General features: G+C 74.0%; 97 protein-coding genes and 7 pseudogenes. 49 read left to right on the forward strand and 55 right to left on the reverse strand.

The annotated features are described in order from the left end of the window. Window positions 1-181: 181 nt before the first annotated feature. Window positions 182-1261 carry a glycoside hydrolase domain-containing protein gene (locus tag KCH_RS00460; RefSeq protein WP_341865325.1) on the reverse strand — a complete coding sequence of 360 codons (1080 nt, stop codon included), beginning with the start codon at window positions 1259-1261 and terminating at the stop codon, window positions 182-184. 236 nt (window positions 1262-1497) lie between these two features. Here KCH_RS00460 and KCH_RS00465 point away from each other — a divergent pair, with 236 nt between their 5' ends. Both KCH_RS00465 and KCH_RS00470 read left to right on the forward strand, forming a co-directional pair. After that, window positions 1498-1947 carry a BlaI/MecI/CopY family transcriptional regulator gene (locus KCH_RS00465; RefSeq protein WP_035858011.1) on the forward strand — a complete coding sequence of 150 codons (450 nt, stop codon included), beginning with the start codon at window positions 1498-1500 and terminating at the stop codon, window positions 1945-1947. A 3-nt stretch (window positions 1948-1950) separates the two neighbouring features. Beyond that, a complete protein-coding gene (locus KCH_RS00470) occupies window positions 1951-2883 on the forward strand; it encodes a M56 family metallopeptidase (RefSeq protein ID WP_035858014.1) in 933 nt (310 codons plus the stop codon). 118 nt (window positions 2884-3001) lie between these two features. Here KCH_RS00470 and KCH_RS00475 read toward each other — a convergent pair whose 3' ends face one another. Both KCH_RS00475 and KCH_RS00480 read right to left on the reverse strand, forming a co-directional pair. Beyond that, window positions 3002-4582, reverse strand: a complete 1581-nt coding sequence (locus KCH_RS00475; RefSeq protein ID WP_051652580.1) for an LCP family protein — start codon at window positions 4580-4582, stop codon at window positions 3002-3004. Continuing rightward, a complete protein-coding gene (locus KCH_RS00480; RefSeq protein ID WP_035858016.1) occupies window positions 4575-4937 on the reverse strand; it encodes a DUF6542 domain-containing protein in 363 nt (120 codons plus the stop codon). Before KCH_RS00480 ends, KCH_RS00475 begins: the two co-directional genes overlap by 8 nt. Window positions 4938-5696: 759 nt before the next feature. Here KCH_RS00480 and KCH_RS40690 point away from each other — a divergent pair. Further along, window positions 5697-6152, forward strand: a complete 456-nt coding sequence (locus KCH_RS40690) for a transglycosylase SLT domain-containing protein (protein WP_244305053.1) — start codon at window positions 5697-5699, stop codon at window positions 6150-6152. A gap of 535 nt (window positions 6153-6687) precedes the next feature. Here the strand turns inward: KCH_RS40690 and KCH_RS00495 are convergent. Further along, window positions 6688-7749 carry a protein kinase family protein gene (locus tag KCH_RS00495; RefSeq protein ID WP_035858020.1) on the reverse strand — a complete coding sequence of 354 codons (1062 nt, stop codon included), beginning with the start codon at window positions 7747-7749 and terminating at the stop codon, window positions 6688-6690. Between the two features lie 141 nt (window positions 7750-7890). Further along, window positions 7891-8349 carry a MarR family winged helix-turn-helix transcriptional regulator gene (locus tag KCH_RS00500; protein WP_035858022.1) on the reverse strand — a complete coding sequence of 153 codons (459 nt, stop codon included), beginning with the start codon at window positions 8347-8349 and terminating at the stop codon, window positions 7891-7893. A gap of 220 nt (window positions 8350-8569) precedes the next feature. On the opposite strand from KCH_RS00500, the gene KCH_RS00505 reads away from it, so the two are divergent. From KCH_RS00505 to KCH_RS00515, 3 genes are all read left to right on the forward strand, one after another. Continuing rightward, entirely contained in the window at window positions 8570-9148 is a 579-nt protein-coding gene (locus tag KCH_RS00505) for an EF-hand domain-containing protein (RefSeq protein WP_035858023.1), read from the forward strand. A 98-nt stretch (window positions 9149-9246) separates the two neighbouring features. Next, entirely contained in the window at window positions 9247-9876 is a 630-nt protein-coding gene (locus tag KCH_RS45760) for a Clp protease N-terminal domain-containing protein (protein WP_157031819.1), read from the forward strand. A 103-nt stretch (window positions 9877-9979) separates the two neighbouring features. Next, window positions 9980-10708 carry a VIT1/CCC1 transporter family protein gene (locus KCH_RS00515; RefSeq protein ID WP_035858027.1) on the forward strand — a complete coding sequence of 243 codons (729 nt, stop codon included), beginning with the start codon at window positions 9980-9982 and terminating at the stop codon, window positions 10706-10708. Window positions 10709-10799: 91 nt separating this feature from the next. Here the strand turns inward: KCH_RS00515 and KCH_RS00520 are convergent. Then, a pseudogene (locus tag KCH_RS00520) lies at window positions 10800-11896 on the reverse strand (baeRF3 domain-containing protein). Window positions 11897-12114: 218 nt separating this feature from the next. Next, window positions 12115-12564: a DUF2809 domain-containing protein gene (locus tag KCH_RS00525; protein ID WP_084223065.1), complete on the reverse strand. Its 450-nt coding sequence runs from the start codon at window positions 12562-12564 to the stop codon at window positions 12115-12117. Between the two features lie 62 nt (window positions 12565-12626). On the opposite strand from KCH_RS00525, the gene KCH_RS00530 reads away from it, so the two are divergent. Together KCH_RS00530 and KCH_RS00535 are read left to right on the forward strand one after the other, a co-directional pair. Next, entirely contained in the window at window positions 12627-13157 is a 531-nt protein-coding gene (locus KCH_RS00530) for a 2'-5' RNA ligase family protein (protein WP_035858029.1), read from the forward strand. Between the two features lie 129 nt (window positions 13158-13286). Then, window positions 13287-14063 (forward strand): methyltransferase domain-containing protein, encoded by a 777-nt coding sequence (locus tag KCH_RS00535; protein ID WP_035858031.1) that lies wholly within the window; start codon window positions 13287-13289, stop codon window positions 14061-14063. A 10-nt stretch (window positions 14064-14073) separates the two neighbouring features. On the opposite strand, the gene KCH_RS00540 is transcribed toward KCH_RS00535, so the two are convergent. Next, window positions 14074-14475 (reverse strand): pyridoxamine 5'-phosphate oxidase family protein, encoded by a 402-nt coding sequence (locus KCH_RS00540; protein WP_035858033.1) that lies wholly within the window; start codon window positions 14473-14475, stop codon window positions 14074-14076. Between the two features lie 111 nt (window positions 14476-14586). On the opposite strand from KCH_RS00540, the gene KCH_RS00545 reads away from it, so the two are divergent. The 7 genes from KCH_RS00545 to KCH_RS00575 all read left to right on the forward strand — a co-directional run bounded on the left by KCH_RS00545 (window position 14587) and on the right by KCH_RS00575 (window position 20104). After that, the gene (locus tag KCH_RS00545; protein WP_035858035.1) at window positions 14587-16095 is read left to right on the forward strand and encodes a DUF2252 domain-containing protein; all 1509 of its coding nucleotides are present in this window, start codon (window positions 14587-14589) and stop codon (window positions 16093-16095) included. A 178-nt stretch (window positions 16096-16273) separates the two neighbouring features. Further along, window positions 16274-16780, forward strand: a complete 507-nt coding sequence (locus tag KCH_RS00550; protein ID WP_035870350.1) for a GNAT family N-acetyltransferase — start codon at window positions 16274-16276, stop codon at window positions 16778-16780. A gap of 78 nt (window positions 16781-16858) precedes the next feature. Beyond that, on the forward strand, window positions 16859-17170 hold the full coding sequence (locus KCH_RS00555) for a hypothetical protein (RefSeq protein WP_035858037.1): 312 nt from the start codon (window positions 16859-16861) through the stop codon (window positions 17168-17170). A gap of 76 nt (window positions 17171-17246) precedes the next feature. Beyond that, window positions 17247-18047: an ATP-grasp domain-containing protein gene (locus KCH_RS00560; RefSeq protein WP_425268719.1), complete on the forward strand. Its 801-nt coding sequence runs from the start codon at window positions 17247-17249 to the stop codon at window positions 18045-18047. Window positions 18048-18102: 55 nt separating this feature from the next. Next, window positions 18103-18507, forward strand: a complete 405-nt coding sequence (locus tag KCH_RS00565) for a RidA family protein (RefSeq protein WP_035858041.1) — start codon at window positions 18103-18105, stop codon at window positions 18505-18507. Between the two features lie 155 nt (window positions 18508-18662). Next, complete coding sequence (locus KCH_RS00570; protein WP_035858043.1) at window positions 18663-19874, forward strand: cytochrome P450; 1212 nt, start codon at window positions 18663-18665, stop codon at window positions 19872-19874. Next, a complete protein-coding gene (locus KCH_RS00575) occupies window positions 19871-20104 on the forward strand; it encodes a ferredoxin (protein WP_244305055.1) in 234 nt (77 codons plus the stop codon). The genes KCH_RS00570 and KCH_RS00575 overlap by 4 nt, the downstream gene beginning before the upstream one ends. Window positions 20105-20214: 110 nt before the next feature. On the opposite strand, the gene KCH_RS00580 is transcribed toward KCH_RS00575, so the two are convergent. The 3 genes from KCH_RS00580 to KCH_RS40695 all read right to left on the reverse strand — a co-directional run bounded on the left by KCH_RS00580 (window position 20215) and on the right by KCH_RS40695 (window position 22594). Continuing rightward, window positions 20215-20847 carry an AAA family ATPase gene (locus tag KCH_RS00580; RefSeq protein WP_035858045.1) on the reverse strand — a complete coding sequence of 211 codons (633 nt, stop codon included), beginning with the start codon at window positions 20845-20847 and terminating at the stop codon, window positions 20215-20217. 74 nt (window positions 20848-20921) lie between these two features. After that, complete coding sequence (locus KCH_RS00585; RefSeq protein WP_084223067.1) at window positions 20922-22358, reverse strand: FAD-binding oxidoreductase; 1437 nt, start codon at window positions 22356-22358, stop codon at window positions 20922-20924. A 92-nt stretch (window positions 22359-22450) separates the two neighbouring features. Continuing rightward, window positions 22451-22594 (reverse strand): hypothetical protein, encoded by a 144-nt coding sequence (locus KCH_RS40695; protein ID WP_208865902.1) that lies wholly within the window; start codon window positions 22592-22594, stop codon window positions 22451-22453. 62 nt (window positions 22595-22656) lie between these two features. Here KCH_RS40695 and KCH_RS00590 point away from each other — a divergent pair, with 62 nt between their 5' ends. The 5 genes from KCH_RS00590 (at window position 22657) to KCH_RS00610 (ending at window position 27623) form a co-directional block, all read left to right on the forward strand. Next, the gene (locus tag KCH_RS00590; protein ID WP_035858047.1) at window positions 22657-23199 is read left to right on the forward strand and encodes a HEAT repeat domain-containing protein; all 543 of its coding nucleotides are present in this window, start codon (window positions 22657-22659) and stop codon (window positions 23197-23199) included. Window positions 23200-23258: 59 nt separating this feature from the next. Beyond that, window positions 23259-23729 (forward strand): DUF7878 domain-containing protein, encoded by a 471-nt coding sequence (locus KCH_RS00595; RefSeq protein ID WP_244305056.1) that lies wholly within the window; start codon window positions 23259-23261, stop codon window positions 23727-23729. After that, the gene (locus KCH_RS00600; protein ID WP_035858049.1) at window positions 23726-24142 is read left to right on the forward strand and encodes a hypothetical protein; all 417 of its coding nucleotides are present in this window, start codon (window positions 23726-23728) and stop codon (window positions 24140-24142) included. The genes KCH_RS00595 and KCH_RS00600 overlap by 4 nt, the downstream gene beginning before the upstream one ends. A gap of 215 nt (window positions 24143-24357) precedes the next feature. Further along, window positions 24358-25119 carry a leucine-rich repeat domain-containing protein gene (locus KCH_RS00605; protein WP_244305057.1) on the forward strand — a complete coding sequence of 254 codons (762 nt, stop codon included), beginning with the start codon at window positions 24358-24360 and terminating at the stop codon, window positions 25117-25119. A 209-nt stretch (window positions 25120-25328) separates the two neighbouring features. Beyond that, a complete protein-coding gene (locus tag KCH_RS00610; RefSeq protein ID WP_157032350.1) occupies window positions 25329-27623 on the forward strand; it encodes an FdhF/YdeP family oxidoreductase in 2295 nt (764 codons plus the stop codon). On the opposite strand, the gene KCH_RS38490 is transcribed toward KCH_RS00610, so the two are convergent. Beyond that, a complete protein-coding gene (locus KCH_RS38490; protein WP_035858050.1) occupies window positions 27598-27924 on the reverse strand; it encodes a hypothetical protein in 327 nt (108 codons plus the stop codon). The genes KCH_RS00610 and KCH_RS38490 overlap by 26 nt on opposite strands. Window positions 27925-28015: 91 nt before the next feature. Continuing rightward, window positions 28016-28669, reverse strand: coding sequence for a GNAT family N-acetyltransferase (locus KCH_RS00620; RefSeq protein ID WP_035858051.1), 654 nt, complete (start codon window positions 28667-28669; stop codon window positions 28016-28018). Window positions 28670-28944: 275 nt separating this feature from the next. Between KCH_RS00620 and KCH_RS00625 the strand changes: the two are divergent. Continuing rightward, window positions 28945-30003 (forward strand): annotated as a pseudogene (locus tag KCH_RS00625) (phytanoyl-CoA dioxygenase family protein); the annotation flags it as partial. 15 nt (window positions 30004-30018) lie between these two features. On the opposite strand, the gene KCH_RS46380 reads toward KCH_RS00625, so the two are convergent. Both KCH_RS46380 and KCH_RS46385 read right to left on the reverse strand, forming a co-directional pair. Next, window positions 30019-30267, reverse strand: a complete 249-nt coding sequence (locus tag KCH_RS46380; RefSeq protein WP_341865466.1) for an ArsR/SmtB family transcription factor — start codon at window positions 30265-30267, stop codon at window positions 30019-30021. Beyond that, window positions 30264-30695 (reverse strand): hypothetical protein, encoded by a 432-nt coding sequence (locus tag KCH_RS46385; RefSeq protein ID WP_341865502.1) that lies wholly within the window; start codon window positions 30693-30695, stop codon window positions 30264-30266. The genes KCH_RS46380 and KCH_RS46385 overlap by 4 nt, the downstream gene beginning before the upstream one ends. 418 nt (window positions 30696-31113) lie before the next feature. On the opposite strand from KCH_RS46385, the gene KCH_RS00635 reads away from it, so the two are divergent. Continuing rightward, window positions 31114-32346, forward strand: a complete 1233-nt coding sequence (locus KCH_RS00635) for an alpha/beta hydrolase (RefSeq protein ID WP_035858052.1) — start codon at window positions 31114-31116, stop codon at window positions 32344-32346. A gap of 462 nt (window positions 32347-32808) precedes the next feature. On the opposite strand, the pseudogene KCH_RS00640 reads toward KCH_RS00635, so the two are convergent. The 4 genes and pseudogenes from KCH_RS00640 to KCH_RS00655 form a co-directional block, all read right to left on the reverse strand. Further along, window positions 32809-33774, reverse strand: a pseudogene (locus KCH_RS00640) (LLM class flavin-dependent oxidoreductase); the annotation flags it as partial. A 124-nt stretch (window positions 33775-33898) separates the two neighbouring features. Beyond that, complete coding sequence (locus KCH_RS00645; RefSeq protein ID WP_035858053.1) at window positions 33899-35098, reverse strand: MFS transporter; 1200 nt, start codon at window positions 35096-35098, stop codon at window positions 33899-33901. 162 nt (window positions 35099-35260) lie between these two features. Further along, window positions 35261-36310 carry a hypothetical protein gene (locus KCH_RS00650; protein ID WP_035858054.1) on the reverse strand — a complete coding sequence of 350 codons (1050 nt, stop codon included), beginning with the start codon at window positions 36308-36310 and terminating at the stop codon, window positions 35261-35263. A 209-nt stretch (window positions 36311-36519) separates the two neighbouring features. Continuing rightward, the gene (locus KCH_RS00655; protein ID WP_035858055.1) at window positions 36520-37308 is read right to left on the reverse strand and encodes a maleylpyruvate isomerase family mycothiol-dependent enzyme; all 789 of its coding nucleotides are present in this window, start codon (window positions 37306-37308) and stop codon (window positions 36520-36522) included. Between the two features lie 254 nt (window positions 37309-37562). On the opposite strand from KCH_RS00655, the gene KCH_RS00660 reads away from it, so the two are divergent. The 3 genes from KCH_RS00660 (at window position 37563) to KCH_RS00670 (ending at window position 39262) form a co-directional block, all read left to right on the forward strand. Continuing rightward, window positions 37563-38006 carry a hypothetical protein gene (locus KCH_RS00660; protein WP_035858057.1) on the forward strand — a complete coding sequence of 148 codons (444 nt, stop codon included), beginning with the start codon at window positions 37563-37565 and terminating at the stop codon, window positions 38004-38006. 164 nt (window positions 38007-38170) lie between these two features. After that, window positions 38171-38608 (forward strand): hypothetical protein, encoded by a 438-nt coding sequence (locus KCH_RS00665; protein ID WP_051652584.1) that lies wholly within the window; start codon window positions 38171-38173, stop codon window positions 38606-38608. A gap of 357 nt (window positions 38609-38965) precedes the next feature. Further along, window positions 38966-39262 carry a DUF7489 domain-containing protein gene (locus KCH_RS00670; protein WP_035858059.1) on the forward strand — a complete coding sequence of 99 codons (297 nt, stop codon included), beginning with the start codon at window positions 38966-38968 and terminating at the stop codon, window positions 39260-39262. A 92-nt stretch (window positions 39263-39354) separates the two neighbouring features. Here the strand turns inward: KCH_RS00670 and KCH_RS00675 are convergent, their stop codons facing one another. After that, complete coding sequence (locus KCH_RS00675) at window positions 39355-39807, reverse strand: hypothetical protein (RefSeq protein ID WP_035858062.1); 453 nt, start codon at window positions 39805-39807, stop codon at window positions 39355-39357. A 231-nt stretch (window positions 39808-40038) separates the two neighbouring features. Here KCH_RS00675 and KCH_RS00680 point away from each other — a divergent pair, with 231 nt between their 5' ends. The 5 genes from KCH_RS00680 (at window position 40039) to KCH_RS00700 (ending at window position 44391) form a co-directional block, all read left to right on the forward strand. Next, window positions 40039-40566, forward strand: coding sequence for a SigE family RNA polymerase sigma factor (locus tag KCH_RS00680; protein ID WP_035858066.1), 528 nt, complete (start codon window positions 40039-40041; stop codon window positions 40564-40566). An 88-nt stretch (window positions 40567-40654) separates the two neighbouring features. Beyond that, entirely contained in the window at window positions 40655-41863 is a 1209-nt protein-coding gene (locus KCH_RS00685) for a hypothetical protein (protein ID WP_035858068.1), read from the forward strand. Window positions 41864-41962: 99 nt separating this feature from the next. Further along, the gene (locus KCH_RS00690) at window positions 41963-42526 is read left to right on the forward strand and encodes a DinB family protein (protein WP_084223071.1); all 564 of its coding nucleotides are present in this window, start codon (window positions 41963-41965) and stop codon (window positions 42524-42526) included. Window positions 42527-42720: 194 nt separating this feature from the next. Continuing rightward, window positions 42721-43983 carry an MFS transporter gene (locus KCH_RS00695; protein WP_051652585.1) on the forward strand — a complete coding sequence of 421 codons (1263 nt, stop codon included), beginning with the start codon at window positions 42721-42723 and terminating at the stop codon, window positions 43981-43983. A 138-nt stretch (window positions 43984-44121) separates the two neighbouring features. Next, window positions 44122-44391, forward strand: coding sequence for an acylphosphatase (locus tag KCH_RS00700; protein WP_208865903.1), 270 nt, complete (start codon window positions 44122-44124; stop codon window positions 44389-44391). 40 nt (window positions 44392-44431) lie between these two features. Here KCH_RS00700 and KCH_RS00705 read toward each other — a convergent pair whose 3' ends face one another. Next, entirely contained in the window at window positions 44432-44860 is a 429-nt protein-coding gene (locus KCH_RS00705; protein WP_035858073.1) for a cytidine deaminase, read from the reverse strand. Window positions 44861-44927: 67 nt separating this feature from the next. On the opposite strand from KCH_RS00705, the gene KCH_RS00710 reads away from it, so the two are divergent. Together KCH_RS00710 and KCH_RS40700 are read left to right on the forward strand one after the other, a co-directional pair. Next, window positions 44928-45542 carry a DinB family protein gene (locus KCH_RS00710; RefSeq protein WP_035858075.1) on the forward strand — a complete coding sequence of 205 codons (615 nt, stop codon included), beginning with the start codon at window positions 44928-44930 and terminating at the stop codon, window positions 45540-45542. Window positions 45543-45716: 174 nt separating this feature from the next. Continuing rightward, the gene (locus KCH_RS40700) at window positions 45717-46232 is read left to right on the forward strand and encodes a hypothetical protein (RefSeq protein WP_157031820.1); all 516 of its coding nucleotides are present in this window, start codon (window positions 45717-45719) and stop codon (window positions 46230-46232) included. Window positions 46233-46297: 65 nt separating this feature from the next. Here KCH_RS40700 and KCH_RS00725 read toward each other — a convergent pair whose 3' ends face one another. The 4 genes from KCH_RS00725 to KCH_RS00740 form a co-directional block, all read right to left on the reverse strand. Beyond that, on the reverse strand, window positions 46298-47689 hold the full coding sequence (locus KCH_RS00725; protein ID WP_035858081.1) for an NAD(P)/FAD-dependent oxidoreductase: 1392 nt from the start codon (window positions 47687-47689) through the stop codon (window positions 46298-46300). Between the two features lie 79 nt (window positions 47690-47768). Then, window positions 47769-48143, reverse strand: a complete 375-nt coding sequence (locus KCH_RS00730) for a cupin domain-containing protein (protein WP_035858083.1) — start codon at window positions 48141-48143, stop codon at window positions 47769-47771. Continuing rightward, a complete protein-coding gene (locus KCH_RS00735) occupies window positions 48140-49624 on the reverse strand; it encodes an APC family permease (RefSeq protein WP_167573939.1) in 1485 nt (494 codons plus the stop codon). Before KCH_RS00735 ends, KCH_RS00730 begins: the two co-directional genes overlap by 4 nt. A 232-nt stretch (window positions 49625-49856) precedes the next feature. Further along, window positions 49857-51335, reverse strand: a complete 1479-nt coding sequence (locus KCH_RS00740) for an extracellular catalytic domain type 1 short-chain-length polyhydroxyalkanoate depolymerase (protein WP_084223075.1) — start codon at window positions 51333-51335, stop codon at window positions 49857-49859. A 241-nt stretch (window positions 51336-51576) separates the two neighbouring features. On the opposite strand from KCH_RS00740, the gene KCH_RS00745 reads away from it, so the two are divergent. Both KCH_RS00745 and KCH_RS00750 read left to right on the forward strand, forming a co-directional pair. Next, complete coding sequence (locus tag KCH_RS00745) at window positions 51577-52704, forward strand: PP2C family protein-serine/threonine phosphatase (protein WP_035858086.1); 1128 nt, start codon at window positions 51577-51579, stop codon at window positions 52702-52704. A 76-nt stretch (window positions 52705-52780) separates the two neighbouring features. After that, window positions 52781-53809 (forward strand): 2-dehydropantoate 2-reductase, encoded by a 1029-nt coding sequence (locus KCH_RS00750; RefSeq protein ID WP_244305059.1) that lies wholly within the window; start codon window positions 52781-52783, stop codon window positions 53807-53809. Here the strand turns inward: KCH_RS00750 and KCH_RS00755 are convergent. The 4 genes and pseudogenes from KCH_RS00755 to KCH_RS00765 all read right to left on the reverse strand — a co-directional run bounded on the left by KCH_RS00755 (window position 53797) and on the right by KCH_RS00765 (window position 56109). Next, window positions 53797-54183: a hypothetical protein gene (locus KCH_RS00755; protein ID WP_051652587.1), complete on the reverse strand. Its 387-nt coding sequence runs from the start codon at window positions 54181-54183 to the stop codon at window positions 53797-53799. The two genes, KCH_RS00750 and KCH_RS00755, sit on opposite strands and share 13 nt — an antisense overlap. 313 nt (window positions 54184-54496) lie before the next feature. Further along, complete coding sequence (locus tag KCH_RS43680; RefSeq protein ID WP_244305060.1) at window positions 54497-54826, reverse strand: GNAT family N-acetyltransferase; 330 nt, start codon at window positions 54824-54826, stop codon at window positions 54497-54499. A 242-nt stretch (window positions 54827-55068) separates the two neighbouring features. Further along, window positions 55069-55161: pseudogene (locus KCH_RS43685) on the reverse strand (GNAT family N-acetyltransferase); the annotation flags it as partial. Between the two features lie 258 nt (window positions 55162-55419). Beyond that, the gene (locus KCH_RS00765; protein WP_244305062.1) at window positions 55420-56109 is read right to left on the reverse strand and encodes an HAD family hydrolase; all 690 of its coding nucleotides are present in this window, start codon (window positions 56107-56109) and stop codon (window positions 55420-55422) included. Window positions 56110-56214: 105 nt separating this feature from the next. Here KCH_RS00765 and KCH_RS00770 point away from each other — a divergent pair, with 105 nt between their 5' ends. Beyond that, window positions 56215-56505, forward strand: coding sequence for a hypothetical protein (locus KCH_RS00770; protein ID WP_035858088.1), 291 nt, complete (start codon window positions 56215-56217; stop codon window positions 56503-56505). A gap of 55 nt (window positions 56506-56560) precedes the next feature. Here KCH_RS00770 and KCH_RS00775 read toward each other — a convergent pair. Both KCH_RS00775 and KCH_RS00780 read right to left on the reverse strand, forming a co-directional pair. After that, window positions 56561-57231, reverse strand: a pseudogene (locus tag KCH_RS00775) (maleylpyruvate isomerase N-terminal domain-containing protein). Between the two features lie 35 nt (window positions 57232-57266). Beyond that, on the reverse strand, window positions 57267-57584 hold the full coding sequence (locus KCH_RS00780) for a hypothetical protein (protein ID WP_035858091.1): 318 nt from the start codon (window positions 57582-57584) through the stop codon (window positions 57267-57269). Between the two features lie 87 nt (window positions 57585-57671). Between KCH_RS00780 and KCH_RS00785 the strand changes: the two genes are divergently transcribed. Further along, the gene (locus tag KCH_RS00785) at window positions 57672-58085 is read left to right on the forward strand and encodes a hypothetical protein (protein WP_035858094.1); all 414 of its coding nucleotides are present in this window, start codon (window positions 57672-57674) and stop codon (window positions 58083-58085) included. A gap of 35 nt (window positions 58086-58120) precedes the next feature. Beyond that, on the forward strand, window positions 58121-58894 hold the full coding sequence (locus KCH_RS00790; RefSeq protein WP_035858096.1) for an alpha/beta fold hydrolase: 774 nt from the start codon (window positions 58121-58123) through the stop codon (window positions 58892-58894). Between the two features lie 61 nt (window positions 58895-58955). Here KCH_RS00790 and KCH_RS00795 read toward each other — a convergent pair whose 3' ends face one another. The 3 genes from KCH_RS00795 to KCH_RS00805 all read right to left on the reverse strand — a co-directional run bounded on the left by KCH_RS00795 (window position 58956) and on the right by KCH_RS00805 (window position 61248). Further along, window positions 58956-60164, reverse strand: coding sequence for an MFS transporter (locus KCH_RS00795; protein WP_167573941.1), 1209 nt, complete (start codon window positions 60162-60164; stop codon window positions 58956-58958). Between the two features lie 131 nt (window positions 60165-60295). Continuing rightward, window positions 60296-60619: a hypothetical protein gene (locus KCH_RS00800; RefSeq protein ID WP_035858100.1), complete on the reverse strand. Its 324-nt coding sequence runs from the start codon at window positions 60617-60619 to the stop codon at window positions 60296-60298. 95 nt (window positions 60620-60714) lie between these two features. After that, on the reverse strand, window positions 60715-61248 hold the full coding sequence (locus KCH_RS00805; protein ID WP_035870372.1) for a GNAT family N-acetyltransferase: 534 nt from the start codon (window positions 61246-61248) through the stop codon (window positions 60715-60717). 267 nt (window positions 61249-61515) lie between these two features. Here KCH_RS00805 and KCH_RS00810 point away from each other — a divergent pair, with 267 nt between their 5' ends. Next, on the forward strand, window positions 61516-62085 hold the full coding sequence (locus KCH_RS00810) for a DUF4240 domain-containing protein (RefSeq protein ID WP_035858101.1): 570 nt from the start codon (window positions 61516-61518) through the stop codon (window positions 62083-62085). A gap of 345 nt (window positions 62086-62430) precedes the next feature. Next, window positions 62431-62877, forward strand: a complete 447-nt coding sequence (locus KCH_RS00815) for a hypothetical protein (protein ID WP_244305064.1) — start codon at window positions 62431-62433, stop codon at window positions 62875-62877. A gap of 26 nt (window positions 62878-62903) precedes the next feature. On the opposite strand, the gene KCH_RS00820 is transcribed toward KCH_RS00815, so the two are convergent. Next, window positions 62904-63221, reverse strand: coding sequence for a hypothetical protein (locus KCH_RS00820; protein WP_035858106.1), 318 nt, complete (start codon window positions 63219-63221; stop codon window positions 62904-62906). Window positions 63222-63429: 208 nt separating this feature from the next. Here KCH_RS00820 and KCH_RS00825 point away from each other — a divergent pair, with 208 nt between their 5' ends. Beyond that, on the forward strand, window positions 63430-63840 hold the full coding sequence (locus KCH_RS00825) for a nuclear transport factor 2 family protein (RefSeq protein ID WP_035858108.1): 411 nt from the start codon (window positions 63430-63432) through the stop codon (window positions 63838-63840). Window positions 63841-63899: 59 nt separating this feature from the next. Here KCH_RS00825 and KCH_RS00830 read toward each other — a convergent pair whose 3' ends face one another. From KCH_RS00830 to KCH_RS00865, 8 genes and pseudogenes are all read right to left on the reverse strand, one after another. After that, window positions 63900-65354: an MFS transporter gene (locus KCH_RS00830; protein ID WP_035858110.1), complete on the reverse strand. Its 1455-nt coding sequence runs from the start codon at window positions 65352-65354 to the stop codon at window positions 63900-63902. 84 nt (window positions 65355-65438) lie between these two features. Then, complete coding sequence (locus KCH_RS00835) at window positions 65439-65894, reverse strand: MarR family transcriptional regulator (protein WP_035858111.1); 456 nt, start codon at window positions 65892-65894, stop codon at window positions 65439-65441. A gap of 115 nt (window positions 65895-66009) precedes the next feature. Then, a pseudogene (locus KCH_RS00840) lies at window positions 66010-67460 on the reverse strand (amidase). Between the two features lie 111 nt (window positions 67461-67571). Beyond that, window positions 67572-68162 carry a CYTH domain-containing protein gene (locus KCH_RS00845; protein ID WP_035858114.1) on the reverse strand — a complete coding sequence of 197 codons (591 nt, stop codon included), beginning with the start codon at window positions 68160-68162 and terminating at the stop codon, window positions 67572-67574. A gap of 179 nt (window positions 68163-68341) precedes the next feature. Then, window positions 68342-69106, reverse strand: a complete 765-nt coding sequence (locus KCH_RS00850; protein WP_035858116.1) for a bestrophin-like domain — start codon at window positions 69104-69106, stop codon at window positions 68342-68344. 77 nt (window positions 69107-69183) lie between these two features. Next, window positions 69184-69870 carry a hypothetical protein gene (locus KCH_RS43155; protein WP_208865904.1) on the reverse strand — a complete coding sequence of 229 codons (687 nt, stop codon included), beginning with the start codon at window positions 69868-69870 and terminating at the stop codon, window positions 69184-69186. A 389-nt stretch (window positions 69871-70259) separates the two neighbouring features. Further along, entirely contained in the window at window positions 70260-71666 is a 1407-nt protein-coding gene (locus KCH_RS00860; RefSeq protein WP_035858117.1) for a family 2B encapsulin nanocompartment shell protein, read from the reverse strand. 436 nt (window positions 71667-72102) lie between these two features. Continuing rightward, complete coding sequence (locus KCH_RS00865) at window positions 72103-73047, reverse strand: esterase/lipase family protein (protein WP_035858119.1); 945 nt, start codon at window positions 73045-73047, stop codon at window positions 72103-72105. A 345-nt stretch (window positions 73048-73392) separates the two neighbouring features. On the opposite strand from KCH_RS00865, the gene KCH_RS00870 reads away from it, so the two are divergent. Beyond that, window positions 73393-74622: a helix-turn-helix domain-containing protein gene (locus KCH_RS00870; protein ID WP_035858123.1), complete on the forward strand. Its 1230-nt coding sequence runs from the start codon at window positions 73393-73395 to the stop codon at window positions 74620-74622. A 124-nt stretch (window positions 74623-74746) separates the two neighbouring features. On the opposite strand, the gene KCH_RS00875 is transcribed toward KCH_RS00870, so the two are convergent. After that, on the reverse strand, window positions 74747-75724 hold the full coding sequence (locus KCH_RS00875; protein WP_244305067.1) for an endonuclease/exonuclease/phosphatase family protein: 978 nt from the start codon (window positions 75722-75724) through the stop codon (window positions 74747-74749). A gap of 221 nt (window positions 75725-75945) precedes the next feature. On the opposite strand from KCH_RS00875, the gene KCH_RS00880 reads away from it, so the two are divergent. Further along, on the forward strand, window positions 75946-77295 hold the full coding sequence (locus tag KCH_RS00880) for a serine hydrolase domain-containing protein (RefSeq protein ID WP_035858125.1): 1350 nt from the start codon (window positions 75946-75948) through the stop codon (window positions 77293-77295). Window positions 77296-77326: 31 nt separating this feature from the next. On the opposite strand, the gene KCH_RS00885 is transcribed toward KCH_RS00880, so the two are convergent. Continuing rightward, on the reverse strand, window positions 77327-77524 hold the full coding sequence (locus KCH_RS00885; protein WP_035858127.1) for a DUF1737 domain-containing protein: 198 nt from the start codon (window positions 77522-77524) through the stop codon (window positions 77327-77329). Beyond that, entirely contained in the window at window positions 77521-78738 is a 1218-nt protein-coding gene (locus KCH_RS00890; protein WP_051652589.1) for an FAD-dependent oxidoreductase, read from the reverse strand. The genes KCH_RS00885 and KCH_RS00890 overlap by 4 nt, the downstream gene beginning before the upstream one ends. Before the next feature lie 91 nt (window positions 78739-78829). Between KCH_RS00890 and KCH_RS00895 the strand changes: the two genes are divergently transcribed. The 3 genes from KCH_RS00895 (at window position 78830) to KCH_RS45765 (ending at window position 80642) form a co-directional block, all read left to right on the forward strand. Beyond that, window positions 78830-79567, forward strand: coding sequence for a TetR/AcrR family transcriptional regulator (locus tag KCH_RS00895; RefSeq protein WP_051652590.1), 738 nt, complete (start codon window positions 78830-78832; stop codon window positions 79565-79567). Between the two features lie 434 nt (window positions 79568-80001). Next, on the forward strand, window positions 80002-80439 hold the full coding sequence (locus KCH_RS00900) for a hypothetical protein (protein ID WP_035858129.1): 438 nt from the start codon (window positions 80002-80004) through the stop codon (window positions 80437-80439). 77 nt (window positions 80440-80516) lie between these two features. After that, window positions 80517-80642, forward strand: a complete 126-nt coding sequence (locus tag KCH_RS45765; protein ID WP_279635815.1) for a hypothetical protein — start codon at window positions 80517-80519, stop codon at window positions 80640-80642. Between the two features lie 80 nt (window positions 80643-80722). Here KCH_RS45765 and KCH_RS00905 read toward each other — a convergent pair whose 3' ends face one another. From KCH_RS00905 to KCH_RS00930, 6 genes are all read right to left on the reverse strand, one after another. Further along, window positions 80723-81721, reverse strand: a complete 999-nt coding sequence (locus KCH_RS00905; RefSeq protein ID WP_035858131.1) for a zinc metalloprotease — start codon at window positions 81719-81721, stop codon at window positions 80723-80725. 279 nt (window positions 81722-82000) lie between these two features. Continuing rightward, the gene (locus KCH_RS00910) at window positions 82001-82408 is read right to left on the reverse strand and encodes a MarR family winged helix-turn-helix transcriptional regulator (RefSeq protein WP_035858133.1); all 408 of its coding nucleotides are present in this window, start codon (window positions 82406-82408) and stop codon (window positions 82001-82003) included. A 55-nt stretch (window positions 82409-82463) separates the two neighbouring features. Then, on the reverse strand, window positions 82464-84221 hold the full coding sequence (locus tag KCH_RS00915) for an MFS transporter (protein ID WP_051652591.1): 1758 nt from the start codon (window positions 84219-84221) through the stop codon (window positions 82464-82466). 96 nt (window positions 84222-84317) lie between these two features. Further along, window positions 84318-85550 carry a cytochrome P450 family protein gene (locus tag KCH_RS00920; protein WP_035858136.1) on the reverse strand — a complete coding sequence of 411 codons (1233 nt, stop codon included), beginning with the start codon at window positions 85548-85550 and terminating at the stop codon, window positions 84318-84320. Window positions 85551-85689: 139 nt separating this feature from the next. Beyond that, entirely contained in the window at window positions 85690-86241 is a 552-nt protein-coding gene (locus tag KCH_RS00925) for a dihydrofolate reductase family protein (RefSeq protein ID WP_035858137.1), read from the reverse strand. Further along, window positions 86238-87326: a sigma-70 family RNA polymerase sigma factor gene (locus KCH_RS00930; RefSeq protein ID WP_084223077.1), complete on the reverse strand. Its 1089-nt coding sequence runs from the start codon at window positions 87324-87326 to the stop codon at window positions 86238-86240. Before KCH_RS00930 ends, KCH_RS00925 begins: the two co-directional genes overlap by 4 nt. Between KCH_RS00930 and KCH_RS00935 the strand changes: the two are divergent. Next, window positions 87319-88295, forward strand: a pseudogene (locus KCH_RS00935) (sigma-70 family RNA polymerase sigma factor). The gene KCH_RS00930 and the pseudogene KCH_RS00935 overlap by 8 nt on opposite strands. Window positions 88296-88302: 7 nt before the next feature. Here the strand turns inward: KCH_RS00935 and KCH_RS36565 are convergent. Continuing rightward, window positions 88303-88593 carry a hypothetical protein gene (locus KCH_RS36565; protein WP_051652592.1) on the reverse strand — a complete coding sequence of 97 codons (291 nt, stop codon included), beginning with the start codon at window positions 88591-88593 and terminating at the stop codon, window positions 88303-88305. 158 nt (window positions 88594-88751) lie between these two features. On the opposite strand from KCH_RS36565, the gene KCH_RS00950 reads away from it, so the two are divergent. Continuing rightward, window positions 88752-89312: a dihydrofolate reductase family protein gene (locus KCH_RS00950; RefSeq protein ID WP_035858139.1), complete on the forward strand. Its 561-nt coding sequence runs from the start codon at window positions 88752-88754 to the stop codon at window positions 89310-89312. A 225-nt stretch (window positions 89313-89537) separates the two neighbouring features. Then, entirely contained in the window at window positions 89538-89996 is a 459-nt protein-coding gene (locus KCH_RS00955) for a hypothetical protein (RefSeq protein WP_035858140.1), read from the forward strand. A gap of 64 nt (window positions 89997-90060) precedes the next feature. On the opposite strand, the gene KCH_RS00960 is transcribed toward KCH_RS00955, so the two are convergent. Next, complete coding sequence (locus KCH_RS00960) at window positions 90061-92250, reverse strand: MMPL family transporter (protein WP_035858141.1); 2190 nt, start codon at window positions 92248-92250, stop codon at window positions 90061-90063. A gap of 104 nt (window positions 92251-92354) precedes the next feature. Between KCH_RS00960 and KCH_RS45770 the strand changes: the two genes are divergently transcribed. Further along, window positions 92355-92939 (forward strand): TetR/AcrR family transcriptional regulator, encoded by a 585-nt coding sequence (locus tag KCH_RS45770; protein ID WP_051652593.1) that lies wholly within the window; start codon window positions 92355-92357, stop codon window positions 92937-92939. Window positions 92940-92957: 18 nt separating this feature from the next. Here the strand turns inward: KCH_RS45770 and KCH_RS00970 are convergent. Next, window positions 92958-93207, reverse strand: a 250-nt coding sequence (locus KCH_RS00970; RefSeq protein ID WP_035858144.1) for an SDR family oxidoreductase, incomplete at its 5' end; no start/stop codon positions are given.

Here is a 93207-nt window from a genome sequence, read left to right on the forward strand (position 1 = left end):
CCTGGCAGGACGACGCCGGCAGCGACCGCAGCACGGCCCGGCCGCTCCCCGACCTGCGGCCCGGGCATCCGGGGCCCGACGAGCCGCCGGAGTCCCCGCCGCAGCCGGCCTCAGCGCTCGGCCTCCCGCCACGTCCGGCAGCCACCGACCAACCTACCGGCGGCCCCGACTTCCCCGGCGCTCAGCCGACGACGGCGACCGGCGCGTCCCAGGCGTTGCGGTCGACGGTGAGGCCGGCGCCGCCGTAGCTCTCCTTCTGGTTGACCTGGTACTGGTGCGCGCGGCGGTGGCCGGTCCAGAGGCCGGCGGCGAACGGGAAGCTGCCGGTGGTGTCGGCGGCGCCGTCGTAGCGGGCGTACCAGAGCGCGTCGGGCAGGTCGGGGGTGTTCTGGGCGGCGGCCTGGGCGATGCCGGCGGCGCTGGACGAGGCGAAGCCGTAGAACCCGGCCCAGTAGCCGGAGTTGTGCACGGCGCGGTTCCACGACCGGGTGTAGTCGAGGACGGCGTCGGCGCAGCCGGTGTCGGCGGTGTTGTAGGCCTCGACGTCGAGGTAGAGCGTGCTGCCGGGGCGCATGCCGAGCGCGCCGGCCTTGGCGACGGCGTCGCTGCCGTCGGAGGTGCCGAGTGCGGTCGCGGTGTCGGCGGTGAGCTTCTCGGGGCTGTTGCCGGTCTGGCAGGGCGGCTGGGCGCCGACGTACAGCGGGACGAGCTTCCAGCCGGCGGCGCTGACGGAGCCGACCCAGCCGGCGGTGAGCTGGGGTTGTGCGCAGCCGCGGTTCCTGCCGCCGATGTAGACGACGGCAGCCCCGTAGGGGGAGGTGCCGTGCCAGGCGTTCATGGTGGCGAGCGAGGGGGCGGTACAGGTGTCGAAGGCGAATCCGGTGAAACTGACGGGCGCGGTACCGGGCTTGGCAGCGGGCGCGGCCGGCACGCCCGTGCGGGTGGCGGCGGACGCGGACGCGCTGACGCTGGCACTCGCAGATCCGGAGGGCGACGCGGAGACCGACGGGGACGGAGACCCGGAGGCGGACGCGGACGCGGACGCGGACGGCACGGCGGACGCGCTCTCGCCGGGCCCGGCCGCAGCATCCACCCCGGGGCCGGCCGCGGGTTCGGCGGCGCGCGGCGCGGGGTGCTCGCCGGTGGTGGCGGCAAGGGCGGCGACGCCGCTCCCGATGACCAGTACCGCGGCGGCGGAGAGCAGGGCAGCGCGCCGGCCCCGGGAACGGCGGGACTGTGCGCGGGCGCGGCGGTGCGACACGGAGACTCTCCAGGGCGGTGCGGGTGCGGAACAGCGGGGCTCGGGCCGCAGCAGGCGACGATCACCGCAGGTGGCGCACACCCTAGCCGGTCGTTGGTAAACGCTTTCCCTTCTCGCCCTGCGGGAGGCTCCGGGGGCCGCTTTCCCCTGCTATCGGGCCTGGCGGGGGCGGCCCCTAGGATGGAGGGGAACAGTTCGAGTCGAGCGCGGGGCGGCCGCGGCGGAGGGAGTCTCCGATGGAGTTGGCGGGCCCCGAGCCGGACGGCGGCGATTCCGGTGACGGCGAGGAGGGCGGCCGTCGTCGGCGCGGGCAGGGCGAGCTGGCGACCGAGGTGCTGACCGTGCTGCACGGTGCGCCGGGGCCGGTGACGGCGTCCTGGGTGCAGGAGCAGCTGGGCGGCGAGCTGGCGTACACGACGGTGATGACGATCCTGTCGCGGCTGCTGGCGAAGCAGGCGGTGGTGCGCAGCCGGGTGGGCCGGGCGTACGTGTGGTCGGCGGCGGCGGACGCGGCGGGTCTGACGGCCCGTCGGATGCGCCGGCTGCTGGACACCGAGCCGGACCGGGACGCGGTGCTGGCGAGTTTCGTGACGGCGTTGACGCCGGAGGACGAGCAGGTGCTGCGGTCGCTGCTGAACGCGGCGGACCCGCCGCAGGACGGCGCGGGCCGGGGCGGCGGGCGCTGACGCATGGGATTCTTCGTCTTCCTCCCGCTGGTGCTGCCGTTGACGTCGTGGCCGATCGCGCGGCTGGCGGAGCACCATCTGTATCCGCGCAACGCGGTCCGGCTGCTGTCCTGGATCGGCGTGACGATGGCGGTGTGCAGCACGCTGGCGCTGGGCCTGCTGTTCGTGGTGGGCACTGCGCAGATCCCGGGCAACCCGCTGCCGGACAGCTGGTCGGATCCGGAGATCCGCACGGCGGTGCCGTTCCACGAGGAGGTGGGCACGGCCGCGGTGGTGGGTCTGGTGACGGTGCTGACGGCGTGTTCGCGCTCGCTCCGCCGCCACCTGCGGATCCGGGCGCGGGCGCAGCGGGCCCTGGCGCCGATGCCGTTGGACTCGGACCTGGTGGTGCTCCCGGACCCGGAGCCGTACGCGTACGCGGTGCCGGGCGTGCCGGGCCGGGTGGTGGTGTCGACCGCGATGATGGACAGCCTGGACGCGGACGAGCAGCGCGCGCTGCTGGCGCACGAGCGTTCGCACCTGTTGAACCGTCACCACCGTTTCCTGCTGGCCGCGCAGTTGGCGAGTTGTGTGAACCCGTTCCTGCGTCCGTTGCAGAAGGCGGTCGGCTATGCGACGGAGCGCTGGGCGGACGAGGAGGCGGCGGGCTCGGTGGGTGACCGCCGTCTGACGGCGCGGGCGGTGGCCCGGGCGGCCCTGGTGACGCGCTCGGCCGGCCCGGTCCCGTCCTTCGCCTCCTTCGCCGCGCCGGGGCCGGTGCCGCGCCGGGTGACGGCGCTGCTGAGTCCGGCGCTCGGCGAGTCGTGGCCGCCGCCGGCGAGTCCGGCGGGTCTGGCGGCGATGGTCGCCGCGGTGGGGACGGCGGCGTCCGCGGTGTTCGCGCTGAACGCGGCGGTGGCGCTGCTGCTGCTGGTGAAGGCCGCCACCCCCTGGTAACCGCTGCTCCTCTGATGCCCCGTCAGGCCCGTCCGGATCCGCTCCGGCCGGGCCTGACTGCTTGAGCACGGGCCTGACTGCTTGAGCGGCACCGGGGTCTCGCCCGCGAAGGACCCGCTCAGTCCACGCAGGGCACTCCTCCGGCCTTGACCGGCGGGCCCTGCATCTGGAGCGTCACGGCGGGGCTCGGGTCGGCGGCGGGCGCTCCGGCGGCGGGGGGTGCGGTGTAGTCGGCGCCCAGGACGATCTGGACGTGCCCGGCCGCGACGGCGGTGGACGCGGCGGCGGTGGCGCCGTAGCGGGCGGCGAGCTGCTGGGCGGCGTCCTTGGCGCCGGCCCCGTACTTGACGGTGGTGGTCCTGGGGCGGGTGTCGGCGGTGGTGACCTTCCCGGCCCGGTAGCCGAGGGCGGCCAGCGCCTTGGACTCCTCCCCCGCCGCGCCGGTGACTGGCGAGCCGTTCTGCACGTCGACGGTGGTGTTGGCGGCGTCGACGGCCGGCCCGGGATCGGGTGTGCCGGTCGTTCCGGTGGTGGCGGCGGGCGCGGGCGCGGGGTCGGGGGCCTGGCCGAACAGCTGCTTGACGATGCGCCGCAGCTTGGCCGGGTCGACCTGGTTGACCTCCTGCCCGCCGATGGTGGCGAACTTGTCGATCGGCAGGGTGTTGAACTCGACGTTCCCGCCGGTCAGGTTGGGCGCCTGCTGGGCGAAGTCGAGGAGCTTCCAGTCGTCGTCTATCACCACGTCCTTCTTGACCACGTCGAGCAGCGCCTGAAGTTTGCCGAGGTCGTCCAGCACGCCCTGCTGCTTGAGCTTGTACTCGACCGAGGCGATGAACGCCTGCTGCCGGTGGGTGCGGTCCAGGTCGCCGTTGGTGAGGTTGTGCCGCTGGCGGACGAAGGACAGTGCCTGGGCGGCGTTCAACTGGCTCTCACCGGCCGGCAGTTGGAGCCCGGTGCCGCCGCCGGGCCGGACCACGTTGCCCTTGCTGTCGGTGACCCGAGAGACGATCGGATCGTTGACGGGCTTGTTCAGGCAGACGGTGATCGGCTCCAGCGCCTTGGCGATGTCGTAGAAGCCGAGCAGGTTGACCTCGGCGAAGTGGTCGATCGGGACGTCGAGCAGCTTCTGCACGGTCTGGATGGTGGCCGAGCGGCCGGCCTCCCGGCTCTGGTGCTCCAGATCCGCGCCCTTGACGCCCTTGGCGCGCAACTTCTGCTCGGCCGCGTCCTTGGCGTAGCCGTACGCCTCCTTGACCTTGTGCATCTTGCCGTCCGCGCCGTAGGTCTGCACCCAGTCGTCGCGCGGGACGGACACCGCCTGCACCTTCCCGCTGGGCGGGATGTGCAGCACGATCAGCGAGTTGGTGTTGTAGCCGCCGATCTCGCTGGATCCCGCGTGCAGTTCGTCCTGGACGAACTCCTTCGGCAGGTCGTTGCCGTCCATGTCCTTGCGGCTGTCCAGGCCGATCAGCAGGATGTTGATCGACTTGTCGAGGTGCTTGGGCGCGTTCTTCTTGGCCTCGTCCAGGGCGTGCGAACGGGTCACGCCGTTCAGGTCGTTGACGGTGTACCAGGCGAAGCCGCCGGCCGCGAGCACCGTCAGCGAGACGCCGAGGGCGGCCGTCCGGCCGGCCACCACCAGCGGGGCGGTGCGGGGCCGGCCTCCGCCGGGCCGCCGGGTGCTGCGCTGCTCAGCCATGCTGGGACCTCCGGGCGCGGTGGTTGCGGAAGGCGACGGCCAGCAGCACCGCGCCGACGGCGGCGACCATTGGCCAGAACTGGGCGGCGATCAACTGGAGCCCCTGGGTGGCGAGTCCGGCTCCCTGGTAGCTGTCGCCGTGCGCCAGGTAGTCGACCACGCAGGCGACCGTGAAGGTGACCACGGGTGCTCCGGTGACGATCCACCACCAGCCGCGCCGGGTGGCGACCAGCGCGGCCATCGCCGCGCCGAGCACCGCGCAGGTCGGGTACAGCCAGCCGAGCCCGCCGCCGAAGAGTTCGTCCGCCAGCGCCCCGAACACGGGCAGCCCGAGCGCGGGCAGCACGGCGGGCATCCGGTTCGACCCCTCGGCAGCAGCCCTCCGCCGGACGCCCGCGGGGGCGCGGTAAGCGCTTTCCCCGCGCTTCCGGTAAGCGCTTTCCCTCCGCTCCCGGTAAGCGCTTTCCGACTGCCGTCGGGCGCGCTGCGCAGGAACGGGACGGCCATGGGGATCACGGCGCGGCGTCGGCCTCGACGCCTGCCGCCCGTGCTCCTCGCGCCGCAACGGCGTCTCGCCGCGCGCGTCCGCCGGCCTTCGTCCCGCCATCGTCACCCCTCGTCCACTGCCGCGTCACCGGTCCGATCTTTCCCCGGCATCGGTCTCACAGACGCACGGCGGGCGGCGGCCGGTTCCTCTACACCTCTGTAGAGGTTCGAGCGAAGCATACAAATTCGCTCCGGGTACGTAAGCTCACCTCCAGGTCGCCGCGGCGGGTCAGCCGCCCGCAGCGGGCGACACCTGGCAGAACGCGGCAGGCCGCCGGCAGGACACGGCCGCCGCTCGGGGACGGATCGAGGGCCGGCAGCGGGCCCGGACGGAAGGAGGCCCGGCGGTGGCGGAACGCGGCGGGAAGTGGCCGTGGGCGGTGCTGGCACTGGCGGTCCTCGGCATCTGGCTGTACGAGCGCGGCGACGACTCCGCGACCCCGTCCGCCGGCGCCCCGCCGTCCGCCTCCGCGGGCGCCTCGGGCCCGGCCGCCTCCTCGCCGGCCCCGACTCCTCCGCCACGCCGCGCAGTTCGACCGACTACTCGCCGCCGCGGTTCGCTCCCGAGGTGCGCAAGTACGCCGCCGAGGCGGGCGTCGACCCGCAGTTGCTGATGGCGATCCTGTTCAACGAGTCGTACAAGCCGCACGGCCCGGACGTCGAGCGGGCGTGGCAGAAGATGAAGCCGGAGGCCTCGTTCGGCGTGGCGAACATGCACCGCGCCGCGTACGAGGAGTGCCGCCGGGGCCGCCCGTTCGCCGACCGACCGTGGGAGGACCTGCCGGACGATCCCGCCCTCGCGGTCCGGGCCGCCGCCTGGCACCTGCACGACCTGGGGGCGCAACTGCCCGCCAAGTGGTCCGGGTCGTACAACAAGAACGAACTGATGGCCCTCGGCTACAACACCGGCGCCGGCAACATGCTCGCCTTCGCCCGCGGCGCGAACCCGGGCCCCGAGGCCCGCTCCTACCTGGACCGCCTGCACGACAACTGGACGAAGTCCGCGGACGCCCTCAAGTCCTGACCCGGCGTCACCCGCCCACCGCGAGGCCCCCGGCGTCTGGACGTCCTCGCCTCGCCGAACTGCTCCCCGACCGGGCCCACCGGTCCGCCAGCGGGAAGCCGGGCAGGTCGTCCTCGACCGTGGTGCGGCCGGCGAGCCGGTCCGGAACGCGGACGAAGCCCTCGGCCCAGGAGTCCTGGCGGAGGCCGTACGCTCCGGCCCGGAAGAAGCCCCGGCTCGTCGGCGAATTCCGGCAGGAGGCGCGGCGCACCGGGCCCCCGAGGATCGCCCGAGGCCCTGCCGCTCCTGTCGGGGCCGGGCTACGCGCAGCTACCGCCGCACTGGCACGAGCCGCCGGACTGGCAGCCGCACGAACAGCCGGGCCCGCACTGGCAATCGCTGGAAGCGGTGCCCTCGGTGGTCTCCTGCATGACGACTCCCTGGTGCTCTCGGTCCTTCCGCCCTGCGGACGGGCGGCCGCAGGGAGGAACGACGCACCGCCCCCGCGGACACGCGGATCCGGGAATCCCGGGCAGGCGCGCTTGCCGACCCGTCGTCAGCCGCGGGCCGCGTGGTCGAGTTCGGCCCGCGGATAGGGCGTCAGTTTGCTCTCGGTCAGCAGGCGGTGGTGGAAGTCGTCGAGGACCAGGGCGGCCGGGGTGTGGCGGTCGAGCAGGGCGGCAGCGGGTTCGGGGACGGTGGCGGGACGGTGGCCGTCGCGCCACCGGCGGAGGAATTCGGTCGGTTCGGTGTCGCCGCGGTAGCGGTCCAGCAGGTGGTGCTTGAGGAGGTGGCTCGGGGTGTAGTGCCGGTCGTAGCCGCGGTGGTCGGCGTGGAAGCGGCGTTCGGCGGGGCTGAGGTCGAAGCGGGTGCTGAGGGCGAGTCCGAAGTCGGCGAGGGCGATCAGGCGGCCGTCGGTGAGGACGTTGCCGAAGTGGGCGTCGAAGTGCAGGAAGCCGTGGGCGTCCAGGAAGCGGGTGCCGCGGTCGAGTTCGCGGGCCGCCCAGGCGTGCGGGGCGCCGGTGCGGTCGGGGTGGTGGGCCAGCCAGTCGGCGAGGGTGTGCGGCAGGTGTTCGAGGAACAGCACCAGGCTGTGCGAGGCTCCGGCGAGTGCCTCGAGTCGTCGGCGCACCGCCGGGTGCCCGTCCCAGTGGGCGACGGCGCCGTCGATGCCGCCGAACAGGTCCATGAAGCCGGCGGGCGGGGTGTCGGGCAGGACGCGCCAGTGGTACATCAGCGGGAAGCCGTCGTGCGAGCGGTCGAGCACCCAGTGGGTGGTGAGGGTGTGGGCGGCGAGCTCGCGCCAGGCGCCGAAGCCGGCGGAGCCGATGCCGTACTGGTAGAACCCGGGCAGCTCGAACAGGTTGGCGGTGCTGCGGGCGTTCCCGGCCTCGAGTTCGAGGTCGGTGAGCGGCACCCGCTTGACGAACACCCGGATCCCGTCGATCTCCAGCGCGCCGGCCCGCCCGCCGACCCCGGCCGGCGCGACCCCGGCCGCAGGCTCGGTCCCGGCGTCCACCAGTTCCGCGAGCCGCCGGTCCGGGAGCAGCGCGAGCGCCGAGGCGGCCGTCCCGTAGGCCTTGATCCGCGCGCCGGTCGGATCCTCGGATTGACGCATCGACAGCCCCCTTGTCCGGCATCTCCGTTCGGCCGACCCTACCCTCGGCAGACGGACGGCCGGGCACCCCGCCGCCCGCCCGAACCGCGACGGCCCGGGCGGGCGGGCAGACAGGCGGACAGGCGGCGGTACGAACGGCGGTCAGTGGTGCCAGGCCTGGCCCCCGGTGTTGTGGATGAACCGCTGCAGGACCTTCATCGTGGTCAGGTACTCCTCGTCGGAGATGCCCGCGTGCCGCTCGGCCCGCAGTTCGCCCTGCCGCACGTCCGCCTTCTCGAAAAGCGCCCGCCCCGCGGGGGTCAGTTCGAGCCGGCCGTCCGCGGCCTCGGTGATCCAGCCGTGCTCGACGGCGGCGTCGATCTCGACGTCCAGGCCTTCCTGGCCGGTGTCGAGGTAGCCGCGCAGCAGCGCGGAGACCTCCTCGCGGTGGCGCGGTGCGGTGGCGTGCGCGAGCTGGGAGAGCACCCACCACTGGGGCTGGGTGATGCCGAGTTCGGCCAGCGCGCCGCGGATGCGGGCGACGACCGCTTTGGAGGCCGCCCAGGCCCAGTAGCCGATCGGCTGCTTGATCAGGTCGGCGTCGCTGTGCGTGTACTCCATGGTGGGCCCCTCCCAGGTGGTCGCCGGGGAGGGCTCGACCGAGCGCTCCCCTCGACCCGTCGATCGGTTCGATGCGGCCGAGCCTAGGAATTCAAGTCGACTTGAAGTCAAGCCCGGCCCGCGAACACGCGTCGACGCGATGCGCGGACCCGCCGCCGCGATCGCGGAGCGCTCCCCTAAGCTGACTCTCCGTCAGTTACCTGCCAGCGGAGGGTTACCAGTGTCCGAGGACCTGCTCATCGCCAAGATCAGTCACGGCTTCGACCACCTGGACGCGGACGGCGACGGCCTGCTCACCGAGCAGGACCACGTCCTGATGGGGCGGTCGGTGGCGCGTTCGCTCGGGCATCCGGCCGACTCCGAGGCGGAGTCGCGGATCGTGGAGGCGTACCTGGCGATCTGGCGCGAGGTGCACCTGCCGCAGCTGCCGGAGGGGGCGAAGGCGATCAGCCGGGCCCAGTTCCTGGAGTCGACGGCGGCGCTCGCGGACGATCCGGCGGCGGCCGACGCGGTGCTGGGCGGCCTGGGCCGGGCGTACCTGGCGGTCGCCGACGCGGACGGCAACGGGGAGGTGGACGCGGACGAGTTCTTCGCCTTCCAGCGCGGCCACTTCCCGCACCTGCGCCGCATCGACGCCGACACGGCGTTCGCCCACCTGGACCGGGACGGCGACGGCGCGCTGTCCCCGGAGGAGTTCGTCACCGCGATCGTCGAGTACTGGAGCAGCCGCGACCCGCAGGCGCCCGGGAACTGGTGGACCGGCAGCCCGCAGGGCAATCCGGACCCGACCACGCTCTGAGCGCGGCGGGCCGGACGCATGGCACTGGGCTCGGCCGGTGTTGACCATCTCTCAGGTCGGTTTGACCGGGCGGCGGCGGCCCCGACAACCTGGTGAACATGACAGATCTGGATCTTGCGGGGTGGGTGGCCCGGGTCGACGCCGACACGGCGGGGGCGCGGGACGTGGAACGGATCGCGCACGCACAGCGCCTGGCGCGGGAGCTGACCGAGCTGGGCCACCGCCTGGTGGAGCACTACCTCGCGGCGGCGGGTCCGCCGGGCGCGTCCGGGGCCCGGTCCGAGGACGCGCAGGCGGCCGAGGACGAGTCGGACGCCCTGGTGGACGCGGCCCGGCAGCGGGCCCGGGCGCTGGGCCACACCGAGACCAACACCGGCCACCTGCTGCTGGCTCTGGCCGAGGCGGACGGCACGGCGCCGGCGGTGCTCGCGGGCCTGGGGGTGGCGGAGGGCGCGTGGGGGTCGGCGTTGACGCAGTCCTGGGCGGACCATCCGTGGCCGCGGTTCCCGGTGCCGCGCGGCGAGTTCCCGCCGTACGACGCGGGCGCGGCCCGGGTGTGCGAGCGGCTCGCGGACCCGTCGGCCGCTCCCGGCCTGCTGACGGAGCGTCTGCTGCTGGCGGTCCTGGAGGCGGACTCCTCGGGCCCGGGCCGGCTCGCCCTGCACCAGCTCGGGTTGACCACCCGCCAGGTGCACCGCGAGCTGAACCGCCGCCTCGCCGCGGCCTGACCGCTCGGTCGCCGGCCTGACCGCCGACCCGCCCACCCGCCGCCCCGCGACGCGAACGTCCGCGTTGCCGGGTGGCGGGTCGGCGAGCGGGCAGACTGGGGGCATGACCGCTTCTCAGGGGCAGGGCCCGGTGGACCACGACGAGGCGCACCAGGGTGCGTTGGGCGGGCGGTTGAACTGGCTGCGCGCGGCGGTGCTGGGCGCGAACGACGGCGTGGTGTCGACGGCGGGCCTGGTGGTGGGTGTGGCGGGTGCGAACTCCACCTCCACCGAGCTGCTGACGGCGGGTCTGGCGGGCCTGCTGGCGGGCTCGTTGTCGATGGCGGCGGGCGAGTACGTGTCGGTGAGCACCCAGCGCGACGCGGAGCAGGCGGCGCTGGCGACCGAGCGGCAGGAGCTGCGGCTGACGCCGGAGGCGGAGCTGGTGGAGCTGGCGGGCCTGTACGAGGCGAAGGGGCTGGATCCGGAGCTGGCCCACCAGGTCGCGGTCCAGCTGACCGCGCACGATGCGCTCGCGGCCCACGCGGAGACCGAACTCGGCATCGATCCGGACGAGTTGACCAATCCGTGGCACGCGGCGTGGGCCTCCTTCGCGGCGTTCACGGTGGGTGCGCTGCTGCCGCTGCTGGCGATCGTGCTGCCGCCGCCGGACCACCGGGTGTGGATCACGGTGGTGGCGGTGCTGGCCGCGCTGGTGGTGACGGGTGCGGCGAGCGCCCGGCTGGGCGGCGCGGATCCGCGCCGGGCGGTCCTGCGCAACGTGCTGGGCGGCGGCATCGCGATGGGCGTGACGTACGCGGTCGGCGCGATCCTCGGCGCGTCCACGGGCTGACCCGCCCTGCGGTCCCGGTCGTGCGTCGGGGCCCGGACCGCGAGGTTCGCGGGCCGGGCCCCGAGGGCGCGTCAGCAGCGGGCGGCGGACGTCAGTAGCGCAGGTCGGCGGCGATCCGGCCGGCGTCGGAGAGGGTTCCGTCGGGGACGAAGCTGACCTTGGCGCCGGTGTCGAGGGCGCGTTCGATGACCTCGTCGACGATGTCCTCGCGGGCGCCGGTCTCGTCGGCGTCGGCGGGGACGAGGTGGTCGCCGTCGTCGCGGACGGTGGTGCGGAAGTTCTCCTCGACCACCAGCAGGGCGACCCGGCCCTCGCCGGCGCTCTTCCAGACCTCGTCCAGGCCGGCGGCGAACGCGGACCGGCCGCGGGCCTTGTCGAGCTGGGCGAGGGCGTTGGAGATCTCCTGGTCGGCGTGGGCGCGGACGGCGGGCTCGACGACCTGGCGGACGGTCTCGGCGTTGGCCTGGGCGAGGCCGCCGTGCGGGAGTTGGGCGGCGGCCTCCTTGGCGATCGCGCCGACGGAGTCCAGCAGGGCGAGGGCGGGGCGTCGCCGACCACGAACAGCGGGCGGGGGTCGGCGGCGAGCACCTTGCCGAGTTCGGTGTCGGCCTGCCGCAGGAAGGTCTTGGTCTCCTCGTCGCGGAACGTGCTGGGGGTGTCGCCGATCTGCTCCTGGCGTTCCGGGTCGGGATTCTCGTACTCGCGGATCAGCGGGAAGCCGTAGGCGGTCTCCTCGGTCACCCGTTCCTGGGTGCCGCCCCACAGCGCGACCCGGTCGGCGGCGATGGCGAGCACCCAGTGCGGGCGTTCGGCGATCTGCGCGGCGACCAGGTTGCGGGTCAGGAAGGTGTCGGAGAGGACCACCCGGGCGGGGGCGGTACGGCCGAGTGACCAGACCTGGTGCTCGCCCGGCGCGGCGAGGATCGCCAGCCCGTCCTCGGCGTGCACCAGGTCGACCTCGGTGAGGGCCCGGTCGAGTTGCTCCAGCACGTCGATCCGGTCGGCCCGGGAGACCTGGGGGTCGGCCTGGACCTTCTCCTTCGCCTCGGCCAGCAGGTTGCGCAGCCGGACCGGGTCCTGGGCGTTGTCCGGCTCGCGGCGGTGGGTGGGCATCAGGATCGACACCGCCGGGTACGGGCGCGGCCGGCGCAGCTCGGCGAGGACGGCGGGGCTGAGGGCGGGGTACATGGAGACCCTTTCCGAAGGCGGTTCGGCCTTCTGTGCGTGGACGCGCGAAGCCTGATTCTGCTCCCGAATGTCCCAAATGTACCTATTTGCCACGCGGTGCGTCGAACCGCTGGCCCTCCCGACACGCCGGGACACGCCCGGGCGCCGGTCCGATCCCGGCTGGCGCCCGCTTCCTGACGCCCCGTCGGCCCGCCTCTCGGCGCGCCCCGGCCCCGCCGCTACCTACGACCGCGGGCCGCCAGGCGGCGGGCGGTGTGGTGGAGGGCGGCGGCGGCCAGCGCGCCGAGGGCGTAGGCGGGCAGGTCGGAGGCGTCGAAGGTGGTGCCGAGGATCAGCCGGGCCGCCCGGCTGCGGGCTCCGAGGCTCTCCGGGACGCCGGTGAGCTGGAACAGTTCGACGGCCCAGCCCGCGGCGAGCGCGACGGCGCCGGCGGTCGGCGGCCGGAGCCGGGGCGCGGCGGCCATCAGCAGGGTGTACAGCAGCGCCGTGTACAGCGCCCCGCCGAGCAGGGCCCCGGCCGCGTGCGGCAGCAGCCCGGGGCCGGTGAGCCCGAGCACCAGGACGCCCGCGGCGGCGAGCAGCCAGCCGGCCCGGGCCCGTCTCCGACGGCCCGTCAGCGGATCGGCGGGCAGGGGTCGGTGGGGCGGGGGCGGGTCGGTGCTCTGCATCCGCCCAGCCCATCACACGGGGCGGTGCCGAGTGCTGCCGGGGCGGGAACTACCGTTGGGGGATGCGGACCATCGAGTTGACCTGTGCGCCGGAGCTGGACCGGGCGGTGCGGGCGGTGTGGCGGCAGTTGGCCGACGGCGGGGTGGATTCGCTGGCGGACAACCCGCACCCGGCACACCGTCCGCACCTGACGCTGGCGGCGTGCGGGGCGATCGGGCCGGAGGAGCTCGCGGCGCTCGGTGAACTGCTGGCGGGGGCGCTGCCGTTGGAGGTGCGGTTCTCCGGTCTGCTGTCGTTCAGTGCGCGCAGCCGGCGGCGGGTGCTGGCCTGGGGCGTGGTGCCGAGTCCGGAGCTGGTGGATCTGCACCGCGAGGTGTGGCGGCTGCTGGCCGGTGCGCCGGAGCCCGATCCGCGCTACGTGCCCGGCCGTTGGATGCCGCACCTGGGCCTGACCCGGCGCGTCGAGCCGGCCGGTCTGGTGCTGGCGCACGAACTGCTGGGCCGGCACCCGGATCTGACGGGCACTTTCGACGCGGCCCGGACGTTCGACTCGGAGAGCCGGCTCACCGTCCCGCTGCCGCAGTCGCTCTGACATCCGGCCCGAAGATGGCCGGAACGCGCCTTCGCTCCCCCGCCGGACGTCCGGACCTCCCCGGCGTACGCCCCTTGTCCTGGTAAAAGACGCTTCCCTGGCGGGTCAGGGTTTGATTGACTTCCCGTCATGACCTCCAGTGTGTTCGAGACCGTGCCGCCCGACCCGATCGCCTACCTGGATCGGCTGGCCGTCTCCGAACTGGGGCTCGACTACAAGGCGACGATGCTCCGGGCGCTGGCCGCCGAGCGCGGTCAGACCGTGGTGGACCTGGGGTGCGGTCCGGCGACCGATCTGGTGGCGCTGGCCGAACTGGTCGGCCCGGAGGGCACCGTGTACGGCGTCGACCACGACCGCGAGGCGGTGGACGCCGCGACGGACCGCACCGCGCACCTGATCCAGGTGGCGATCCGGCTGGCCGACGTGCACGATCTGCCGATGGCGGACGCGAGTTGTGACCGGGCGCGGACCGACCGGGTGCTGCAGCACGTCGCGGATCCGGCGCTGGCGCTGCGCGAGGCGCGTCGGGTGCTGCGTCCCGGCGGGCTGCTGGTGCTGGGCGAGCCGGACTGGGGCACCCTGACGGTCGATCATCCGGATCCGGCGCTGACCGCCGCGTACACCCGGTACGTCACCGACCACGCGGTGCGCAACGCCCGGATCGGCAGCCAACTGCCGCGGCTGGCAGCCGAAGCGGGCCTGGAGGTGGTCGACGTCCACCCGTTGACGCCGGTGTTCCGCGAGGTGGGCACCGCCGACCGGGTCCTCGGCCTGCAGCGGGTCACCCGCCGCGCCGTCGCGGCCGGCTACCTCTCCCCCGCGGACTCCGACCGCTGGCTCGCCCACCTCGCCGACGGCCCGTTCCTGGCGACCGTGACCTTCCACGTGGTGACGGCCCGCGCCTGACCGGCGCGGCTCAGGCCCGGCCGAGGGCCCGGTCGACGGTGATCTCGATGACCACCCGCTCCGGGTTCTCCCGGGGCCGGCGGTAGCGCTCGGCGTAGCGGCGTTCCGCGTCGGCGACGGACTCGGCGTCCTGCCGGATCACGGCGCGGCCCTCCAGGGTGGCCCAACGGGCGCGGTCGACCTGGCAGATGGCGACCCGCTGGCCGGCCTCGCCGGCGGCCAGCACGTTGCGGACCTTGCGGCTCTCCCGGCTGCTGATGACCCGTGCGATCCCGGCCTCGGGGTCGAAGGTGGCGCCGACCGGGACGACGTGCGGGCTGCCGTCGGGGCGCAGCGTGGTGAGGGTGCACAGCTGGTACTCGCGCCAGAAGGCGAGGTAGTCGGGGTCGAGGTGGTGGATGTCGTGTGCCATGGCGGCATCGTACGGCGGACCCGCCCGACGGCCGGCGGCGCGGGGCCGGTAGCGTCACCGCTGGTGGGGGCGGTCCCTGCCGGGTGCGGTGCGGTGGCGGAGGGGGTACGGGTGTCGTCGGTGGAGGTCTCGGAGGGCAGTGCGTTCGGCGTCCGACTGCCGCTCGCCGCGCGGGAGTTCGCGGTGGACGGGTTCGCCGGCGCGGGTGCCGCGGAGCCGGGGCGGGCGGTGCCGGGGCTGCTCGCGGAGGCGGACGGGGCGGCGCTCGCGGACACGCCGAAGCGGCGCGGGAAGCTGCTGCGGGAGCGGGTGCCGCTGGAGTCGCACGCCCGGCTGCTGCTGTCGGCGGCCCGGCCGGAGGTGGTGGCGGCGGTGGAGTCGGCGAACGCGGGCCGGCTGCCGCACCTGGTGCCGCTACGGGTGGGCCGGATGGCGGCGTCGCCGTTCGCGTTCCTGCGCGGCTCGGCGGGGCTGATGGCGCACGACCTGGCGACCACGCCGGTGAGCGGGGTCGCGGCGCAGCTGTGCGGGGACGCGCATGCGGCCAACTTCGGCCTGTACGGGGATGCGAGGGGCCGGCTGGCGCTGGACCTGAACGACTTCGACGAGACGACGGCGGGCCCGTGGGAGTGGGACCTGAAGCGGCTGGTGGCGAGTCTGGTGCTGGCGGGCCGGCAGGCGGGGGCGGACGAGTCGGCGTGCCGGCAGGCGGCGTTCGTCGCGGCGGCGACGTACCGGCGGACGGTGCGGCGGCTGGCGAAGCTGCCGGCCTTGGACGCGTGGAACGCGTGGGATGCGATCGCGGACCACCAGTTGGTGGAGTTCGCGGGTGCGCACGAGTTGGGCGAGGTGCTGGCGGCGGTGTCGGCGAAGGCGCTGCGCAACACCGGTGCGAAGTTCGCGGCGCGGTCCACCGTCCGTACCGGGGACGGCGGTTGGCGGTTCGTTCCGGCGCCGCCGATCCTGTCGGAGGTGTCGGACCGGCGGGCGCGGCTGGTCGCCGAGTCGCTGTCCGGGTACCTGCGGACGGTACCGGCGGAGCTGCATCCGCTGCTGGCCCGGTTCCGGGTGCAGGACGTGGCGTTCCGGGTGGTGGGCACGGGCAGTGTCGGCACCCGTTCGTACGTGGTGCTGCTGACGGACCGTCGGGGCGGGCCGCTGGTGCTGCAGGTGAAGGAGGCCCGGCCGTCGGTGCTGCTGCCGCACCTGGTCCGGGCCGGGTTCCCGGTTCCGGCGGAGGGCGGGCACGAGGGGCGCCGGGTGGTGCTCGGCCAGAAGCGCATGCAGGTGGTGTCGGACCCGCTGATGGGCTGGACGACCGTCGCCGGACTCCCGTACCAGGTCCGCCAGTTCCGCAACCGCAAGGGCAGCGTCGACCCGGCCGCGCTCGCCCCCGCCCAGCTCGACGACTACGGCCGGCTCACCGGCGCCCTGCTCGCCCGCGCTCACGCCCACACCGCCGACGCCGCCCTCATCGCCGGCTACTGCGGCAAGGACGACCGCCTCGACGAGGCCCTCACCGCCTTCGCCGTCGCCTACGCCGACCAGTCCGAATCCGACCACGCCGCCCTCCTCACCGCCGTCCGCACCGGCCGCCTCCCCGCCGACCTCCCGGCATGAGCCCGCCCCGGGGCATCGTCGACCGCATCGACACCTGCCCGGCCGCTGCCCGCGGCGCTCTCCGCGTCCCTGCGCTGCCGCGACGGAACCCGCGCAGCATCGACGCCGCTGGCGGATCACGGCCGCCGTGATCGCGCAGGGGGTCGCGGGGCCGGGGCGGGGTGTGCAGAATGGGGGCATGCGGGTGCGAATGGTGCGGGTGGCGGAGTTGGCGGTTCTGCAGGACATCGAGCGGGCGGCCGGGCGGTGGTTCTTCGAGGTCGGGATGGCGGAGATCGCGGAGGACGAGCCGCTGTCGGTCGGGGAGTTGACGGCTTTCGTGGAGGCGGGGCTGGCCTGGGTGGCGGTGGACGGCGAGGACCGGCCGGTGGGGTACCTGATCGCGGAGCGGGTGGACGACGCGCTGCACGTGGAGCAGGTCTCGGTGCATCCGGACGCGGCCCGGCGCGGGGTCGGGCGGGAGCTGCTGGAGCATGCGGCGCGGGTCGCGGTGGAGCAAGGCCTGCCGGCGCTGACCCTGACGACCTTCGCGGAGGTGCCGTGGAACGCGCCGTACTACGGCCGTTGCGGGTTCGTGCCGGTGCCGGAGGCGGATCTCGGGCCGGAGTTGCGGGAGGTGCGGGCGCGGGAGGCGGCGGCCGGATTGGACCGCTGGCCGCGGCTGGCGATGCGCCGTACTCTCTGAGCCACCCGGTGGTCGGTCCGGCTGCCGGTGGCTGGCACCGCCCCGGTGGCGGGGCCGAACGGACGCGGAGGTCTGAGCATGGTCGCTGGGGGAACGGCAAGGCTGCTGGTGGGCAACAGTGGTGAGGCGCCCCTGGAGTTGACGGTGGAGCCCTGGGCGGACACCTGCTGGATCCCGCCGGGCCGGACGTTCGCGGTGGTGACGCACTCGGCGGAGGAGGAGGCCCTGTGGCCGGGGGCGGTCCGCCCGCACGAGCCGTTCGAGGTCGACCACCGGCCGGATTCGGTCACGGTGTGGCCGTACGGCAGTTGCTACCACTTGACCGACGAGTTGGGCGTGCCGGTCGAGGCCGCCGACTGGGACTGCCCGCAGGGCCCGCCGGCCTGCTGAACCCCACCGCGGCGGCGGCCCGGCCCGCGGGAAATCCGCTGGCCGGGCGGTGTCCCGGCCCGGCATGATCGCTTCCGTGAACGTCCTGTCCTCCCCCACGCTGCTGCTCGCTCCCCGGGTCAACGAGACCGGCCTGCAGTTGCGCACGGCCGCCGGCCGGCGCGGGTTGCGGGCGTTCACGGCCTCCTCCTGGCGGGCCCCGCAGGAGCTGACGGGCAGTCGGGTGCACCTGTACGGCGGCCCGCTGTTCGCGGACGCGGTCGGCGCCGCGCTCGGCCTCGGCCCGCTGGAGCCCGCGGCCGGCTGGCTGGCCGCGCTGCCGCGCGAACTGACCGGCCGAACGGTCGAGTTGACCACGCTCGGGGCTGCCCGCCGGCTCACCCGGCCGGCGTTCGTGAAGGCCCCGGCGGACAAGCACTTCGCGGCCCGGGTGTACCGGGACGGCGGCGGGCTGCCGGGCCCGGAGCTGCTGGACGACGACACGCCGGTGCTGGTCAGCGAGGTGGTGCGGTTCGCCGCCGAGTACCGGCTGTTCGTCCTGGACGGCGCCGTCCGGGCGGCCTCCCGGTACGCGTGCGACGGTGAACTGTCCGTCGGCGCACCGGGGTCGGACGGACCGGAGCTGTCCGCCTTCGCCGCCGAGGTGCTGGCGGCCGCCGCCGGGTGCGCGCCGCTGCCGAGCGCGGCGGTGGTGGACGTCGGCCGCACGCCGGCCGGCTGGGCCGTGGTGGAGGCCAACGCGGCCTGGGCCAGCGGCGGTTACGCGTGCGATCCGGACGCGGTGCTGGAGGTGGTGCTGCGCGCGGCCGGCCCGCTCGACCTGCTCCCCGGCGCGGACCGGCCGTTCCTGCGCGAGCTCCCGCAGGTCGAGGACTGAGGGTCCGGCGTATTTCGGGTGCGCCGCGCCGCACCGGTGGGCGAGGATGATCGCCATGAGCTCCTCGCACCTCACGCACATCGCCGAGCCGCCGGGTGTCGCCCCGGCCGCCAACTACACGCACGTGGTCACCGGTTCGGGCCGCCTGGTCCAGGTCTCCGGTCAGGTCGCGCTCGACGAGCGCGGCGAGGTGGTCGGCGCGGGCGATCCGCTCGCGCAGGCCCGGCAGGTGTTCGCCAACCTCGACCGCTGCCTGGCGGCGGCCGGAGCGCGCTTCGCGGACGTCGTCAAGCTGACCATTTTCGTCACCGACATCGCCCACCTTCCGGCGGTCCGCGAGGCCCGCGGCGGGTATGTCGACCCGGCGCGGCTGCCGGCGAGTTCGGCGGTGCAGGTGGTGGCGCTGTTCCGGCCCGAGCTGCTGATGGAGATCGAGGCGCTGGCCGTCGTCGCCGACTGACGGCCCGTCCGGGAATCGAACCGACGTGCGGCCGGTGTCCGGCAGTCGGGATTCCGCGGGTGGCTTGATTCCGTGCTGCTGCGGGGCGGCTGCGGCGCATACGGTCGGGTGTGGCTGCCGGTCGGCAGCCCGCGAGTCTCTCGCCAGGAGGACGGATGACCACCGCCGCGCACCCCGAGGCACCCGACGCGCAGCCGCTGGTGCCCCTGCACTGCCTGCTGCGCGCCGAGCCCGGCCCGCCGAGGCAGGCGGCCCTGCCGACCGGCACCCCGGTGTGGGTGCTGACCCGGCACGCGGACGTCCGGCAGGCGCTCGCGCACCCGGGCTTCGGCCGGGCCTCGCTGTACGCGCCGGACGCGCCGCCGCTGACGCTGACGCCGAACATCCTGGACGACCCGGCCTCGATGCTGAACAGCGACGGCCCGGACCACCAGGCGATCCGCCGCACCGTGCAGCGCGCCTTCACGCCGCGGGCGATCGAGCGCTGGCGGCCCTGGGTGGACGGCGTGGTGCGGGAGCTGGTGGACGACCTGGTCGCCTCGGGCTCGCCCGCGGACGTGGTCGGCGGCCTGACCAAGCCGCTGCCGGTGCGGGTGATCAGCCGGCTGATGGAGCTGGACGGGCTGGACATCGACCGGCTCGGCCACTGGAGCGACCACGCGCTGTCCACCACGGCGTACACGGCGGAGGAGATCCGCACCGCCATCGGGGAGTTCAGCGAGTTCGGGTACCGGCTGGTGCTGGAGCGCCGCAAGAACCCCGGTGAGGACCTGGTGAGTTCGCTGGTGCAGGCCGCCGACCAGACCGGCGGGGTGAGCGAGGCCCAGCTGACCTCGCTGACCATCGGGCTGGTGATCGCCGGCCACGAGACCACCATGACCAGTTTCGGCAACGCCCTGGTGTACCTGCTGGATCCGCAGCACGCGGACGCCTGGCGGCGGATCGGCGAGGACCTGTCGGCGGCGTCCGCGGCCACCGAGCAGATCCTGCGCACCGTCCCGCTCGGCGACCGCACCAGCGCCCCCGGGCAACTGCGCCGGGCCGTCACGGACGTCGAGATCGGCGGGGTGACCATCCCCGAGGGCGCGATCATCGCCTGCGACAGCGCCTCCGCCAACCTGGACCCGGAGGTCTACCCGCCGGGCCCGGTCGACCTGTTCGCGCCGCTCGGCACCCCGTCGCTGACCTTCGGCGCCGGACCGCACCACTGCCTGGGCGCGTGGCTGGCCCGGATGGAGCTCGAACTCGGCCTGCACCACCTGGCCCGCGTGCTGCCCGGGCTGCGGCTGACCGCGCCGGTCGAGGAGATCGCCTGGCGCACCGGCCTGCTGACCCGCAGCCCGCTGCGCCTGGAGGTGTCCTGGTGAGCGCCGACCGGGTGGCCGTGACGGTCGATCAGTCCCGCTGCATCGGCAGCGCCCTGTGCACCCGCACCGCGCCCGACGCCCTCGCGCTCGCCCCCAACGGCCGGGCCACCCCGCTCCATCCGACGGCCGCGCCGTCCGAGGAGCTCACCGAGGCCGCCGAGATGTGCCCCGTCGAGGCCATCGCCGTCCGCCACGCCGCCACCGGCGAACTGCTGGCGCCCGTCTGGTAGTCCTGGGGTGGGACCGCGCCGCGGCGCCCCCGACCGCACCCCGGCTGCGCCGCCCGGAGCCGCTCGTCGGGGCCCGCGGCGGCGCAGCGCCGGTGCCGTCCGACGGGCTGTCAGTCCAGCCGCAGCGCGCGGAGTTTGACGGCGGCCCGGCGGAGGGCGGCGCGCGGGGCGCTGTCGGTGTCGGGGCGGGGGTGGAGTCCGGCGAGCCGGGCGATGCGGTCGGCGACCTGGGTGACCGTCAGCCGGTCGGTGTGCAGGTGGGTGGCGAAGGCGGGGGCGGCGAGGCGGTGCAGGCAGTCGTCCAGGCGGCGGACGGCGAAGCTCTCGCCCTGCGGCGGCGCGGGCAGCCGGGCGAGCCGGCGCAGGTGGTGGACGGGTTCGCGTTCGGCGAGCCGGCGCAGCACCGTGGCGCGGTCGGCGAGCAGGGTGAAGTGGCGGACGTCGTGGCCGAGTTCGCGAAGCCGGCCGACGGTTTCGGTGAAGTACCCGGGTTCGGTGACGGTCATCGGGACGATCAGCGGGCCGGGGTGGCGGCGGGCGGCGAGGGCGAGCATGTCGACGGTGCCGGTGCGCCAGGCGGGCAGGTCCTGGAAGTCGCCGCGCAGGGCGGGCGGCAGCATGCGGTGCAGGCCGAAGCCGAGGTGTTCGGGGTCGCAGACGGCGGCGCCGGGCAGCCGCCGGGCGAGGTTGTGGGCGGTCTGCGTCTTCCCGCCGCCGAACGGCCCGTTGATCCACACCAGCACGTCGGGTGCCCTCCCGTCCTCGTCCGGCAGCCGTCCTGCCGCCTCCACCCTCGCACGGGGCCCGGCCGGTCCGGTCATGCCCGCGCCGGGACGGCGTGCGGGAAGTCGAAGAGCCCGTCCGGGTCGTAGGCCGCCTTGGCGGCGGCGAGGCGCGGCAGGTTGGCGCCGTAGTAGGCGCGGGCGTGGTCGGCGAGCTGCGGGTCGGCGTAGTTGACGTAGGCGCGGTCGCCGGCCCAGGGGCGCATGGTGCGGCGCAGTTCGCGCAGCCAGCGGGCGGCGTCGTCGAGCACGGCGGCGGGGGTGCCGGGTTCGTACGTGCAGTGGTACTGGGCGGAGAACAGCGCGTCGCGGTGGGCGAAGGCGGTGGCGTCGCGCGGGACGCGGCCGACGGCGCCGCGCAGGCTGTCCAGCAGGACGTAGCCCGAACCGCCGTCCGCCGCGCGGCGGGTGACGGAGGCGACCAGGGCGTGGACGCCGGCGGGGGGCAGGTGGTGGGGGAAGAAGTTGGACGTGGCGACGAACGGCGGCCGGTCGAGCACGCCGTCCGGGGTCCGGCCGGTGAGCTGCATGAGGGCGACGGGGCCGTGGACGCCCGTCATCGACATGATCATCTCCCGGTAGGAGACGGTCCGGTTGCTCTGCCCGACCGGCGGGAGGCCGACGGCGGCGACGAGTTGCTCCGCCACGTCGAGCCGCTCCCCGAGCACGTACAGGTGGGCCTGCACGGTGCACCCGGCCGTGGCGTCGGCGTTCAGGCCGAGGCAGGACCAGACCTCGTCCGGCTGTGCGGGCGCCCAGCGCTGCCAGGCGTCCAGGACGCGTTCGGTGTCGCGCCAGTTCCATTCCAGGGAGGCGGTGGTGATCACGGTGGTGGGGTGGGTGCGGAAGGTGAAGCCGGTGACCACGCCGAAGTTGCCGCCGCCACCGCCGCGCAGCGCCCAGAACAGTTCCGGCTCGCGGTCGGCCGAGCACTCCCGGATCCGGCCGTCGGCGGTGACGACGACGGCGGAGGCCAGCCGGTCGCAGGTCAGTCCGTAGGCGCGGCAGACGGATCCGAGGCCGCCGCCGAGGGTCAGCCCGGCGATGCCGACGGTGGGGCAGCTGCCCGCCGGGATGCTCCGGTCCTCGGCGAGCAGCGCGTCGTAGACGTCGATGAGCAGCGCCCCGCCGCCGACGGTGGCGGTGCCGGTGGCGGCGGAGCCCTCGGTGGTGACGGTGTTCATCGCGCTCAGGTCGAGGGTGATGCCGGGGCTGGTGGACCAGCCGCCGTAGCAGTGCGTGCCGCTGCGGGGCGCCAGCGGCAGCCGGTGCCGGCGGGCGAAGGCGAGCGTCTGCTGCACGTCCTCGACCCGCCGGGCGAGCACCACGGCCTGCGGGTGGATGTCGAAGCGGGAGTTGTACGGCAGCCGGGCGAGCTCGTACCCTCCGTCGCCGGGACGCAGCACGTCCCCGTCGAGATCACGGGCCAGCCCGTGCCAGTCTGCTGGGGTGGTGCGCGGTGTCGGCTTCATCCGGCCGATTCTCACCCGGCTCCGGCGGTCGGCGCCACCGCCAACAGGCTTTTTCCGGGCCGTTGTTGGCGGTGACGCCGGTCCGCCGGGGGTCAGGCCAGTGCGTGCAGCAGTCGTGCCTCCTCGGCCTCGGCGAGCCACTCGCTGCCGGCGGTCGGCCCGCCGCGGGCGATGTCCCAGGCGAGCGTGTCGGCCAGGGTGTCGGCGACCGGACGGTGCGTCAGGCCGGCCGCCACCCTGCCGCCGGGGCGGCCAAATCCCTTTGCAGGACAGCGCGTTGCGGCTCGACACTGGCGGCATGCTCGGATTCGTCAGGACCGACAACGAAGCCCTCGTCGCGTACTTGGGCGACCCGCAACGCACCGTGGCGGCCTACTGGGAGCTGCTGCGACGCAAGGACGGCGCGCTGGAGGCGATCCGCGACGGCCTGTCCCACCGGAACGCGGCCGTCCGCGAGGGCTGCTGCCGCCTCCTGGACCACCTCGTCGACACCGGCTCGATGGAGCGGCTGATCACCATGGTCGAGGATCCCGACGCCCGGGTCAGGATCGCCGCCTTCCACGCCCTGGCCTGCGACCGCTGCAAGGGCGACACCTGCGCACCGGGCGCGGACCGGGTCCTCGCCCCCGCGCTGGACCACCTGGCCGGCGACCCCGACCCGCAGGTCCGGCTCCGGGCGGTCGAGCTGGCCGGCAAGTTCGTCCACACCGACGCCCGCGCCCTCGCCGCCCTGGAGGCGGCCCGCACCGAGGACCCGAGCCCGGCCGTCCGGAAGAAGGCCGGCTGGTACACGCCCGGAGGGACCATCCACCGGCGCACGGCCCCGCGCCCACTGCGCTGAACACTGCGCTGAACACCCCAGGTCAGCCGCGCGGAGCGGGTGCCTCTAGGCTGGCGGCCGTGGTGTACTTCGCCTTCCGCAGCTTCGGCGCGCCGGATCTCGCGCGCCGCGGCCTCACTCCGGCCTCCGCGCCGCCGGCGGTGCTGCTGCTGGACGTCGAGGCCGAGCTGTCCATCGTCGACGACGGGCGGCCGGTGTGGAGCGAACCCGCTTTTCCGGTGGCCGAGTTGGCCCGCGGGCTGGCGTTCTGGCTCCGTCTCCCGGAGGAGGAGCGCGGGGACTTCGCCTTCGACTCGGTGACGTACGACGTCCCCGGCGCGGTTCGGATCGCGGCGACCGACGGCGGCTGGCGGGTCGGTTCCGTCTTCGCCCCGGACGCCTGGAGCTCCCCCTGCGCCTGGCCGGTGCTCGCCCGCGCCCTCACCGCCTTCACCGACGCGGTGCGGTCCCGGGTGATCGCGCTCGGCGCCGACCCGCACCTCGTCCCGGCCGTGCCCGGGCCCACCGCCGCGAACGGAGCGGCCCGTTGACCAACGACTCCGCCGTCGCCCTGGCGGTGGCCCTGCGCGACGCCCACTTCGGACTCAAGGCCCTCGCCCGGGATTGGGCGCAGAGCGCCCCGCCGGGCTCCGTCCGCAGCCGCGAAGCGCTCGGCCCGACCTGGCAGTACGGGGACCTGCCGGACCGCGCCGCCTACCTCGACGGGCAGGCGCTCGAACTCGCGGGCGGGCTGACCCTGACCGTCCGGCTGGCCGTCGACTTCGCCGCCGGCGGCACGGACCTCCTCGCGGCCGTCACCGTCGAGGACGAGGAGGGCAACCTCGCGGAACTGCTCTCCACCGGCCCGGAGGAGTTCCCGGCGGGCGCCGCGGAGCTGGCCGACGGGATCGGCCGCTGCCTGGCCCGCCTGAACGAGCTGGATCTCCCGGCCGCACTCCGCTGACTCGCTTGCGCCGAAAGGGGCTGGAATGACCGAGGACCCGTCTTCAAACCCGCGTCGCAGGCCCGCGGCGTCCGGTGCGTGCTCTCGGCGTGCCGGGTGGAAGGCCTCGTACTGGATGTACTTGGTCTTTCGCCCGGTGCGGCGAGAGTGCGTGCCGGGCGTCGTGGGGCAGGCGGGGGTTTGAAGACGGGCCCGAGGACCGATGCCGACCCGCCGTGTTCTCCAACGGCTTCGCCGGGATGGGCGGCGACGACGAGCAGCCGGTGGTGGACCGCTGCCGGTGCCTCCCTGTGGGGAAGAGCCCGCAGCGGGTGCGGTTCCACCGGGAGCGGCAGGACACCTCCGCGCCGGGCTGGCTGCGCCTGCTGGAGCTGGTCGAGGAGGCGGCGGCCGACGGCCGGGAGGAGTTCCGGCCGCTGACGGAGCTGACCGCGGAGCAGCGCCGGCAGGTGGTGACGCTGCCGGCGAGCATCGGCACGCTGACCGCGGTGCGGAAGCTGGTGCTGTACCGCTCCAACCTGGTGCGGCTGCCGGCCGAGATCGGGCGGATGCGCAGCCTGGAGGTGTTCGAGCTGTACACCTCGCACCGGCTGCACTGGTTCCCGTACGAGCTGGCCCGGCTGCCCGCGCTGCGCGGCAGCACCGTCAGCACCCGGGCGCTGTACGGGAACGAGAAATACCGGCCGGGGTTCCCGGCCCTGCCGGGGCCGGTGGACGGGCCGGTGGATCTCGCGGCGTTGGATCCCGGGGTGCGGGGTGCGACGGAGGTGCGGGCGTGCAGTGTGTGCGACGGGCCGGTGGTGGAGCTGCGGCAGGGGTGGATCTCGCTGCACACCTCGGGCCACGACGTGCTGCCGCTGCTGGTGAACGCCTGCTCGGACGCCTGCCTGGCGAGTCTGCCGGCGCCGCCGGAGGGGTACCTGCCGGGCTGGCACCGGGGCGGTCCGGAGGTGGTGCAGCCGAGCCGGGAGTGGTGACGGGCGGTCAGCCGGGGCCGCCGGGCGGGTGGTTCGCGCGGGGCGGCGGGCGTGGCCGGTGCGGTCGGGGCGGGCGGCGGCGGCAGGATCCGAGGTGCCGTTGTCCGCCGCAGACCGGGAGTGCCGTCGTGACCGCAACCGAGGATCCCCAGCAGAGGCCGCAGCACGAGCCGCGGGAGCGCGAACCGGAGCCGGAGCCGGAGCCGAGCGTGCGGCCGTACCGGCATCCGGCCGCGGGGTGGGGGGCCGCGAAGTCGGTGGCGCGGGTGCTGGCGCGGACGGGCGAGTGGGTGGACGGTCCGCGGGCGGTGCTGAAGATGAACCACGAGGACGGCGGCTTCGACTGTCCGGGGTGTGCCTGGCCGGACGACTACAAGGGCCTGCACCTGGACATCTGCGAGAACGGGATCAAGCACGTCACCTGGGAGATGACGGGCAAGCGGGTCGGGCGGGAGTTCTTCGCCGCGCACACCGTGACGGAGCTCTCGGGCTGGAGCGACCACGCGCTGGAGGACCAGGGCCGGCTGACCGAGCCGATGGTGTACGACCCGGTCTCGGACCGGTACGTGCCGATCGACTGGCAGCAGGCCTTCGAGCTGATCGGCGGGGAGCTGCGCGGGCTGGACGACCCGAACCGGGCGGCGTTCTACACCTCGGGCCGGCTGGGCAACGAGGCCACCTTCCTGTACCAGTTGATGGCCCGTGAGCTGGGTACCAACAACCTGCCGGACTGTTCGAACATGTGTCACGAGGCGTCCGGCCGGGCGCTGACGGCCTCGCTGGGCACCGGCAAGGGCACCGTCGACCTGAAGGACTGGGAGGCCGCCGACGCACTGTTCATCCTCGGCGTGAACGCGGCGTCGAACGCGCCGCGGATGCTGACGGCGCTGGCGGACGCGCACCGGCGGGGCGCGCAGGTGGTGCACGTCAATCCGCTGGTGGAGGCGGCGGCGACCCGGACGATCGTGCCGCACGAGTTCGCGAACATGGCGCTGATGCGGGCGACGGCGACCAGCACGCTGAACCTGCAGGTGCGGATCGGTGGCGACCTGGCGCTGCTGCGGGCGATCGCGAAGGCGCTGCTGGAGCAGGCGGCGCACGATCCGCGGGCGCTGGACGAGGAGTTCATCGAGCGGCACACCGAGGGCTTCGCGGCGTACCGGGAGCTGTGCGAGCGCACGCCGTGGGAGGAGTTGGAGCGGCAGAGCGGGCTGAGCCGGGCGCAGTTGCTGGCGGCGGCGCGGGTCTACCGGGAGGCGGACCGGTCGATCTTCTCCTGGTGCCTGGGGGTGACGCAGCACGAGCACGGGGTGGACACCGTCCGGGAGATCGTCAACGTGCTGCTGCTGCGCGGCAATCTGGGCCGGGAGGGGGCGGGGCCGTCGCCGGTGCGCGGGCATTCGAACGTGCAGGGCAACCGGACCTGCGGGATCGACCACCGGCCGTCGGCGGCGTTCCTGGACCGCCTGGCGAAGGTGTGCGGGATCGAGCCGCCGCGCGAGCCGGGGCTGGACACGGTGGGCGTGATCGGGGCGATGGCGCGCGGCGAGGTGTCGGTGTTCGTCGGGATGGGCGGCAACTTCGCGCTGGCCGCGCCGGACACCGAGTTCACCTACCGGGCGCTGCGCGCCTGCGAGTTGACGGTGCAGGTGTCGACGAAGCTGAACCGCAGTCATCTGGTGCACGGGCGGCGGGCGCTGATCCTGCCGTGCCTGGGCCGCACCGAGCAGGACCGGCAGCGCGGCGGCGTGCAGGCCACCTCGGTGGAGGACTCGATGAGCATGGTGCACCTGTCGGTGGGGATGCGGAAGCGCCCGGCGTCGGCGCAGTTGCTGTCGGAGCCGGCGATCATCGCGGGCATCGCGCGGGCGGCGCTGCCGGACAGTGCCACGCCCTGGGAGTGGTACGTGGAGGACTACGACCGGATCCGCGACACCATGGCGAAGGTGCTGGACGGCTTCGAGGACTTCAACCGGCGGGTGCGGCTGCCGCTGGGCTTCCGGATCAAGCAGCCGGCCCGGGAGCTGGTGTTCCTCACCCCGTCGGGGAAGGCGGAGTTCTCGTCGGCGCCGCTGCCGGACGTGCTGCCGCCGCCGGGCACGCTGGTGCTGGGCACGATGCGTTCGCACGACCAGTGGAACACCACCATCTACTCGGACGACGACCGCTACCGGGGCGTCAAGAACCTGCGCACGCTGGTGTTCATGAACCGGCAGGACATGCGCGAGCGCGGCCTCGCCGAGTTCGACCCGGTCGACATCACCGCCACCGCGCGGGACGGCTCGACGCGTTCGCTGCACGGCTACCTGGCCGTCCCGTACGACCTGCCGCGGGGGTGCGCGGCCGGGTACATGCCGGAGATGAACGTGCTGTGCGCGCTGGGCGACCACAGCAGCCAGAGCGATCAGCCGATCATGAAGCACCTGAACGTGGTGATCGCTCCGGCCGCCCGTCCCGGGGCCGAGCCGGCGGCGGCCGTCAGCCCCGGCGCCACCACGCCCTGACGGTCCGCCAGGCGCCGCGCCCGGGGCGGCGGGCCGGGCCGGAGCCGCCGGCGTCCGCGAGCAGGGCCCGGCCGTCGAACCGGCCGCCGGGCACCTCGATCGGCGCCTTCCGGTCGGCCTCGGCGAGCAGTTCGGCGTGCGCCGCGTACGAGGTGGCGCGCACCGCCTCCTCGTAGCCGGCCAGCGCTCCGCTCAGCGCGGCCGCGGCGGTCCCGCCGCGCCGCCGGACCGCGTTCAGGCCCAGCCCGATCAGGGTCAGGACCCCGGCGAGCACCGCCAGCGTGATCAGATAGGGCACCATTCCCCGCTCCTCGTCCGTCCCGGCACAGCTCCGTCCCGGTCACCGTCCGCCTGTCGAACGCGCGGCCCGCGCGGGCGGTTCCGGGGAGCTGCTAGACGGGGACGGGGAGGCCGAAGAGTGCGGCGCAGGGGGTCAGGCCGGTGAGCCGGATGTCGGGGCGGCGGGTGGGCTCCCAGTCGGCGCGGTCGAGGCGGAAGCGCTGGGTGAGGGCGAACTCGCCGTGGCGGTTGTCGCGTTCGACGCCGTCGGGCAGGTAGCCGAGCTTGCGGGAGACGGCGATGGACGCGGCGTTGTCCGTGAACGAGGCGGAGATCGCGGATTCGGTGCCCAGGCCGGCGAAGGCGAGGTGCAGCATCGCGGTGCGGGCCTCGGTGCCGAGGCCGCGTCCGTGGTGCTCGACGCCCAGCCAGGAGCCGGACAGGATCTCCCGGCGGACCGCGAACTCGGTGGCCCGCAGCGACTGGACGCCGACCGGCCGGCCCTCGTCGAAGACCACCAGCAGCAGCGCCCAGTCCTCGGGCGTCCAGTCGGCCAGGGACCGCCAGTGCGCCTTCAGCACGGAGCGGGCGCGTTCGACGGGGGTGTCGTAGGCCCAGTCGGAGCGGAACGGGCGGGTGCCGGGGGCGACCACGCCGCGGGCGGCGAGGTCGGCGAGCTCGGCGAGTTCGGGTTCGGTGGGCAGCCGCAGCTCCAGGCGCGGGGTGCGCACGCTCAGGCCGGGCAGCGGCCAGTGATCGGTCAGCATCGCAACAGTGTGCCCCCGCAGGCGAGCTGGCGGCCCGTCAATTCCGGGCCCGCTTCCGGTTACCGGTCAGGAACTTGACAAGGTTTCTGGTCTGGACCAATCTGAAGATCGAAGCGGCCGCGGCACCCGTTCCCGGCGCCGCCCTTCTCCTCCGCTCCTCCTCCCCGGCCCGGCCCCGCTGCGGGGGCAGTCGCCGCGCCCGGGCCGGATCCCGTCCCGACCTGCCGGGCTCCGACTCCCCGTCACCTTCCGCCTGCTCCCTGGAGGGGTCTCCCATGTCCGTGCCGTCCCGCCGGGCCCAGCTGTTCCGCGCCGCCACCGACCGCCCGTACTTCAGCAGCGACGGCGAGTCCTACCTCGCCCAGCACACCCTGCGCGAACTCGCCAAGTCCCGTCCGCTGCGCGTGCTCTCCGAGGAGGACTTCGCGCACTGGCAGACCTACGGCTACGTCGTCGTCCGCGAGGCCGTGCCCGCCGGGCACGCCCGCCGGATGCTCGACTTCGCCTGGCAGTTCCAGGGCCTGGACCCGCGGGACCCGGACAGCTGGTTCGCCGACCGGCCGTTCCGCTCCGAGCTGGACCGGCAACTGCACGTCTACGGCTTCGTCGAGGCGTACCACCACCAATTGCTCTGGGACAGCCGGCAGCACGAGCGGGTCTACGACGCGTTCGTGGACGTCTGGGACTGCGAGGAGCTCTGGGTCACCCTGGACCGCCTCAACCTGAACCCGCCCAACCGCGGCAACCGCGACCGCGCCCTCGTCGACCCCGCCGACCGGGACGGCGACCTCCCCCTGCACTGGGACATCGACACCGGCCTCGGCGTGCCGCCGCAGCGGGTCCAGGGCATCATCGCGCTCAACGAGACCTCGGCGGAGACCGGCGGCTTCCACTGCAACCCCGAGCTCTTCCGGCGCTTCGAAGCGTGGAAGCTCGGCCAGCCCGCCCACCGCGACCCCTACCGCCCCACCGTCGACCGCGCCGAACTCCCCGTCGTCCGACCGGAACTGCATCCCGGCGACCTGCTGATCTGGAACGGCCTGCTGGCCCACGGCGTCGCCCGCAACCGCTCCGAACGGGGCGTCCGCGCCGTCCAGTACCTCTCGATGATGCCCGCCCTCGAGGAACACGAGCGCCTCCGCACGGCCCGCATCGACTCCTGGCGCCACCTCCGCACCCCCCACTGGAACCGCACCCTGGTCGGCGACCCGGTCCTGCACGAGTCCAGGCGCTACCCCACCGCCCGCCTCACCGACCTCGGCGCCAGACTCCTCGGCCTCGCCTCCTGGTACGACCCCGCCCCGCCCCCACCGGCCCCTACCGCTGCACCGCCCCGGCCTGACGCACCCTCACCCCTCGTTCGGCACGGCGGGTCCGGGGCCGGCCGGCCGGATGCCGAGCAGGAGGCTACCGAGGGCGGTGCGGTGGTGCAGGACTGCCTTGCCCGCGCGGGTGGTGGAGATCAGGCCGGCGCCGCGGAGGGCCGCCGTGTGGGCGGAGACCGTGGCGGCGCTGACCCGCAGGCGGCGGGCGAGTTCGCTGGTGGTGCGGTCCTCGGCCAGCAGGTGCAGCAGCTCGGTGCGGGTCGGGCCGATCACCCTCGCCAGTGCCTGCGGCCCCTCGCCGCCCGCGGGCCGGAGCGGGAAGCCGGGCCGGCCGGGTAGGTGACGACGACCGGGCGGTCCGGCAGGTCGGACAGCAGCGGGCCGCCCGACCAGTGGAAGGTGGGCAGCAGCAGGAGTCCGCGCCCGCCGAGCCCGATCTCCCGTGCGCGGCCCGGCAGTTCCCAGGTTCCGCCGTCCAGCCGGGCACCGGGCAGCAGTCCGGCCAGCAGCGGGCCGGCCCCCGTCTCGGCGAGTTGCACGGCGCGGCGCACGAACTCGGCGTGGTGCAGGTCCTGCACCTGCCCCCAGACCGGGCCGAGCAGCGCGTCGAACGCGGCCCGCTGCGCCCGGCTCAGCAGCCTCCGGGCCCGTCCTCGCCGCGCCGCAACTCCTGGATCCAGGCCGGCGGGGCGTGCGCGCACCGGCGTGGACGCGTTCCAGTTCGGCGCGGACCACCTCGGCCGGGGTCGCCCGGACCTGCTCCAGCGCGTCCGGGAGGGAGTCCGCCACCACGTCCAGGAAGCTCGGCGCGCGCCCGGCCGGGACCAGGTCGGCGAGCGGTTCGGCGGCCTTCGGCAGGGTGCGCAGCGTCCTGCGCCGCCAGGCTCCGTGGAGCAGTTCGCCGTCCTGACGGCACATCATCGCCAGGGCCGCGTTCAGTTCCTGGAGCGGCGCGGGCCGGGGCGCGAGGCGGACGCGGGCGAAGTCGTCCGGCGTGAAGTGGATCCGCAGCATGGTGCCCCCGGTGTCTGTCCGGACCCCCGCGGGCCGGGGGCGCCATCCTTGAGCCCCTGGCCTCAATGATCGCCCGCGCCGGGCCCGGCGGGCCAACCTGCCCGCATGACTCGTGACTTCTCGATCGGCCGACGCTCCGTCACCGGGGCGGCGCTGCTGGGCTCCGCCGCCCTGCTGCTGGGCGCCACCGGCCGGCGGGCCTTCGCCGACGCCCTCCCCGCGACCGTGCCGTCGACCGTGGGCGGTGTCGTCCTCGCCCTGCCCGCGCCGACCGGCCGCCACCCGGTGGGGTGCCGGGCGGTGTACCTGGTGGACGGCTCGCGCCGCGACCCGTGGGATTCCTCCGTGCCCGTGCGGGAGTTGATGCTGACCTTCTTCTACCCGGCCCGCGCGGTCGCGGGTACCGCCCCGGCTCCGCAACTGCCGCCGCTGGCCGCGGAGGTGTTCGGGGCGATCGCCCCGTACGGGCCGCTGCGGCTGCCGGCCGCCGGCGTGGACTGGGGCGCCACCCTGTCCCACTCCGGTCCGGACGCCGCGGCGCTGCCGGGTCGCCGTCCGGTGCTGGTGTACAGCCCGGGCGGCGGCGATCCGCGCGGCCTGGGGACGTCCCTGGCCGAGGAGTTGGCGAGCCACGGCGCGGTGGTGGTGACGGTCGATCACCCCGGCGACGCGGCGGCGGTCGAGTTCCCGGGCACCACGGCCTTCCGACCCGAGCCGGTCCGGCCGACGGTCTTCCGCGGCGACCCCCGCGACACGCCCGCCCTCGCCCGCACCATGGTCGACGCCCGGGTCGCCGACCTGCGCTTCGTCCTCGACCGCCTCGGCCGGCCGGCCGAACTGCCGCTTCCCCGCGGCCTCTCCCTCGATCTGCGCCGCCTCGGCGTGTACGGGCACTCGGCGGGCGGCAGCGCCGTCACCGAACTCCTCCACGAGGACCGGCGGGTCCGCGCCGGCATCAACCTGGAGGGCTACCTCGACCTTCCCCCGCTCCGGCCCGGCGACGCCCCCGAGCCCCTCCCCGTCCTCCGGACCGGCGTGGACCGCCCCCTGCTTCTGCTCGGCACCGAACTCTTCGACCACGCCGCCGAGTTGAACCGCTCCTGGTCCGCCCTCACCGCCCGCTCGGCCCCCTGGGTCCGCACCACCCGCCTCCCCGGCGCCGCCCACTGGGCCGTCACCGACCTGGCCGCCCTGCTCCCCGGGCTCCAGTCGGCCGGCCTGACCACCCCGGCGGACCGCGCCGCGGTCGTCGGCACCGTCCGCCCGGCCGTCGGGATCCCCCGCGTCCGCCGCACGGTCCGCGAGTTCTTCACCCGCCACCTGGCCGCAGCCCCCTGAGCCGGAGCGGCCGCTACTCCCCCCGTCCGCTCAGTCACCGTCGCGGGTCCGGCCAGCGTTCGCGTTCGCGCTCGCGTTCCACCAGGTGAAGTCGGGTGCGGCCTGCTCCAGGTCGTCGAGGCGGCGCCGGGCGCGGCTGACGAACTCGGCGGGGAGGCGGACGGCGTGCTCGGTGACGTAGTGGGCGAGCCCGCCGGGCCAGACGTAGCTGCCGTCGGTCAGTTCGGCGTTGCCGTTGCTGCAACCGCACAGGCGGCAGCGGGAGACGCCCATGTACTGGCGGATCAGCTGGCCCTGGTCGAGGTAGGCGGCGACCAGCGACCGCTCCTCCTCGTCCCAGCTCTCGTCCACCAGCTGTGCCGCGTCCGGCAGTTCGGGCGCCTGCGGGGAGGCCCAGTAGCCCAGTGCCCGGAGCGCGGGGCCGCCGCGCCGGACCAGCCAGGAGACGCCGGTCGGCTCCTCGGGCAGGGCGCGCGCCAGGGAGTCCAGCGCGTCCAGCGCGGAGGGGCCGACCGGGGCGAGGACGACGGTGGTGGCGCCGGCGGCGTGGCGGGCGGCGATGGCGGCGCGGGCCTGCTCGGGGGTGCCGACGACGGCGAGGGCGTGCACCCACGCGTCGGGCAGGGTGCGGGCGAACTCCGCGCCGTCGGCGGCGGCTTCGCGGTGGGCGCGCAGCTCGGCGGCGAACGGGAGCGGTTCGAGGTGGGCGGCCCAGTCGGGTTCGCCGATCGCGGCCAGCCCGGGGCGCACCCGGTCGAGGGCGGCCTTCTCCTCGGTGTCGACGGCCGCGGCGTCGTAGGTGACGACCAGGGCCTCGGGGCGCAGGTGGCGGCGCGAGGTCCCGATGTACGCGGGGGCGGCGGGTTCGGCCAGCAGCAGCCCGTCCGCGACCTCCCCGGCGGCGGCCTGCGACTTGGGGCCGCGCACGCCGAGGATCACCGGCGGCGCCACCTCCGGAACCTCCGTCAACTGCACGCCCTCGCACTGGACGTAGCGTCCGTTCGGCGGGCCGGGCTCGCCGCGCAGCAGGGTGCGCAGCGCGGTGGTGTACTCCTTGAGCAGGGTGACCGGGCTGGCGGGCCACGCGCCGGCGGCCCGCATCCAGTCCGGCATGCCGTGGCCGACGCCGGCGACCACCCGGCCGGGGTGGAGCTGGGCCAGACTGGCGAGTTCCATCGCGGCGAAGCACACGTTGCGGGCGCCGGCGGGCATGATGCCGATGCCGACGGTGATCCGTTCGGTGACGGCGAGCACGGTCGCGGCCTGGGCGATGCCGCCGCGCCAGCCGAGGTCCTCGACCACCCAGAGTTCGTCGAAGCCCGACTCCTCGGCCCGGCGCGCGTACTCGAACAGGTCGTTCACCGGCAGGTCGCGCGGGAGCATGACGCCGATGCGGCCCGGGGTGGCGGTTCCTTCGGTTCGGGGCATCGACGGCACTCCTCGCGGACGGACTCCGCTCGGCCCCACCGCCGCTGCGGAAATCCGGTGATCATACCTCCCGGTGACGGTCCCTCAGTGCCCCGCGACACCCCTCGTCACCCCGCGGCGCCCCTCAGTGCCCGGCGCCGACCAGCTCCGTCGCGACCGGCTGGTCCGCCACGGCCACCGGGCCGCGCCGGTCCGCCGCCCAGGATCCGGCCGCGATCAGGAAGCCGAGCAGCGCCAGGCCCGCGCCGACCAGCGTGGGGGACGTCCAGCCGAGGCCGGCGGAGAGGGCCAGTCCGCCCAGGTACGCGCCTTGCGCGTTGGCCAGGTTGAACGCGCCCTGCACGGTCGCCGAGGCCAGCGTGGGCGCCTTGCGGGCCTTCTGGATCACCAGGGTCTGCACGGTGGGGACGGTCGCGAACCCGGCCATGCCGATCAGCACCACCGTCACGGCGGCCGACCAGCGGGCGTGCGCGGTGAGCGCGAACAGGGCGAGCGCGCCGGACATCGCGAGGAACGCGGCGCAGATCGACGGGCGCAGCGCGCGGTCGGCCGCGTAGCCGCCGATGACGTTGCCGATGGTCATGCCGACGCCGAACAGGGCGAGGATCAGGGTGACGGAGGAGTCGGCGAAGCCGGCGACCTCGGTGAGGGTGGGGGTGATGTAGCTGTAGCAGGCGAAGAGTCCGGCGCAGCCGAACACCACCGTGCCGAGGGCGAGCCAGAGTTGTCCGCTGCGGAAGGTGGCGAGTTCGCTGCGCAGTCCGGCGCCGGGGTGCGCGGGCAGGTGCGGGACGAGCCGGGCGATGGCGGCGGCGCCGAGCAGGCCGATGGCGACCACGACGAGCATCGCGGCGCGCCAGCCGAGGCGCTGGCCGAGCAGGGTGGCGGCGGGGACGCCGACGATGTTGGCGACGGTGAGCCCGGAGAACATCACCGAGACGGCGCGGGCCCGCAGGTGCGGGGCGACGAGTTCGGCGGCGGCGACGGCACCCGCACCGAAGAACGCGCCGTGCGGCAGTCCGGTGATCAGCCGGGCGGCGGCCAGGAACGCGAAGTTGGGGGCGATCGCGCAGAGCAGGTTGCCGGCGGTGAACAGACCGGCCAGTCCGACCAGGACCGCCTTGCGGGGCAGGCGGGCGGCGCCGGCGGTGAGCAGCGGGGCGCCGATCACCACGCCGAGCGCGTACATGGAGATCAGCCAGCCGGCGTGCGGGATGGACACCTGGAGGCTGTCGGCGATCTGCGGGAGCAGTCCCATGGCGGCGAACTCGGTGGTGCCGATGGCGAACGCGGTGACGGCGAGGGCGACGAGCGCCAAGGGCATGGGGGTGCTCCACAACGGGGTCGGCGGGGTGGCTGGGCTGCGGCGCCGACGGCATGTCAACGTTGTCAGCGCCAGCCGATCCTACCGGGCCCGTCCGTCTCCCCCGCCGTCCGTCCGGATGGCGGTCGGGCGACGAACGGGTGTCGTCCCGGTGCGGCGGGGTCAGGCGGTGGTGCGCGCGAACCAGTCGCGGGTCTCGTCGGCGGGCAGCACCCGGACGAGTTCGGCCCGGCCGGGGAGCAGCGGGAAGAACCGGTCGGCGTTCCAACCGTGCGGGTACTGCGGGTCGTCCAGCACCAGCAGGCGGTGGCCGTCGACCTCGGGGATGTCGTCCGGCAGGCCCTCGTTCCAGATCCGGCCGCCGTCGGGGGCGAGCAGTGTGAAGGAGCCGGTGGCGACGATGCCGCTGCGGGTGCCGTCGGCGGGCGCCGGGTCGGTGGCGAGGCGGACGCTGTCCGCGGACGGGGCGGTGCCGGGCAGGTGGCCGCCGCCGATCAGGAGGTGCGCGAGCAGCGTGTGCAGCTGGAAGTTGTCGCCGATGCCGCCGATCCGCACCTGGTAGCCGGTGCCGGTGGGCCGGTGCAGCACGACCACCGGTTCGTCGTCCAGCACGGCCAGCGCGTACGACAGGCACTTGAGGTCGTGCCGCCCCAGGACCTCCAACTCGCGGCAGAGCGGCAGCAGTTCGGCCCGGTGTCGGCGGCGCACCTCGGTGCTGCGGCACAGCACGGCCAGCGCGGGCGCCTGCCACTGCTCGATGGTGCACCAGGCGCGGGCGAGCCGCAGCGCCTCGTACTGGTCGCCGCCGAGCCGGGCGAGCAGCGCCTCGTCGATCAACTCCTCGTCGGGCTCCGGCAGTTCGTCGGCTCCGGTGGCCCGCCAGGCGGCGGCGAAGCGGAGCGCGGCGGCCAGCTCGTCCCGGACGTCCGCGAGGATCGGGCCGGCGCAGGCTCCCGCGTCGGCTCCCCGCTCGACGCAGAACCCGGCGGCGGTGGCCAGCACGGACCGCGGTCCGACCGGCGGGAACTGCGGCAGCAGCGCGGCCAGCCGGGGCCCGGCGGCCACGCACTCCGCATCACCGGCCGCCTGAAGGGCGTTGACCGCGGCCGCGAACGCCCGCTCGGTACGCTCCCCGTCGCGCGCGGCGGCCCCCTGCTCCAGCTCGGTCAGGGTGTCGGCGAGGCCGGAGGACTTCTTTCGTCTGAAGATCACGGGCGCACACTCTAGTGCCGCCCCGCGGCCGGAACTTCGCCCGGGCAACCGCCCGCACCGGCCCCGCCCGGAACTCTGCCCCGCGCACCGCCACGACCGCCGTCCCCGCCCGTCGCTCACCCCGCGCGGGCGGCGACGGCGGCGGGCCGACGCGGGTCACGGCAGGGTGGGCCCGCCCGGAGGCGTGGCCGGCGCGCTCCTGGTGCGTGCTACTTCTCCTCCGGCTCCCAGGCGCGGAGCAGGTCGAGCAGGCCGGCGTCTCCGTCGATGCCCATGGAGTCGGCCTTGAGGCGGTCGTACAGGTACAGCACCACCTCGCCGGCCGTGCCCCGGACGGAGGCGCCGGCCGCGTCCAGGCCCTCGCCGCCGGCGGGGATGCGGGCGGTGCGGGCGCCCTCGCCGTCGACCGTGAGACGCCAGGAGCGGCCCTCGGTGGCGTGGAAGTCGAAGGCGGTCGGCTCGTGCGGCCAGGCGCTCGGCGTCCCGCAGACGGTGAGCAGGAACTCCTCCACCCCGTCGAGGGCCAGCTCGGCCGGCAGCGGCTCCGTTGCGCCCCCGGCGAGTTGGGCGTCGTAGGTGTGCACCGCGGTCTCCTGCACCCGGTGCCGGGCGACCGCGCCGGAGGTCTGCGGCGACTGCGACGCGGGCCACCACGTCCAGCAGCCGCGCTCCGGCCCCGCCTCGCGCAGGGCGCTCAGCAGCAGCTCCGTCGACGCGGCCAGCCAGGCCACCAACTCCTCACGCCCCTGCGGCACTTCCAGGTTCGCGCGCAGCGCGACGGCCTCCGCCGGCGGAGCCTCGGCCGGCCCCGCGCCGACGATCGCGGCCCAGAAACGGTCTCCCCCGCCCAGGTGCTTCACCAGATCCAGCAGCGTCCACCCCGGGCAGCTCGGCACCTCCGCGTCCAGGCTGGGCGCGGCGACGACCGCGGCACGGAAGGCGGTCGACCGCTCGTCGATCAGTCCGAGCAGGTCGGAGAACTCAAGATTCTTTTCCACGCCGGATGTCTACCATCGCGCCCCGGCGCTCGAACAGCGATTTCCCGAGCCGGAGAGGCAGCAGACCTGGCGCGGGACCGCCCGCGCACGCCCCGTCCGCGCTGTCCGACAGGCAACGGATCCGTCCGGCCCAACGGACCCACCCGACCGCCAACCAGCGCTCGGTGGGGCTCGCTTGCGCCGCACAGGCCGGGCCGGGCCCGGCCGAAGCGGAGAGCTCCTGCGCACCGGTCCGCTCGCTGTAGTCTCGCGCCGTGACCGACCGACCCGGGGCGTCCGACGCCTTCAAGAACCGCTGCGCGAACGCCGCCCGGGCGCTGGAGTCCTGCACCGGCTACTCCGTGGACCGCATCGTGTGGGACGAGTCCGGCGCGGACCGCAAGGACAAGACCCTGGACGTGTTCCTGCGCGAGGGGCCGCACCGGCCCGACGTCCTGATCTCGCTGTCCGGTCTCCACTCGGTTCGCCCCTTGGACCCCGAGGTGGCCCCCGTCTTCGTCGACGGAATCTCCCTGATCCACCTGCCGCAACTGCCGTCCCCCTGGCCCGCCGAGGCCGTCGGCCGCCTCGACCGCTCCGACCAACTCCCCGAACTGGCCTGGCTGAGGATCACCGGCCCCGCCCGGATCGACGCCGTCGCTTCGATCGTGACCGTCTATCAGGCACCGAGCGACGACGCGGCCTCCGTGCTCCCGTGACGGCCTTTCAGCTGGAGCGGTGCTGCCCGCGCTTCGGCCTGCTCGCCGTCTCCGCTCCCTCGGCGTCGCGTTCGGCCCTGGGCCGACCGGATCTGCCGCGTGCGGGGAGGAAGCCGACCTGATCCGCCCCGCGGACGTCGGTGGCGCCTGGGAGACTCCGGTCCGTGCTGATCAAGGGATACGACCTCGGGCCGCTGGTCGAGGGTGAGTGGCTGCTCGACCGGGCCGGGTTCTGGCCGAATCACCTGCTGACCATGTGCCGCTTCACACCCGGCGAGGAGCGACCGGAACCCGAGTGGTTCGGTGCCGACGGTGCCGACACCGACGCCCTCCCCCCGGACGCACCGGCACGCCTGACCGCCGCCCTCACCACCATCGGAGCCCCCGCCACCTCCGCCCACCACCTGCTCCGCGCCGGACGCCCCGCGTCACAGCACCTCGCCGGCCTCAACTCCCCTCTGAGCGGTGGCGACCCCCACCAGCCCGCCCCGCCATGGGCACTCACCCTCACCCGACCCCAACGCGACGCACTCGCCGGCGCCCTGGGCAGTCGCAGCGGTGGCAGCTCGTCCTCGCAGTCGACGGTCCCAGCGCCCGAGTAGCCCCTGATGCCCCGTCATCCACCGTCGGCGGGAACGGCCGTGCGGGTGCCGGGCCACACCCGTCCTCGCGGAGCCCGGCGGTTCGCCGAGGACGGTACGGAATCCCCGGACGCGCGACGGCGCTGCGGCACGGCGCTGCGGAACCGCCGCTCGGCGTCGGCGAGTTCGTCGGTCACCCCGTCAACCGGAGCCACCCCTGCGTTCGCGTGACGGCCTCGCCAGTCCCGTTGCCCGCGGGTGACCTGCACCGGGCCGGGGCCGAACGGCCTTGCTGGGTAAGCCTTCTGGGCCGGCGCCCAGCAGACCGGTACGCTGGCGTCGATGGCCTGTGCCGTCGTCGATGCAGGGGGATCGCACATGTCGAACACCATTGTCCTGCTTCTCTCCATCGGCTCGCCCGCCATGGTCGTGGCGATGATCGCCGCGCACGGGCTGCGCGAGAGCAAGGACGCATACACCGGGGTGGTCACCGGCCGCGGGGTGCGCAGTTCGACCGGCACCTACGGCCCGACCGGCCGCTACATGGTGCACATCCGCACCGACGAGGGGCGGGAGCTCAGCATCGAGGTGAACGCCCGGACGTACCGGTCGCTCGCCGTCGGCGACCGGGTGGTCAAGGAGTGGGGCAGGCGCTGGCCGGAGCGGTCGGACTGACGGGGCGAACACCCTTGCCGCACCGGCTCCGCCCACGAGGGGGAGCGACCCGGCCGACGTCCCCACCGGCGCTCTCCCGCGAGTCCGGAGTGTCAGGCCCAGTCGAGGCAGCTGAGGATCGTGCCGTCGGCCTGGGCGAGGCAGGAGCGGAAAGCGACGTCCTTGATGGGGTAGTTGGAGCGGTAGTAGGGGGAGATGACCTGGCTGCCGTTCACGCTGCAGTCGAGGGCGGGGGTGCGGTACTGCCAGTCCGGGTTCCAGGAGGAGCCGGTCTTGACGTGGTAGCGGATCTGCGTGGCGGAGCAGAATCCGTCCCCCTCGAAGAGGTCCTGCGCGCCGGTGTGCACCTCGACAGTGGTACCGCTCCAGTCGACCCGGCCCCATCCCTCGATCTGGTTCGGGAGGCCCATGTAGCCGGTGGCTCGGCTGTTGGCCAGGCCGGACCAGCCGGAGATCTTGGTCCAGTCGTCGGAGGCGTGGGCCGGCATGGCGGTTCCCAGGGTCAGCAGTGCGGTGCCTGCCAGGATCGCGGCGATCTTCTTCATGTGCCTTCTCCTTCGGTCGGCTTTCTGCCGGCTTCCTGCCGGGGTGCGGCCCATCCTCGCCTCGCCGGCACCTCGCGTCGTCAACCCTGTGCGGTAGGCGGCGGGTAAACCTGCGGTGTACCTGCTGCGCGTACGATCAGTGCGAACGGCCGCGCCCGGCAACGGCCCGCACGGCGACGCCCGCGCGTCCGGCCTGGGACGCAACCTCGGGTACGTCGCGTTAAAGCAGACATGAAGCATCCATCGACCAGTCCCGAGTCGGCGCAGCCGACCGACTTCCGGGAGTTCGCGGTCTCCCGCGGGCGTCATCTCCTGCGCACGGCCTACCTGTTGACGGGTGGTGACGCGCACCTCGCGGAGGATCTCGTCCAGGAGGCCCTGGGCCGGATCTACGGGCGGTGGCGCAAGATCTCCCGGATGGAGAATCCGGCCGGGTACGCCCAGACCGTGCTGGTCAACACCTTTCTGTCGCACCGTCGTCGGCGGGCGAGCAGTGAGCAGGCGACCGACACCTTCGAGGAGGTGGCGGTCAGCGATCCCGACCCGTCGCTGCGGCTGACGCTGCTCAGGGCGTTGAGCGAACTGGCTCCGCAGGACCGCGCCGTGCTGGTGCTGCGCTTCTGGGAGGACCGCAGCGTCGACGAGACCGCTGCCGCGCTCCAGTTGAGCGCCAGCGGCGTCCGTTCGCGCAGCAGCCGCGCACTGGACCGCATCCGCGCCGTCCTCGGCGACCAGCTCGACGAGCTCGTCCGCCACTGAGCCCGCCACCGCGAGCCCGTCGGCGAATCCGCCACCGAGCCCGCCAGAACCGCTTTCCCCTTCCGATCCGTCAGGAGAGTCCTCCCCCATGCCTTCCGACACCGCCGTCTCCGCACTGATGCGGGACGCCGCCGATCTCACCCCCGACCTGCCCGTCGAGCTGCTGGCCGACGCCGGCGAGCGTCTCGGGCGCAGCCGCGTCCGCCGTCGGCGTCTTGCCGCGGCCGCCGGCGCGGGTGCGGCATTGACGCTGGTCGCCCTGGCCGGAGTGGCCCTGCGGCCGGGGGGCGGCGCGCCGGTGGTCGTCCGTCCGATGGGAAACCCGGCCGTCACCGGGCAGTTCATGATCGACACGCTGGTGTCCCTGCTGCCCCCGGGCCAGGTCGACAGCACCTTCGGCGCCGGCTCGGACGCCCCGCACGGCGGGCCGATGGCCCATCTCGCGTTCGACGACGGCCAGGGCGCTTCGGCGATCACCCTGAGCACCGACTGGGTCGCGCTGCCGATCGGGGCGGGCACCCAGGGCACCCAGTGCGTGGACCCGACCGTGCGTCCGACCGACGGCTGCACCCGGACGGTGGGCCCGGACGGCTCGATTCTCATGATCCAGAAGTTCCGGCCCGAGCCCGGCGGCGGGCCCACCTCCACCTGGACGGCGATCTGGACGGGTGCCGACGGCCGCCAGGTCCGCCTGGACGAGAGGAACTCCCGGACGGCCGGGCCGCCGCTGACCCGGCCCGAACCCGCGCTGTCCGTCGAGCAGTTGGCCGCCGTGATCAGCAGCCCGGCCTGGAACCCGGTGTTCGAGGTGTTCACCACCTCCACCAATGCGCCGGGCGGCTCGCAACTCCCGCTTCCGGACGCGATCCTGGCCACCGCCGACCGGCTCCTGCCGGCGGGCCTCCAGCGTGACCGCGGCAGCGCTCCGCAGACCACCCCGGGCACGGCCCATCTCACCGTCACCGTCGACGGGCAGACCTGCCTGCTGTCGATCACGGTCACGCCGCACTGGATGAAGGACGGCGACCCCCGAAGCATCTTCGCCTCGCTGGCCAACGGCCGCCCGACCACCCGGACGGCGAGCGGCGCCGAGGTCGTCACCTCGACCTACGGCGCCACCAAGAGCTCGCCCGAGCCGCCCGTCCGCTGGCTGGCCGACGCCCTGCTGCCGGACGGCACCCACGTCAGCGTCAGCGAGAACATCGGCGCCAACTCCTTCGACGCCAAGCCCGGCACCCCGGCCCTGACGCTCGATCAGCTCGCCGACCTGGCGGCCGCCTCCGCGTGGCAGCAGTGACCGGCGGGCCCGGCCGCGACGCCGGCCGGGGCCCTCGCTCCCCCGGGCGGGTGCGAAAACCGTTTGCTGGGAGCGCGGCGAGCGGGAATCATCCGGACGATGAGTGAGCAGCTTCCCGAGCGGTGGTCCAGGGCCGGTGTCTACCCCGACATGTGGGTGGATCCGGACGACGATCCCCGCAACACCGACGGGCCGATGGCGGACGGCGAACTCGCCACGTTCGTCGAGTACTTGACGAACTATCGGCTGACGCTGCGGATGAAGTGCGACGGCCTGACGGCCGAGCAGCTCGCCACCCGCTCGGTCCCGCCGTCGACCATGTCGCTGCTCGGTCTGGTCCGCCATCTCGCCGAGGTGGAGCGCGACTGGCGGAACTGGATCGTCCCGGGCGAGCCGGCCGCGAAGCTGTACGGGGATCCGGACGGCGACTTCGAGGGGGCGCTGCCCGAGCAGTCCGTGGTGGACGGCGCGTTCGCCGACCTGGAGCGTGAACAGGCCGCCACCGACGCCGCGTTCGCCGCGCACCCCGACATGTCGGCCCGCATCGGGCGGGACAACGACCCGGTCCGCTCCCTGTGGGTCCACCGCATCGAGGAGTACGCCCGCCACTGCGGCCACGCCGACCTCCTGCGCGAACGCGTCGACGGCCGCACCGGCCAGTGACCCTCGTACCGGCGGTGCCCGCCCCCCACCGGGCACCGCCCGCACACCCGTCCGCACACCCGTCCGCGCACCCACCCGCCGGCCCGCACACCCGCCGGCCCGTGCACCCGCCCGAAAACCAGGTGCGGCGCGTCCGCCGGGGCGGTTAGCGTCGGCGGTTTGCGGCGGACGGGTGCGGGCTGGGGTGGTGCGGGATGAAGCGGGACGGTGGACTGGGGCGGCCCTTCGGGCTGTTGTGGTCGGCGGCGGCGGTGTCGGCGCTGGGCGACGGGATCGTCGCGGCGGCGGCCCCGCTGCTGGTGACGTCGTTGACCAGGGATCCGGTGCTGGTCGGGCTCTCGGTGTTCGTCCAGCAGCTGCCGTGGCTGCTGCTCGCCCCGGTGAGCGGGGTGCTGGTGGACCGGGTGGACCGGCGGCGCCTGACGGTGGCGATGAACGCGGCCCGCTCGGTGCTGACGGCGGTGCTGGCGGCGGCGGTGTTCGCGGGCGCGGCCTCGCTGCCGCTGATCTACGCGATCGGCCTGCTGCTGGGCAGTTGTGCGGCGCTCGGCGACAACGCGTCCTCCGCGCTGGTGCCCGCCGTCGTCCCGTCCGAGCAGCTGCCGCGCGCCAACTCGCGGATGTTCGGCGCGTATTCGGTGCTCAACAAGCTGTGCGGCCCGCCGCTCGGCGCGGCCCTGTTCGGGGTGGCGGCCGGCCTGCCGCTGACGATCGACGCGGCGAGCTTCGCCGGCGCGGCCGCCCTGCTCTCGGCGCTGCGCCTGCTGCCGTCCGAGCAGACCGCCCCGCCGAAGGCCGAGCCGGTGCGCTTGCCGATGCGCCGTCAGTTCACCGAGGGCGCACGCTGGCTCTGGGGTCAGCCGGCGGTGCGGACGCTGACGCTGGCGCTGTGCCTGATGAACGTGACGCTGATCGCCGGGTTCTCGGTGATGGTGCTGTACGCCCGTGAGCACCTGGGCCTGTCGGAGCTCGGCTACGGCCTACTGATGGCGGTCGGCGCGGTGGGCGGTCTGCTGGGGGCGGCGGTGGCGCCGGCCCTTCAGGCGCGGTTCTCCTCCTCGGTGCTGCTGCGCACCGGTCTGGTGCTGGAGACGCTGACGCACGTCGGTCTGGCGCTGGCGGGTTCGGCGTGGGTGGCGGGCGCGGTGCTGGCGGTGTTCGGCGTGCACGGCGCGGTGTGGATGGGCGTGGACCGGACGCTGGTGCAGCGGGCGGTGCCGGACGAGTTGCGCGGCCGGGTGATGAGCGTCTTCATGGCGCTGGCGGTGGGCGGTTCGGCGCTCGGCGCGCTGATCGGCGGCCCGCTGGCCCGGAGCTTCGGCCTGACCGGCCCGTTCTGGTTCTCGGCGGTGGTGATGGCGGGGCTGACGGTGTTCGCCTGGCGCCCGTTCAGCCGCGCCATCGACGACCCGGCGCCCGTCCCGCCCGCGCAACAGCCGCTGGCAGCGGCGAACTGACGGCCCGTCCGACCGCGCGTCGTCCCGCGGCGGCCGCGGAACGACGCTCCGTCCCCGGCCCTGCCTGCGGCTCCGGGCGGGGCCGCCTGCGGTATATCTGGCGGGGCAGTGGCGGCGAGCGGGGCGAGGTGGGTGCGGGTGATCCGGCGGCGGGTGCTGGTCTCGGGCACGGTGCAGGGGGTGTTCTTCCGCGACTCCTGCCGGCGGGCGGCGGCGGAGGCGGGCGTGGCCGGCTGGGTGCGGAACCTTCCGGACGGCCGGGTGGAGGCGGTCTTCGAGGGCGACGACGCGCCGGTGGAGCGGATGGTGGCCTGGATGCGGCGCGGCCCGTCCCGGGCGGAGGTGGAGCACGTGGAGGTGATCCCGGAGCCGCTGGAGGGCCTGCTCGTCTTCGCCATCACCGACTGACGCGGCCCCCGGCACCACCCCTGGGGCCGACTGCGCAGCGCTACTCGTAGGGCCACACGTCGTCGGGGAACACCCGGGCGAACCAGTGCGGTTGGACGTCGCGCAGCCGCAGGGTGCGCCAGCGCGTCGGGTCCTCGGGGAGCGGGACGCCGACCTCGACGTCGGGGCCGTGGGCGAACAGCCGTTCCTGGCAGACGCCGCACGGGGCGAGCACCCAGAACCCGCGGCCCTGGTCGGCGGCGGTGACGCACACCGAGGCGACCACCTTGCGGTCGAGTTTGTAGGCCTCGCAGATCGCCCCGGTCTCGTGGCACAGCCGGACGGCGTTGTTCGGCGGCTCGGGCGCGGTGCTGGTCAGCACGGTGCCGTCGTCCAGGCGCAGCGCTGCGGCGCCGGCCCAGTCCTGTCCGGGGAAGCGACGGCGGGTCAGCTCGATCGCGGCGTCCACGAGTTCTCGGTCGATGGCCATGCGCGGCACCCTGGCCGAGCGGGAAAACCCTTTGCCGCCCGTTTTCCGGCCCGGCCAGACTCGCCCCATGACTGAGCAGCCGAACGATTCCAAGCGCGGTTTGAAGATCTATCTGCAGGATGCCCGGGACGCGGTGCTGTGGAAGCTGGAGGGCCTGTCGGAGTACGACGTGCGCCGCCCGGTGACGCCGTCGGGGACGAATCTGCTGGGTGTGGTGAAGCACCTGACGGGTGCGGAGGCGGTCTACCTGGGCGAGGCCTTCGGCCGTCCGTTCGACGGGGCGCCGGGCCTGTGGGTGGCGGGCGCGGCCGAGCCGAACGACGACCTCTGGGCCCGGCCGGACGAGAGCCGGGAGTCGCTGATCGCGGAGTACCGCCGGGTGTGGGCGCACTCCGACGAGACCGTCGACTCCCTTCCGCTGGACGCTCTCGGCCGGGTGCCCTGGCCGCCGCACTCGCAGCTGTCGCTGGAGCGGATCCTGCTGCACGTGGTGGTGGAGAGCCAGCGGCACACCGGCCAGCTCGACCTGGTCCGCGAACTCCTGGACGGCGCGACGGGGTTGCGTCCGGGTGACGAGGTCCTCCCCGAGGTGCCCGCCGACTTCTGGCCGGCCCACTACGCCCGGGTCGAACGGGCGGCCCGCGACGCGGCCCGCGCGGCGGGCGAGCGCGTGCCCGACTGAGCGCCGCCGCACGGCCGGGTGCTGGACGGTGGTGCGAGTGCCGCGTCAGGATGGCGGCATGACGGAGAGTCAGCCGGAGGATCCGGCGGGGCGGGCGGCCCGGGGACCGGCAGCCCGGGGCGGCGGCCCGGGCCCGCGGCGGACGGACTGGGGCGCGGTGGGGCGCTGGCCGGGGTGGTGGCGGCGCTGGTCGCGCTGGTGGCGTACCTGGTGCCGCGGGAGGCGCCGAAGGCCGCCGCGCCCGCGCCGGTGGCGTCCTCGGGATGGACGCCCGATCCGACGCCCGCGCCGGTGCCGAGCCGCTCCGCCACCCCGTCGCCGGATCCCGAACCGCCGTCCTCCGCACCGTCCCCGGCTCCGGCCCGGACGTCGGCGCCGCCGCTCCCGTTGCCGACGGTGCGGGCGGCGGGGTGCGCGCAGGCACAGGCCGCGGTCGCGGCGTACCGGCGCGATCCGGGGTCGACCCGGCCGGCGCAGGCGGACGCGGCGAACCTGGCGTACCAGGGGTTGATGCGGGCGGGCACGGACGCGGATCCGCCGGTGCGGCCGACGATCCTGCGGCTGGCGCAGGGGTTCCAGGAGTTGAGCTTCCGGCTGAGCGGCATGGTGCTGGCCGATCCGAACGAGGTGATCGGCGATCTCGATTCGGATCTCCAGCAGCTGGACCGGCTGTGCGGGGACGGCGGTTGACGCGCCCGCGCCGGCCGGCCGGGCGCGTCGAGGCGTGCGGGGCGGCCGGCGCGGGTGACGGGTCGTCAGCTGTCGAAGCCGAGGCCGACGGCGTCCATGGTCTTCAGCCACAGGTTGCGGCGGCCGCCGTTGCGGTCGGCGCGGTCCAGCGACCACTTGGTGATGCCGATGCCGGCCCAGCGGACGGGCTCGGGCGGGAACGGCAGCGGCTTGCGGCGGACCATCTCCAGCGCGGTGCGCTCGGTGGGCGCGCCGGCCAGCAGGTCGAGCATGACCTCGGCGCCGAACCGGGTCGCGCCGACGCCGAGGCCGGTGTAGCCCGCGGCGAGCGCGACCTTGCCGTGGTAGGCGGTGTCGAAGAACGCGGAGAACCGGGTGCAGGTGTCGATCGCGCCGCCCCAGGCGTGCGTGAAGCGCAGGCCCTCGAGTTGCGGGAAGGTCTGGAAGAAGTGCCGGGCGAGGGTCTGGTAGGTCTGCGGCCGGTGGTCGTACTCGGCGCGGACCTTGGCCCCGTAGTGGTAGATCGCGTCGTAGCCGCCCCACAGGATCCGGTTGTCGGCGGACAGCCGGTAGTAGTGGAACTGGTTGGCGCTGTCGCCGACGCCCTGCCGGTTCTGCCAGCCGATCGCGGCGAGCTGCTCGGCGTTCAGCGGCTCGGTCATCAGCGCGTAGTCGTAGACCGGCACGGTGTACGGGCGGATCCGCTTGACCAGCGAGGGGAACACGTTGGTGCCGAGGGCGACCTGACGGGCGAACACCCGGCCGTAGGGGGTGCGGACGGCCATGCCGGCGGCGGTCTCGGCGATGTCGGTGGCCTTGGTGTGCTCGTAGATCCGCACGCCGAGGCGTTCGCAGGCCTGCTTGAGGCCCCAGGCGAGCTTGGCGGGGTGGACCATGCCCACGCCGTCCTTGTCCCACAGCGCGCCGAGGTAGGTCGGGGAGTTCACCTGGGCGCGGACGGCGTCGGCGTCCAGGAACTCGTAGTCGCCGTACTGCTTGGCGAGTTCGTACAGTTCGGCGAGTTCCTCGACCTGGTGCGGCTCGGTGGCGACGTCGAGTTCGCCGGTGCGCTCCCAGTCGCAGTCGATGTCGTAGGTGGTGACGGCGTCCTCGATCGATTGCAGGTTGCGCGCGCCGAGCTGTTCGAGGGCGGCGAGTTCGTCCGGCCAGCGCTCCAGGCCGTTGCCGAGGCCGTGGGTGAGGCTGGCGGCGCAGAAGCCGCCGTTGCGCCCGGAGGCGGCCCAGGCGGTCTCCTGGGCCTCGATCAGGACCACGTCGCGGCCGGGGTCGCGTTCCTTGGCGATGAGTGCGGTCCACAGGCCGCTGTATCCGCCGCCGACGACCAGCAGGTCGCAGCGCACGTCTCCGGTGAGCGCCGAGTTGGCCTCGGGGCGTCCGGGGTCCTCCAGCCAGAACGGGGTGGGCTTGGCGTCCCGCAGGGCGTGTACGGGGTCCATGTTCTCGGTTCCTTGCCTTGGGAGGGTGTCGGCCCGGCCGTGGGGGCGGCCGGGCCGACTGCTGTGCCGCTCGCGGCGGTTATCGGTCCTCGTCCTCGGCCACGTCCGGGCCGAGGTTGATGGTGTAGACCTTGCGGAGCGTCTCGTGGACGGTCCAGGTGGTGCGGTCGCCCTCGCGCAGCACCGCGAGGTCGCCGGGTCCGACTTCGAGCACGGGGCCGTCCTCGAAGGCGACGGTGGCCCGGCCGCTGAGGACGACGAACATCTCGTCGGCCTCGGTGTCGGTGACCACCCCGGGGGTGATCTGCCAGATCCCGCGGATCTGGCGGCCGTCGGCGGACTCCCAGACCACCTTGCCGGTGACCTCGGGGGTGCCGGAGACGATCTGCTCGGGGTCGAGCGGCTCGGGTTCCAGCTCGGCGTCCGGGACGTGCAGGGCGAAGCTGTTGATCATGCCTCGACGCTATCCGGTCCGGTGCCGGTGGCGGCCTTGTCAGTGTGTGGCGAGTCCGGCTGCCACTCTGACAGGCCGTACGCCCGCACCCCGGCGGCCTGCTGCGCGGCGTGGCGCTCGACGGCGGCGGCCTCGCGGGCGGCCTTGCGCCGCGACAGCAGCGGGTAGAGCAGCAGCGAGATGCCGACCACGATCAGGCAGTAGACGACGGCCTTGGTGCCTTCCTCGCGGTACTGCTCGACGGCGGCCCAGACGCTGACGGCGGTCAGGCAGGCGGTGATCGCGCCGATGCTCCACCAGCCGCCGGGGATCCGGTACGGGCGCTCCAGTCGGGGTTCCCGGATGCGCAGCGCGATCAGGGCGGCGACCTCCAGCAGGATGCCGAGGTTGGTGAGGAAGACGTCGTAGATGACCAGGCTCTGGAAGCTGGAGAAGCAGAACAGCGCGTAGATGACGGAGGATCCGATGATCGACGCCATCGGCATCCGGTAGCGCTTGCTCTCCTTGGAGACCCAGTTGGGCAGGTAGCCGTCGCGGGAGAGCGAGGACGGCAGCCGGGAGTAGGAGGCGAGCAGCGCGGAGAACATCGCGACCGAGGCGAACAGGCCGCCGATGGTGACGGTGTACTGGAGCCAGGGGCCGGCGAGTTCGCCGGCGATGTCGGAGAACGAGCCGTCCTCCCACTTCGTCCAGCCGGCCTCGCCGTCGGCGCCGACCGCGAGCGCGGCGATCGAGGGCAGCAGGTAGCCGACGATGATCAGCAGGACGGACCAGACCAGCGCCTTGGGCAGGTGCTTCTTCGGGTTCTCCATTTCGCCGGCCACGGTGGAGACGGAGTCCCAGCCGGAGTAGTTCCACATCACGATGAACAGGCCGGAGCCGAAGGCGTTCCAGGTGGACTGGCCCTGCTCGGCGGTCATCGAGGAGACCGGGTTGATGCCGTCGGTCAGCAGGTGGTAGCCGCCGATCGCGGTGAGGATCAGCATCGGGGTCAGGCAGATGATCGCGAACGCCACCGAGGAGTCGCCGACCCAGCCCGCGCCCATCAGGTTCAGCAGCGTGAAGATCAGGATGACGCCGACGCAGATCACCCAGTTCAGGTCGATCTGCAGGCCGGCGAGTTCGAACAGCACGTGCTTGCCGGGGGCGACGGCGCTGATCAGGCTGGACAGGTACGAGGTGAACATGACCGGGTACAGCGCCATGTCGACGAAGCTGCACACCCACTGCAGGACGCCCTGCTGGAAGGCCCAGAACCGGCCGAGGCCGCGCTTGACCCAGTGGTAGTAGCCGCCCTCGACGGGGATGGCGGTGCCGAGTTCGGCGCAGACCAGGGCGTGCGGCACGCTGTAGATCAGCGGGGTGATCAGGATCAGCAGGATGCCCATACCGGGCCCGGACGTCGAGAACAGCGGCTCGATGCCGTAGGCGCCGCCGGAGACGCTGAAGAAGATCAGGGCGACCAGGGGAACCAGGCTCACGCGCTTGGGCGTTGCCCACCGGTTCTCCGGCGGGGCCACGGGGATGGCGGTCATTTTCACCTTGGCAATCGGGTGTCGGCACGGATGTTGAGTGCACGAGTCTCGCCGCCCCTGTGACGAAGGACAATCATTCAATCTGTCAGACGTCTTGTTGCGCCTCTGACACAGTGGCGGGCCCCGCCGGAAACCGGCGGGGCCCCACATCATCGCTGGTCAGAGGTCGTTCCGGGATTCACGCACCGCAGCCGGAGTCGGCGATGACGTAGTAGCCGGCCGAAGTCTCCTTCAAGGTGTGCGTCACGAACAGGTTCCACAGCCCCATGTTCTGCCCGGAGCCGTTGGCGTACGCGTACCCGCCGCTCTGGTGGGCGCGGCCCGCGGCGACCTGGTTGTAGTTGTTGTCGGTCCAGCACTTCGGCGTGAAGACGCTCCCGGTGGTGGTCGCGGTCACCGCCGAACTCGCCTTCCCCGCCTGCCCGTTGGCGTCCACCGCGGCCACCGTGTAGGCGTAGCCGGTGCCGGCGCTCAGCCCGGTGTCGGTGTACGCGGTGCCGGTGGCGGTGCCGACCTGCGCGCCGCCGCGGTACACCGTGTAGGACGCCGCCCCGGCCACCGCGTTCCAACTCAGCGACGCGGTGCTGTCGGTGGTCCCGGTGACGGCCAGGCCGCCCGGCGCGGGCAGCTGGGTGCTGCCGCCCCCGTCGCCGCCGGTGCTGCCGTCCAGGCCCCAGAACAGCCCGGTGTAGTAGGAGGAGCAGATGGTGTTGAGGAAGTAGGCGCCGGCCTGTCCGCAGTTGGCGGTGCCGCTGCCGGGGCTCACCGGCAGGCCGTGGCCCATCCCGGAGACGCTGTACAGCTGCACGGCCGGCTTGCCCGCACCGTCGTTGTACACGCTCAGCGTGGTGCCGCCGGGCAGCGACTGGGTGGCCGAGGCGGTCTGCGGGATGCCCCACACGTTCGTCCACTGGTCGCGCAGCTCGGTGGCGTTGACCGGGGCGACGGTGGTGTCCGAGGAGCCGTGCCAGATCGCCACCCGCGGCCACGGCCCGGTCCAGCCCGGGTTGGACGCGCGGACCTTGTCGCCCCACTGGGCGGGCGTCAGGTTCTGGTTGGAGTTCTGGCAGCCGGACGCGGCTGCCTGCGTGGTCGCGCACTGCGCGGGCAGGCCGGCGGCGATCGAGCCGCCCGCGAACACGTCCGGGTAGTCGGCCAGCAGGTCGGCGGCCATGCCGGCGCCGGCGGACAGGCCGGTCACGTACACCCGCGACGGGTCGCTGCCGTACAGCGTCACCGCCTTGTCGACCATCTGCTTGACCGACAGCGCCTCGCCCTTGCCGCGGGTGTCCTTGCCGCTGTCGAACCAGGAGAAGCAGGACAGCAGGTTGTTGGTGGAGTTGGTCTGCGGGAAGACCACCGCGAAGCCCCAGCGGTCGGCGAGCTGCGCCCAGCCGGAGTTGTTGTAGTAGTCGCTCGCGGTCTGGGTGCAGCCGTGCAGCGCGACCACCAGCGGCTTGCCGGTGGCCAGTCCGCCCGGCGCGTAGCTGTACATCGCCAGGTTGCCGGGGTTGGTGCCGAAGCCGGTGACCTGGCCGAGGCCGGCCGCCGAGGCCGGCGGCGCGCCGGTCAGCACGCCGGCTGCCAGCACCGCTCCCGCGACCAGCGCCTTCGCCCAGCGTCCGATCCGTCCCGTTCCGCCGTGGTGTCCTGTCATGTGGGGGGCTCCGCTCTCGCCGTGTGCTCGCAGGCCGGGTGGGGGGTGGCCGAGCACGTTGGCGTGAATCATCGGCGCGGGCCGGAGGCACCGCCCATGGCCCGGCGCACCACCGCGGACCGGAACGGCATGGTGGCGGCGACCATTGAGCGGCCGTCAGGCACGGTTGATCATCTTCCCGGTGCGGCCCGCCCGCGCCTCCCACACCCGGACGGCTCGCCCGGGTACCGTTCACCGGGTCATGCCCACGATCACCGACAAGCCGGATCCGGCCCGCCCGCGCCCGGTGCTGAGCGCCCTCAGCCGCCTGGCGCCGTTCCTGCTGATCGCCCTCGCGGTGGCCGCCGACACCGAGACCCCGGCCGGCCAGCGCTACGACCGCTTCGTGGTGGCCGCCCCCGCGCTCGCCGCCGCCAGTTGGGGCCCGTCCGGGACGCTGATGATCGGCCTCGTCGCGGTCGTCGCCGAAGTGGTGCTGGCCCTGGTCCGGGACGGCCACGTCGGCGCCTCCGGAGCCTCGGTGATCGCCGCGACCGTGACCGTCACGCTGGCCGCCGCGTACGCCGCCGGGCAGCGGGTGCGCCGCGAGCACGACCTGGCGCTGGTCCGCTCGGTCGCGCAGACCGCCCAGCAGGTGGTGCTGCGCCCGCTGCCGGACCGGATCAACGGCGTCGACCTGGCGCTGTACTACACGGCGGCCGCCGAGCAGGCGCAGATCGGCGGCGACCTGTACGAGGCGGTGCGCACGCCGTTCGGCGTCCGGATCATCCTCGGCGACGTGCAGGGCAAGGGCCTGCCCGCGGTGGAGATGGCGGCGGCGCTGCTCGGCTCGTTCCGCGAGGCCGCCTACGACTCCAAGGACCTTCCGGCGCTGGCCAGCCGGCTGGAGACCGGCCTGCAGCGGTACGCGGAGCGGGCCTCCTCGCCGGACGCGGCCGAACGCTTCGCCACCGCCGTGCTGTTGGAGATCCCCGACGACCGGCCCGAGGCCCGCCTGCTGAACTGCGGCCACCCGCCGCCGGTGCTGATCCAGCCGCACGGGGTGCGCCTGCTGGAGCCGGAGGTGCCGCTGCCGCCGCTCAACCTGTCCGCTCTGGTCGCCTCCGACTACCGGGTCCGCACCGTCCCGTTCGGGCCCGGCGACCGGGTGCTGATGTACACCGACGGCGTCTCCGAGACCCGTGACCGCGCCGGCGAGTTCTACCCGCTCGCCGAGCGGCTCGCCCGCTGGACCGCGGAGCCCTCCGCCAGGCTCCTCGACAGCCTCCGCCGCGACCTGCGCCGCTACGCGGGCGGGCCCGCCGACGACGACGTCGCGGCGCTGCTGGCCGCCCGCCACGTCCCGCCGGGCGGGCCGTCCTCGGTCTGACGGGCCGTCAGGGTGCTGACGTACAGGTGACCGGCCGGTAACCTCGGGGGCCGTGCCGTCGACGAAGGAGCCCCCGGTGCCCGAGGACCGTGCCGTGCCACCGCTGCGGATCGCCGTGTTCGGCGCGGGCAGCATCGGCTGCCGCCTCGGCGGCGCGCTCACCGCGGCCGCCGCGGTGACGCTGATCGGCCGCCCCGCCGCGATGGCCGAACTCGACCGCACCGGGCTGACCTTGACCGGCCCCGGCGGCCTCCGGACCGAGGCCCGCCCGGCCACCGCCGTGGACGCCTCGGCCGCCGCCGGCGCGGACTACGTCCTGGTCACCGTGAAATCCGCGGACACCGCCGACGCGGCCCGCCTGCTCGCCCCGCACCTGGACGACCGCACCACCGTGATCAGCTTCCAGAACGGCCTGCACAACGCCCGGGTGCTGGCCGAGGCCCTGCCCGGCCGCCGGGTGCTGGCCGGCATGGTGCCGTACAACGTGGTCCGCTCCGGCCCGGGCGCCTTCCACCAGGGCACCGCGGGCCGCCTGATGCTCGAACGCGCCGACGCCGCCGAGCCGTTCGCGGCCGCCGCCCGGACGGCCGGGCTGCCGGTGGAGCTGCGCGGGGACATGCCTCGGGTGCAGGCGGCGAAGCTGCTGATGAACCTGAACAACGCCGTCAACGCGCTGTCCGGACGGCCGCTGCGCGAGCAGCTCGGCAGCCGGCCGTACCGGCTGGTGCTGGCGCGCTGTCAGCGCGAGGGGCTGGCAGCGTTCCGCGCGGCGGGCCTGGCGCCGGCCCGGCTGAGCCCGGTGCCGGCCCGGTGGATGCCGGCCGTCCTGGGCCTGCCGGACGCGCTGTTCCGCCGGATCGCGGCGGCCAGCCTCCGGGTGGACGCGCAGGCCCGCTCCTCGATGTGGGAGGACCTCCGGCGCGGCCGCCGCACCGAGGTCGACTCGCTCCAGGGCGAGGTGCTGGCCCTCGCCGCACGCCACGGACTGGCCGCCCCCGCGAACCGGCGGCTGCTGGAACTGGTCCGCGCCGCCGAGTCCGCCGACGCCCCGCCGTCCTGGTCGGGCCCGGACCTGCTCGCCGCGCTGGACGGTCAGGACGGCTGATCGCCGGGCTGCCGCAGCGTCACGTGGCTGGTGTCGGCCCGGCCGATCTGCAGCGCGACGCCGTGCACGTCGGCGGTGATCTCGTTGTGAATGGTCGTCACCTCGATCCGGTGCCCGCCGGCCTGCGGGGCGATCTCGTCGAGCAGGGCGCGCAGTTCGGCGACCGCGGTCGGATCCTCGCGCAGCACGGTCAGCAGCCGCTGCTCCCAGTCCTGCCGGACGCCCTCCCGCACCTCGGGCAGGCCGTTCTCCTCGGCGTCCAGCACCTCGGCGTAGGCGAGTTCCATCCGCGCGGCCTCCACCCGCCCCTCCCGTCCCCGGGTGAGCAACCGCCCCACCCGGTCCCGCACCTGCCCCCACAGGTCGGTGGCCACCGCCCCGACCAGCGCCGTCGCCCCGAAGCCGCCAACTCCGCCAGTTCGGTCCCCGCCATGTCCCCGTCTCTCCCTCATCCGTGACCCACTGCCCCCACCCTAGTGACCCACCCCGGCCCCCGTCCGCGACTTCCCCGCGCGCGCCGGACCGGGCAGGCGCTGCGAACGGCGCCTCCAGGGGCCCGGGGAACGGCGGGGCCAAGTCTGCGGGCGATCAACGGGGCGCGGTGCGTTCCGCCGTTTCCGCTCCCCGCTCCGACCCGCAGCAGCAGACAAGCCGCTGGGGGTACGCCCTGCTCGGCTCCTCCGCTTCCTACTGAAGGGTCTTCTGCAGCACGGTCGAGCTGTGACGGACCGTCATGCCGGCCTTCAGGTAGAGGTCGAGGGCGCCGGTTTCGGAGTGGGTCCAGAGGGTGCAGGCGCGCAGGCCGGCGGTGCGGCAGGCGTGGAAGGTGTGGCGCAGCAGGTGGCGGGCGATGCCGCGGTGGCGGTAGTCGCGGTGGACGGCGACGGCCTCGACGTAGCCTTCGGCGGTTTCGGGGAGGTCGAGGGCGAGGGCGGCGCCGACCAGGCGGCCGTCGGCGAAGGCGAGCGGGGACCGGTCGGCGGCGAAGGTGGGCGGTGCACGGAGTGGGCGGCCCACTCGTCGAAGTCCTTGCGGCGCTGCTGCCACTCGTCGAAGGCGTCCTCGGTGAGCAGGTGCGCGGCGTGCTCGTCCGCCGGGTCGCCGGCGCGGAACAGCCGGACGGTGACGCCCTCGGGCGCGGGCGCCGGGTCGACCGGTTCGGAGAGGTCGACGGCCAGCAGCCAGCTGGTGACCTTCGGCCGGTAGCCGTGGGCGTGCAGCAGCGCGGTGGCGGCCAGGTCGCGGTCGGGGACGACCTGGACGAGCGCGGCGGTGCCCTGTTCGCGGGCCCGGTCCTCGATCCAGCGGAGCAGCGCGGTGCCGAGGCCGCGGCCGCGGTGCTGCGGGTGCACGTCGGCTTCGGCGCGCCGGTCCGTCCAGGCCCAGGCGGCGAGCCGGCCGTCGGGGCGTGCACCAGCAGGGTGTCGGCGGCGGGGTCGAGCCCGGCGCGGGCGAGGATCGCGGGGAGCGCGCCCTCGTCGGTGGTGGCGGTGCCGTCGAGCGCGCGTTCGCAGGCGTTCACCAACTCCTGGACGGCGGGGAGGTCGGCGGCCGGATCGATCGGCCGTGCGGTGTAGCCGGCGGGCAGTTCGGCCTGGGCCATGGGGTCCTCAGCTCGTGGGTCGGTGGGCGGCGCGCAGCAGTTCGGGCAGCTGCCGCATGTCGGAGAAGAGCACGGTACCGGGGCCGGTGAGGGCGTCGGCGCCGGTGGGGCCGCCGGTGTAGCCGAAGCAGCGCATGCCGGCCGCGCGGGCGGCCTGTGTGCCGGGTCCGCTGTCCTCGACGACGGCGCAGGCCGCGGGGGCGTGGCCCATCCGCCGCGCGGCGTGCAGGAACAGGTCGGGTGCGGGTTTGCCGTGCTCGACCTCGGTGGCGCTGAAGATCCGTCCTTCGAAGCGTTGGTGGAGGCCGGTCCGGCCGAGGGTGTGCCGCATCTTGTCGTGCGTTCCGCTGGAGGCGACGCAGGAGGGCAGGTCGAGCGCGGCGAGTGCGTCCAGGATGCCGTCCACCGGCCGGAGTTCGGTGTCGACCAGTTCGCGGTGCCGCTGCTCGAAGCGCCGTTCCCATTCGGCGGCGGCTTCTCCGCCGAGGCGTTCGGCGACGACCTGCCAGCCGGCGGCGTGCGAGCGGCCGATGAAGTGCCGGACCACCTCGGCCTCGGTGAGCGGCCAGCCGAGCTGCGCGCCGACCTCCCGTTGGACGCGGACGGCGATCCGTTCGCTGTCGACCAGCACGCCGTCGCAGTCGAAGATCACCAGTTCCACGGGCCCGCCCGCGGCCGCGCTGTTCGATTCGATCACCGGGGCAGCATATTCGGCCGGGTCCGAACTCCGGCTCCCCCGGCGGAAATCGGGTTGCCGCCGGGGCGTGGTGTCGATCACGATCACGCCATCGACTTCTAGCGGATGCCCACCGTACCCGACGACCTGTCGCGCGGTCGGCCCCGCGGGCGGGCACTGACGATCAGTGCCGCGCTCGCCGCCCGGAACGGCTACTGGCTCGACCGGGCCGACACCTGGGAGTTGGAGGCCCGGGTGCTGCTGCCGCCGGGCCTGGGCCCCAAGGCCCACGGGGACTTCGAGTTCACCCTCCACCGCCCCGCCGCGCCCGCCGTTCCCGCGCCCGCCGTTCCCGCCCTCGCCGCACCGTCCGAACTGCCGGTCCGCACCGCCTGGTCGGCGCCCCTCGGGGCCTGACGGACCGGCAGGACGGCCTCCCGGGCAGTGCGCCCGGGAGGCCGTCCGCCGAGGGTCAGCCGAGGGTGAGCCAGGTGATGCCGGCGCGCTCGACCTCGGCCTGTTCGGCGGCGTCGAGTTCGGCCCGCCCGGTCGCCTTGCGCAGGAACGTCGCCCGGTCCCAGCCGAGCGCGGAGCGGACCGACGGCCCGTCAGCCCCCTTCAGCAGCAGCGCCTCCAGCACGTCCGAGGCCTCCTCGGTGAGCCAGGCGGGCCGTCCCAGCGCGTCGGCCAGGTCGAGCCCGTGCACGGCCAGTTCGACCACCCGGGTCACCATGAACTCGGTGAGCAGCATCGGGTCGCCGTGCCGGGTCCGCACCACCCGCCCCTCGCCCTCCGCCTCGAACCGGGCCGCGGTGTCCCGCCAGGTTCGCGCGAACTCCCCCGCCGGGTCGGCCCCGCGGCGTCCCGGGCGAGCGCGATCCGGGCACTGTTGGTCGCCGCGTCGAACCGCTCGTCCGGACGGTAGTAGCCGACGGCCGTCACGCTCGCCCGCTCCGGCTCGGGCGCGGCCAGCATCTCCGCCACCCGCCCCACCGCGACCCGCACGTGCGCCAGCAGCTCCGCCACCGCCCACGGCTCGCACCGCGTGGCCCGTGCCCAGTCCTCCTCGCCCAGCCCGGCCGTCGCTGCCCCGAGCGCCCCGCCCTCGGCCCGGAACGCCTGCTCGATCAGTTCCTTCTGCATTCCCGGCACGCTACTCCCGGCCTTGCGGAGGCCGTTCACCCGGTCTCCTCGCCCTCTTCCTCCCTCCCGCCCCACCTGTGCCGGACGACGTCCCACACGGGTGCGCCTCCGGCGCCGGTGCGGGGAGGCGCGGGCACCGGGCCGGGCGCGGTCTCGACGAGGTGGACGAGCGTCCAGGCGACGCCGTAGCAGTCGTCCGGGCCGAAGCAGGCCGCCAGGGCGTGGGCCTCCTCACCGGTAACGGGCCGGGCGATCGCGTCCAACTGCGCGCAGCGCCGGTCGATCTCCTCCTCGGTGGAGTCCCGGTCGGGCAGCGGGCCGTCGGCGACGAAGGCCCGGACTTCGGTTCTCATCCACTGCTCCACGGTCGATGCCGGCGCCTGCCGGCGCCGAAATAGTGCACCGGGCTCCGACAGCACGACGCGGTAGCCTGTTCGATCATGTGCTACCACGCGTTCAACGGCGCTCTCCGCCACTACGTGTGCGTCGCGTGCCGGCTCTCCTTCAAGGGCAGCACGTGGCGGCCGCTCGGGCGGCGGGTCTGCCCCGGCTGCCGCGGTCAACTCGCCTTCGCCGGGTTCGACTTCGCGGCTCCCCGGCGGCGCGACACCAAGGCGTGGTCCGTCGTCGCCGCGGTGCTCGCCGAGGGCCTGACGTACGATCACCGGCCGGGCTGCGGCTGCACCCACCTGCCCTCGTACCGGCCCCGGACCAGGGCGCAACTGCGGGTCCGCCGCCGGGCGGCGGAGCGGCTGGGCCTGCCGCTGGCGGTGACCCTGGCCCGCCGCGACGCCTTCACCCCCGAGTCCCGCGACGAGCCGCCGGCCGACTCCCGGACGCCGGCAGCGTCGTAAGGCCTGCCTCTCGTGATCGACTGAAAGGTCCCCTCATGCACAGCGCACCCGTCACCCCGTCGGGAGACCGGATCCGGTGGGTCGAACTGCCGGGCGGCGACGGTCCGGCCCGGGTCTACGTCCACGGGCTGGGCTCCAGTTCGCCCGCGTACTTCACCGAGGTCGCGGCGCATCCGCTGCTCGCCGGGCGTCGCTCGCTGCTGATCGACCTGCTCGGCTTCGGGCTCAGCGACCGTCCGGTGGACTTCGACTACCGCCTGGAGTCGCACGCCGACGCCCTCGCCGCGGCGCTGACCGCGGCCGGCCTGGACGGGGCGGAGCTCATCGCGCACAGCATGGGCGGCTCGGTCGCGCTCGTGCTCGCCGCCCGGCACCCGCACCTGGTGTCGAAGCTGGTGCTGGTCGACGCCACCCTCGACCCGATCCCCGAGCCGGGCCCGCCCGGCGCGGGCAGCAGCGGCATCGCCGCGTTCACCGAGGAGGAGTTCCTGGCCGGCGCCTGGCGGCAGGTCAGGGACGCGGTGGGCCCCGGCTGGTGGTCGACCATGCGCCTGGCCGGCCTCGAAGCCCTGCACCGCAGCGCCGTCCACCTGACCCGCGGCAGCACCCCCGTCATGCGCGACCTGCTCCTCACCCTGCCGATCCCCCGCACCTTCCTCCACCCCGCCGCCGACGGCCCCTTCCCCGGCACGGCCGCCCTCACCGCCGCCGGCGTCTCCGTGGTCGCGATCCCGGACTGCGGCCACAACATCATGCTCGACAACCCGGAAGCCTTCACCAAAGCGACCGCCGACGCCCTCTCCACCTGACCTCCCACCCACCAGCGCACCGGACCGCCGACCCCCGGCAACCACCCCGCCTGACCGTCCGTCAGAACTTGCCCCGCGCCACGTGCGCCAGCACGACCACGACTACCAGGGCGGCCGTGACCCCGCCGAGTGCCATCACCACGGACGGCGAGGTGCGGTCCAGGATGCTGCCGCCGACCAGCGCGCCGAGCGAGATCGTCGCCTGGAACGAGGCGGTGAACAGCACCGACGCCGCCTCGGGCGCCTCGGGGGCGGCCTTGACGAACCAGGTCTGTGAGCAGGCGGGGACCGCCCCGTACGCGGCTCCCCACACGACCAGCAGCCCCAGCGCACCGGCCGTCGAACCGCCCAGCACCGGCAGCAGCAGTGTCGCTCCGGCGAGCAGCGCGGCCGCGGCGCCGAACCCGGCCCTGGGGCGGCGGGCGACCAGCGAGCTGCCGAGGAAGTTGCCGAGGATGCCCGCCGCCCCGTAGACCAGCAGCAGTACGGTGATCAGTCCGGCGCTCGCGTGCGTGACCTCCTCCAGGAACGGGGTCACGTACGTGTAGGCACCGAAGTGCGCCAGCACGACGAGGAAGGTCAGCAGCAGCGCGAACCGGACGTTCACCCTGCGGAACAGTCCGCCCAGCACGCTCAGTCGGGTGGTCGCGGTCGGCGGCAGCGGCGGCAGGACCAGCACCAGCAGCCCGAGCACCCCGACCGTCAGGACGCCCATCGCGACGAACGCGGTCCGCCAGCCCGCCAGTTCGCCGATGAACGTCCCGGCCGGTACCCCCAGCACGGACCCCAGCGGCACGGCCGAGAAGATCACCGACACGGCGCGCCCGACCTTCTCCGCGGGCACCAGCCGATCGGCCAGCCCCGCCCCGATCGACCAGAACCCGCCGATGGTGATCCCCACCATCACCCGCGACACCAGCACCAGACCGTAGCCCGGCGCGACCGCGGCCAGCCCGTTCGCCAGCGCCAGCAGCGCCGTGAACGCGCACAGCATCACCCGCCGGTCGACCCGCGCCGTCGCCACGGTCACCACCGGCGCCGAGACCGCCGCCAGGAATCCGGGCATGGTCATCATCAACCCGGCCATCCCGTCGGAGACTTCGAAGCTCGACCCGATCGAGGTGAGCAGCCCGATCGGCAGGATCTCCGTCGTGACGATCACGAAGATCCCCGCCATGACCGCCACCACGGACAGCCACTCGACCACCGGTGATCGTGTCACCGGTCCCGTCGTACCGGAGTGCGAAGCAGTGGTGCTGGTCGATGCCATGGTGTCCGTCCTGTGCCGGGGCTCTCTTGTTTCCCGGCCAGTTCACCAACGCGCCCGGCGGGGGGCTGGCAGCTTTCCGACATCACCGTTGCGGGTGACACGGCGGCCGACCGGGCGACTGCGCTGCCTGACTACTGCGACGCGCGCACTGCGGCGCCGACGGAGGCCACATCCAGCTCCACGACCACCTCGTCGCCCTCCCATCGGCCGTGCCGTGAGATCGCCAGACCGATGAACGCGAGCTCAGCGGCGCGGTCCCGCAGGGCGTACTGCTCGTGCGTCTCCTCACCGAGCCCACCCAGCTCCTCACGGTCCCACGCCGCTACCGCGGCTTCGGCCAACGCCTTCGGCAGGCGCACGGTGATCGGGGCGACCTGAGCGTCGACACACACGCCGATTGCCGCCAACACCTTCGAGTCCTCGCGATACCTGACGTACTGCCCCTGATCGTTCACACGGCGAGGGTACGCACAGACTCTCCGACTGTCGCCGCCTTGACCCGGCGAACCTCTGCGGTCAGAGCACCGGCCCACCGGCAGGCCCGCCGCCGTCACGGGCGCGCGAAGCGCCACATGTCGCGAGGTTCGCCGGCGACCACCTGGTGGGCGGAGACCAGGGTCTCCCGGCGGTAGCCGGCCCGTTCGGCGGTGCGCAGTGAGCCGGTGTTCCACGGTTCGACGTACAACTCGATCCGGGGGACGGCCAGTTCGCCGAGCGCCCAGGCGGTGACGGCGTTCAGTCCGGCCAGTGCGACGCCCCGGCCGCGAGCGCCTCCGGCCACCCAGTAGCCGGCCGTGGCAGCCCCGCGCAGCGGCAGTTCGCCGACCCACAGCCCAACGTTGCCGACGGCCTCACCGTCGGGGGCCTCGATCACGAACGGGTAGCCGGTGCCGATCTCGGTCCGCATCCACTGGCGCCGCACGAACGCGTCCGCTCCCTCCTCGGAGTACGGCGCGGGCACGGTGGTGATCAGCGGAATGTACGGATCGGTGGCAACCTCCCGCAGCAGTCCCCGGTCCGTCAACTCCCACCCCCGCAGCCGGAACCCGTTCTCCGCCACGATCTCCGGCACCACCCTCGGCATCTCCACCGGCCCATCCTCGCCGACACCTCCTGCCGACGGCCAATCACTTCTCCTCCCCCGCGCGAACCCGGGCGGCGCCCCGATGCGCCGCAGCACGGCGGCGCCCAGCCGGTGGCGCCTCACGGCGGTCCCGGGCGGGCGGCATTGGCACGGCGTCGTGAACGCGCCGACACCGCGGGAATCTGCCGCCAGTGGCGCAGCAGTGCCTCAGCTCGCCCCGAGCACGGCCTCGGGTGCGCGGAGCGCCTGGCATACTCGGGCCGTGTGATGGATGTCGAGGAGTTCTGGGCCCTGCTGGACGAGGCGTGTGCCGAAGTCGACGATCAGGAACGGGACTTCGACGATCGGCACGAAGCGATCTCGCGGGCGTGCGAGGAGCGGTTGGTGAGCCGCACGCCCGAGGAAGTCGTCCAGTTCGCCCTGCGCAAGTGGCAGTTGCGGGACGCTGCCTACCGGTACGACCTGTGGGCGGCGGCGTTCCTCATCGAGGGCTGGTGGTCCGACGACGGGTTCATGGACTTCCGCGAGGGCCTCATCTCTCTCGGCCGCCACTGGTACGAGCGCGCCCTCGCCGATCCGGACTCCCTCGCCGACCATCCGGCAGTACGTGGCGGCGGCGACGTCCTCCTCGGGAACGAGGACTTCCACCAGGTCGCCCGCCGCGCCTACCACCGCCTCACCGGCGAACCGGACGGACTCGACGAGGCACTGGCCGCTTCCCCGGAAGCCGCCCCGCTCAGGTCCCTCACCCACCCGACCGGTTCCCGCTGGGACGTCGCCGACGACAACGAGATGCGTCGCCACCTGCCCCGCCTCGCCGCGATCTTCCTCGACTGACCCGCACTCACCCCGTTCGCCCACACCCAACCCCGCCGCAGACCACGGCCTCCCCCCGGCACACAGCTGCTGCACCCATCGCCGACCGGGCCGGGCCCGGCGGGCACCCCGGACGGCGCGCGCCGGCGCCTCCTCGTCGCCGTCCTCCTCCCCGCGGATGACGCGATGCCCTCCTGGAGGTGGTCATCTGACGCCACCTCAGGTCGATGACCCGGTGCGGCGGGGGCGAGGAGGATCCGTGGCATGCGGATCACGAGGCTTCTTCATCCCCCCACCCCGACGATCGGGGACACGGCGCGGCCGGTCCCGGGCTGGGCGGGGCGGTGTGCGCGGGTCATACCGGTGGTGGTGCTGCCGTCCTGCCTGTGGCGGCTGCCGTTCGCGTTCGACTTCGACATGGGGCAGGTCTATGCGGTGCACAAGCCGTGGCACTGGTGGGTGATCCTGTACGTCTTCGGGCTCAGCGTGCTCTCCGAGGGGCTCGCCTACCTCTCCTTCGGGCTGGTGGCCCGCTGGGGCGAGGTGGTTCCGTCCTGGGTGCCGGTCGTCGGCCGCCGGCGCATCCCCCCGCTCGCGGCGATCGTCCCGGCCGCACTCGGCGGGCTGGCGCTGGTCGTCCTCTGGGATCCGCTGCCGCTCGCCTTCCTCCACCTCGCCGGGGTTCCTCTCGTCGAGTACGCCAACGGCTGGTGGAAGGCGCTGGCGGCCGTGGCCACGCTCCCGCTGGTGCTGTGGGGGCCGCTCCTGCTGGCACTGACGTACGGGTACCACCGGCGCCGCCGCGAGGAGTGACGGTCGGCCGGTCGGCGAAGGGCTGACTACAGCAGGCGGTTGCGGGCGATCGCGGCAAGGGCCTCCTGGGGGCTGCGGAACTCCTCGGTGCCGGCCTGCGGCTTGTCCACCAGCCGCTCGCCGCCGTCCTCGGAGACGCAGATCCAGTGCGTGCCGCTCAGCGGCAGTCCGCGCATCCAGACCGTGTCGCGCCCGTACACCCCGGCGCGGAACTGGCCGCGGTAGACGTCGCTGGAGGTCACCATGCCGACCACGGTCGAACCGTCCACGGCGTGCAGCACTTCCTCGGGGTTGTACTCGGCAGGCACCAGCACCAGCTCGCCCTGACGCTTCCACCATGACATCGAGCACCACGTCCTTCCGGTCCGTCCCCACCGAGGTGCGCCATGTAAGCACGGGGTCGAACGATCGGACAACGGTGCGTCTCCGAGCAGCAGTTGAGCCGGCAGGAAGCTGTCAGGTTCCGGGCCGCTCCCTCGTCGGACAGGCGTACGGTCTGATCGGATCCACTCCGCGCACCCGGCGTGCGCCAGATCACGGGAGCAGCACACCATGACCGAGTCGACACCCCTGGACTTCCTGGCCCGCTACCAGCAGGCGATGCTCGCGCTGGACGCCGATGCGCTCGCGGATCTCTACGCGCCGGACGCCGTGCACGAGTTCCCGTTCCGGGTGCCGGGGTTTCCGGAGCGGTACGACGGGCGGGAGGCGGTGCGGGCGGGGTACCGGGCGGCGTGGGGGGCGACCCCGGTGCGGCCGAAGGAGATCGAGGAGACGGCCGTGCACCGCTCGGCGGATCCCGAGGTGCTGGTGGTCGAGCAGACGGTGCGCGGCGAGGTCGCGGGCCGGGACGGCGGGTTCGCGGTCGCGGGGCTGCTGGTGATGCGGGTCCGCGGGGGTCTGATCGTCCATGCCCGCGACTACATGGACGGCCTGGCCCTGACCGGCGGGCGCACGTCCTGACCGGAGGCCGAACGTCCTGACCGGAGGCCGCGCGTTCTGACCGGAGGACCGTCCGGGCCTCACCCCGCCGGCCGCGTGCGCAACCCGCGGTCGAAGACGGTGAGCAGCAGGAACAGCGCGGCCGCGGCCAGCATCACCCAGGCCAGCCGGTGCATGCCGGCGGTGCCCGCGTGCGGGCCGTACGCGGCGGCGGTGGCAGCCGAGGCGACCATCGAGCCGAGGTAGGCGAAGGTGCGGAGCAGGCCCGCGGAGGAGCCGGTGCGGGCCGGGTCGGACTGCTGGAAGACGGAGTTCTGCAGGGCGAGTCCGTTGGCGCCCTGCGGGATCCCGAAGACCACGGCGAGCACCAGCAGCGCCCACAGCGGGCTGTGCGTGCCGAGGGCGAGCATCAGCGCGCAGGCGGCGAGTTGGCCGACGGCGCCGATCAGCAGGGTGGTGCGGATGCCGCCGCGCCGTCCGGCGGCGACGGAGACGGCGATGCCGACGAGGAAGGTGGGGGCCTGGACGAGTCCGGCCTGAAGAGGCGTCAGGCCGAAGCCTTCCTCGGTCCACTGCGCGAAGCCGTACAGGAACGCGTAGGCGACCACGTACGCGGCGAGCGCGCGGGCGTAGGTGCGCAGCAGCGGGGCGTTGCCGCCGAGGACCTTGAGGTCGATGAACGGTTCCGCGGCGCGGCGTTCGCGGACGGTGAAGGCGGTCGCGGCGGCGGCGGTGAGCACCGGCAGGTACCAGCGGTCGGGGTGAGGGTCCATCAGGAACAGCAGCAGGGTGAGCAGCAGGACGGCGAACAGCGCCATTCCGGGCAGGTCGATGCGCCGGGCGAACCCTCCACGCGGCCCGGCGACGGTCCCGGCGCTCCCGGCGGTCTCTCCCGTCCCGGCAGTCTCGGCAGTCTCGGCGGGCCGGGCCCGGGGCAGCCGGAGGGCGCCCAGCGCGACCGCGAGCACCGACAGCGGGACGTTCAGGGCGAAGGTGGCGCGCCAGCCGCCGATGCTGGTGAGCAGTCCGCCGAGCAGTGGGCCGATCACGGCGACGGTCTGGTTGGCGACGGCGAGCAGGGTGAGGACGCCGGCGGGGCTGTCCTGTCCGGTGCGCCGGGCCTCGGCGCGCAGCAGGGCCATCGCGGCGGGGTAGCCGGCGCAGGTGCCGAAGCCGAGGACGACGCGGGCCGCGATCAGCACGCCGAGGTTGGGGGCGAGGGTGCCGACGATGCCCGCGACGCCGACCAGGGTGGTCGCGGAGAGGAACAGGCGGCGGGGTCCGAACAGGTCGATGAGCCGGCCGACCACGGGTTGGCCGAGCGCGGTGGCCAGGTACAGCGCCGACACCAGCCAGGCGGTCTGCGCGGGCGAGGCGCCGAGCGCGGCGCCGAGCGGGACCAGGGCGACCGCGATGACGGTGGAGTTGATCGGGTTGAGGACGGACCCGAGCACCATCGGCGGGACGAGTCGGCGGTCGAGGGCCGGCGCCTGGTCGGCGGTCCCGCTCCGTTCGGCGGTGCTGCGGCGGGTCATCGGCGGTTCCGGGGTTGCTCGGTGGGGGCGGTTGCTCGGTGGGGGCGGGATTGCTCGGTGGGGACGGAGCGGGGCCGGGTCCGGTCAGTCGTGGCCGAGTCGTTCGAGGACGGCCATGGCCGCGATCACGGTCTGCCGTTCCTCCTCGGTGCACTTGGCCTGGAGCTCGGCGGCGAGCCATTCGCCGCGGGCCCGCCGGCCCTCCTCGGCGCGACGGCGGCCCTCGGCGGTGAGCACGATCAGCACCCGCCGCCCGTCGTCGGGGTCGCGGCGCCGGTCGACCAGTCCCTCTCCGGCCAGGGTGGCGATGGTGGTGGCCATCGACTGGTGGCGCATGCCCTCGGCGACCGCGAGGTCGCTGGTGGTCAGCCCCTGCCCGGTGGGGTCGTCCAACAGCCGCCCCATGGCGGACGCCTGGGTGAGCGTCAGGTCGCCCGTCCCGGCGGCGGCCCGGATGCGCCGGCGCAGCCGGCCGATCACCGACCGCACCTGCTGCGAGGCCTGTACGGCGGACGGCGTGGCCTCCCGGTCTTCACTCATGGACCCACCCTAGGTTCCCGACCGCCGGATGTACAGTTTGCCTGTACATCCGAAAGGGTCGGAAACCACGGGTCGGAAGCCGCAGGTCCGAAACCACGGGCCGGAGTCCGCGGGTTCACGTCCGCCGCTGGAAGCCGCCCGTCTCCCGTTCCAGCAGTTCCGCCAGCTTCAGCGGGGTGCGGTCCTCGAACATCGGCCCGATCAGCTGCACGCCCACCGGCAGGCCCTCGGTGGAGCGTCCGGTCGGCACGGCGGTGGCGGGCAGTCCGGGCATGGTCGGCAGGCCGGCCCAGACCAGTTGGTCGAAGTAGGGGTACCCGGTGCCGTCGACGTCGAGCACGCGCTTGAACGGGTCGGGCTGGTGGTCGTGCGGGAACGCGGGCGTCGGCGTGATCGGGCACACCACGGCGTCGTACTCGGCGAAGAGCTGCCGCCACTGGTGGCGCACGAGCTCGCGCCGCTGGTTCGCCGTCATCCAGTCGCCGTGGCTGAGCAGCATGCCGCGCAGTACGGCCGCTTGCAGGCTCCGGTCGTCCGGGCTCAGTTCGGCGGCGCGGGACCGCAGTTGTGCGAGTTCGTCGACGGGGAAGCGGGCGACGGAGCCGGAGAACAGGAACAGCCGGTAGAGCTCCGCGCTCTCGGCGAGGTCCGGCAGCAGCGGGCTGTGCCGGTCGACCCGGGCGCCGCCGGCGGCGAGCGCGTCGGCGGTCCGCTGCACGCCCGCCCGGACGGCGGCGCCGGTCGGGATGTACGGGTGGTCCTCGACGACCAGGACCCGGAAGTCCGCCAGCCGTTCGTGCCGCGCGGGCGGCAGCTCCAGCCGGTAGGCCACGCCGTGGGTGAGCGGGTCCGGCCCGGCCATCACGTCGAGCAGCAGCGCGAGGTCGCGGGCGGTGCGGGCCATCGGGCCGGCCACGGCGAGGTCGAGTTCGGCCGGCAGCGCCGGGCCCGGCGGCGGGACCATGCCCCGGCTCGCCACCAGGCCGAGGCTCGGCTTGTGCGAATAGATGCCGCAGAAGTGGGCCGGGGTGCGCAGCGAGCCGGCCAGGTCGGAGCCGATGGACAGCGCGCCGAAGCCGGATGCCAGGGCGGCCGCCGATCCGCCGGAGGAGCCGCCCGAGGTGCGGCTGTGGTCCCACGGGTTGTTGGTGGTGCCGTGCAGCGGGTTGAAGCTCTGGATGTCCTGCAGCCCCACCGGCACGTTGGTCTTGCCGAGCACCACCGCGCCCGCGGCCTTGAGCCGCGAGACCTGCAGCGCGTCCTCGGCGGGCATGAAGTCCCGGTACTGCGGCATGCCCCAGGTGGTGGGCAGCCCCGCGATGTCGTAGCTCTCCTTGACCGTCACCGGTATGCCCAGCAGCGGCCGGTCCTCGCCGCGGGCCGGGCCCGGTCGGCCTCGCGCGCGGCGTCCCGGGCGCGGTCGAAGTCCTTCACACAGATCGCGTTGATCGCGGCGTCGTCCCGCTCGATGGCGGCGATCGCTCCGTCGGTCAGTTCCGCCGAGGTCACGTCACCGGCGCGCAGGGCGGCCGCGAGGTTCTCGGCCGACTCGTAGTTCCACTCCATGGCCCCGACCGTACGGGCCTCCCGGTGGGGGCACGAAATGTCAATTCGCACAACCGGAACGGGCTCTGATCAGCCATCATGTTCCGAGCGCGGAGCCGGCCCGCGCTGCGGTCAGGCCAGCACCAGCCCGTAGTCGGCCAGCCAGCCCCGCAGTTGGCCGCGGTCCGCGCGGGCCAGCGAGCCGCCGGTGAAGCGCGGATCGTCGGTGACCTCGGCGAGACAGCTCGTGGGCGGAACGAACGTTTCTGCTGCTTCGGCGCTGTCGAACTCCGCCTCCGCCAGCACCAGCCCGAGCAGCCGGCCGTCGAAGACGTCGACGCCGAGCGGGGGGACGCTCAGCCGGGTCTTCGTCAACTCCCGCCCGGGCAGCGTGTCCAGCAGCAGGGCGTACTCGTCCACCGACAGGTACAGGTTGGTGATCAGGCCCTGCTCCGGCCCGGTCGTGCCGGGCGGCGCCGGGATCTTCTGGGTGAGCTTGTGGGCGCACTCCCCGGTGTCGATCCGTTCGACGTGGCGCAGCCGCAGCCGGGTGCCGTCCACGTACCGGTCGGTGATCAGCCGGGCGCAGGTGACGGCGCCGGGTTCCGGGGCCCGGCCGAGCAGGAAGCGGCGCTCCCGCTCGACCCGCGCGTACCTGCTGCCCGCCCCCGGACCCACCACGTTCCCGCCCCTTTTCGACGCCCCCGCGTCCTGTTCCCCCATGCCGTGCCTCCCCGTTGCGCGTTGTGCTGCCGCGCCCGTGCCGCCCGTGGCGGCACGCCGCGCGGACTCCCCGCCGGCCGCCCGGAACAGGTCCCCCGTTCCCTCCGGGGCGGCCGTCCCCAGCGTAATGTGCGAACCGGCCCGGGGCGGCCGGATGTCTCCCATCTCCGCCGCTCGGGCTACTGATTGAGGGACGGGAACAGGTCGAGGAACGGTTGCGTGGTGACCGACATTCCACGGCCGAACGGGTCGTCGAAGTCCCAGATCAGGAACAGCAGGAACCCGATCAGCGCGCTGAACGTGCCCGCCAGCACCAACTCCCGCCTGCTGCGCCGGATCTGGAGGGCGAACAGCATGCCGATGGTGACCAGGGCGCCGACGATCAGGCCGAACCAGACCACGGCGGGCATGGTCGGGCCGATGTTGCCGCCGCGCGAGTTGCGGGCCTCGTCGACGGTGGCGATCTTGTCCATCATCGCCTGGTAGGCCTGCGCCTCGATGTCGTTCTGCGGCGTGCGGGTGGCCACGTCGGTGCGCAGCTTGGCGAGCAACTCCGTTCCTTCCGGGGAGAGTTCCCCGTCGGTGCGCATGTGGTGCCACTCGGTGTCCACCACGAACGAGACGTAGCCGTCGATGTCCTTGGCCACCGTGTCCCGGAAGTCGGCGGGGAACACCTCGGCGCGGGCGCCGACCTCGTGCAGCGCCTGGGCCTCCCGCTGCACGTCGTCCTGCGCGGACGACCGGGACTCCCAGACGCCGGCGATGGCCAGGCCGAGCACGATGGCGTACACGACGCCGATCATCATGGTGATGTACTCGATGACGTCGGGCGTCTCCGAGGTGTCCTCGTGCTCGTCTGCCTTGCGGTGCCTCACCAGCACCACCGCGACGACGACGAGGCACGCCCCGGCCATCGCGAGGGCGAGCGCCAGCCATTCGGACATGACGGATCCTCTCCTGTTGTCAGGGTTGTTTCTTCGACTGCTGAACTCGGCCTGTCGGCCTGTCGCTTGACGTGAGGTCAGGAACGGCCGCGGCGTCCGCCGGCGGCCCGGGACTTCCCGCCCGGCCGCAGCGCGGCGGCGGCGATGACGGCGGGAACGGTGACCACCAGCATCCGGGTGGTGGTCGGGGTGCCGTGGCGCTTGGGCGGTGCGGCGTGCACCGGAGGCGGCGGCAGGTGGACGGACGCCTTCGGCGCGGGCCGGACGGGTGTCGGGCTCGGCGCGGGCGTCGTCGGTGCGGGAGTGGGCGGCGCGGGCGGGATCGGCGCCGCGCTGCGGGTGGGCTGCCGGGGTGCCGGCGGCGCGGGCTTCACCGGTGTCGGCGTCGGGGTGGGCACCGGCTTCGGCGAAGGCGTGGGGGTGGGGGTGGGGGTGCGGGTCGGTGTGGACGTCGGCTTGGGGCTGGGCGACGGGCTGGGCTTGGGCGTCGGTCGCGGGTGGCAGTGGTGCCAGCCCCCGTCGCCTCCCCCGCCGTGCCCGCCCCCGCCCCCGTGGTCTCCCCGCTCCCCCTGCGTGGTCGCCCCGGGGCCGCGCGGCGGGTCGAACGGGACGCTCGCCCCGGCCACGGTGTCCGTCTCGACCCGGACTCCGGCGGCGTCGACGGCGGTGTGCACGTGGACGCAGATCTCCAGCCGCCGCTCGTCGGCCCGGTCGCGGGCGACGGTGGCGGCCTGGGTGGCGCCGGTGAGCACCGCGCAGACCACGGCGACCCCGGCGAGTGCCCCGGCCGTGCGGGTGCCGGTCGCCCGAACTCCCCTGTTCCGCCGGCCACTTGACCGCCCCCTTCGCCCCGCCCGGGCGCCGCGCCGGGTGGTGCGGGCCGGTAAGGCCGCTGCCGCTTCCCCGCTGTCCGCGGGTGGCCGGTCGTTCCGCTGCATGGGCGTGGTCCAACCTTCCTGTGGCTGTGGACGACTGAGCCGGCCCGGTTTCGGCCGGAGCGCAGTCGAGGGCGCGTCGGAGGACCGGTGCGGTTCCGTCGCAGAAACGGAACTGCATGATCAATCCGACGCACCCTCAACTGGGCGGACCGCCGTTTGGTTACGGCCTGCGGCGGTCCTCCGTGATCTTCCTGGTGGCAACCGTCGACATGGCGTCAGCGGACGGCGATCTCCACGTTCTCCAGCACGCCGAGCGCGTCCGGCACCAAGATCGCCGCGGAGTAGTACGCGGTGACCAGGTAGTTGATGACGGCCTTCTCGTCGATGCCCATGAAGCGGACCGACAGGCTGGGCTGGAACTCGTCCGGGATGCCGGTCTGGTGCAGGCCGATGACGCCCTGGTTGTCCTCGCCGGTGCGCAGCACCAGGATGGAGCTGGTGTTCTCCCGGGTGATCGGGATCTTGTTGCAGGGCAGGATCGGGACGCCGCGCCAGGCCGGCACCTTGTGGCCCTGGATGTCGACGGTGTCGGGGTACAGGCCGCGCGAGTTGAACTCGCGGCCGAGCGCGGCGATGGTCTTCGGGTGGGCGAGGAAGAACTCCGAGTCGCGCCGGCGGCTGAGCAGCTCGTCCAGGTCGTCGGGGGTGGCGGGGCCGGAGTGGGTCTGGATCCGCTGGTTGAACGCGCAGTTGGAGAGCAGGCCGAACTCGCGGTTGTTGATCAGCTCGTGCTCCTGGCGCTCGCGGAGCGCCTCGACCGTCAGCTTGAGCTGCTGCTCGATCTGGTTCATCGGCTGGTTGTAGAGGTCCGCGACGCGGGAGTGCACCCGCAGCACGGTCTGTGCGATGGACAGCTCGTACTCGCGCGGCTTGAGCTCGTAGTCGACGAACGCGGTGGGCAGCTGGATCTCGCCCTCGTGGCCGGCGGACATCGCGATCTCGGCCTCGCCGAGCTCGTTCTGCCGCTGCAGCGGGAGGCTGGCGAAGTCCCGGATGTGGGCCTGCAGGCTCTCGGACTGGGCGAGCACGGCCTCGAAGTCGGCCCGGCTCAGGGTGAGCAGCGTGCCGGAGGTCTTCGCGGTGGCGGTGTAGTCCCAGGTGGCGTCGGCGTCCAGCAGGGCGTTCTCGCCGAACCGGTCGCCGTCGCCGAGGACGCCGATCACCGCGTCGTCGCCGTACTTGCCGGAGGAGATCTGGTTGATCTTGCCGTGCGCGATCAGGTGGATCTTGTCGGACGGGGTGCCCCGCTCGACCAGGGTCTCGCCGGCCCGGAACTCCCGCTGCACGCAGCGGTCGGCGATCGCGGACAGCACCTCGTCGTCCTCGTAGCCGCGCAGCAGGGCGAGTTCACCGAGCTCCCGGGGGATGACCCGGACGTCGCCGCCGGTCTGGATGAACTCGATCCGGCCGTCGCCGACCGTGTAGGTCAGGCGCCGGTTGACCCGGTAGGTCCCGCCGGAGGTCTGCACCCACGGCAGCATCCGCAGCAGCCACCGGGAGGTGATCTCCTGCATCTGCGGCGCGGACTTGGTGGTGGTCGCGAGGTTGCGTGCGGCGGCGGTGGTGAGGCTGGTCTGCTGGCGCTGCGCCTGCTGAGTCTCCGGGCTGCTGTCCACGGACATCGTGCCGGGCTCTCCTTCGTCTCGCCGCGAGATCTGACGTGGCGTCAGATTCGCGGGTGGGATGGTGGGATGGGTCTTGGCAGAGAGAAAAAGGGGGTTCGCTGACGGGAGTTCGCCGGGGCCTGGTCCGTCATCGCGCGACTTCGGTTCACCGGGCTGCCCACCGCCTCCCGAACAGTAGATCTTTGCCACCGCCCGGACCTGCCGCGAGGCCGACGGTGCACCCGATCAGGTGAACCTTGCCCCCCGGAGGATTGGGATTGGCTTTGGCCTGTTTGCCATCCGGATGACCCGGGGCAACTCAGGTTGACCGCGAACCACCCGCCCCGCGCGTCACAGCCGCCCGGTTTCGGCCACGGCCGCACGTTCGAAGGCCGGCGCCACCGGTGGTCACCCGGTGGCGCCGGCCTTCGAGTTCCCCCGCCGGGCCCGGCGGTTACAGCAGCGGGCCGGTCACCGGGAGGACGACCTGACACGGGATCGGGCGCGGGTGCGCGGGATCGAGCGCGTTCAGCACGTCGGTCAGGGCGATCGGGTCGTAGGCGATCTCCAGGTGGTCGGTGGCGTCCAGCGCGCACTGGTCCTGCACCAGGATGTTGGTGACGTGCGGGCCGGCCGGGAGGAAGGCGTTGGTCCAGGGCGTCACCACCTCGTCGTACCGGGTGGCTATCACGGTGTACTCGACGCCCGGGACGGTCGCGCCGCCCGCGTTCAGCGCGGTGAGGAACGGTGAGCCGATCTCCTGGTCCACGCAGGCCTGGCAGGGGCCGGACAGGAAGTCGTTCGCGGGCTCCAACAGGTGCAACTGGCGGCCGAGTTCGGTGATGCCGTCCAGCGTGGTGCCGTTGTTGCTGGGCGCCAGGCCGATCAGCTTGCCGACCTTGGCCGCGCCGCCGAGGTTCTTCAGGTAGTAGCGGGGCAGCATGCCGCCCTGCGAGTGGCCGACCAGGTCGGCCTTCGCGGCGCCGGTCGCGGCCAGCACCCGGTCCACGAACGCGGCCAGCGTCCGCGCGCCGTCGGCCACCGCGCCCGTCCCCTGGATCGGCGAACCCTCGGACGGGCCACCGTAGTTGAAGGAGTAGACGCAGTAGCCCTGGTTCGCCAGCAGGGGCGCCGCGCCGCGCCAGTTGTCGTTCTGGTTCTCCAGCGTGCCGTGCACCAGCACCACCGGGTTCGGGTGCGAGCCGCCGGGCCGGCAGTTCCAGTCGTTGGCACCGGGCGGGTTCTGCCCGGGGAAGAAGAAGCCCGTCACGAACCCGGTCGAGAAGTGGGTCTCCACCGGCCGGTAGCCGACGGCCGCCGCCGGGTGGACTCCCGCCGCCGTCAGGGCCGCCGTGGCGAGTGCCGCGACCGCCGGGGCCCGCAGGCGCTTTCTCCGCATTCCGCTCACCTTCCGTCCTCGCTGTGGGTTTACCGTCCGACCCGGAATTTCGGTTCGACCCGGATCAGCCAGAAGCTAGGAGCGGTCCGACGGGCCGTCAACACACGGCGCGGCGGCCCGGGGAAAGTCCATCGGCGGGTGCCAGGAATTTCTTCCCCCCTCCGGCGGAACTGTCACCGGGGTGCGCGTTTCCGGCCGCCGGGCGGGCCGGCCGGGGCCCGCAAGCTTGCGCCGAACCTATTGACCGGCGGGTAGCCTCGCCGCATACTCCCCCTGTCCCCGGCCGCCGGCAGGTGCGGTCCGGGACGCCGGTGGAACGGATTATCGCTACCTGGAGGAGCGGAATTGAGCGGGCCGTGGGAGGGACTTCCGCGCGATTTATCGGCCGAACTGAGGGCGGAGCAGCAATCCCTGGCCGCCGAGATCATCCGGGAGATCAGGTCCGCCGTCCCGGAATTCGCCCGGCCGATGTCCGGTCAATTCGGGGCCGGAATCCAGCAGGGCGTGGAGACCGCGCTCGCCGAGTTCATCGACCGGGTCGCCGGCCTGCCCGCGCCCGACCTCCGCCAGGTGCGGGTGTACCGCTCGCTCGGGCGCGGCGAACTCGCCGAGGGGCGCAGTCTGGACGCCCTGCAGGCGGCGTTCCGCCTCGGCGCCCGGATCGCCTGGCGCCGCTACGCCCGGGTGGCGCGCCGTCACGGTCTCGGTCCGGAGCAGCTGGTGACGCTCGCCGAGGCGGTGTTCGCGCACATCGACGAGGTGGCGGCGGCCAGCGTCCAGGGCTACATGGACGCCCGCACCGACCGGGCGGGCGCGCTCGGCCGGGCCCGGCACCGGCTGCTCGACCTGCTGCTGTCCGGCGGCGCGGACCCGGATCCGGCCGAACTCGCCGCCGCCGCGCAGTCCGCGGACTGGCCGCTGCCCGCGCTGCTGGCCGGCGTCTCGCTCGACCCGCGCTCCGCGGCTCCGGCCGCGCCGCGGCCGACGGCCCGTCAACCCCTGGCCCGGGTCGCCGCGTTCGGCAGCCGGCCACCGGGCGACGGCCGGCTGCCCGAGCACGTCCTCGCCAACCTGGACGACCCGCAGCCGCACCTGCTGCTGCCCGACCCGGCCACCACGCTGACCGACCCCCGGGTCACGGCGGCCCTCCAGGGGCGCGGCGCGGTGATCGGCCCGGCCGTGCCGCCGGCGCTCGCCGCGCAGTCGCTGCGCTGGGCCCGCCTGGTCCGGGTCTCCCTGCCGCAGGCCCCCGAGCAGCCGGTGGACTGCCGCGACCGCCTGGCCGACCTCCTGCTCCTCACCGACCCCGCCCTGGTCCGCCTGATCGCCGAACGCCGCCTCGCCCCCCTCGCTCCGCTCACCCCCAAGCAGCGCGACCGCCTCGCCGCCACCCTCCTCGCCTGGCTCCAGACCGGCCGCGGCACCGCCCCCCAGGTCGCCGCCCGCCTCGGCATCCACCCCCAGACCGCCCGCCAACGCCTCCACCGCGTCCACCGCCTCTTCGGCCCGTCCCTCTCCTCCCCCGACGCCCGCTTCGAACTCGAAGTGGCCCTCCGCGCCACCCCCCGCCCCTGACCCCCTCCGGCCGGACGCCCGACTCCACCGACACCCACAGCCACCCCGACGACCGTCGCCAACTCGGCCTCGCCGGCGGGCCCCGGACCCAACCCCCACCACCCGCCGCGAAGCCGAAGTCCCCCTACAGCTCGAACGTCGCCACCACCGGTGAGTGGTCCGACGGCCCCGCGTGCGGGGCGGCCGGCCTGGCCTCGATGACTGTGGGGAGTTCGGCTGCGCCGGTGGTGACGGACTGGAACGTGGCGAGCAGGGAGTGGCTGATCATGATGTGGTCGATCAGTTCGTGCTGGCCCTCGAAGACCCGGGAGAAGCCGCCCTGTTCGAGGATGTGCGGGGCCAGGTTCCACAGGCGGGTGGCGTCGCCCTGGTCGGGGTGGGTGAAGCCGCCGGTGCCGATCTGGGAGCCGGGCGGGCCGTACAGCATCTGGGTGGTGGCGGCCTGCCAGTCGTCGTTGAAGTCGCCGAGCACGATGACGTCGCGGTTCTTGCCGTCCCCCTGGAGCAGCTCGTCGGCCAGGTCGCGCATGGCCGCGGCCTCCGCGGTGCGGCGGAACAGCGCGTAGGCCGCGACCCGGGCGCGCAGGCGTTCGTCGTGGGTGCTGTGCTGGTTGTCGGGGAAGGTCAGCAGCTTCGACTTGAGGTGGCAGACGGCCACCTGGAGGCTCTTGCCGGGGGCTGGCTCGACCCGGACGGCCAGGCCGCCGCGGCCCATCTCGGCGGTGAGGGCCTCGTCTCCGTCGTCGGCGACCTGGATGGGACGCAGGTGGTCCGGGAAGGCCTTGCGCTGCTGGACGTCGAGCAGCGGGAGCCGGCTGAGGACGCCGACCCGGATGCCGCGGGGGTCGGGGTGGTCGGAGAGGGCGGTGTGCCAGCTGCCGGGCAGGGCGGCGACCAGGTCGTCCAGTGCCTCCTGGCTGCCGACCTCCTGGAGGCCGAGCAGGTCGGGCGCCAGCCCGGTGATGACCTCGGCCAGCGCCGCGACCTTGGCGTCGTAGGTGGGTTGGTCCTTGGCGGCGCATTTGGTGGGGTCGGGCGGGCTGCCGGCCGGCAGTGGTCGGCAGAAGTTCTCCACGTTCCAGGTCCCGATGATGATGCTCACGACTGCTCCCGTCGTCGGGCGGCCAGGTCGAGGAGCAGTCTCCGGGCCGGGCCGGGACGGAGGCCCGCGGCCGACCGGAACGCGCGCGCACGTTCATCCGTCGGCCGCAGTTGTCCGATGAACACCGCTCACGGAACGCGGCGGCGCTTCCCGACGGTGCCTCAGTTCGCGCCCCGCCGAAGGCCGTTCGATCGCGTACGGATACCATCCGAACGGAACGGATGTCGCTGCTCGGGGAGGACATGAGCGTGCTGGACGGGCTGGACGAGTTCTGCGAGAAGGCGCTGGCGGCGCACGGAAGTCCGTCGGTGAGCGTGGCGGTGGCGCAGGGGAACGAGCTGGTGTTCGCGCGGGCCTACGGGCTGGCGGACGTCGAGGCGGGTCGTGCGGCCGTGCCGGAGACCGTCTACGGGCTGGCGTCGGTCACGAAGGCGTTCACCGCGCTCGCGGTCTGCCTGGCCGCCGACCGCGGACTGATCGACCTGGACGCCCCGCTGTCCGGCCCGTACCGCTGGCCGGTGACGCCGCGTCAGCTGCTGCGTCACCGGGGCGGGTTCCCGGCGTACTACGACTTCCACTACGGCGACGCGCCGTCCCCGGTCGACCCGGCCGCGTACCGCCGTCAGGTGCGTGAGCCGGGGAGCGAGTTCGAGTACTCGAACCACGGGTACGCGGAGCTCGGCCGGCTCCTGGAGGAGGTCACCGGGCAGCCCCTGCGGGACTTCCTGCGCGAGCAGGTCGCGGAGCCGCTCGGCCTGGCGTCCTTCGAGTTCGGCGACGCCTACCCCGGTTCGGGGCCGGTCGCCACCCGCTACACCCCGGACGGCCGGGCCTACCCGGACTGCCGCAGCAGCCACCCGGCGGCGGGCGCGGGTTGGGCGACGGCCGGTGACATCGCGCTGTTCGCCCGCCGCTCCGCGGGTCTGCTCCGGCCGGAGACGGCCGCGGCGCTGCTGGACGGCCTGCCGATCACGGACCGGCTGGGCTACGGCTTCGGTCGGATCGTCCAGCGCGAGGGCGGTTCGGTGATCTCCACCCACGGCGGCGGCATGGGCGGCATCGCGGCCATGATGATCGACCTGCCCGACCGTGGACTCTCGCTGGCCGTCCTGGGCAACTGCACCGACAAGGCGACCCGCGACGCGGTCGTCCGCCACCTGATGGACGGCCTCGCACCCGAGTTCGACCCCGGCCACCTCCACCCGATCACCGCCGAGGCCCGGGATTTCGCCCTGGCTCCGGGCGGCTGGGCGGGCAGTGTCGAGACCCCGGACGGCGAGATCCCGCTGCACGTCGAGGTCCTGACGGAGCAGCGGGCCGCGGTCCGGCTCGCCGACCTGCCGCCCGTCACCGTCCCGGCGTACAGCTCCACGAAGTGGGACCTGAGCGTCTACGCCGACCTCCAACTCCCCACCGCGGGAGCCCTGCCGAACAGCCCGTCGTTCGGCCTGGAGCTGCGCGCCGAGGACGGCGGGCTGACCGGCCGCGCCGTCGCCTACAAGAGCGGCGACCGCGAGGGCCTGCTCGGCCCGTACCTGGTCCACGCCTGCCGCCTGCGCCCCGCCGGCTGAGGGGCCACGGGCTGAAGGCCGAGGACCGCCGCTACGGTGTGCTCGGCCAGACGACCGCTTGGGCGACGATGACGCGCTCGCCGTCGAAGGTGACGGCGGGCCCGTCGTACAGCCGGTAGCCGAGCGCGAGCGCCTCGCTGACGCGGTGACAGAAGGCGGCGTCGTCCGGTCCGGTCAGCACCCGGTAGCGGGGCAGGCCGTCCGGCGGGGTGTTCGGAACTGTGCTCATGCCCCCGAGGATTCCAGATGCTGCTCGGCGGCCGGGTCGGCGGGGTCGAAGAACGCCGCCACGCCACGGGCGCCGCCCGGCGAGTGGATCAGCTCGATCATCCGGTCGGACCGGGCGGCGTCCTCGGCGGTGCGGGTGAACATCTCCTCCTCGTAGGCGCGCAGCGCGCGTTCGGGGTCGCCGGGGTGCGCGGCGAGGGCGTCGGCGAGTTCCAGGGCGTCGCGCATCGCGGCGTTGGCGCCGAGGCCGACGGGCGGCATCAGGTGGGCGGCGTCACCGAGCAGGGTGAGCCCGGGGCGGGGCTCCCAGCGCAGGCCGACGGGGAGGGCGGTGAACGGACGGGCCGTCAGTTCGCCTTCGCAGGCCGCGATCAGGGCCCGGCAGGTGGGCGGCCAGTCGGCGAACAGCTCCAGCAGCGCGGCCCGGGCCTCGGCGGGCCGGTCGAACGGGATGCCACAGGTGGCGGGCCAGTCGGCGGGGCCCCGGAGGGAGAGGCCGATCCGGACCCGGCCGTCGGTGCAGCGCTGGGCGGCGAACGAGTCGCCGTCGCCGATCACCCAGTAGGTGCCGCGGCCGACGGCGGCGGACAGTTCGGGGTGGGTGCGGTCGACGGCGGCGATGGCGCCCTCGACGCTGTTGACGCCCAGGTGGTGGGGTTCGGCGGGGGTGAGCAGCGGGCGCAGCCGGGAGCGGGCGCCGTCGGCGCCGATCAGGACGCGGTGGTCGGCGGTGCTGCCGTCCTCGAAGTGCAGGCGCCAGCCGCCGTCGGGGGCGGGTGCGGCCGCGCGGAGGGTGCGGCCCCAGCGGACGGTGCCGGGCGGCAGGGAGCCGAGGAGCAGGGCGCGCAGGTCGGCGCGGTCGATCTCGGGCTGCGGCGAGGGGACGTCGCCGGGTGCGGGGTCGGGGGTGTCCTCGCGGTACAGCAGGGTGCCGGCGCGGTCGTACAGGAGCATGTCCTGTCCCTCGGGGCGGGCGTGCTGGGCGAACGCCTCGGTCAGTCCGGCGGCGCGCAGGGCGCGTTGGCCGGTGTCGAGGCGGAGGTCGAGGGTGCCGCCCTGGGTCCTGGCGTCCGGTCCGGTGTCGCGTTCGTGGACGGTGACCGGGGTGCCGCGCAGGGTGAGCAGCCGGGCGAGGGTGAGCCCGCCGGGGCCGCCTCCGACGATTCCGATCTCCGTGGCCGTGCTCGTGCTCGTGCCGGTGGTGGTGGACGGCATGTGTGCTCCCCCGTGGTTGATACACCGTATCGGTCGATACACTGTATCGACCGCCGCGCACGTCGGCCACCGCCCCTACGGAGAACGCCCCATGACGCCACGTCGGACCGCCGAGCCCGAGCCCGCCCTGATCTGGGAGCGCCCCGAGCCTCCGGCCCGGCGGACGCCGCATCCGCTGAGCCGCGCACTGATCGTCGGCGCCGCGCTGGAACTCGCCGACGCGGACGGCCTGGACGGCGTCTCGATCCGCCGGGTGGCGGCGGCGCTGGAGGTCGGCCCGATGCGGCTGTACGGCTACGTGGACACCAAGAGCGAACTGCTCGACCTGATGGCGGACGCGGTCTACGCCGAGATCGTCCCGCCGGCCGGCCGGCCGCCGCAGGACTGGCGCGCGGGCCTGCGCCTGATCGCGGCGCTCACCAGGCGGGCCGCGCTGCGGCACGAGTGGTTCCCCGAACTGCTGGGCGGCCGCCCGCACTTGGGTCCGCACGCGCTGGCCGCGCTGGAGGCGAAGCTCGCCGCGCTGCACCGCGTCCCGGGCCTGGCCGGGCGGCCCGCGGAGCTGCGGCGGGCGGCCGCCGCCTTCCAGTCCTACCTGGTGGGGTCGCTGCGCACGGAGCTGTCGGAGCGTCAGGCCGACCGGGCGGAGGGCCGCTCGGAGGAGCAGTGGCGGGACGCGAACTCCCCGTACCTGCGGCGGGTGCTGGCGGCGGGCCGCCACCCGCTGCTGGCGGAGCTGGTCGTGGAGGGCGAACACCCCACGCCCGGTGAGGAGTTCGAGGCGGGCCTGGAGGTCGTGCTGGACGGCATCGCCGCACTGGTGTGCTGATCCGGCGGCGGGATCGCGCAGGCGGCCGAACGTCTCCGGCCAGGCCGACGGTCCCCCGGCCATTCCCCCCGAACCGGCTTGCCGGTCCTCGGCCCTCGCCGCGACGCTGGTGACTGCTGCCCCGCCGTCCCGCCCCGCCGTCCCTCGCCGGCCGGGCGGGCACGGTGGTTCGGCCCGGCCCTCCGCACTCCCCTTGCGGCGCTTCGCCGTTTCGCGCCCGGCCTGCCTCCGCACCGTGCCCCTCAGCGACAGGCCGGACCGGGCGGATCCGCGCCCCCACCGGTCCGCGGCGGTGGCCACCCGCAACTCCCGTGCCGGCGCCCGGTCGTCGAGGTGGCGGAGGTTCTCCGTCCGCCGTCACGGCCCGCTGCCGGGCCCTGTGGCACGATGATCACCTGTTCGAAGAGGCCAAGGACCACAGGGGCGGTGCGGCGATGGACGACCGGCGGAGCAGGGTGCAGGCCGCGGCGGTCCGCTGGGTGCTCCTGGTGACGGCCCTGCTGCTGCTCCTGGTCGGCGCCGGCTACGCGATCCCGGGCTGGTCGGTGGCCCACGGAGCGGGCACCCCGGGCGTGTTCACCGTCACCAAGGAGGCCGTCGACTGCGGCCGCTGCGTGGTCGAGGGCACCTTCACCCCGGACGACCCGGCCCGGCCCTCGCTCACCGGGGCGAACGTGATGGGCCGCCTCCCGGCCCGCCTGCTCGGCGAACGGTCCCCGGCCACCGCCTACGCCGACCACGTCTACCCGCCCGACGGCGGCCACGCCTGGCAGCGCGGGCTGGCCGTCGCCGCCACCGGCCTGGCGGCCCTCGCCCTCTGGCTCTGGCTCGCCCTCCGCGCCCGCCGCCGTCGCCGCGCCGCCGACCTGTGACGTCGCAGGAGCGCCGCTCCCCCGCCCTCGGGCACCCTCCGGACAGGAATCCGGAACGAGGGGCAGACACGAAGGAGTTGCTCGCCAAGGGGGCGGCGCTCGCCGTCCTGGCCGGAGCGCTGCTGGCCGGCACCGCCGCCGCGCAGGACGACCACCACCCGGGCAGGGGCAGCGTGGTGCAGGCCGAGCACGAGTGGTTCTGAGCGGAGACGGCGCCGGCGGGTGCGAGGCCGCACGGCCTCGCACCCGCCGGCGCCGGAACGCCCCGGCTACTGATGGAACGTCAGGCCCGGTACGCCGCCCAGGAGGTGGCCATCCGGGCGACCTGGCCCGCGGTGAACTGGGTCATGCAGGAGTCGTAGGTGTAGTCCATGAAGTTGTGGATCGGGTCGACGCCGGTGGCGGTGCAGGTGTCCCGGCCGGTCGGGCACTGGTAGGCGGCGGTCTTCTCGGCCGGGGTGTCGGAGACGTAGTCGCCCTGACCGCCGCAGCCGCCCTGGAAGGTGTGGTACAGCCCGAGCCAGTGGCCGACCTCGTGGGTGGCGGTGTCGCCCTCGTTGTAGTTGGTGGCCGAGCCGCCCGGGAACGAGGTGTCGAGGATGACCACGCCGTCGTCCTTCGGGTTCGACTTGTAGCTGCTCGGGAAGGTCGCCCAGCCGAGCAGCGACTGTCCGAGGCTGGCGCTGTACAGGTTGAGGGCGTTGGCGCCGCCCTTGCGCAGCGCGGTCTTCATCGCGGTCTCGGCGCTGGAGCCCGGCGACACGCCCGCGTACCAACTGGCGTTGTCCGTGTAGTCGGTGGAGACCAGCTGGAACTGGAACTGGCTGGCGGTGTTGCCCGCGCCCTGGCCGCTGTAGGCGGCGTTGAGGACGTCGATCTGCTTGGCGATCGTGGTGGCCGACAGCTTGCCGGTGCTCCCGGAGTGGACGACGTGGACGTACACCGGGATGGTGGTGGCGGCCAGCGTGCCGGGGGCGAGCAGGGCGCTGCCCTGGGCGGTGCCCGCCAGCTGGGCCACGCGGGCGTTGAGGTCGGCCTCCAGCGCCTTGGCCTGTGCGTCGGTGACGGCGTTGGGGTCCTTGGCGGCGGCGCTGCCGGCGGGCTTGCGGGCCGCGGCGTCGTCGTGGGCGCTCTCTCCGACGCACTCGGTGGAGGCCCCGGCCTGCGCGGTGGTGGCCGTGGCGGGGGCGGCGAACTGAGTGAGGCCGACGGCCGCGACCAGCGCGGCGGCGCTGAGCAGCCGGCTGACGGCACGCGAGGGGACGCGAACGGAACGACGCATCTGCGCTCCTGAGGAGTCGTGGGGGACGGCGGTCGAGGGGAACCGCCGGGTCAAGGCTACGCAAAGGAGCATGTACGCATCAGATGCGTTCCGGCCGGGAGATTCTGACGAACAATCGGACATAATCCGGAAGTTTGAGCGACTCGCCCCGGTCGTACATGGAGAATTTCCCGTCGTGCCCCCACAGCCGAGAACGGCCCCGCCCTGGCCGAAACTCGACGCTCCTCCCCCGCCCGCGAGGCCCTGACGGCCCCTCAGGACCCGCCTGCCCCGGCGCGGTCAGTCCTCGAAGGCGACCAGTCGTTCCAGCACCGGCAGCGCCGCCAGCAGCAGGGCGCGTTCCTGCGGGTCGAGGTCGGCGGTGCGGCGGGCCAGCACCTCGGAGCGGCGCTGGCGGATCTCGGCGAGCAACTCCACTCCCTCGGTGGAGAGTTCGACCAGCGCGGAGCGGCGGTCGTCCGGGTCGGGGAGGCGGCTGACCAGGCCGGTGGCGACCAGCGGGGCGACGGTGCGGGTCATCGAGGGGGCGGCGACCCGTTCGCGGGCGGCGAGTTCACCGAGCCGGATCGGGCCGTGGGCCTCGATCCGGGCCAGCGCGGAGAGTTGGGCGAAGGTGAAGTCCCGCCGGTCGGACGCCTGCGCGAGCTGCCGGTGCAGGCGGGCGACGACCAGCCGCAGGCGGACCACGTCCGCCGGGTCGAGCCCGCCCCGGCCGGCGGACCCGCCTGTTCCGCACCGCTGTTCACGAGGCCGCGCCCCGGCTGACGGCCCGGTCGCCGGCGGGCTCCTCGGCGCCCTCGCCGGCCCCGGCGGCCTTCCGGCCGCGCAGCAGCGAGGCGACGGCGGCGACCAGCGACATCGCGATGGCCAGGGTGAACACCACCATCAGTCCGTCGTGGAACGGGCCGGAGATCAGGTTCGGGAAGAACTCCCGCCCGGTCAGCGTCTGCTGGTTGGCCGCGGGCAGCGTGGACAGCACGTGCGGGCCGAGCAGTTCGCGGATCGGGTTGTAGCCGAGGAACGCCGCGAACAGCAGGCCGACCGGCGGGGTCTGGGCGATCTGGTGGACGTCCCCGGCGGCGACGCCCTGCGCGCTCAGGCCGGTGTGCAGGGCGTCCGGCAGCGAGCCGGACAGGCCCGCCACCATCAGCGAGAAGAACACGCCGATGGACAGCACCATGCCGGCGTTCTGGAAGGTGGCCCGCATGCCGGAGGCCGCGCCGCGGTCCGCGGCGGGGACGCTGGACATCACCAGCGCGGTGTTCGGCGCGGCGAACAGGCCGCCGCCGAGGCCGTTCAGGAACACCAGCAGCGCGAACCACACGTACCCGAAGTCGGTGGGCAGGACCAGCAGTCCGGCGAACGAGAGGGCCATCACCACCAGGCCGCCGGCCGCGAACATCCGGGCGCCGAACCGGTCGGAGAGGTGCCCGGCGATCGGGCCGGCGGCGAGGAAGCCGACGGTCAGCGGGAGCAGGTAGATGCCGGCCCACAGCGGGGTCTCGACGTAGTCGTAGCCGTGCAGCGGAAGCCAGATGCCCTGCAGCCAGACGATCAGCATGAACTGGAGTCCGCCGCGGGCGATCGAGCCGAGCAGCGCGGCCAGGTTGCCGCCGGCGAACACCGGGTCGCGGAACAGCCGCAGCGGGAACATCGGTTCGGCGACCCTGGTCTCGATCACGCAGAACGCGATCAGCACCGCGGTGCCACCGACCAGTCCGGCCACCACCCACGGGTTCGCCCAGCCCATCGCGCTGTCGCCGTACGGCTGGATGCCGTAGGTGATCGCGGCGAGCAGCGCGGTGAGGCCGACGGCGAAGGTGATGTTCCCCCACCAGTCGATCCGGCCGGGCCGGCGGACGCCGGTCTCGCGCAGCGAGCGGTAGGCCCAGACGGTGCCGATGATGCCGATCGGGACGTTGACCCAGAAGATCGAGCGCCAGTTCCACTCGGCGAGCAGGCCGCCCAGGACCAGGCCGATGAACGAACCGGCGATCGCCGCCACCATGTTGACGCCGAGGGCCATGCCGCGCTGCCGGGCCGGGAAGGCGTCGGTGATGATCGCCGCCGAGTTGGCCATCAGCATCGCGCCGCCGACGGCCTGGACCACCCGCCAGCCGATCAGCCAGAGCGCGCCGCCGCCGCCGTCCATCGGGTCGAGCGAGAGGATCACCGAGGTGATGGTGAAGATGAGGAACCCGGCGTTGTAGATCCGCACCCGGCCCCAGATGTCGCCGAGCCGGCCGAGGGTCACCACCAGCACGGCGGTGACCAGCATGTAGCCCATCAGCATCCACAGCAGGTAGCTGACGTTCCCGGGCTTCAGCGGGTCGAGGTGGATCCCGTTGAAGATGGCGGGCAGCGAGATCAGCACGATCGAGGAGTTGATCGTGGCGATCAGCATCCCGAGCGTGGTGTTGGACAGCGCGACCCACTTGTACCGCGGGTGCTCCACCCCGATCCGCCCCGGTCCGCCCGTTCCCGTGCCCACGTCGCCCATCTCCCGCCCCACCCCTGGTAGCCGTGATGACAGTTAGCTGATGTGAACTAAATTACTCCCGACGAACGCCACCCACCAGCCCCCTGTTCCCGGCGCTCAGCCGTGCAGCAGGACGGGCAGTTCGCTCGGGCCGTCGGAGATGAAGGACTCCAGCGGGCGGCGCCCGGCGGTGGCGAGGGCCAGCCGGGGGAAGCGGTCGAACAGGGCGGCGAGGGCGATCCGGGCTTCCAGCCGGGCGAGTTCGGCGCCGAGGCAGTAGTGGGTGCCGTGGCCGAAGGAGAGGTGCTCGCGGCGGGTCTCCCGGGTGTGGTCCCAGCGGTCGGCGTCCGGGCCGTGCAGGGCCTCCTCGCGGCCGGTGGCGGTGAAGTTGATCACCAGCAGGTCGCCGCGGGCGAAGGTGACGCCGCTGGCCTCGTCGTGCAGTTCCTCGACCGCGAAGCGCGGCAGGATGTTGGCGACCGGCGGGCGCAGCCGCAGCGTCTCCTCGACGGCGTCCGGCCAGCGGGCCGGGTCCTTGCGGAGGGCGTCGAGCTGGTCGGGGTGGGTGGCCAGGGCGGTGATCGCGCTGCCGAGCAGGTTGACCGTGGTCTCGTGGCCGGCGCCGATCAACAGCAGCAGGCTGTCCAGGAGTTCGCGTTCGGTGAGGCCGGTGCCGGTCTCCTCGTCGTGGGCGTGGATGAGTGCGGTGGTGACGTCCTCGCCGGGGTCGCGGCGCTTGGCCTCGACCAGGCCGGCGAGTTGCACGTAGACGGCCTCGCCGTTGCGGACGGACTCCTCGGGCGTGGCGGCAGTGTCGAAGAGCCGGCCGATGCTCGCGCGGAACGCGTCGTGCAGTTCCTCGGGGACGCCGAGCAGGGTGTTGACCACCATCAGCGGCAGCACCCAGGTGAACTCCTTGCGCAGGTCGACGGGGCGGCCCTCCGGCAGGGCGGCGAGGCGGTCGAGGAGTTCGGCGGTGATCCGCTCGATCTCGGGGGTGAGGGCGCGGATCCGGCGGGCGGTGAACGCGGGGCTGATCAGCCGGCGCAGCCGGCCGTGTTCGGGTCCGTAGGCGGTGAGCGCGCTGCGGACGTCGGTCCACATCCGCAGCGGCCAGTCCTCGGCGATCTCGCCGGCGAGGTAGGCGGGCCAGTGCTGGTGGGCGTCCTTGGAGACGCGGGGGTCGGTGAGCAGGCGCTTGATCAGGGCGGGGTCGGTGACGGACCAGGCGGGGACGCCGCCGGGCAGTTCGATCCGGGTGGCGGATCCGAGGGCGCGCAGGGCGGCGGCCTCGCCGGGCAGGTCGGTTCCGGCGGTGTCGAGTCGGTAGGGGCATCGCTGAGTGTCCATCAGGAAGGTTCTCCGGCAGGCGTGTTGGGCGTCGTCGGACCGAACGCGTGATCAATCTCGGACTGTACCTGTCATCTCCCGCGGCCGGGTGCGGTTTCGGCCGCCGCCGATGCTCCGCGGGGCGGCGGCCGACGGTCCGTCAGGCCCGCCGGTAGCGGGCGTAGAGCAGCGGTCCGACCTGTTCGGCCTGCTCGCAGCGCAGGTCCGCGGGCGGCGCGCCGTCGGGGAACAGGCGGGCCCCGGCGCCGAGGACGACGGGGACGGTGAGGGTGCGGTACTCGTCGACCAGGCCGGCGGCGATCAGCCGGTGCACCACGGAGGTGCTGCCGGTGACGACGACGTCCCGCCGTTCGGCCCGGACGGCGGTGAGCAGGTCGCCGTCCAGCGGGCGGGAGTTGGCCCAGGCGGTGGTGTCGGTGAGGGTGCGGCTGGCGACCAGTTTGGCGGCGGCGTTCATCCGGGCGGAGAACGCGTCCTCGCGGGCGGGCCAGAGGGTGGCGAAGTGCTGCCAGGTGCGGCGGCCGAGCAGCAGCACGCCGTGGTCGAGGGTGTCGCCGAGGCGGAACTTGTCGCCGCCGACGTGCTCCCGGCCGTAGCGGAACATCCAGCCGCCGCCGGGGGTGCCGTCGGAGCCGTCGGGGTCGGCGGTCCGGCCGTCCAGGGTGGTGAAGCCGATGACGATGACGCTCATCGCGCGTCCGTCCTTCCTCTGTCGGTGCGGGGCCGCGGAGCGGTTCCGGCGGCCCTCACCGGTACGTACCGGCGGCGCGGCCCGGATTCATCGCCGCCGCGGGGGAAATCTCGGATGGTCTCCGGCAGTTCGAAGGTGCGCAGCGTGGCGGGGTCGGTGAAGACGGTGTTGCGGACGACGAAGCCGCCGGCGAGTTCCAGCACCTGGAGGCTGTGCAGCCGGTGCGCGGCGCCGTCGAACGCGTAGGCGGCGAAGGCGGGTTGGCCGTTGGCGCGGGCGGGGCGGGTGCGCCAGTCGGCGCCGCGCTGCCGGAAGATCCGGGCCATGAACCGGCGGTAGGCGTCCGTGCCGCGGAACCAGAGCGCCAGCGGCGGCATTTCGAGCACCGCGTCCTCGGCGAGCAGGCCGACCAGGGCGGGCACGTCGGCGGCTTCGAAGGCGGCGAGGTAGCGGTCGACGGCGGCCCGCTGCCCGGGGTCCTCGGGTTCCCGGACGGCTCCGGGCGCGACCCCGGCGACGGTCGAACGGGCGCGCTGGAGGGCGCTGTTGACGGCGGCGGCGGTGGTGTCGAGCTGCTCGGCGACCTCGGCGGCGGTGAAGCCGAGCACCTCGCGCAGGATCAGCACGGCGCGCTGCCGGGCGGGCAGCAGTTGCACGGCCGCGACCCAGGCGAGGCGCAGCTCGGCCCGGGTGTCGTGGTCGTGCCGGCCGTCGGGGAAGGGCTGCAGCCAGGGCACCTCGGGGGCGGGCGCGAGGGGTGCGCCGGGGTCGTCGCAGGGTGCGCCGAGGCCGGACGGCAGGGGGCGGCGGGCGCGCCCCTCCAGTGCGGTGAGGCAGGCGTTGGTGGCGATCCGGTACAGCCAGGTGCGGACGGCGGAGCGCGCCGGGTCGTACCGCTCGCGGGCCTTCCAGGCGCGCAGCAGGGTCTCCTGGACCAGGTCCTCGGCGTCCTGGTAGGAGCCGGTCATCCGGTAGCAGTAGGCCGTCAGTTCGCCGCGGTGGGCGTCGAGTTCCACGCGTCGATGATGCCGCACGGGCCGATTGTCGGCGGCTCCCGTTAGGGTGTCCCGCGTGCCAATGATCATGGATCGTGACGAGGTCGCGGAGCAGTTGGAGCCGTTCCGGCGGGAGCTGACGGCGTACTGCTATCGCATGCTGGGGTCGGCCTTCGAGGCCGAGGACGCGGTGCAGGAGACGATGGTCCGCGCCTGGTCGAAGTTCGACGGCTTCGAGGGCCGGGCCGCGCTGCGGACGTGGCTGTACCGGATCGCCACCAACGTGTGCCTGGACATGGGGCCGGCGGCGCAGCGGCGGGCCCGGCCGATGGACCTGACGTCGCCGTGTCCGGCGGGTTCGCCGGACCTGACGCAGCTGGAGGAGAACATCTGGGTGGGGCCGGTGCCGGATGCGCGGGTGCTGTCGGGGATCCGGCGGAGGTGGCGCTGGGCCGGGAGTCCATCCGGCTGGCGTTCGTGTCGGCGCTGCAGAAGCTGCCGGCCCGTCAGCGGGCGGTGCTGATCCTGCGGGAGGTGCTGGCCTGGTCGGCGGCGGAGACGGCGGAGCTGCTGGAGACCTCGGTGGCCTCGGTGAACAGCGCGCTGCAGCGGGCCCGGGCGACGATCGGCGACGGGGCTTCGGCGGGCGACACCTTCAAGCCGCTGGACGAGACCCAGCGCGCGCTGCTGGCCCGTTACGTGCAGGCGTTCGAGGCCTTCGACATCGAGGGCCTGAAGCGGCTGCTGCACGAGGACGCGGTGCTGAACATGCCGCCGTTCCAGATGTGGGTGCAGGGCGTGGTGGAGCTCGGCGAGTGGTGGCAGGGCGCGGGCTGCGGCTGCGCGGGTTCCCGGCTGCTGCCGGTGGAGGCGAACGGTTCGCCCGCGTTCGCGCAGTACCGTCCGGCGGAGGACGGCGTCGGCTGGACGCCGTGGGGCATCACGGTGCTGGAGGTCGTGGACGGCCGGATCGCCACCATGACCAATCACATGGACGTGGAGCGGCTGTTCCCGCTGTGGAACCTGCCGATGCGGTTGACGGAGGACCCGCGGGCCTGACACGCCGTCAGCCCTCGGGGAGGGTGTCGGCCAGCCCGGTGAGGTCGAGCAGCAGCCGGAGCCGGGGGCCGGCGCCGCGCAGCACCACCCGGTGGCCCGTCCGCCGTGCGAGCAACGCCAGCCTGCCCAGGCGGTGGAGGTCGCCGGGGGCGGGCCGCTGCACGTTCCCGACCAGCAGGGCGATCCGGACGGGCGGGTCGTGGGCGTCGAGCAGTGCGGTGAAGTGCGCCTCCAGCGCGGGGCGGGCGGCGTGGTGCGGCGGTACGTCGAACTCGACGGTCGTCTCGGTGCGTTCCATGCCCGTCCTGACCGGTCGTGGGCCGCGGATTCATCGCTGGACGGCCGATCGGAAGATTTTTTCGGTTTTCTTCGCCGGGACCGATGAGTCCGGTGCGCCGGCCCCGTCTGACCGGTTGTCAGCGCACAAGGAACCACCCGAGCAAGGAGCACGGACGCATGAGGAAGATCACCGCCGGCCTGTTCATCTCCGCCGACGGCGTCGTGGAGAGCCCGGAGCAGTGGCACTTCAAGTACTTCGACGACGAGCTGGGCGCGGCGGTCGGCGCGCTGCTGGGCGCATCGGACACCGTCCTGATGGGCCGCACCACCTACGACGTGTTCGCGGGCGCCTGGCCGGCCCGCGAGCTGGAGGGCGGCGAGGAGGCCGGGATGGCGAAGGCCATCGGCGACACCCGCAAGATCGTCGTCTCGCACCAGGACCTCTCCTTCACCTGGCGCAACTCCGAGCAGCTGAAGGGCGACCTGCTCGACGGCGTCCGGGCGTTGAAGGCCGAGGACGGCGGCCCGATCGGCATGTCCGGCTCGGTCTCCGTGGTCCGCCAGCTCCTGGCCGCCGGCCTGCTGGACGAACTGCACCTGTTCGTCCACCCGGTGGCCCGCGGCCGCGGCATGCGCCTGTTCGACGACACCGCCGACCCGATCGAGCTCACCCTGCTCTCCAGCGAGGCCTTCACCGGCGGCACCCTGCACCTGGTGTACGGCCCGGCGTCGGCGTAGCGTGCGGTCGGCTCCGACCCTTCGTTCCGGGGGTCGGAGCCGGCCGGGGCGCTATTTCGCCATCCATGGTCATTTTCCGGCCGTGCATGCCTTTTCCTTTACGAAGAGCCCCTCCGGCATTCGAACGTATGGCACCTTAAGTCGTGCCACATGTGAAATATCACATGTGCAACGGCATTATCACCTGCCCTCAGCCGGGCACCACCACATGAAGGAGAACGCGTGATGAACCGACGTCCGACCAAGGCGCTGACCCTGCTCGCCGCGGGCCTGGCCACCGCCGGCGCCCTGATGGCCTCCCCTGCCCAGGCGGCCACCTCGACCACCACTGCCACCGAGACCTGCAGCCCCTGGTCCCTCCAGTCCGGGCTGATGACCCAGGTCTGTGCCTCGATCACCGGTGGCAGCGTCCAGTTCCTCGGCCGGGTCGCCCTGGCCGGCCCGCCCAGCCCGGACTTCCCGCCGCAGCAGCAGGAGCTCGCCACCACGCTCTCCGGCCAGGTCGTCGGCGGGGCCTCGCTCGGCTCGACCTCGCAGTACGTGAACTTCCTCGCCAGCACCGTCACCGTCAACGGCCCGAGCGGCACGGTCGCCTGCGGCTCCACGGTGAGCGGCACCTTCAGCGTCACCAAGTTCGGCTGGGGCCCGTCCCCGGTCACCGTCAACGCCGTGGTCCCCTGCTGATACCGGCAGGTGCACGCCGGGCCCGGGAGGCGCAGCTCCCGGGCCCGGCTCACGTGACGCTCCGTCAGACCCGTTCGGCCTCGGCGGGCTTCGGGGCGGGACGGGGCCCGGGCGCGGGCAGGCTCGCGCCCTCCAGGTCGACGTCGGGGATCACCCGGTCGAGCGGGCGGGGCAGCCGCCAGGCGCGGCGGCCGAGCAGGGCCATCGCGGCCGGCACCAGGGTCATCCGGACCACGAAGGCGTCGATGAACACGCCGACGGCGAGCGCGAATCCGATCGACTTGATGATCGGGTCGTGGTTGAACACGAAGCCGCCGAACACCGCCACCATGATCAGCGCGGCGGCGGTGACGACCCGTCCGCTCTGCGCGACGCCGTGCGTGACGGCCCCGGCGGCGTCGCCGGTGTGCTGGTGGTGCTCGCGCATCCGGCTGACCAGGAACACCTCGTAGTCCATCGCGAGTCCGAACAGCACGCCGATCAGCAGCACCGGCAGGAAGCTGGTGACGGGCCCGGCGGACGGGATGTCGAGCAGCCCGTTCAGGTGCCCGTCCTGGAACACCCAGACGGTGATGCCGAGCGCGGCGGCCACCGACAGCAGGAACCCGAGCACCGCCTTGAGCGGCACCAGCAGCGAGCGGAACGCGACGGCCAGCAGGGCCAGCGCCAGTACGACGATCAGGCCGACGAACAGCGGCAGCGCGTCGGCGAGTTTGCCGGACACGTCGATCGCGGCGGCGGTGGCCCCGGCGACGTACAGCGTGCCGCCGTTCGCGGTGACGGCGGCCTTGTGCTCGCGCAGCCGGTCGACCAGTTCGCTCGTCTCCCGGTCGTCCGGCCCGGTGCGCGGGACGACGGGGACGGCGACGGTGCTGCCGTCCGCACTGGCGACGGGGCGGCCGACGGCGGCCACGCCCGGGTCCGCGGAGAGCGTGGCGTGCAGCTCCGCGAGGGCGGGCTCGCGGCGCTCGGCGGGGATTCCGGCGGCGTCGACCACGGCGACCAGGGTGGCGTTGAAGCCGGGGCCGAAGCCCTCGCTGAGCAGGTCGTAACTCTTGTGCTGGGTACTGGCGGTGGGCTGCGAGGCGTTGCCGGGCAGGCCGAGCCGCAGGTCCCGGGCGGGCAGCGCGAGGGCGAGCAGGCCGACCACGCCGACCAGCAGCACCACCAGCGGCTTGCGGGTGACGGCGCGCGCCCAGGCCGCCGACCAGGTGCCGGAGCGCTTCTCCGGCTTCGCGGCGCGGGGCCGCGGCCGCAGGCGTTCGCCGAGCAGGCCGAGCAGCGCGGGCACCAGGGTGACGGCGACCAGGACGGCGAGCAGCACGGTCGCGGCGGCGGCCAGGCCCATCACGGTCAGGAACGGGATGCCGGTGACGGCGAGCGCGGCGAGCGCGATGATCACGGTCGCTCCGGCGAACACCACGGCGCTGCCGGCGGTGGCGGTGGCGCGGGCCGCCGACTCCTCGATGTCGGTGTCCGGGTCGGCGAGTTGTTCGCGGTGCCGGGCGATGATGAACAGCGCGTAGTCGATGCCGACGGCGAGGCCGATCATCAGCGCGAGCACGGTCGCGGTGCCGGTCATCTCGACGACGTTGGCGAGCAGTTGGGCGCCGAGCACGCCGATGCCGACGCCGACCACGGCGGTCAGCAAGGGCAGTCCGGCGGCGACCAGCGAGCCGAGCGCGACGGCGAGGACCACGAACGCGACCACCACGCCGATCACTTCGGCGGGGCCGCCGACCTCGATGGCGGGTTCCATCACAGTGCCGCCGTACTCGGCCTGCAGTCCGGCGTCCCGCAGCGGGCCGGCGGCGTCGACGAGCGCGTCCTTGGCGCTCTGCGGGACGTCGTGCGCGGGCTGCGCGAACTGCACGTCGGCGAAGGCGATCCGCAGGTCCGGCGAGACGGTGCGGCTCTCGAACGGGTCGGCGACGTGCACCACGCCGGGGATCGCGGCGGCCCGGTGCAGGCCGTCCCGCAGCGCGGCCTGCGCGGCGGGCGCGTCGAGGGTCTGCCCGGCGGGGGCGGCGACGACCAGCCGGGCGGTGCCGCCCGCGGATTCCGGCAGCTGACGCTCCAGCAGGTCCTGGGCCTGCTGCGACTCGATGCCGGGGACGGTGAACTCGGTGCTGGTGGGCCCGGCGAGGGTGGTGCCGAGGGCGCCGATCGTCGCGAGCAGCAGCAGCCACAGCCCGATCACCCGGCCGCGGCGGCGCACCGCCCATCGTCCCCATGCGTACAGGACCGACGCCATCGCGCCCCCTCGTGCTCGAAAACCAGTGGATTTCTGCACCCTAAGGCAAGTTTGCAGTTGGCTGCAAAATTACCGTCGGCGGTAACGCTGATAGGATGCGCGGCATGAGCGAGGGTGCGAGGGAACGCGGCAAGGCCCGCCGCCGGGAGGCGATCCTGCGGGCGGCCTACCAGCTGTTCGCGGAGCGCGGCTTCGAGGCGACCACCATCGCCGAGATCGCGGACCGGGCCGAGGTGTCGGCGCGGACCGTCACCCTCTACTTCCCCACCAAGCTCGACCTGGCGACCTGCCACCTCGGCGAGTTCACCGGCCGCCTCGCCCACGCCCTCAACAACCGCGCCCCCGGCACCACCACCCTGGAGGCGCTGGAGACCTGGCTGCGCGCCGATCTCGCCGAGCACCCCGCCGAGGGCGAGCTGGACGGGCTGTGGGAAGCGATGCTCGACCGCAACCCGCAGCTGCGCGCCGTCACCAACAGCCGCCTGGCCGAGGCGATCCAGGAGGGCGCCCGGATCTTCGCCGCCGAACGCGGCGCCGCCCCCGACGCCTTCACCCCCCGGATGGTGGCCGCCGCGGCCGCGGCCGTGGTCAGCGAGCTCTACCTGCGCCCCACCGAGGCCCACCTGGAGGCCGCCATGGCCTTCCTGGCCGCCGGCATCTCCACCCTCCCGCCCGGCCAGCTCCCCTGACGGCCCCTCACCGCACGCTCAGCCGAAGAAGCCGCCGTCCGCGGCGAGCACGCTGCCGGTGATGAACGCGGCGGCGGGCGTGGCCAGGAAGACCACGGCGGCGGCGAGTTCCTCGGGCCGGCCGTAGCGGCCGAGCACGTTCAGCGCGCGCTGCGCGTCGGAGCTCGGCCCGTCCGCCGGGTTCATCTCGGTGTTCACCGACCCGGACTGCACCACGTTGACGGTGATCCCGCGCGGCGCGAGCTCCAGCGCGGCGGCCCGGCTGTAC

It is taken from the genome of Kitasatospora cheerisanensis KCTC 2395, from assembly GCF_000696185.1.
In the GTDB taxonomy this organism is placed as follows: domain Bacteria; phylum Actinomycetota; class Actinomycetes; order Streptomycetales; family Streptomycetaceae; genus Kitasatospora; species Kitasatospora cheerisanensis.

Excerpts from the sequence above, each read along its gene's own strand:
- KCH_RS00470 (WP_035858014.1), top strand. The coding sequence starts at position 1,951 with ATGGGATTCTTCGTCTTCCTCCCGCTGGTGCTGCCGTTGACGTCGTGG.
- KCH_RS00635 (WP_035858052.1), top strand. The coding sequence starts at position 31,114 with ATGACTCGTGACTTCTCGATCGGCCGACGCTCCGTCACCGGGGCGGCG.
- KCH_RS00515 (WP_035858027.1), top strand. The coding sequence starts at position 9,980 with ATGACCGCTTCTCAGGGGCAGGGCCCGGTGGACCACGACGAGGCGCAC.
- KCH_RS00885 (WP_035858127.1), bottom strand. The coding sequence starts at position 77,524 with ATGAGCACAGTTCCGAACACCCCGCCGGACGGCCTGCCCCGCTACCGG.
- KCH_RS00915 (WP_051652591.1), bottom strand. The coding sequence starts at position 84,221 with ATGGGCGACGTGGGCACGGGAACGGGCGGACCGGGGCGGATCGGGGTG.
- KCH_RS00675 (WP_035858062.1), bottom strand. The coding sequence starts at position 39,807 with ATGAAGAAGATCGCCGCGATCCTGGCAGGCACCGCACTGCTGACCCTG.
- KCH_RS00780 (WP_035858091.1), bottom strand. The coding sequence starts at position 57,584 with ATGAGAACCGAAGTCCGGGCCTTCGTCGCCGACGGCCCGCTGCCCGAC.
- KCH_RS00590 (WP_035858047.1), top strand. The coding sequence starts at position 22,657 with ATGCTCGGATTCGTCAGGACCGACAACGAAGCCCTCGTCGCGTACTTG.
- KCH_RS00835 (WP_035858111.1), bottom strand. The coding sequence starts at position 65,894 with ATGAGTGAAGACCGGGAGGCCACGCCGTCCGCCGTACAGGCCTCGCAG.
- KCH_RS00890 (WP_051652589.1), bottom strand. The coding sequence starts at position 78,738 with ATGCCGTCCACCACCACCGGCACGAGCACGAGCACGGCCACGGAGATC.
- KCH_RS00705 (WP_035858073.1), bottom strand. The coding sequence starts at position 44,860 with ATGGCCATCGACCGAGAACTCGTGGACGCCGCGATCGAGCTGACCCGC.
- KCH_RS00555 (WP_035858037.1), top strand. The coding sequence starts at position 16,859 with ATGGTCGCTGGGGGAACGGCAAGGCTGCTGGTGGGCAACAGTGGTGAG.
- KCH_RS00865 (WP_035858119.1), bottom strand. The coding sequence starts at position 73,047 with ATGCGGAGAAAGCGCCTGCGGGCCCCGGCGGTCGCGGCACTCGCCACG.
- KCH_RS00540 (WP_035858033.1), bottom strand. The coding sequence starts at position 14,475 with ATGGCACACGACATCCACCACCTCGACCCCGACTACCTCGCCTTCTGG.
- KCH_RS00465 (WP_035858011.1), top strand. The coding sequence starts at position 1,498 with ATGGAGTTGGCGGGCCCCGAGCCGGACGGCGGCGATTCCGGTGACGGC.
- KCH_RS00785 (WP_035858094.1), top strand. The coding sequence starts at position 57,672 with ATGTGCTACCACGCGTTCAACGGCGCTCTCCGCCACTACGTGTGCGTC.
- KCH_RS45760 (WP_157031819.1), top strand. The coding sequence starts at position 9,247 with ATGACAGATCTGGATCTTGCGGGGTGGGTGGCCCGGGTCGACGCCGAC.
- KCH_RS00795 (WP_167573941.1), bottom strand. The coding sequence starts at position 60,164 with ATGGCATCGACCAGCACCACTGCTTCGCACTCCGGTACGACGGGACCG.
- KCH_RS36565 (WP_051652592.1), bottom strand. The coding sequence starts at position 88,593 with ATGGAACGCACCGAGACGACCGTCGAGTTCGACGTACCGCCGCACCAC.
- KCH_RS38490 (WP_035858050.1), bottom strand. The coding sequence starts at position 27,924 with ATGGTGCCCTATCTGATCACGCTGGCGGTGCTCGCCGGGGTCCTGACC.
- KCH_RS00905 (WP_035858131.1), bottom strand. The coding sequence starts at position 81,721 with ATGCGTCGTTCCGTTCGCGTCCCCTCGCGTGCCGTCAGCCGGCTGCTC.
- KCH_RS00620 (WP_035858051.1), bottom strand. The coding sequence starts at position 28,669 with ATGCTGACCGATCACTGGCCGCTGCCCGGCCTGAGCGTGCGCACCCCG.
- KCH_RS00830 (WP_035858110.1), bottom strand. The coding sequence starts at position 65,354 with ATGACCCGCCGCAGCACCGCCGAACGGAGCGGGACCGCCGACCAGGCG.
- KCH_RS00695 (WP_051652585.1), top strand. The coding sequence starts at position 42,721 with ATGAAGCGGGACGGTGGACTGGGGCGGCCCTTCGGGCTGTTGTGGTCG.
- KCH_RS00530 (WP_035858029.1), top strand. The coding sequence starts at position 12,627 with ATGCGGACCATCGAGTTGACCTGTGCGCCGGAGCTGGACCGGGCGGTG.
- KCH_RS00685 (WP_035858068.1), top strand. The coding sequence starts at position 40,655 with ATGCCTTCCGACACCGCCGTCTCCGCACTGATGCGGGACGCCGCCGAT.
- KCH_RS00710 (WP_035858075.1), top strand. The coding sequence starts at position 44,928 with ATGACTGAGCAGCCGAACGATTCCAAGCGCGGTTTGAAGATCTATCTG.
- KCH_RS00500 (WP_035858022.1), bottom strand. The coding sequence starts at position 8,349 with ATGGAGTACACGCACAGCGACGCCGACCTGATCAAGCAGCCGATCGGC.
- KCH_RS00535 (WP_035858031.1), top strand. The coding sequence starts at position 13,287 with ATGACCTCCAGTGTGTTCGAGACCGTGCCGCCCGACCCGATCGCCTAC.
- KCH_RS00790 (WP_035858096.1), top strand. The coding sequence starts at position 58,121 with ATGCACAGCGCACCCGTCACCCCGTCGGGAGACCGGATCCGGTGGGTC.
- KCH_RS00475 (WP_051652580.1), bottom strand. The coding sequence starts at position 4,582 with ATGGCTGAGCAGCGCAGCACCCGGCGGCCCGGCGGAGGCCGGCCCCGC.
- KCH_RS00550 (WP_035870350.1), top strand. The coding sequence starts at position 16,274 with ATGCGGGTGCGAATGGTGCGGGTGGCGGAGTTGGCGGTTCTGCAGGAC.
- KCH_RS00880 (WP_035858125.1), top strand. The coding sequence starts at position 75,946 with ATGTCGCTGCTCGGGGAGGACATGAGCGTGCTGGACGGGCTGGACGAG.
- KCH_RS00825 (WP_035858108.1), top strand. The coding sequence starts at position 63,430 with ATGACCGAGTCGACACCCCTGGACTTCCTGGCCCGCTACCAGCAGGCG.
- KCH_RS00525 (WP_084223065.1), bottom strand. The coding sequence starts at position 12,564 with ATGCAGAGCACCGACCCGCCCCCGCCCCACCGACCCCTGCCCGCCGAT.
- KCH_RS00690 (WP_084223071.1), top strand. The coding sequence starts at position 41,963 with ATGAGTGAGCAGCTTCCCGAGCGGTGGTCCAGGGCCGGTGTCTACCCC.
- KCH_RS00930 (WP_084223077.1), bottom strand. The coding sequence starts at position 87,326 with ATGATCATTGGCACGCGGGACACCCTAACGGGAGCCGCCGACAATCGG.
- KCH_RS00645 (WP_035858053.1), bottom strand. The coding sequence starts at position 35,098 with ATGCCCTTGGCGCTCGTCGCCCTCGCCGTCACCGCGTTCGCCATCGGC.
- KCH_RS00860 (WP_035858117.1), bottom strand. The coding sequence starts at position 71,666 with ATGTCCGTGGACAGCAGCCCGGAGACTCAGCAGGCGCAGCGCCAGCAG.
- KCH_RS00895 (WP_051652590.1), top strand. The coding sequence starts at position 78,830 with ATGACGCCACGTCGGACCGCCGAGCCCGAGCCCGCCCTGATCTGGGAG.
- KCH_RS00960 (WP_035858141.1), bottom strand. The coding sequence starts at position 92,250 with ATGGCGTCGGTCCTGTACGCATGGGGACGATGGGCGGTGCGCCGCCGC.
- KCH_RS00920 (WP_035858136.1), bottom strand. The coding sequence starts at position 85,550 with ATGGACACTCAGCGATGCCCCTACCGACTCGACACCGCCGGAACCGAC.
- KCH_RS00680 (WP_035858066.1), top strand. The coding sequence starts at position 40,039 with ATGAAGCATCCATCGACCAGTCCCGAGTCGGCGCAGCCGACCGACTTC.
- KCH_RS00925 (WP_035858137.1), bottom strand. The coding sequence starts at position 86,241 with ATGAGCGTCATCGTCATCGGCTTCACCACCCTGGACGGCCGGACCGCC.
- KCH_RS00900 (WP_035858129.1), top strand. The coding sequence starts at position 80,002 with ATGGACGACCGGCGGAGCAGGGTGCAGGCCGCGGCGGTCCGCTGGGTG.
- KCH_RS00480 (WP_035858016.1), bottom strand. The coding sequence starts at position 4,937 with ATGCCCGCCGTGCTGCCCGCGCTCGGGCTGCCCGTGTTCGGGGCGCTG.
- KCH_RS00730 (WP_035858083.1), bottom strand. The coding sequence starts at position 48,143 with ATGATCAACAGCTTCGCCCTGCACGTCCCGGACGCCGAGCTGGAACCC.
- KCH_RS00850 (WP_035858116.1), bottom strand. The coding sequence starts at position 69,106 with ATGTCCGAATGGCTGGCGCTCGCCCTCGCGATGGCCGGGGCGTGCCTC.
- KCH_RS00740 (WP_084223075.1), bottom strand. The coding sequence starts at position 51,335 with ATGACAGGACACCACGGCGGAACGGGACGGATCGGACGCTGGGCGAAG.
- KCH_RS00570 (WP_035858043.1), top strand. The coding sequence starts at position 18,663 with ATGACCACCGCCGCGCACCCCGAGGCACCCGACGCGCAGCCGCTGGTG.
- KCH_RS00725 (WP_035858081.1), bottom strand. The coding sequence starts at position 47,689 with ATGGACCCCGTACACGCCCTGCGGGACGCCAAGCCCACCCCGTTCTGG.
- KCH_RS00495 (WP_035858020.1), bottom strand. The coding sequence starts at position 7,749 with ATGCGTCAATCCGAGGATCCGACCGGCGCGCGGATCAAGGCCTACGGG.
- KCH_RS00565 (WP_035858041.1), top strand. The coding sequence starts at position 18,103 with ATGAGCTCCTCGCACCTCACGCACATCGCCGAGCCGCCGGGTGTCGCC.
- KCH_RS45770 (WP_051652593.1), top strand. The coding sequence starts at position 92,355 with ATGAGCGAGGGTGCGAGGGAACGCGGCAAGGCCCGCCGCCGGGAGGCG.
- KCH_RS00770 (WP_035858088.1), top strand. The coding sequence starts at position 56,215 with ATGCCCACCGTACCCGACGACCTGTCGCGCGGTCGGCCCCGCGGGCGG.
- KCH_RS00745 (WP_035858086.1), top strand. The coding sequence starts at position 51,577 with ATGCCCACGATCACCGACAAGCCGGATCCGGCCCGCCCGCGCCCGGTG.
- KCH_RS00670 (WP_035858059.1), top strand. The coding sequence starts at position 38,966 with ATGTCGAACACCATTGTCCTGCTTCTCTCCATCGGCTCGCCCGCCATG.
- KCH_RS00810 (WP_035858101.1), top strand. The coding sequence starts at position 61,516 with ATGGATGTCGAGGAGTTCTGGGCCCTGCTGGACGAGGCGTGTGCCGAA.
- KCH_RS00845 (WP_035858114.1), bottom strand. The coding sequence starts at position 68,162 with ATGGGGGAACAGGACGCGGGGGCGTCGAAAAGGGGCGGGAACGTGGTG.
- KCH_RS00805 (WP_035870372.1), bottom strand. The coding sequence starts at position 61,248 with ATGCCGAGGGTGGTGCCGGAGATCGTGGCGGAGAACGGGTTCCGGCTG.
- KCH_RS00585 (WP_084223067.1), bottom strand. The coding sequence starts at position 22,358 with ATGAAGCCGACACCGCGCACCACCCCAGCAGACTGGCACGGGCTGGCC.
- KCH_RS00950 (WP_035858139.1), top strand. The coding sequence starts at position 88,752 with ATGAGGAAGATCACCGCCGGCCTGTTCATCTCCGCCGACGGCGTCGTG.
- KCH_RS00955 (WP_035858140.1), top strand. The coding sequence starts at position 89,538 with ATGAACCGACGTCCGACCAAGGCGCTGACCCTGCTCGCCGCGGGCCTG.
- KCH_RS00820 (WP_035858106.1), bottom strand. The coding sequence starts at position 63,221 with ATGTCATGGTGGAAGCGTCAGGGCGAGCTGGTGCTGGTGCCTGCCGAG.